95 protein-coding genes, 1 other RNA gene and 2 pseudogenes are annotated in these 114,213 nt (G+C 65.4%); 65 read left to right on the forward strand and 33 right to left on the reverse strand.

Annotated features, from left to right (window positions below; translation table 11 throughout):
- A pseudogene (locus ACE3RQ_RS10275) lies at positions 1-167 on the reverse strand (aromatic amino acid aminotransferase); the annotation flags it as partial.
- Positions 168-396: 229 nt separating this feature from the next.
- Between ACE3RQ_RS10275 and ACE3RQ_RS10280 the strand changes: the two are divergent.
- The 17 genes from ACE3RQ_RS10280 (at position 397) to ACE3RQ_RS10360 (ending at position 21,417) form a co-directional block, all read left to right on the forward strand.
- Positions 397-1,035, forward strand: coding sequence for an XrtA/PEP-CTERM system exopolysaccharide export protein (locus tag ACE3RQ_RS10280; RefSeq protein ID WP_374521882.1), 639 nt, complete (start codon positions 397-399; stop codon positions 1,033-1,035).
- 95 nt (positions 1,036-1,130) lie between these two features.
- A complete protein-coding gene (locus ACE3RQ_RS10285) occupies positions 1,131-2,693 on the forward strand; it encodes an XrtA system polysaccharide chain length determinant (RefSeq protein ID WP_374521883.1) in 1,563 nt (520 codons plus the stop codon).
- A gap of 5 nt (positions 2,694-2,698) precedes the next feature.
- Positions 2,699-3,640 (forward strand): XrtA-associated tyrosine autokinase, encoded by a 942-nt coding sequence (locus tag ACE3RQ_RS10290; protein ID WP_374521884.1) that lies wholly within the window; start codon positions 2,699-2,701, stop codon positions 3,638-3,640.
- 19 nt (positions 3,641-3,659) lie between these two features.
- The gene (locus ACE3RQ_RS10295; protein ID WP_374521885.1) at positions 3,660-5,234 is read left to right on the forward strand and encodes a TIGR03016 family PEP-CTERM system-associated outer membrane protein; all 1,575 of its coding nucleotides are present in this window, start codon (positions 3,660-3,662) and stop codon (positions 5,232-5,234) included.
- Positions 5,235-5,237: 3 nt separating this feature from the next.
- Entirely contained in the window at positions 5,238-6,374 is a 1,137-nt protein-coding gene (locus ACE3RQ_RS10300; protein WP_374521886.1) for an XrtA/PEP-CTERM system-associated ATPase, read from the forward strand.
- A 15-nt stretch (positions 6,375-6,389) separates the two neighbouring features.
- Positions 6,390-7,256: an XrtA system polysaccharide deacetylase gene (locus ACE3RQ_RS10305; RefSeq protein ID WP_374521887.1), complete on the forward strand. Its 867-nt coding sequence runs from the start codon at positions 6,390-6,392 to the stop codon at positions 7,254-7,256.
- Positions 7,249-8,301 (forward strand): FemAB family XrtA/PEP-CTERM system-associated protein, encoded by a 1,053-nt coding sequence (locus tag ACE3RQ_RS10310; protein WP_374521889.1) that lies wholly within the window; start codon positions 7,249-7,251, stop codon positions 8,299-8,301. The genes ACE3RQ_RS10305 and ACE3RQ_RS10310 overlap by 8 nt, the downstream gene beginning before the upstream one ends.
- Positions 8,302-8,309: 8 nt before the next feature.
- Complete coding sequence (locus ACE3RQ_RS10315; RefSeq protein WP_374521890.1) at positions 8,310-9,533, forward strand: TIGR03087 family PEP-CTERM/XrtA system glycosyltransferase; 1,224 nt, start codon at positions 8,310-8,312, stop codon at positions 9,531-9,533.
- Complete coding sequence (xrtA, locus tag ACE3RQ_RS10320; RefSeq protein WP_374521891.1) at positions 9,526-11,100, forward strand: exosortase A; 1,575 nt, start codon at positions 9,526-9,528, stop codon at positions 11,098-11,100. Before ACE3RQ_RS10315 ends, xrtA begins: the two co-directional genes overlap by 8 nt.
- A gap of 7 nt (positions 11,101-11,107) precedes the next feature.
- Entirely contained in the window at positions 11,108-13,021 is a 1,914-nt protein-coding gene (locus ACE3RQ_RS10325) for an XrtA/PEP-CTERM system amidotransferase (RefSeq protein ID WP_374521892.1), read from the forward strand.
- Entirely contained in the window at positions 13,014-14,180 is a 1,167-nt protein-coding gene (locus tag ACE3RQ_RS10330; protein ID WP_374521893.1) for a TIGR03088 family PEP-CTERM/XrtA system glycosyltransferase, read from the forward strand. Before ACE3RQ_RS10325 ends, ACE3RQ_RS10330 begins: the two co-directional genes overlap by 8 nt.
- A 1-nt stretch (position 14,181) precedes the next feature.
- Positions 14,182-15,348, forward strand: a complete 1,167-nt coding sequence (locus ACE3RQ_RS10335) for a glycosyltransferase family 4 protein (protein WP_374521894.1) — start codon at positions 14,182-14,184, stop codon at positions 15,346-15,348.
- A 9-nt stretch (positions 15,349-15,357) separates the two neighbouring features.
- Positions 15,358-16,398, forward strand: a complete 1,041-nt coding sequence (locus ACE3RQ_RS10340; RefSeq protein WP_374521895.1) for an acyltransferase family protein — start codon at positions 15,358-15,360, stop codon at positions 16,396-16,398.
- A 15-nt stretch (positions 16,399-16,413) separates the two neighbouring features.
- A complete protein-coding gene (locus ACE3RQ_RS10345; protein ID WP_374521896.1) occupies positions 16,414-17,604 on the forward strand; it encodes a glycosyltransferase family 4 protein in 1,191 nt (396 codons plus the stop codon).
- A complete protein-coding gene (locus ACE3RQ_RS10350) occupies positions 17,604-17,744 on the forward strand; it encodes a hypothetical protein (protein ID WP_374521897.1) in 141 nt (46 codons plus the stop codon). The genes ACE3RQ_RS10345 and ACE3RQ_RS10350 overlap by 1 nt, the downstream gene beginning before the upstream one ends.
- Positions 17,745-17,776: 32 nt before the next feature.
- Positions 17,777-19,069 carry a putative O-glycosylation ligase, exosortase A system-associated gene (locus ACE3RQ_RS10355; RefSeq protein ID WP_374521898.1) on the forward strand — a complete coding sequence of 431 codons (1,293 nt, stop codon included), beginning with the start codon at positions 17,777-17,779 and terminating at the stop codon, positions 19,067-19,069.
- An 86-nt stretch (positions 19,070-19,155) separates the two neighbouring features.
- Entirely contained in the window at positions 19,156-21,417 is a 2,262-nt protein-coding gene (locus tag ACE3RQ_RS10360) for a glycosyltransferase (protein WP_374521900.1), read from the forward strand.
- A gap of 317 nt (positions 21,418-21,734) precedes the next feature.
- Here ACE3RQ_RS10360 and ACE3RQ_RS10365 read toward each other — a convergent pair.
- Positions 21,735-21,803, reverse strand: a pseudogene (locus ACE3RQ_RS10365) (hypothetical protein); the annotation flags it as partial.
- On the opposite strand from ACE3RQ_RS10365, the gene ACE3RQ_RS10370 reads away from it, so the two are divergent.
- Positions 21,799-22,548, forward strand: a complete 750-nt coding sequence (locus ACE3RQ_RS10370) for a polysaccharide pyruvyl transferase family protein (RefSeq protein WP_374522072.1) — start codon at positions 21,799-21,801, stop codon at positions 22,546-22,548. The pseudogene ACE3RQ_RS10365 and the gene ACE3RQ_RS10370 sit on opposite strands and share 5 nt — an antisense overlap.
- Positions 22,549-22,562: 14 nt before the next feature.
- Here ACE3RQ_RS10370 and ACE3RQ_RS10375 read toward each other — a convergent pair whose 3' ends face one another.
- From ACE3RQ_RS10375 to ACE3RQ_RS10385, 3 genes are all read right to left on the reverse strand, one after another.
- Positions 22,563-24,008, reverse strand: a complete 1,446-nt coding sequence (locus ACE3RQ_RS10375) for an oligosaccharide flippase family protein (RefSeq protein ID WP_374521901.1) — start codon at positions 24,006-24,008, stop codon at positions 22,563-22,565.
- A 289-nt stretch (positions 24,009-24,297) separates the two neighbouring features.
- Positions 24,298-26,622: a hypothetical protein gene (locus ACE3RQ_RS10380; RefSeq protein ID WP_374521902.1), complete on the reverse strand. Its 2,325-nt coding sequence runs from the start codon at positions 26,620-26,622 to the stop codon at positions 24,298-24,300.
- 553 nt (positions 26,623-27,175) lie between these two features.
- On the reverse strand, positions 27,176-28,570 hold the full coding sequence (locus ACE3RQ_RS10385) for a hypothetical protein (protein ID WP_374521903.1): 1,395 nt from the start codon (positions 28,568-28,570) through the stop codon (positions 27,176-27,178).
- An 85-nt stretch (positions 28,571-28,655) separates the two neighbouring features.
- Between ACE3RQ_RS10385 and ACE3RQ_RS10390 the strand changes: the two genes are divergently transcribed.
- Together ACE3RQ_RS10390 and ACE3RQ_RS10395 are read left to right on the forward strand one after the other, a co-directional pair.
- Entirely contained in the window at positions 28,656-29,978 is a 1,323-nt protein-coding gene (locus ACE3RQ_RS10390; protein ID WP_374521904.1) for a UDP-glucose/GDP-mannose dehydrogenase family protein, read from the forward strand.
- 19 nt (positions 29,979-29,997) lie between these two features.
- The gene (locus tag ACE3RQ_RS10395; protein WP_374521905.1) at positions 29,998-30,969 is read left to right on the forward strand and encodes a GNAT family N-acetyltransferase; all 972 of its coding nucleotides are present in this window, start codon (positions 29,998-30,000) and stop codon (positions 30,967-30,969) included.
- Positions 30,970-31,062: 93 nt separating this feature from the next.
- On the opposite strand, the gene ACE3RQ_RS10400 is transcribed toward ACE3RQ_RS10395, so the two are convergent.
- From ACE3RQ_RS10400 to ACE3RQ_RS10415, 4 genes are all read right to left on the reverse strand, one after another.
- On the reverse strand, positions 31,063-31,812 hold the full coding sequence (locus tag ACE3RQ_RS10400) for a DUF4114 domain-containing protein (RefSeq protein WP_374521907.1): 750 nt from the start codon (positions 31,810-31,812) through the stop codon (positions 31,063-31,065).
- A 155-nt stretch (positions 31,813-31,967) separates the two neighbouring features.
- Entirely contained in the window at positions 31,968-32,825 is an 858-nt protein-coding gene (locus tag ACE3RQ_RS10405; RefSeq protein WP_374521908.1) for a hydrolase 1, exosortase A system-associated, read from the reverse strand.
- Positions 32,819-33,634 (reverse strand): hydrolase 2, exosortase A system-associated, encoded by an 816-nt coding sequence (locus ACE3RQ_RS10410; protein WP_374521910.1) that lies wholly within the window; start codon positions 33,632-33,634, stop codon positions 32,819-32,821. The genes ACE3RQ_RS10405 and ACE3RQ_RS10410 overlap by 7 nt, the downstream gene beginning before the upstream one ends.
- 4 nt (positions 33,635-33,638) lie before the next feature.
- Positions 33,639-33,902 (reverse strand): acyl carrier protein, encoded by a 264-nt coding sequence (locus ACE3RQ_RS10415; protein WP_374521911.1) that lies wholly within the window; start codon positions 33,900-33,902, stop codon positions 33,639-33,641.
- Positions 33,903-33,957: 55 nt separating this feature from the next.
- On the opposite strand from ACE3RQ_RS10415, the gene ACE3RQ_RS10420 reads away from it, so the two are divergent.
- The 13 genes from ACE3RQ_RS10420 (at position 33,958) to ACE3RQ_RS10480 (ending at position 51,362) form a co-directional block, all read left to right on the forward strand.
- The gene (locus ACE3RQ_RS10420; RefSeq protein ID WP_374521912.1) at positions 33,958-35,595 is read left to right on the forward strand and encodes an acyl-CoA ligase (AMP-forming), exosortase A system-associated; all 1,638 of its coding nucleotides are present in this window, start codon (positions 33,958-33,960) and stop codon (positions 35,593-35,595) included.
- A complete protein-coding gene (locus tag ACE3RQ_RS10425) occupies positions 35,592-36,812 on the forward strand; it encodes a pyridoxal-dependent decarboxylase, exosortase A system-associated (RefSeq protein ID WP_374521913.1) in 1,221 nt (406 codons plus the stop codon). Before ACE3RQ_RS10420 ends, ACE3RQ_RS10425 begins: the two co-directional genes overlap by 4 nt.
- Entirely contained in the window at positions 36,791-38,680 is a 1,890-nt protein-coding gene (locus tag ACE3RQ_RS10430) for a hypothetical protein (protein WP_374521914.1), read from the forward strand. The genes ACE3RQ_RS10425 and ACE3RQ_RS10430 overlap by 22 nt, the downstream gene beginning before the upstream one ends.
- Positions 38,681-38,769: 89 nt before the next feature.
- On the forward strand, positions 38,770-40,164 hold the full coding sequence (locus ACE3RQ_RS10435) for a TIGR03013 family XrtA/PEP-CTERM system glycosyltransferase (RefSeq protein ID WP_374521915.1): 1,395 nt from the start codon (positions 38,770-38,772) through the stop codon (positions 40,162-40,164).
- A gap of 27 nt (positions 40,165-40,191) precedes the next feature.
- Positions 40,192-42,243, forward strand: coding sequence for an XrtA/PEP-CTERM system histidine kinase PrsK (gene prsK / locus ACE3RQ_RS10440; RefSeq protein ID WP_374521916.1), 2,052 nt, complete (start codon positions 40,192-40,194; stop codon positions 42,241-42,243).
- Positions 42,240-43,598, forward strand: a complete 1,359-nt coding sequence (gene prsR, locus ACE3RQ_RS10445; protein ID WP_374521917.1) for a PEP-CTERM-box response regulator transcription factor — start codon at positions 42,240-42,242, stop codon at positions 43,596-43,598. The genes prsK and prsR overlap by 4 nt, the downstream gene beginning before the upstream one ends.
- Before the next feature lie 21 nt (positions 43,599-43,619).
- A complete protein-coding gene (gene prsT / locus ACE3RQ_RS10450; RefSeq protein WP_374521918.1) occupies positions 43,620-46,394 on the forward strand; it encodes an XrtA/PEP-CTERM system TPR-repeat protein PrsT in 2,775 nt (924 codons plus the stop codon).
- Between the two features lie 175 nt (positions 46,395-46,569).
- Positions 46,570-47,184, forward strand: a complete 615-nt coding sequence (locus tag ACE3RQ_RS10455) for a hypothetical protein (RefSeq protein WP_374521919.1) — start codon at positions 46,570-46,572, stop codon at positions 47,182-47,184.
- A gap of 13 nt (positions 47,185-47,197) precedes the next feature.
- Entirely contained in the window at positions 47,198-47,473 is a 276-nt protein-coding gene (locus ACE3RQ_RS10460) for a hypothetical protein (RefSeq protein ID WP_374521920.1), read from the forward strand.
- Entirely contained in the window at positions 47,470-48,387 is a 918-nt protein-coding gene (locus tag ACE3RQ_RS10465; RefSeq protein ID WP_374521921.1) for an HprK-related kinase A, read from the forward strand. Before ACE3RQ_RS10460 ends, ACE3RQ_RS10465 begins: the two co-directional genes overlap by 4 nt.
- Positions 48,384-49,478: a nucleotidyltransferase family protein gene (locus ACE3RQ_RS10470; RefSeq protein ID WP_374521922.1), complete on the forward strand. Its 1,095-nt coding sequence runs from the start codon at positions 48,384-48,386 to the stop codon at positions 49,476-49,478. Before ACE3RQ_RS10465 ends, ACE3RQ_RS10470 begins: the two co-directional genes overlap by 4 nt.
- The gene (locus tag ACE3RQ_RS10475) at positions 49,471-50,238 is read left to right on the forward strand and encodes a S1C family serine protease (RefSeq protein ID WP_374521923.1); all 768 of its coding nucleotides are present in this window, start codon (positions 49,471-49,473) and stop codon (positions 50,236-50,238) included. The genes ACE3RQ_RS10470 and ACE3RQ_RS10475 overlap by 8 nt, the downstream gene beginning before the upstream one ends.
- Positions 50,235-51,362, forward strand: a complete 1,128-nt coding sequence (locus ACE3RQ_RS10480) for an NAD(P)/FAD-dependent oxidoreductase (protein WP_374521924.1) — start codon at positions 50,235-50,237, stop codon at positions 51,360-51,362. Before ACE3RQ_RS10475 ends, ACE3RQ_RS10480 begins: the two co-directional genes overlap by 4 nt.
- 20 nt (positions 51,363-51,382) lie before the next feature.
- On the opposite strand, the gene ACE3RQ_RS10485 is transcribed toward ACE3RQ_RS10480, so the two are convergent.
- Positions 51,383-52,465, reverse strand: coding sequence for a quinone-dependent dihydroorotate dehydrogenase (locus ACE3RQ_RS10485; protein WP_374521925.1), 1,083 nt, complete (start codon positions 52,463-52,465; stop codon positions 51,383-51,385).
- Positions 52,466-52,506: 41 nt separating this feature from the next.
- Here ACE3RQ_RS10485 and rpiA point away from each other — a divergent pair, with 41 nt between their 5' ends.
- Positions 52,507-53,178: a ribose-5-phosphate isomerase RpiA gene (gene rpiA, locus ACE3RQ_RS10490; RefSeq protein ID WP_374521926.1), complete on the forward strand. Its 672-nt coding sequence runs from the start codon at positions 52,507-52,509 to the stop codon at positions 53,176-53,178.
- 26 nt (positions 53,179-53,204) lie between these two features.
- Here the strand turns inward: rpiA and ACE3RQ_RS10495 are convergent, their stop codons facing one another.
- From ACE3RQ_RS10495 to ACE3RQ_RS10505, 3 genes are read right to left on the reverse strand one after another with little or no spacing between them, the layout of a single operon-like run.
- On the reverse strand, positions 53,205-53,837 hold the full coding sequence (locus ACE3RQ_RS10495; protein ID WP_374521927.1) for a glutaredoxin family protein: 633 nt from the start codon (positions 53,835-53,837) through the stop codon (positions 53,205-53,207).
- A gap of 50 nt (positions 53,838-53,887) precedes the next feature.
- Positions 53,888-55,951: a M3 family metallopeptidase gene (locus ACE3RQ_RS10500; protein WP_374521928.1), complete on the reverse strand. Its 2,064-nt coding sequence runs from the start codon at positions 55,949-55,951 to the stop codon at positions 53,888-53,890.
- 55 nt (positions 55,952-56,006) lie between these two features.
- On the reverse strand, positions 56,007-56,477 hold the full coding sequence (locus tag ACE3RQ_RS10505) for a YhbY family RNA-binding protein (protein ID WP_374521929.1): 471 nt from the start codon (positions 56,475-56,477) through the stop codon (positions 56,007-56,009).
- Between the two features lie 42 nt (positions 56,478-56,519).
- Between ACE3RQ_RS10505 and ACE3RQ_RS10510 the strand changes: the two genes are divergently transcribed.
- From ACE3RQ_RS10510 to ACE3RQ_RS10530, 5 genes are all read left to right on the forward strand, one after another.
- Entirely contained in the window at positions 56,520-57,218 is a 699-nt protein-coding gene (locus ACE3RQ_RS10510) for an RlmE family RNA methyltransferase (RefSeq protein WP_374522073.1), read from the forward strand.
- A gap of 118 nt (positions 57,219-57,336) precedes the next feature.
- Positions 57,337-59,253: an ATP-dependent zinc metalloprotease FtsH gene (ftsH, locus tag ACE3RQ_RS10515; RefSeq protein ID WP_374521930.1), complete on the forward strand. Its 1,917-nt coding sequence runs from the start codon at positions 57,337-57,339 to the stop codon at positions 59,251-59,253.
- Positions 59,254-59,312: 59 nt separating this feature from the next.
- A complete protein-coding gene (gene folP / locus ACE3RQ_RS10520; protein ID WP_374521931.1) occupies positions 59,313-60,146 on the forward strand; it encodes a dihydropteroate synthase in 834 nt (277 codons plus the stop codon).
- A gap of 58 nt (positions 60,147-60,204) precedes the next feature.
- The gene (glmM, locus tag ACE3RQ_RS10525) at positions 60,205-61,542 is read left to right on the forward strand and encodes a phosphoglucosamine mutase (protein WP_374521932.1); all 1,338 of its coding nucleotides are present in this window, start codon (positions 60,205-60,207) and stop codon (positions 61,540-61,542) included.
- Entirely contained in the window at positions 61,539-62,030 is a 492-nt protein-coding gene (locus tag ACE3RQ_RS10530; protein ID WP_374521933.1) for a GNAT family N-acetyltransferase, read from the forward strand. Before glmM ends, ACE3RQ_RS10530 begins: the two co-directional genes overlap by 4 nt.
- 18 nt (positions 62,031-62,048) lie before the next feature.
- Here ACE3RQ_RS10530 and ACE3RQ_RS10535 read toward each other — a convergent pair whose 3' ends face one another.
- Together ACE3RQ_RS10535 and ACE3RQ_RS10540 are read right to left on the reverse strand one after the other, a co-directional pair.
- A complete protein-coding gene (locus ACE3RQ_RS10535) occupies positions 62,049-63,254 on the reverse strand; it encodes an exo-beta-N-acetylmuramidase NamZ domain-containing protein (RefSeq protein ID WP_374521934.1) in 1,206 nt (401 codons plus the stop codon).
- Positions 63,248-63,808: a DOMON-like domain-containing protein gene (locus ACE3RQ_RS10540; RefSeq protein ID WP_374521935.1), complete on the reverse strand. Its 561-nt coding sequence runs from the start codon at positions 63,806-63,808 to the stop codon at positions 63,248-63,250. The genes ACE3RQ_RS10535 and ACE3RQ_RS10540 overlap by 7 nt, the downstream gene beginning before the upstream one ends.
- Positions 63,809-64,011: 203 nt before the next feature.
- On the opposite strand from ACE3RQ_RS10540, the gene ACE3RQ_RS10545 reads away from it, so the two are divergent.
- Genes ACE3RQ_RS10545 through ACE3RQ_RS10560 form a run of 4 tightly spaced genes read left to right on the forward strand, consistent with a single transcriptional unit; the run spans position 64,012 to position 68,512 of the window.
- Positions 64,012-64,770, forward strand: a complete 759-nt coding sequence (locus tag ACE3RQ_RS10545) for a GNAT family N-acetyltransferase (protein ID WP_374522074.1) — start codon at positions 64,012-64,014, stop codon at positions 64,768-64,770.
- Positions 64,771-64,781: 11 nt separating this feature from the next.
- Entirely contained in the window at positions 64,782-65,873 is a 1,092-nt protein-coding gene (locus ACE3RQ_RS10550) for a glycosyltransferase (protein WP_374521936.1), read from the forward strand.
- Positions 65,874-65,928: 55 nt separating this feature from the next.
- Complete coding sequence (ppk1, locus tag ACE3RQ_RS10555; protein WP_374521937.1) at positions 65,929-68,007, forward strand: polyphosphate kinase 1; 2,079 nt, start codon at positions 65,929-65,931, stop codon at positions 68,005-68,007.
- 13 nt (positions 68,008-68,020) lie between these two features.
- The gene (locus ACE3RQ_RS10560) at positions 68,021-68,512 is read left to right on the forward strand and encodes a histidine phosphatase family protein (protein ID WP_374521938.1); all 492 of its coding nucleotides are present in this window, start codon (positions 68,021-68,023) and stop codon (positions 68,510-68,512) included.
- Position 68,513: 1 nt separating this feature from the next.
- On the opposite strand, the gene ACE3RQ_RS10565 is transcribed toward ACE3RQ_RS10560, so the two are convergent.
- The gene (locus ACE3RQ_RS10565) at positions 68,514-68,972 is read right to left on the reverse strand and encodes a hypothetical protein (RefSeq protein ID WP_374521939.1); all 459 of its coding nucleotides are present in this window, start codon (positions 68,970-68,972) and stop codon (positions 68,514-68,516) included.
- A gap of 99 nt (positions 68,973-69,071) precedes the next feature.
- Positions 69,072-70,556: an exopolyphosphatase gene (ppx, locus tag ACE3RQ_RS10570; protein ID WP_374521940.1), complete on the reverse strand. Its 1,485-nt coding sequence runs from the start codon at positions 70,554-70,556 to the stop codon at positions 69,072-69,074.
- A gap of 191 nt (positions 70,557-70,747) precedes the next feature.
- Here ppx and pstS point away from each other — a divergent pair, with 191 nt between their 5' ends.
- The 7 genes from pstS (at position 70,748) to phoR (ending at position 77,315) form a co-directional block, all read left to right on the forward strand.
- Positions 70,748-71,779, forward strand: coding sequence for a phosphate ABC transporter substrate-binding protein PstS (pstS, locus tag ACE3RQ_RS10575; protein ID WP_374521941.1), 1,032 nt, complete (start codon positions 70,748-70,750; stop codon positions 71,777-71,779).
- 115 nt (positions 71,780-71,894) lie between these two features.
- The gene (pstC, locus tag ACE3RQ_RS10580) at positions 71,895-72,878 is read left to right on the forward strand and encodes a phosphate ABC transporter permease subunit PstC (protein WP_374521942.1); all 984 of its coding nucleotides are present in this window, start codon (positions 71,895-71,897) and stop codon (positions 72,876-72,878) included.
- The gene (pstA, locus tag ACE3RQ_RS10585) at positions 72,878-73,756 is read left to right on the forward strand and encodes a phosphate ABC transporter permease PstA (protein ID WP_374521943.1); all 879 of its coding nucleotides are present in this window, start codon (positions 72,878-72,880) and stop codon (positions 73,754-73,756) included. Before pstC ends, pstA begins: the two co-directional genes overlap by 1 nt.
- A gap of 19 nt (positions 73,757-73,775) precedes the next feature.
- Entirely contained in the window at positions 73,776-74,552 is a 777-nt protein-coding gene (gene pstB, locus ACE3RQ_RS10590; protein WP_374521944.1) for a phosphate ABC transporter ATP-binding protein PstB, read from the forward strand.
- Positions 74,553-74,569: 17 nt separating this feature from the next.
- Entirely contained in the window at positions 74,570-75,271 is a 702-nt protein-coding gene (phoU, locus tag ACE3RQ_RS10595) for a phosphate signaling complex protein PhoU (RefSeq protein WP_374521945.1), read from the forward strand.
- The gene (gene phoB, locus ACE3RQ_RS10600; protein ID WP_374521946.1) at positions 75,268-75,999 is read left to right on the forward strand and encodes a phosphate regulon transcriptional regulator PhoB; all 732 of its coding nucleotides are present in this window, start codon (positions 75,268-75,270) and stop codon (positions 75,997-75,999) included. The genes phoU and phoB overlap by 4 nt, the downstream gene beginning before the upstream one ends.
- Complete coding sequence (phoR, locus tag ACE3RQ_RS10605; RefSeq protein ID WP_374521947.1) at positions 75,996-77,315, forward strand: phosphate regulon sensor histidine kinase PhoR; 1,320 nt, start codon at positions 75,996-75,998, stop codon at positions 77,313-77,315. The genes phoB and phoR overlap by 4 nt, the downstream gene beginning before the upstream one ends.
- Here phoR and ACE3RQ_RS10610 read toward each other — a convergent pair.
- The 4 genes from ACE3RQ_RS10610 to trxA form a co-directional block, all read right to left on the reverse strand.
- Positions 77,305-78,999 (reverse strand): hypothetical protein, encoded by a 1,695-nt coding sequence (locus ACE3RQ_RS10610; RefSeq protein WP_374521948.1) that lies wholly within the window; start codon positions 78,997-78,999, stop codon positions 77,305-77,307. The genes phoR and ACE3RQ_RS10610 overlap by 11 nt on opposite strands.
- A gap of 91 nt (positions 79,000-79,090) precedes the next feature.
- Positions 79,091-79,348, reverse strand: a complete 258-nt coding sequence (locus ACE3RQ_RS10615; RefSeq protein WP_374521949.1) for a type B 50S ribosomal protein L31 — start codon at positions 79,346-79,348, stop codon at positions 79,091-79,093.
- A 97-nt stretch (positions 79,349-79,445) separates the two neighbouring features.
- Positions 79,446-80,711, reverse strand: coding sequence for a transcription termination factor Rho (gene rho, locus ACE3RQ_RS10620; RefSeq protein ID WP_374521950.1), 1,266 nt, complete (start codon positions 80,709-80,711; stop codon positions 79,446-79,448).
- Between the two features lie 194 nt (positions 80,712-80,905).
- The gene (trxA, locus tag ACE3RQ_RS10625; protein WP_374521951.1) at positions 80,906-81,238 is read right to left on the reverse strand and encodes a thioredoxin TrxA; all 333 of its coding nucleotides are present in this window, start codon (positions 81,236-81,238) and stop codon (positions 80,906-80,908) included.
- A gap of 122 nt (positions 81,239-81,360) precedes the next feature.
- On the opposite strand from trxA, the gene ACE3RQ_RS10630 reads away from it, so the two are divergent.
- From ACE3RQ_RS10630 to ACE3RQ_RS10650, 5 genes are all read left to right on the forward strand, one after another.
- Complete coding sequence (locus ACE3RQ_RS10630) at positions 81,361-83,964, forward strand: PD-(D/E)XK nuclease family protein (RefSeq protein ID WP_374521952.1); 2,604 nt, start codon at positions 81,361-81,363, stop codon at positions 83,962-83,964.
- Positions 83,961-87,245, forward strand: a complete 3,285-nt coding sequence (locus ACE3RQ_RS10635) for a UvrD-helicase domain-containing protein (protein WP_374521953.1) — start codon at positions 83,961-83,963, stop codon at positions 87,243-87,245. The genes ACE3RQ_RS10630 and ACE3RQ_RS10635 overlap by 4 nt, the downstream gene beginning before the upstream one ends.
- Positions 87,235-88,539: a TIGR03862 family flavoprotein gene (locus ACE3RQ_RS10640; protein ID WP_374521954.1), complete on the forward strand. Its 1,305-nt coding sequence runs from the start codon at positions 87,235-87,237 to the stop codon at positions 88,537-88,539. The genes ACE3RQ_RS10635 and ACE3RQ_RS10640 overlap by 11 nt, the downstream gene beginning before the upstream one ends.
- 156 nt (positions 88,540-88,695) lie before the next feature.
- Entirely contained in the window at positions 88,696-89,166 is a 471-nt protein-coding gene (locus ACE3RQ_RS10645) for a cache domain-containing protein (RefSeq protein WP_374521955.1), read from the forward strand.
- A 62-nt stretch (positions 89,167-89,228) separates the two neighbouring features.
- Positions 89,229-90,791, forward strand: coding sequence for a methyl-accepting chemotaxis protein (locus ACE3RQ_RS10650; protein ID WP_374521956.1), 1,563 nt, complete (start codon positions 89,229-89,231; stop codon positions 90,789-90,791).
- Positions 90,792-90,871: 80 nt separating this feature from the next.
- On the opposite strand, the gene ffs is transcribed toward ACE3RQ_RS10650, so the two are convergent.
- An RNA gene (gene ffs / locus ACE3RQ_RS10655) (signal recognition particle sRNA small type) lies at positions 90,872-90,968 on the reverse strand.
- Between the two features lie 71 nt (positions 90,969-91,039).
- Here ffs and dnaX point away from each other — a divergent pair.
- From dnaX to ACE3RQ_RS10680, 5 genes are all read left to right on the forward strand, one after another.
- Complete coding sequence (gene dnaX, locus ACE3RQ_RS10660) at positions 91,040-92,995, forward strand: DNA polymerase III subunit gamma/tau (protein WP_374521957.1); 1,956 nt, start codon at positions 91,040-91,042, stop codon at positions 92,993-92,995.
- A gap of 29 nt (positions 92,996-93,024) precedes the next feature.
- Positions 93,025-93,357, forward strand: coding sequence for a YbaB/EbfC family nucleoid-associated protein (locus tag ACE3RQ_RS10665; protein WP_374521958.1), 333 nt, complete (start codon positions 93,025-93,027; stop codon positions 93,355-93,357).
- Between the two features lie 9 nt (positions 93,358-93,366).
- Positions 93,367-93,966, forward strand: coding sequence for a recombination mediator RecR (recR, locus tag ACE3RQ_RS10670; protein WP_374521959.1), 600 nt, complete (start codon positions 93,367-93,369; stop codon positions 93,964-93,966).
- Positions 93,967-93,997: 31 nt separating this feature from the next.
- Positions 93,998-94,402, forward strand: a complete 405-nt coding sequence (locus ACE3RQ_RS10675; RefSeq protein ID WP_374521960.1) for an MAPEG family protein — start codon at positions 93,998-94,000, stop codon at positions 94,400-94,402.
- 227 nt (positions 94,403-94,629) lie between these two features.
- Positions 94,630-95,562: an ABC transporter substrate-binding protein gene (locus ACE3RQ_RS10680; RefSeq protein WP_374521962.1), complete on the forward strand. Its 933-nt coding sequence runs from the start codon at positions 94,630-94,632 to the stop codon at positions 95,560-95,562.
- Positions 95,563-95,590: 28 nt separating this feature from the next.
- Here ACE3RQ_RS10680 and ACE3RQ_RS10685 read toward each other — a convergent pair whose 3' ends face one another.
- Together ACE3RQ_RS10685 and gloB are read right to left on the reverse strand one after the other, a co-directional pair.
- The gene (locus tag ACE3RQ_RS10685; protein ID WP_374522075.1) at positions 95,591-97,153 is read right to left on the reverse strand and encodes a transglycosylase SLT domain-containing protein; all 1,563 of its coding nucleotides are present in this window, start codon (positions 97,151-97,153) and stop codon (positions 95,591-95,593) included.
- A 41-nt stretch (positions 97,154-97,194) separates the two neighbouring features.
- The gene (gene gloB, locus ACE3RQ_RS10690; RefSeq protein ID WP_374521963.1) at positions 97,195-97,968 is read right to left on the reverse strand and encodes a hydroxyacylglutathione hydrolase; all 774 of its coding nucleotides are present in this window, start codon (positions 97,966-97,968) and stop codon (positions 97,195-97,197) included.
- A gap of 99 nt (positions 97,969-98,067) precedes the next feature.
- Here gloB and ACE3RQ_RS10695 point away from each other — a divergent pair, with 99 nt between their 5' ends.
- Together ACE3RQ_RS10695 and rnhA are read left to right on the forward strand one after the other, a co-directional pair.
- Entirely contained in the window at positions 98,068-98,844 is a 777-nt protein-coding gene (locus ACE3RQ_RS10695) for a class I SAM-dependent methyltransferase (RefSeq protein ID WP_374521965.1), read from the forward strand.
- A gap of 82 nt (positions 98,845-98,926) precedes the next feature.
- The gene (gene rnhA, locus ACE3RQ_RS10700) at positions 98,927-99,361 is read left to right on the forward strand and encodes a ribonuclease HI (protein WP_374521966.1); all 435 of its coding nucleotides are present in this window, start codon (positions 98,927-98,929) and stop codon (positions 99,359-99,361) included.
- Between the two features lie 67 nt (positions 99,362-99,428).
- On the opposite strand, the gene glp is transcribed toward rnhA, so the two are convergent.
- The 4 genes from glp to ACE3RQ_RS10720 form a co-directional block, all read right to left on the reverse strand.
- A complete protein-coding gene (gene glp / locus ACE3RQ_RS10705) occupies positions 99,429-100,703 on the reverse strand; it encodes a gephyrin-like molybdotransferase Glp (protein WP_374521967.1) in 1,275 nt (424 codons plus the stop codon).
- Between the two features lie 6 nt (positions 100,704-100,709).
- The gene (gene mobA, locus ACE3RQ_RS10710; RefSeq protein WP_374521968.1) at positions 100,710-101,333 is read right to left on the reverse strand and encodes a molybdenum cofactor guanylyltransferase MobA; all 624 of its coding nucleotides are present in this window, start codon (positions 101,331-101,333) and stop codon (positions 100,710-100,712) included.
- A gap of 39 nt (positions 101,334-101,372) precedes the next feature.
- Entirely contained in the window at positions 101,373-102,488 is a 1,116-nt protein-coding gene (gene moaA, locus ACE3RQ_RS10715) for a GTP 3',8-cyclase MoaA (protein ID WP_374521969.1), read from the reverse strand.
- Positions 102,489-102,716: 228 nt separating this feature from the next.
- Complete coding sequence (locus tag ACE3RQ_RS10720) at positions 102,717-104,111, reverse strand: ATP-binding cassette domain-containing protein (RefSeq protein ID WP_374521970.1); 1,395 nt, start codon at positions 104,109-104,111, stop codon at positions 102,717-102,719.
- An 84-nt stretch (positions 104,112-104,195) separates the two neighbouring features.
- Between ACE3RQ_RS10720 and ACE3RQ_RS10725 the strand changes: the two genes are divergently transcribed.
- Positions 104,196-105,322 (forward strand): IS3 family transposase gene (locus ACE3RQ_RS10725; RefSeq protein WP_374521971.1). Its coding sequence is split into 2 segments (ribosomal slippage): positions 104,196-104,457 and positions 104,457-105,322, totalling 1,128 coding nucleotides; the frame shifts between segments, so codons are not numbered across the junction.
- 38 nt (positions 105,323-105,360) lie between these two features.
- On the opposite strand, the gene ACE3RQ_RS10730 is transcribed toward ACE3RQ_RS10725, so the two are convergent.
- Positions 105,361-106,671, reverse strand: coding sequence for a hypothetical protein (locus tag ACE3RQ_RS10730; RefSeq protein WP_374521972.1), 1,311 nt, complete (start codon positions 106,669-106,671; stop codon positions 105,361-105,363).
- 928 nt (positions 106,672-107,599) lie between these two features.
- Positions 107,600-109,660 carry a sodium-translocating pyrophosphatase gene (locus ACE3RQ_RS10735; RefSeq protein WP_374521973.1) on the reverse strand — a complete coding sequence of 687 codons (2,061 nt, stop codon included), beginning with the start codon at positions 109,658-109,660 and terminating at the stop codon, positions 107,600-107,602.
- Between the two features lie 288 nt (positions 109,661-109,948).
- On the opposite strand from ACE3RQ_RS10735, the gene ppa reads away from it, so the two are divergent.
- Positions 109,949-110,491: an inorganic diphosphatase gene (gene ppa / locus ACE3RQ_RS10740; protein ID WP_374521974.1), complete on the forward strand. Its 543-nt coding sequence runs from the start codon at positions 109,949-109,951 to the stop codon at positions 110,489-110,491.
- Here the strand turns inward: ppa and ACE3RQ_RS10745 are convergent.
- From ACE3RQ_RS10745 to ACE3RQ_RS10755, 3 genes are read right to left on the reverse strand one after another with little or no spacing between them, the layout of a single operon-like run.
- Entirely contained in the window at positions 110,482-110,952 is a 471-nt protein-coding gene (locus ACE3RQ_RS10745) for a polymer-forming cytoskeletal protein (RefSeq protein WP_374521975.1), read from the reverse strand. The two genes, ppa and ACE3RQ_RS10745, sit on opposite strands and share 10 nt — an antisense overlap.
- A complete protein-coding gene (locus ACE3RQ_RS10750) occupies positions 110,949-111,266 on the reverse strand; it encodes a hypothetical protein (RefSeq protein ID WP_374521976.1) in 318 nt (105 codons plus the stop codon). Before ACE3RQ_RS10750 ends, ACE3RQ_RS10745 begins: the two co-directional genes overlap by 4 nt.
- An 11-nt stretch (positions 111,267-111,277) precedes the next feature.
- A complete protein-coding gene (locus ACE3RQ_RS10755; protein ID WP_374521977.1) occupies positions 111,278-112,456 on the reverse strand; it encodes a GNAT family N-acetyltransferase in 1,179 nt (392 codons plus the stop codon).
- Between the two features lie 30 nt (positions 112,457-112,486).
- Here ACE3RQ_RS10755 and ACE3RQ_RS10760 point away from each other — a divergent pair, with 30 nt between their 5' ends.
- Positions 112,487-114,172, forward strand: coding sequence for an NAD+ synthase (locus tag ACE3RQ_RS10760; RefSeq protein WP_374521978.1), 1,686 nt, complete (start codon positions 112,487-112,489; stop codon positions 114,170-114,172).
- Positions 114,173-114,213: the final 41 nt, after the last annotated feature.

Consider the following 114,213-nt stretch of genomic DNA (forward strand, 5'->3'; position numbering starts at 1 on the left):
TTCTCGGCGGCCTGCACGCACTGCAGCAGCGGCAGCTTGCCGTTGTCGTCGAAATACACACCCACGCCGAGGTTGACCTTGTTGGGGTTGGTGTCGGCGGCAAACTGTTCGTTCAGACCCAGGATCGGGTCGCGCGGGGCCATTTCAACGGCGGTGAAGAGAGACATGGGGAATTCCTTGGGGGGTGGTGCAAAAAGCAACCGCGGATTTTAGCGCCGGGCCATCGGGCCTTCGCCAGAGGCTGGCCAGCCGGGGAGAGCCGCCGAACGCGCACGTTGGGCCGATTTGTGGGCAATCTTTCACACCCTACCGGGTAGAGCTGACATGGGGCCTGCGCTATAGTGCAACGGCATTACCCGTATCACCAAATCCGTTATTTTCAGGAGGTTGCTGCCCATGCAAAACGATACTTCGGCGTTCATCCGCACTGCTTGCCGTGCTGCCGTTTGCGCCGCCGCCGCGCTGGTGATTTCGGGTTGTGCTTCCACGGGTGGCAACCTGCCCGCGGCGCCGGCCACCGCCGCCAGCCCCGCCTACAACTACATCGTGGGCCCGGGCGACACGCTGCAGATCACCGTGTGGCGCAACCCTGAACTGTCGTCCACCGTGCCGGTGCGCCCGGACGGCAAAGTCTCCACGCCCCTGGTCGATGAGCTGGTGGCCCAGGGCAAGACCTCGCAAGAGATTGCCCGCGACGTGGAGAAGGCCCTGGCCAAGTACGTGCGCGACCCGGTGGTGACCGTCATCGTCACCAACTTCGTGGGCCCGTACAGCGAGCAGATTCGCGTGCTGGGGGCGGCGGCCAAGCCGCAGTTCCTGCCCTACAAGCAGAAGATGACCGCGATGGACGTGATGATTGCCGTGGGCGGTCTCACCGAATTCGCGGACGGCAACAAGGCCACCCTGGTGCGCTCCGCCGAAAACGGCAAGCGCTACAGCGTGCGCCTGCAAGACCTGGTCAAGCGTGGCGACATCTCGGCCAACGTCGACATGCTGCCCGGTGACGTGCTGATCATTCCCCAGGGCTGGTTCTGACCTGTTTTCCTGCGGTCCCGGTCTGGGTCTGTTGCCTTGCGCGATCGCCTGATCGCGCGGGTGTTCCCGTTCGCTGATTTCACTCACTTGCCCGCATGCACGACCTCATCACTCACATCACCACCGTCTTGAGGGGCATGTGGAAGTACCGCCGCCTGGGCGTGCTGGTGGCCTGGCTGGTGGCCGCCATCGCCACCACGGCGGTGCTGTTCCTGCCCAACCGCTACGAGGCCTCGGCGCGGGTGTACGTGGACACGCAAACCATCTTGCGCCCGTTGATGTCGGGCCTGGCGGTGCAGCCCAACGTGGAGCAGCAGGTGACCATGCTCAGCCGCACGCTGATCAGCCGGCCCACGGTGGAGAAGCTCATTCGCATGGCCGACCTGGACCTGGGGGCCCGCACGAAGGAGCAGCGCGACGAACTCATCGACAAGGTGACGCAGTCGCTGGCCATCCGATCCACTGGCCGCGACAACCTCTACACGCTTTCCTATCGTGGTGACAGCCCCGACCAGGCCCTGCGCGTGGTGCAGGCGCTGATGACCATCTTCGTGGAGTCCAGCCTGGGCGACTCCAAGTCGGATTCGGAGAGCGCTCGCCGCTTCGTGGAAGAGCAGATCAAGAACTACGAGGCCAAGCTCACCGAGGCCGAGGCCCGCCTGAAAGACTTCCGCCTGCGCAACCTGGACATGCAAAGCCAGAACGGCGGCGACATGGCCAGCCGCATGGGTGAGCTGCAGAACACCTTGAGCCAGGCCCGCCTGGAGCTGCGCGAAGCCGAGAGCGCCCGCGAAGCGGCCCGCCGCCAGCTCGATGCCGTGCGCAGCGGCCAGCGCACCAGCCCTGGCCTGGCCGGCGCCGGCTTCGCCACGCCCGAACTGGATTCGCGCCTGGAGGCCCAGAAGCGCAACCTCGACACCCTGCTGCAGCGCTACACCGAGCAACACCCCGACGTGGTGAACACCCGCAAGCTCATTGCCGAACTGGAGGCGCAGAAGGCCCGCGAGATCGCCGAGATGCAGCGCGCTGCCGCGGCCAACCCTGGCCAGCCCGTGACCGACGGTAACCCGGCGGTGATGGAGCTCTCTCGCATCTACTCGTCTGCCGAGGTGCAGGTGGCTTCGCTGCGCGCTCGCGTGGCCGAGTACGAGGCGCGCGCCGCCCGGGCCCGTGAGCAGATGAAGGCCGCCCCGCAGATGGAGGCCGAACTGGCGCAGCTCAACCGCGACTACGAGATCCACCGCAAGAACTACGAAGACCTGGTGGCGCGCCGCGAGTCCATCAACATCAGCGGCGAGCTGGGCGGTGCGTCCAGCCTGGCCGACTTCCGCGTGATCGACCCCCCCCGTGCCGAGAACAAGCCGGTGGCGCCCAACCGGGTGCTGCTGATGCCGGTGGCCCTGCTGGCCGCCTTGGGCGCAGGCCTGGGGGTGACCTTCCTGATGAGCCAGGTGCGTCCGGTGTTCTTCGATGCGCAGGCGCTGCGCTCGGCGGTTGACCTGCCCATGCTGGGCGTGGTCACGCTGGTGAAGAACGAAGAAGTGCGCCGACGCGAGGCCCGCAGCCTGCGCCGCTTCCTGCTGGCGCTGGGGGCCTTGGTGGTGGTGTTTGTGGCTGGCATGGTGGCCTTGTCCTACCTGCCTGGGCTCGGGAGATAAGCAGCATGTCCAGTCTGATCGAAAAGGCCGCGCAACGGCTTGAACAACTCCGCCAGGCGGGCGTTTCCGTGGGCGACGCGCCCGCCGCCACGCCGGCCCCGGCCGCAGAACCTGTGGCCGCTGCGCCTGTCGCGCCCGCCGCGCCCGTCAAGGCCAAGGTGGCTGTGCCCGAGCCCGAGCCCGAGCCCGTGTCTCGCGAAGTGTTTCTTGACCTGGACCGCCTGATGCAGGCCGGCTACGTCACGCCCAATGCGCCACGCAGCCCCATTGCCGACCAATACCGCGTGATCAAGCGCCCGCTGCTGGCCAACGCCACCGGCAAGGGCGCCGTGCCGGTGGTCAACGGCAACCTGATCATGGTCACCAGCGCCTTGCCCGGCGAAGGCAAGAGCTTCACCGCCGTGAATCTGGCCATGAGCCTGGCCACCGAACTGGACTACCGCGTGCTGCTGGTGGACGCCGACGTGGCCCGCCCTTCGCTGCGCCGTGTGTTTGACCTGCCCGCCGGCCCTGGCCTGATGGACGTGCTGGTGAAACCCGACGTGAAGATGTCCGACGTGCTGCTGCGCACCAACATCGACAAGCTCAGCCTGCTGCTGAGCGGTACGCCGCACGCCCGCGCCACCGAGCTGCTGGCCAGCGACGCCATGACCCGCCTGCTCGAAGAGATGGCGCAGCGTTACCCCGACCGCATCATCATTTTTGATTCGCCGCCGCTGCTGCCCACCACCGAAGCCCGGGTGCTGGCCACCCACATGGGGCAGGTGGTGGTGGTGGTGCAGGCCGAGCGCACCTTGCAGTCTGATCTGCAGCACGCCCTGGCCACCATCGAGAACTGCCCGGTGAAGCTGATGCTGCTGAACCAGGCGCGCGGCATTGGCAAAGACGTGTACGGCTATGGCTACGGCTATGGCTATAGCAAGGCAGAGGCCACGGCCGCGGCTTGACAGACCGAGGGAGCACCACTTGAGCACCACGCATCGATCTCTGCCCCGTCCCCTGGCCCCGGTGGCCCTGGCCTGCCTGGTTTTGCTGGGTGTGCTGACCGCGCCGGCCCATGCCCAGGTGGACACGCCAGACGCCACCGCCGAATCGGTGAACGCGCCCGGCCCCAAGCCCTCGGTGTGGATCGAGCCGCGCGTCTCGGCGGGCGTGACCGTGTCGAACAACGGCAACCTCTCCAACGGTGGCCGCAGCGAGCAGACGCTGGACATCAGCCCAGGTGTTCGCATGGTGGCCGACACCCCGCGCGTGCGCGGCTTTCTTGACTACAGCCTGCACAGCCTGAGCTACCTGCAAGACACCTCGGGCGACGAGCTGCGCCATGCCCTGCAGGCCCAGGCCGTGCTCAATGCCTGGGACCAGCGCGCGTTTCTGGAACTGAGCGGTGCGATTGACGACCAGGCCCGCTCGGCCCTGGGCACGCCGCTGGGCAGCAGCCTGGCCGACGTGAACCGCACCCAGACCACGCGCTTTCGGGTGTCGCCCTATTTGCGCGGTCGCCTGCCCGGCGACATCGACACCGAGCTGCGCTACGCCTGGCAGTCGGCCAACGCTGACGCAGCCGACCGCTCCGACATCACCGACCAGCAGGTTTCCCTGCGCCTGAACAGCAACATGACCGGCCAGACCCTGGGCTGGACGGCCACGCTGCTCTCGCAAGACACCGACTATTCCCTGGCCCGCCGCACCCGCTCCGACAGCGCGCAAGTGGGCCTGGTGGTGCAGCCCACACCGCAATTGCGCTTCACCGCCAGCGTGGGGCGCGAGCGAAACGACATCCTCACCCTGCAGACCGAGTCGTACAGCTACAACGGCGTGAGCGTGGACTGGCGCCCCTCGCCGCGCACGCGCGCCCTGGTGGCGGTGGACGACCGCTACTTCGGCACCGGCCACAACATCCTGCTGGAGCACCGCACCGGCCTGACCGTTTGGCGCTACACCGACACCCGAGCCGCCAACAACGACCCGCTGCAGCAAGGCACGGCCTCGCTGGGCTCGGTGTACGACCTGCTGGACAACCTGTACTCAGGCCTGGAGCCCGACCCGATCCGCCGCGCCCAACTCATCCAGGCCGAGCTGCTGCGCCTGGGCCTGCCGGCCGACGCGCAACTGCTGCAGAACTTCCTGGCCTCGTCCAACACCCTGCAGCGCCGCCAAGAACTGTCGCTGGCCCTGGTGGGCACGCGCTCGGTGCTGACCTTTGCCCTGGGCCGCAGCCGCACCGAGCGCCTGGGCACCTTCGTGGGCCTGGGGGACGACTTCGACCAGTTCACTTCCATCGCGCAGCGCTCGTGGAGCGTGCGCCTGGGCCACCGCCTCACCCAGCTCACCGCGCTCAGCGTCGGCCTCACGCGCCAAGTCAACGAAAGCAACCTGGCCGGGTTTGACACGCGCCTGACCGAAATCTCCGTGGGCCTCACCACCCGCCTGGCCGAGCGCACCAGCGGCACGCTCACGCTGCGCCGCACACGCTCTAACGGTGGCTTCGGTGCCTACAACGACACCTCGGTGGCGGGCTACGTCACGCACCGGTTCTGATTCATGTACGAAGCCTTCTTTGGGTTGAGCAGCAAACCCTTCCAGCTCAACCCCGACCCCAAGTTCTACTACAGCAGCAAGCCGCACCGGCGCGCGCGCTCGTACCTGGTGTACGGCGTGATGCGGGGCGAGGGCTTCATTGTCATCACCGGCGAGGTGGGCGCGGGCAAGACCACCATCGTGCGCGACCTGCTCGACAGCCTGGAAAACGGCTCGGTGGTGGCCGCCCACATGGTCAGCACCCAGATCGGCGCGGAAGACGCACTCAAGCTGGTGTGCGCCGCCTTTGGCGTGCCCGTGCGCGGCGGCAAGGCCGACCTGCTCATGGCGCTGGAGGCCTTCTTCATCACCCAGGTGACGCAGGGCAAGCGCTGCCTGCTCATCGTGGACGAGGCGCAGAACCTGCACCCCCAGGCCGTGGAAGAGCTGCGCATGCTCTCCAACTTCCAGTTTGGCGACCAGGCCCTGCTGCAGACCTTTCTGGTGGGGCAGCCCGAGTTCCGCGACATTCTGCAAAGCCCGCACATGCTGCAACTGCGCCAGCGGGTGACCGCGCGCTGCCACCTGGGCCCGCTGGACGAAGAAGACACCCGCGCCTACGTGGAGCACCGCCTGAAGTGCGCCGGCGCCACCGACAAGCCCACCTTTGACGCCGACGTGTTCCCCGCGCTGCACCGCTACACCGGTGGCATTCCCCGGCGCATCAACACCCTGGCCGACCGCCTGCTGCTGCAAGGCTACCTGGCGGAAACCACCCACCTCACCCTGAGCGCGCTCAATGAGGTAGAGGCCGAAATCGAAGCCGAAAACGCCGTGGTGCTGCCCGCCGCGCCGCGCGATGAGCCCAGCCGCTGGGGCGACCTGCCCAAGCCCGCCAGTGCGCCGGGCGTGGGCCTGGACACGGATGACCTTGACCTGGGCGAGCTTGGCATTGACGAGGACATGGTCAACGCCGTCAACGACCAGATCGCCCGCGCCTCGGCCGAGCAGATCAGCGCGCGCCTGCTGCGCCTGGAGCGCAGCGTGCTGCGGCAAGAGCGCATCAGCCTGGAGATTCTGGCCGCGCTCAAGAAGATCCTCGCAGCCTCGCGCAAGGGCCGGCCCAACGGCGCAGGCCATCCCGACGCCCCCAAAACCTGATGGCCCGCTGACCCCATGCTGCAAGCCACCCGCCTCATCAACGCGCTCACCATCGACGTGGAAGACTACTTCCAGGTCTCGGCCTTCGCGCCCCACATCGCCCGCACCGAGTGGGACCAGCGCGAGTGCCGCGTCGAGCGCAACATGGACCGCATCCTCGGCCTGCTGGCGCGCCACCAGACCCAGGCCACCTTCTTCACCCTGGGCTGGATCGCCGAGCGCTACCCCCAGTTGGTGCGCCGCATCGTGGAAGAGGGCCACGAACTGGCCAGCCATGGCTACGGCCACCAGCGCGCCAGCGACCTCAGCCGCGACGAGTTCCGTGACGACGTCACCCGCGCCAAGGCCCTGCTCGAAGACATTGGCGGCCAGGCCGTGTGGGGCTACCGCGCCCCCAGCTTCTCCATCGGCGACGCCAACCTCTGGGCGCTGGACGTGCTGCAAGAGGCCGGCTACCGCTACAGCTCCAGCATCTACCCGGTGCGCCACGACCACTACGGCTCGCCCGACGCGCCGCGCTTCGCGCACCAGGTGCGACCGGGCCTGATGGAAGTGCCCCCCACCACGCTGCGCCTGTTCAGCCGCAACCTGCCCTCCAGCGGTGGCGGCTACTTCCGCCTGTTCCCCTATGCCTTGTCGCGCTGGATGCTGCGCCAGGTGAACCAGCGCGATGGCGAATCGGCCATCTTCTACATGCACCCCTGGGAAATTGACCCCCAGCAGCCGCGCATTCCGGGCGTGAGCCTGAAAACCCGTTTCCGCCACTACGTGAACATTGACCGCACCGAGCAGCGCCTTGACCGCTTGCTGAGCGACTTCGCCTGGAGCCGCATGGACGAGATCTTCTTGCGCGAACGCGCGCCGGAGGTGTCCGTTGCCTGAGACCGCTGACCTCACGGTTCACCGCCTGGACGGCCGCCGCCCCGAGCAAGTGGCCGCCTGGGACGCTTTTGTCGCCCAGTGCCCCAACGCCACCTTCTTCCACCGCGCCGGCTGGGAACGCATCACCCGTGAGGTGTTCGGCCACGACACCCACTTTCTGTGGGCCGAGCAGGGCGGGGCGCTGGTGGGCGTGCTGCCGCTGGCCCACGTGAACAGCCGCCTGTTTGGCAACGCCCTCACCAGCCTGCCATTTGCCGTGTACGGCGGCGTGGCCAGCGCCAGCCCAGAGGCCGCCGCCGCCCTGGAGGCCGAGGCCGACCGCCTGGCCCAGCGCCTGGGCGTGGCCCACCTTGAGCTGCGCCACATCGAGCGCCGCCACGAAGACTGGCCCCTGCAAGACCTGTACGTCACCTTCCGCAAGCCCATCCTGCCCAAGGAAGACGACAACATGCTCGCCATTCCGCGCAAGCAGCGCGCCATGGTGCGCAAGGGCATCAAGAACGGGCTCAGCTCGCACATTGACCCCGACGTTGACCGCTTCTTCGCCCTCTACGCCGACAACGTGCACCGCCACGGCACGCCCGCGCTCTCGCGCCGCTACTTCCAGGCGCTGGCCGAGGTGTTCGGCCCCGACGTGGAAGTGCTCACCGTGTGTTCGCCCGACAGCAAACCGCTGTCCAGCGTGTTGAGCTTCTATTGGCGCGACGAGGTGCTGCCGTACTACGCCGGTGACGACTGGGCCGCCCGCGAGGCCGCCGCCAACGACTTCAAGTACTGGGAACTGATGCGCCGCGCCTACGAGCGTGGTCTGCAGGTGTTCGACTACGGCCGCAGCAAGGTGGGCACCGGCCCCTACGCCTTCAAGAAAAACTGGGGCTTCGAGCCCACGCCGCTGCACTACGAGTACCGCCTGTACCAGCGCGACTCGGTGCCACAGAACAACCCGTCCAACGCCAAGTACCGCCTCATGATCGAGGCGTGGAAGCGCCTGCCGCTGCCCGTGGCCAACTGGCTGGGCCCGCACATCGTGCGCCACCTGGGCTGAAGCACGCCATGGCCAACCTGCTGTACCTGGTGCACCGCCTGCCGTACCCGCCCAACAAGGGCGACAAGGTGCGCTCGTACCACCTGCTGCGCCACCTGCAGAAGGAACACCGTGTGTTCCTGGGCACCTTCATCGACGACCCGGCCGACGAAGAACACCTGCCCGCCCTCAAGGCCATGTGCCCCGATCTGCACGTGGCCCGCCTGCACCCCCTGTGGGCGCGCCTGCGCAGCCTGGGCGGCCTCATCCAGCACGGCCCGCTCACCTTGGCCTACTACCGCAACGCCGCCCTGCACGAGTGGGTGCGCCAGACGGCCGCCATGCACGGCATCAGCGCCAGCGTGGTGTTCTCCTCGGCCATGGTGCCCTACGCCATGCCCCTGGTGCCGCGCGTGCCCATGCTGGTCGATTTTGTGGACGTGGACTCCGCCAAATGGAGCCAGTACGCCCAGCAGCGCCGCTGGCCGCTGTCGTGGGTCTACGCCCGCGAAGGCCGCGAACTGCTGGCCTATGAGCGCATGGCCGCCCAGCGCGCGCAGCGCTCGTTTTTTGTCACGCCCCAAGAGACCGACCTGTTCCTGCGCCTGGCCCCCGAGGCCCAAGGCCGCGTGCAGGCCGTGGGCAACGGCGTGGACGCCGATTTCTTCCGCCCCCAGCCCAGCACGCCCCGGCCCTTCGCCCCGGGCGAAACCGCCGTGGTGTTCACCGGCGCCATGGACTACTGGCCCAATGTGGACGCCGTGAGCTGGTTCGTGGCCGACATGCTGCCCGCCCTGCGCCAGCGCCACCCCGGGCTGCGCTTCTACATCGTGGGCCGCAGCCCCACGCCGGCCGTGCAGGCCTTGGCGGGGGAGGGCGTGGTGGTCACCGGCACCGTGGCCGACGTGCGGCCCTACCTGCAGCACGCCAGCGCCGTGGTGGCGCCGCTGCGCGTGGCGCGCGGCATTCAAAACAAAATTCTGGAAGCCATGGCCATGGGCCGCCCGGTGGTGACCGTGCCCGCCTGCGCCGAGGTGATCGGCGCCAGCGCCGACGACGGCCTGCTGCGCGCCAGCGACCCGGCGGCCACCGTGGACGCGGTGGACCAGCTCTTGCGCGACCCCCTGGGCGCGGCCCTGCGCGGCGAAATGGCCCGCCGTTTCGTGCTGAACCACTTCAGCTGGCAGGCCCAGCTCGCCGCCATGGACGCCAGCCTCAACGCCGTGCTGCAGCCGGAGAAGCGCCATGCCTGAGTCAATGGACGCCGCCCGCTGGCGGCCTTACCTCATCGCCTGGGCGCTGCTGGTGCTGGCGGTGGGCGCGCTGTATGCCCCCACCTTGCTGGGCATGGCCGGCATCTGGGCGCGCTCGGAAACCTATGCCCACGGCTTTGTGGTGCCGCTCATCTCGGCCTGGCTGGTGTGGCGCCTGTGCGCCGAGGTGCGCGTGCTCACGCCCCGGCCAGCGCCCCTGGCCTGGCTGCTCATGGCCGGCGCCGCCGCGCTCTGGCTGGCCGGTGACCTGGTGGCCGTGAACGCCGCCACCCAGCTCGCCTTTGTGAGCCTGCTGGTGCTCACCGTGCCCGCCGTCATGGGCTGGGCCGTGGCCCGGCGCCTGATGTTCCCCTTGGGCTTTTTGTTCTTTGCCGTGCCCATTGGCGACTTCATGCTGCCCCGCCTCATGGAATGGACGGCCGACTTCACCGTGCTGGCCCTGCGCGCCAGCGGCGTGCCGGTGTACCGCGAGGGGCTGCAGTTCGTCATTCCCTCGGGCACCTGGTCGGTGGTGGAGGCCTGTAGCGGCATTCGTTACCTGATCGCCTCGGTCACCGTGGGCTGCCTGTTTGCCCACCTGAGCTACCAGGGCTGGAAGAAAAAGCTGCTGTTCGTGGGCGTGTCCATCGCCGTGCCGCTGGTGGCCAACTGGCTGCGCGCCTACATGATCGTGATGCTCGGCCACCTCTCGGGCAACGAACTCGCCACCGGCGTGGACCACCTCATCTATGGCTGGCTGTTCTTTGGTGTGGTGATCGCGCTGATGCTGTTCATCGGCGCCCGCTGGGCCGATGCCCCCGCGCCCGGCACCACCGCGCCCCGCCGCCTGACGCTGCCCCCGGCCACCACCGCCTCGCCCGCCTGGCGTGGCGCCGTGGTGGCCCTGCTCATTGCGCTGCTGCCGCATGCGGCGGTGAAGGCCATCGCCCTGAGCAACATCACCGCGCCCGTGAGCCTGGCCAGCGTGGCGCCCCAGGCGCCCTGGGCCGGCGCCGCCACCCCGCCCATCGACTGGGCCCCCGCTTTCGCCAACGCCTCGGCCCAGGTGCACCAGGGCTACACCGGCCCCGAGGGCCAGCGCGTGGGTGTGCACCTGCACTACTACCGCCAGCAAGACTACGAGCGCAAGCTGGTGAGTTCCGAGAACATGCTGGTGCGCCACAACGACGCCACCTGGGCCCGTGCCCAGGCCGGCACCGCCCAGGCCCAATGGCCCGGCGCGCAATTGCCCGTGGCCAGCGCCACGCTGCGCCGCACCAGTGGCGGCCTCACCACCTCGGGCACCGAGCGCCTGCTGGCCTGGCGCTGGTACTGGGTGGACGACCGCTTCACCGCCAGCGACGCCGCCGCCAAGCTGCTGGGCGCCTGGGGCCGCGTGCGCGGCTGGGGCGACGACGGCGCCATCGTGGTGGTCTACACCCCGCTCGATCCCCAACTCACCGAGGCCCAGGCGCAAGAGCGCGCCCAGGCCACCCTGCGCGCCTTCGTCCAGGCCAACGGCGCGGCCCTGCTAGACAGCCTGCGCCGCACGCGCGCCGGCCACTGACCCGACCATGTGCGGCATTTCCGGCCTATTCGATCCCCAAGGCACGCGCGACTTTGACCGCGCGCTGCTCTCTCGCATCAACAACATCCAGAGCCACCGCGGCCCCGACGAAGACGGCCTGCACCTCGAGCCCGGCCTGGGCCTGGGGCACCGGCGCCTGTCCGTCATTGACCTGAGCACCGGCCAGCAGCCGCTGTTCAACGAAGACGGCAGCGTGGCCATCGTCTTCAACGGCGAGATCTACAACTTCCGTGAGCTCGTGCCCGAGCTGCAGGCCCTGGGCTACCGCTTTCGCACCCGCAGCGACACCGAGGTGATCGTGCACGCCTGGCAGGCCTGGGGCGAGGCCTGCGTGCACCGCCTGCGCGGCATGTTCGCCTTCGCCCTGTGGGACCGCCGCCAGCAAACCCTGTTCCTGGCGCGCGACCGCCTGGGCGTCAAGCCCATGCACTACGCCTGGCTGCCCGATGGCAGCTTTGTGTTCGGCTCCGAGCTCAAGGTGGTCACCGCCCACCCGGCCTTCCAGCACGAGATCGACCCCCTGGCGGTGGAGGAATACTTCGCCTTCGGCTACGTGCAAGACCCGCGCTGCATCTACCAGGGCGCCCACAAACTGCCGGCCGGCCACACCCTCACGCTCAGGCGAGGGCAGGGCAATCGCCCCGAACCCAAACCCTATTGGGACCTGCACTTCACCAACGACAGCCGCCTCTCCTACGCCGATGCCCAGGCCGAACTGCTGGCGCGCGTGAAAGAAGCCGTGCGCCTGCGCCTGGTGGCCGACGTGCCCCTGGGCGCCTTTCTGTCGGGCGGGGTCGATTCCAGCGCCGTGGTCGCCACCATGGCTGGCCTGTCTGACACACCGGTGCACACCTGCGCCATCGGCTTTGACGACCCGAAATTCAACGAGTCCGACTTCGCCCGCCAGGTGGCCGAGCGTTACCACACCGACCACCGGCTGGAAATCGTCAGCGGCGGCAGCGACTTTGACCTGATCGACACCCTGGCCTGGCTTTACGACGAGCCCTACGCCGACAGCTCGGCCCTGCCCACCTACCGCGTGTGTCAGATGGCCCGCAAGCACGTGACGGTGGCGCTCTCGGGCGACGGCGGCGACGAGGCCTTCGGCGGCTACCGCCGCCACCGCCTGCACCTGGGCGAAGAGGCCGTGCGCGGTCGCCTGCCCCTGGGCCTGCGCCGCGGCCTGTTCGGCCCGCTGGGCCACTGGTACCCCAAGGCCGACTGGGCGCCGCGCCCCTTGCGCGCCAAGACCACCTTCCAGGCCCTGGCCATGGACAGCGTGCAGGCCTACTGCCACACCATGTCCAAGCTGCGCGACGACGAGCGCCGCGCCCTGTTCACGCCCGAGTTCCAGCGCAGCCTGGGCGGCTACCGCGCGCTCGACGTCTTCCGCCGCCACGCCGCCAACGCCCACACCGACGACCCGCTGGCCCTGGTGCAATACCTCGACTACAAAACCTGGCTGGTCAGCGACATCAACACCAAGGTCGACCGCGCCGGCATGGCCCATTCGCTGGAGGTGCGCGAGCCCCTCATGGACCACGAGCTGGTGCAGTGGATCGCCACCTTGCCCAGCAGCTACAAGATTCGCGGCGGCGAAGGCAAGGCCATCTTCAAACAGGCCTTCGAGCCCCTGCTGCCGCACGACGTGCTCCACCGCCCCAAGATGGGCTTCTCGGTGCCATTGGCCACCTGGCTGCGCGAACCCCTGAAAGACCGCGTGCGCCAGGCCCTGCTGGGCGAGCGCATGCGCGACAGCGGCTACTTCAACCCCAGCACCGTGCGCCGCCTGATCGACGAACACAACAGCGGCCTGCGCGACCACGCCACCGCCCTGTGGTCGCTGCTGATGTTCGAGGCGTTTTTGCGCGTAAGCGATGGGGGCGTGGCCCATGGCTGACACCCGGCGCCACGCCAGCCCCGTGAAGATCGTGCACGTGGTCTACAGCTTCGGCGTGGGCGGGCTGGAAAACGTGATCGTGCAGCTCATCAACCGCCTGCCCGCCGATCGCTTCGAGCACACCGTGCTGGCCCTCTCCACCGTGAGCGACTTTCAGCAGCGCGTGAACCGCCCCGACGTGCGCTTCATCGCCCTCAACAAACCACCCGGCCACGCCGTGGGCCTTTACCCGCGCATTTACCGCCTGCTGCGCGAGCTGCGGCCTGATGTGCTGCACACCTGCAACCTGGCCGCGCTGGAGGTGGTGCCCCTGGCCTGGCTTGCCCGCGTGCCCCTGCGCGTGCACGCCGAACACGGCTGGGACGCACACGACCCCAACGGCCGCAACCCCCGCTACCAGCGCCTGCGCCGCTTGTACAAGCCCTTCGTCAGCCAGTACGTGGCCGTCTCGCGCGACCTGGACGACTACCTCGGCCGCGCCATCGGCGTGCCCGCCACCCGCCGCAGCCTCATTGCCAACGGCGTGGACACCGACACCTTTGCCCCCGCCCACGGCGCGCGCCAGGCCGTGCCCGGCTGCCCCTTCCAGCCCGGCTGGCACTGGCTGGTGGGTACCGTGGGCCGCCTGCAGACCGTGAAAAACCAGCCCCTGCTGGCCCGCGCCTTTGTGCGCGCCCTGCGCGAGAACCCCGCCATGCGCGACACCGCGCGCCTGGTCATCGTGGGCGAAGGCCCGCTGCGCGCCGAGGTGGAACAGGTCTTGGCCGAGGCCGGCATGGCCGACCTCGCCTGGCTGCCCGGCGCCCGCCACGACGTGGCCGACGTGCTGCGCTCGCTTGACCTGTTCGTGCTGCCCTCACAAGCCGAAGGCACCTCGTGCACCCTGCAAGAGGCCATGGCCTGCGGCCTGCCCGTGGTGGCCACCGCCGTGGGCGGCACGCCCGACCTGGTGAACGAAGGCGTCACCGGCCACCTGGTGCCGCCCGACGACGAAGCCGCCCTGGCCCAGGCCCTGGCCCAAGCCTTCGACCAGCCCGACGTGGTGGCCCGCCAAGGCCTGGCCGCCCGTGACCAAGCCGTGCAGCGCTTCGGCATGCGCGGCATGCTGAGACAGTACCAACAACTCTTCGACCCGTTCGCAGACCCCATCAACGCCTGACATGCGCATCCTCTACCACCACCGAACGGCCTCCAAAGACGGGCAGGCCGTGCACATCGAAGAAATGATCGACGCCATGCGCGCGCTCGGTCATGAGGTGCGCGTGGTGGCCCCCCTGGCCGACCAGGGCGAAGGCCAGATGGGCGGCGGCGTGGGCTGGGTGCACCGCCTCAAAGCCATGCTGCCCAAGGCCGTGTACGAGCTTATGGAACTGGCCTACAGCCTGGTGGCCTACCGCAAGCTCATGGCCGCCGCCCGCGAGTTCCAGCCCGACGCCATCTACGAGCGCTACAACCTTTTCCTGCTGGCCGGCCTCATGGCCAAGCGCCGCCTGGGCCTGCCCCTGCTGCTGGAGGTGAACGCCCCGCTCGTGTTTGAGCGCTCGCAGCACAGCGGCGGCCTGGCCCTCAAGGCCCTGGCCCGCTGGGCCGAAGGCAAAGCCTGGCGCGGGGCCGACGCCGTGCTGCCCGTCACCGCCGTGCTGGCCGAGCACGTGCGCGCCTACGGCGTGCCCGCCGAGCGCATCCACGTCATCCCCAACGGCATCAACCGCGCCCACTTCGCCCACGCCCCCAGCCCCACTGAGGCCAAGGCCCGCCTGGGCCTGCAGGGCAGGGTGGTGCTGGGCTTCACCGGCTTCGTGCGCGACTGGCACGGCGTGGACCGCATCGTCAACTGGATGGCCAGCCCCGGCGCCCCCGCCAACACCCACCTGCTCGTGGTGGGCGACGGCCCCGTGCGCGCCGAACTGGAAGCCCAGGCCCGCCGCCTGGGCCTGGCCGAGCGCGTCACCTTCACCGGCGTCATCCACCGCGACCAGGTGCCCGCCCACGTGGCCGCCTTCGACGTGGCCCTGCAACCCGCCGTCACCCCCTACGCCTCGCCCCTGAAGCTCATGGAATACCTGGTGCTGGGCAAGGCCGTCATCGCCCCGGCCACGCCCAACCTGCAAGAAGTGCTCACCGACAACGTGAACGCCCTGCTGTTCAACGAAACCGAGGCCGGCGCGCTGGAGCGCACCCTGGGCCGCCTGTGCCACGACACCGCCTTGCGCGAGCGTCTGGCCCAAGGCGCGGCCGACACCATCGACCGGCTGGAACTCACCTGGTTGGGCAACGCCAGGCGGGTTATCAATCTGGCCTCAGGCCCACACTATAAAAACTTCTAAAGAATTCTTATGGTCAAGCAGCCTAGATCCGAATTTCAGCAGCACATTCATGTGTTTCGTGCTATAGCAATAATTCTTATAGTATGTGCACATTCTATTCCCTCGCTGGATTGGGCCCAAAATCCTTTTTGGGCTCGATTCTTTGATGGCTTAGCCAACGAAGCGTCAATCTTCTTCTTTTTTATTGCAGGCTACCTTTTTCAGCATCTGAGTAAGAATTTCTCCTATCGGGCTTACTTGATCCAAAAGATAAAAACCGTCATCGTTCCTTATTTATTTGTTTCGCTTCCGGCTTTGTATCTGTTTACGATGGTGGTGGAACGGGAAGGTATGTGGATTTGGTTCTACGAAATTCCTGTTTGGCAGCAGGTTGCTTTGTTTTTGTTGACGGGTAAGCACCTTGCGCCACTATGGTTTGTACCAACCATCACCTTGATTTATTTGCTGGCTCCTGTATTTATATATGCAGATCGCAAAGTGCCTAAGCTGTATTGGATTATTTTGCCACTTTGGATTCTGGCGATGTACACCGGGCGCAACGGTCCGATCGGGCCGCTTGAAAAAGCTGTTTATTTGTTGCCGGTTTATTTGTTGGGAATGCTCGTGTCAAGCTATCGATTGCAAGCGCAGTGTTTAATTAAAAGATATTGGGTCGTGCTGTTAGCTGTTTCTTTGGCGGGCTTTGCGGGGTTTGTGCTGAACTTGAGCGAGCCGCCGTATTACCTCATGATGATGAAGGCCCCTTTGGCTCTTTTGTTGACTGTCATTCTCTTTCGTATATATCCGATATTTGGGCGTCGATTGGACTATATCGCAGAGGTCAGCTTCGGTATCTTTTTCATTCATGCCTATTTCATCTCCTTTTTTAAGTCTGTTGCGACATATTGGATGCGCGGAAGCCATTATTCTGGGGTAGACGCATTTCTTCTTCCGGGCTCTTGGCTCACGTTGCTGATTTACACGCTGACGGTGCTCGGCGCTTCGCTACTTTCAATCTGGATTTGTCAGCGAGTTCTCGGCAAAAGAAGCCGATATTTTGTTGGTGCATAAGGCTCCTTAGAGCATATGAAGGTCTTGCTGTTCTCCAGCCTCTACCCCAGCGCGGTGCGGCCCATCCACGGCATCTTCGTGGAGACGCGCCTGCGCGAGCTGCTGAAAACCGGCCAGGTGCAGGCCAAGGTGGTCGCGCCCGTGCCCTGGTTCCCCTTCAAGGCCAAGCGCTTCGGCGAGTACGCCCAGTTCGCCGCCACGCCGCGCTTTGAGACGCGCAATGGCGTGGAGGTGCACCACCCGCGCTACCTGCTGCTGCCCAAGGTGGGCATGAACCTGGCCCCCTACGCCATGGCCCTGGGCGCGCTGCGCACCGTGCGCCGCCTGCAGCGCGAAGGCTTTGACCCCGACCTCATCGACGCCCACTACTACTACCCCGACGGCGTGGCCGCCGGCCTGTTGGCCAAGTGGCTGGGCAAGCCCTTCGTGGTCACCGCCCGCGGCACCGACCTGAACCTGATTCCCCAATACCCCCTGCCGCGCAAGCTCATTCTGGAAACCGCCGCGCAGGCCAGCGCCTCCATTGGCGTGTGCCAGGCCCTGATGGACACCCTGGGCGAGCTGGGCGCTGAGCGCAGCAAGCTGCACACCCTGCGCAACGGCGTGGACCTGGAGCGCTTCGTGCCCGAAGACCGCGCCCAGGCCCGCCAGCGCCTGGGCCTGCCGGTGGACAGGCGCTACCTGCTCTCGGTGGGCCATCTGGTGGAACGCAAAGGCCACCACATCGCCATCGAGGCCTTGTCTCACCTGCCCGGGGTGACGCTGCTCATCGCTGGCGGTGGCCCGGAAGAGGGCGCCCTGAAAGCCCTGGCTAAGCGCCTGGGCGTGGCCGATCGCGTGCGCTGGGTGGGCGTGGTGCCCCAGACCGATCTGAAGTGGTGGTACAGCGCGGCCGACGTGCTGGCCCTGTGCAGCAGCCGAGAAGGCTGGGCCAATGTGCTGCTGGAGGCCATGGCCTGTGGCACGCCAGTGCTGGCCACCAACATCTGGGGCACACCCGAAGTGGTGAGCACCCCCGCCGCCGGCCTGCTGCTGGCCCGCCGCGACGCCCCCGCCCTGGCCGCCGCCTGGGTGCACCTGCACACCCAGCTGCCCAACCGGGAAGACACCCGCGCCCACGCCGAGACCTTCTCGTGGGACGCCACCACGCAAGGGCAGCTGAGCTTGTTCGCTGAGGTGATGGGTCAAGCAAAAGGAGCTGCCTGATGGAAGCCTTGATTCTGGTGGCCGACATGGCGGTCATGACCTACCTCTGCTGGCGCGTGTTCAAAGCAGGCTCGGGCAATAGCAAGCCTGATGACCTAGGCATGCTTTCTTATCGGGACGACAAAGATGGTCGTTCGTAAAGGGCACTCGCCTTCAGGTGTCGGAGTGAAGCATGCGTGATGCCGTTTTTGCCTTGATGGTGCTTTGCGTGTTGCCGCTGGCCATCGCGCGGCCTTTCAATGCCTACCTGCTCTGGGGCTGGACGGGCCTGCTGGTGCCCACGGCCTACTTCTACGGCTTCATGACCGACGCCCGGGTGAATCTGACGTTTGCTATGTTGACCTTGGGGCTGATCGTGCTGGGCAAGGTGAAATGGCGCGATTACCAGCCCAACCGCGTCACCTGGCTCTACCTGCTATGGGCCTTGCACGCCACGCTGGCTTTCTTGTTTGCCTACGGCAACAACCCCTACAACGCTCAGTACTACGAGATCCTCATCAAGGGGCTGCTATTCGCGCTGGCGATGCCCTTCTTCGTGCGGGAGCGCATGCACTTTCATGCCATGTTCATCGTCATTGCGCTTGGCCTGGGCATTCACGGCGTGTTGAATGGTTTGAAGTCTGTGGCTTCGGCTGGCGGTCACAACATGCTGGGCCCTGCAGGCACCATGCTGGAGGACCGCAACCACCTCTCAACCGCGTTGGCCCTAGCCTTGCCGATACTGTTCTACCTGCAGACTTACGCAGCGAATAGGCTGCTGCGCATTGCCTATTTGGGCGGCTTCTGTCTATTGGTTTTAGCCATCCTAGGTGGGGGGTCACGCGCCGGCTTCATCGCCGTGTCGGTGGTGGGCCTGTGGCTAGTGCTTACCACGCGGCGCAAAGGGCTGGCGCTGGCACTGGTGATGGCCGCCGTGGTGGGTTTCTTTGCGTTCGCGCCCGAAGACATCACCAGCCGTTTGTCCACCATCAAAGAGGCGGACGAAGATAGCTCGTTCATGGGCCGGGTGATTGCGTGGAAGATCAGTTCGGCTATCGCCTTGGCCAACCCGGTGTTTGGCGGTGGCTTCCACGCAGTGCAGGTGCAAACAATTTGGGACACCTTCAAGACGGCACCCAGCTTGCTGGACCTTTTGAATCTTCCCGTGCCCGTGTTTTCGGCCAAGGCGGCACACAGTATTTACTTTGAAGTTATGGGCGACCTGGGCTTTGTGGGCTTGGGTTTGTTTCTGTTCATCATGTTGCGTGCCATTTGGAGCGGGTTAAACATCAAGCGCATGGCCGCTCAGTTGGGGCCTTCGTTTCAGTGGGCGCGCGACATGGGGGACATGCTCATGCTGTCGATCCTAGCGTACATGGTTGGAGGCGCCTCAGTCAGCATCGCCTATCTCGAACTTATATACGTGATCGTAATGATCATGGAGTTATTGCGCTTGCACCTCATTCGTTCTATGGGAAATCCTTAGTAGGATGCTAACTGCAAAATGGCAGTAACTAATTTTTGTGATCAAAATAGACTAATTGACGTAGATCTTAATCTTGGCGACGCAGGTTGGAGGATTTTATTGGGCTTGCCAGGGTGTGCAAAACCAAAATTTTGGTAATGATTGGAAATGAGGATATCAAGGCAGGTGGAGGTTGGAAAATGATTCCTTGGGTTCAGCCGCGTAGCGTTAACTTGTTCGTGTTCCATTCCGTTGAAGCCAAAGGGCAAACGGGTGGAGGTTCATGGTCCACATCAGAGTCACTATTTCAGGATCAGCTTGACTTTATCGCAGAGAATTTCCAAGTTGCGACAGTCTCGGATGTGATCAATTTAAGGAATAGGCCTCGAAAGGGTAAGCCGCTTGCCTGCATTACATTTGACGATGGTGATCCATCATGGATGGGGCTTGTTCGCAGTGAACTGGCAGATAGAGATTTAAGGGCGACATTTTATGTGGCGACTAATCAAATTTTTGATCGCCCAATCTGGCATGATCGCCTGAGATTTTGTCTAAACGCTATTCGAGGATCAAAAATCGATTTACCGTGGTTGGGAACTCGAAATTTGCCATATGCATCGGTTAACGAGAAGCTTAAGGCTGCTGATTCTCTCGCAAGATTGATGAAGTATCAGGCGCCGGAAGTGCGGGAGCGAATGCTGTGCAAGTTGGAGGAATTCGTAGGAGGTCGTTGCGAATCATCGGGACTTTCCGTGTTAGATCTAAGAGCCTTGGTAAGTGATGGCCATGAAATAGGATCGCATACAAAATCTCACCCCATCCTAACGCATTGTTCAGATAGTTTTGCGGAAAATGAGATCTTCGAATCTAAGGAAATATTGAGTGACTTGTTGGGGCAGAAGATTTGCTCGTTTTCGTACCCGAATGGGAAGCCGGGGCTAGACTACCTGGCCAAGCATGTCGAGATGGTTCGAAAAGCAGGCTATGAAAGCGCGGTTGCTACCGCTCGAGGTGGATTGCTATCGAGTACAAGCGTATGGGAGATACCAAGGTTCTCCCCGTGGGGAAGGACTTGGTTTAGCAAGAGACGACAGGTTTTCATCAACTCGCTCTTTAGGTCTAAGTCAGTTGAGCAGCAGTCTGGAGAAAGGCTGCGCATTCTATTTGTTGAAAATGGTTCGGGGTTTGGGGGTGCGGTAGTGGCCTTGCAATCTTTGATTCAGTCAATTCCAGATCAATCGTTATCTGTGGGGGTTGTTGCTGGGCTTGACTGCAATTTCAAAGAAGCATCTTGTGTTGAGAGCGTGTACAGTGCATCAACTCACTCGGGCGAAAACAATTCGGTTTTCTTGTTTTTGTCGGGAGTCGCTAGAAAGTTGCCTCGCTTGGTCGGAAAGGGTTTGGTGGGAAGATTGGATGACCTCTTTCTTAGATTGCCGTACTTTTTAAAACTGCTTTCAATTGTGGTTAGATTTCGTCCACATGTGATTCATGGAAATAATGAAATCGTATCCAACCGAGAGGCCATGCTGGTGGCGCGATGCATGCGGATTCCCTATGTTCAACATGTTCGTGGGCCATTTCCAAAAGATACAAGACTGGGTTATCTATTGAATGGCCCAAGTATTTTCTTGCCTGTTTCTAGATGGCTATATTTTTCATGTATTGAGGCCGGAGTTAGTGTATCTAGGTTGATGCATATATACGATGGAGTGCCGAAGTCATCCAAGCGTCATGGCAATAAGCGCCCTGAGTTGTGCGGGAGTCAGGGGGACGGGGCAGATGTGCAGGGATGTGGTTCTCCGATTGTTGCTATGGTGGGGATGCTCGTTCCGTGGAAGGGGCAAGAACTGTTTATAGATGCTGTAGGGATCATTTTCCGCTCCCTCCCTCATGTAAAGTTCCTAATCGTTGGGGCTCCACCAGCATATATGAACGGAGAATACAAAGATAGGTTGATTAAAAAAGTCCAAAATCTTGGCTTGGAGGGAATTATTACGTTTACGGGGCAAATAGAAGACGTAGCTCAAAAGATGTCTCAATTTGATGTCGTGGTATCAGCATCAATCGACCCGGAGCCGCTTGGTCTTGTAATGATTGAGGCAATGAGGGAAGGCTGCTATTTCGTAGGGCCCGATCACGGAGCTACAGCTGAATTTATCGACTCAAGGGACAGGGGCGTCTTGTTCAAGTCTGGCTCCGCCCAAGCGCTGGCCGAGGCGCTTGAGGTTGCGATCAACTATCGCTCGTTCACTGATGCCAACACAAGGGATGCTGCCAAGAATCTTCCGATTGAGGTCGACATGGCAACTCATGCGGCGAGGGTTGTTGCCGTCCATGAAGCTGCTTTCGTAGGATTGGATGCTTAAATTGCGATGAAATAATCTTCGCTCCATTTCTGGTTGATTTGCTGCTTATGCAAAGAACCATAGCCCGATCACCAGTTATTACTTTCTGGTTGATGGAATCGTGCTTCAAGTGATGTATTTTGACACTTGCCTTTTGATTGTTTTGGATCGCATGGTGGGATTTATGGGTGAATCTATTTATTCTGGTTGGCGTAAATGTATGCAGTGAGGTGATTTGTGAAGTTGTTCTACTATAAAGATCCTGTCGGCAATTTTGGCGATGATCTGAATCCGCTGATTTGGTATTCTCTCTTTCCTGATGAGTTCTCTGTCGGCGATCAAGATGAGATTGCATTGGGCATCGGGACGTTGATAAATGATAGAGCTCCCAAGGCAAAAAAAATATACGTACTTGGCTCAGGTGTTGGGTATCATGGATCGGCTAAAGTTGGATCTGAGTGGGATTTTGTTTTTGTTCGCGGTCCATTGTCGGCAAAATCTTTAGGTCTGTCGAATTCTGCTGCAATTACCGATCCAGCCATACTGATTTCCGAGCTATTTCCGCGACGGAATAGTCAGGGAGATTCGTTAAGGGTGTCATATATGCCCCATCACGCAAGTTGTACTAACGCAGACTGGCGAGAGGTTGTTGAGGCCGCTGGTCTGCAATATTTGGATCCGTCTTCTGACGTGATCGAGACGATCCATTTAATTCGCAACTCGAAACTCGTGATTGCAGAAGCTATGCACGGCGCAATTGTTGCTGACGCGTTGGGCGTGCCATGGATCCCAGTGAAGGCCTACAAGCACATATTGGATTTCAAATGGATCGACTGGTGTAATTCAATGGGGCTGGAGTATCGCCCAGTGATCTTGCCCGAGCTATGGGATAGTGAGAAGTTTCATACGCCCAGCGACGTCAGGAAGAGCGATATCAAAAGATTTTTAATTTCTATTGGGGCTTCGGGTAATGGCTGGACTCCACCATTAAACAGGAACAATAGAGGCATATATTTCGATAAAACTGTACTCGAGTTGAGTAAGCTCGCCAAGCAAGAAGCCGTATTTCTGAGTTCTGAACTGGTGCACCAGTCTAGGCTCAATCAGGTCAGGGATCGGCTTGATTCATTCTTTTCTAGAGTTCGCGACTAAAACTGGAGCCGTCACTATCGTTTGCGGCTATTTATCAGTGTAATGGTTAGTCCAACCAGTTCCTTACTTATTGGTAGTCGCAATATGAAGTAGGCAGTGATAGCGGCTGCCGCTGCAAAGGTGCTAGTCGCTACTACTGCAGACCATGTAGAAATATTCGGTGGTAGTGAAATTCGTACGCCCAGGCCTACCAATCCAACAATGGCTGCATGAACTACCAAGGGCATCGTCCATCTGGCCCAGTCTATCCAATTTAGACCCAGATGGCGGTGGTGAATCCATAAATAAAGTGGAATGCTGGACATTTGGCCTATAGCTATTGCTTTTGCGAAGCTTGCAAGGGTGCCATCGAATAGGATAGCTGCAGATAAAATTTTCCCGAGTAGTACTAGAGACTGTGGCGCAATTGATGCGTAAGGCTTGCCGACGCCAGCCAACGCAGGTGCGCTTAATGTGAAAACACTGCTTATGGCATATGCCAAGCAGAGCCAAGAAATCGAAGAAACCGCTCCCAACCATGCGTTTCCGTACAGGACGCTCACGACGTCATGGGCTAGCACTGCTATAACTGCAAGACTAGGCAGCATCAGGGAATTGATTAGCGAGGTTGCCCGAAGGTACTCACTAGCGATCGGGCCGTTGGCGTGATGCAGTTTGGCTAGGTATGGAAGGGCGAAATAGTTGACAGTAGGATGCAACGCCGTGCCCACCATGTTCACAGTAGAGTTCGCTCGACTAAAAAGGCCCACCGCAGACGCGTTCATGTATCTCCCAAGTAGCACATCGGGTAGAGCATTGTCGGCGGCCTTGAGTAGGGCTGTAATCAAATTTCCAGCTCCGAAATGAATTATTGCTTTGATTTCGCTGAATGATGGAAGTACGGGTAGCGGGCGAGAAAGTACATACCTAGCCATTAGGCCGGATGCAAGAATATTAATAAGATTTGCCCATGCCATAGTCATTGGGCCGAATCCGTTTGCAGCGAAGGCAATCGAGGCAATGAAATAAACGGACGTGCTCACTGCGGTCACTTGAGCAGACTTTTCCACAGCCATTTCTCTTGAAAGTATTGCTGTTGGGATGGCTCCGAATGGGATGAAGACAAAGCCGAGTGCCAGAACCCGAACCACGTCGGTCACTCCGTCCTCATGGAAGAAGTTGGCCCAGTAGGGTGCACTAAGATACATCCCAATGGCAACAGACCATGACGTAGCGAGAAGTACGCCAAGAGCGTTGCGTAGGTTCGTCGCAGTCAGTTCTTTCTCGCGTTTTATATAAGTTGTGACTCCGAAATCGCGGAAAACGTGTGCGACTGCCATTAGGACTGCAGCCATCGAGAAGATGCCAATATCCTGCGGACTGAGCAAGCGTGCCAAAATGATCGTTAGCAAAAAGTTTGCTAACAGAGCTAGGTTGCTCACGAGGAACTGAAGGGCGACCTTCTTGCGAACGGAAGACACTTAGAGTAGATGCTAGGTTAGATCACAACTCGATCGGATATGTTATTAACTGCTCCGCGCGATGGAGTTGTTGTGATCGGTGGCGCCGACGTATGGATGGAAATCTTGACGCTAGTCTTGTCTATATTTTGAGCTATATAGTATTAATTTTTGCGTGCGGGTATGTAGAAAAGCCCCTTGATCCTACAGGTTCAAGGGGCTTAGTCAAGTCGTTGACCAATTTGGTGAAATGTCTATTTGATGGCCGATGACTCTTTTATCTATCTGGATATTTGAATGAGATTTTTTCTTACTTGCGTGGAACAATAGCCCAAGTTGGGTCTGAGTTGAAGGCGTTATCGATTTTGGGCGTGAAGGTTAACCACCGAGCATATGCGGTGGATGCGTTTGCAACGCCGGCATCAATCGCGGTCGCAAGGCTTGCTCGTGCTCCGGCTGCATATCCAACGGCTCCATCAGGGTATCCATCAATTGCAGTGGTTGATGTGCAACTCTGACCCGGATAGTTTGCCTCGTAGAGGGCCTTCCAGGTGGTTATGAAGTTGCCGTTGATGTCCCGAATCTTCCAGTAATAGCCGGCGGCATTTGCTGTGCAGAATCCAGCAGGTTCATTGAGAAAACGGCCAACATTGAACTTCCCAAACCAGTCGAGCGTTGGTTTTGCTAGCGGCTCTCCATCCTCCACCATCTGCGCGAAGATAATTCCCATAAAATCGTTTTGCCAAGGGCCGGTTACTGACTTGTCATCGGGCTTTTGGATAGCCCCTAGCGGCGATTGTGCTGTTGCGTCGGGATTGTTTACAAAAGTATCGATGTACCAGTTCAAATTGTTATTTAGACGATTCTGAAAATATGATTTGTGAGGGTGAGTGTCGGGGAGAAAAAGAGCTGCATCGCGAATCGATCTTAGTGCCCAAGCCTGACCACGCAGTTGCTCAGGGTGAATGAGGCCTGCTCCATACCCTCGGTAGCTCGGGTTGTTCGCGGCCATGTTCCAGGCTGCCCAAAATGCGGCTTCCTCCTGATAAAAGGCGTCTCCAGTCACGAGATAGGGAACAAAGGCAAAAGATCCCTGGTGAGCGATATCAACAGACCAAATGGTCGCTCCATCGACGACGGCTGGAAGTGCTGGGCTGGAGGTGCCAATCCGTACCGCGACCTTTGGATATCGGTCCAAGTCAAGTGGCAATGCGGTTGAGTCATCGCGGTAGTGAACCGGCACTGAGGCAGCGGCGTCGGCGTTGGCCAGCATCACCTCCAACATGCGGGGATCTTGTGACACCAGATACTGCGCAGTCCATCGGGGAAGCGGGCCAATTTCTTGGCGACCGCCCGTGGTGGGGAAATAGGGCGTGAGGAACGCATTTCCCATCGGGCCAAGTGCGGCCTGATCCTGGCGTTTTTGTGCCAGAAGGGCGTATTGACCGGCCAGTACCGTCTCCGGCACCTGCAAATTCAAGTTGTAGTTCCATACCGCCTTACTAGCCATGAAGTAAGGCATGTTGTGGCGCACGCGCGCCTGCGGCTCGGCCGAAGCGCCCGTCCACAGCACCTTGTGCCAGCGGGCGTGGTGGTAGTGGGTGAACTTGGGCTGGGTGTAGATCGTGCTGCCGTTGCGCTTCACGGCAAACGAGTAGGTGATGTTGCCGGGGTTGGCCGTCCAGGTGCGGGTGTTTTCCATCACCACGTCGGTGCGGATGCGCTGGCCACCGTCCACCAGGCGGGTGTGCAGCCGGGCGGTGAGGTGGGGGTGTTGGGTGCCGGTGGCCTTGTCTTTGAAGGGCAGGGCCACGGTGTACTCGGTGGCCACGGCGCCGGCCAGGCGGCGGCCGCTGCCGCTGGCGATTTGGGCCGCCAGTTGGGCTTGGGGCTGGGCCACCAGGGTGGCCACCACATTGCCGTTGGCGTCAAACACCTGGGCTTCGAGTTCCAGGTTCCAGTCGGGGTTAGCCGGCACGTTGGGGGAGCTGCTGGTCTTGGTGCCGGTGTAGAGGTTGATGATCTTGCTCTGGCCGGGCTGCAGGTTGTTGAGCTGGGCGCTCAGCACGGCGAAGCGGGCAGAGCCGTCGCGGTGCGACGAGATTTCGTCGGTCTGCAGGGGCACGGCCACACCGTCCACCTTGGCCACGAGGCCTTGGGTGGTGTGCTGCCAGTCGCCGGCACGGAAGGGCTGGCCGAAGGTCACGGGCACGCTGGCCTGGGTGACGGTGGCGGTGCCGGTCACTTCCACGCAGGTGATGGCGTCGGTGGCGCAGGCAAAGGGTCCCACGGGCACGATGGTAGTGGTGCCACCCGATGTGGTGGTGCCGCCCGTGGTGGTCGTCGGATCGGTGGTCGTGGTGGTACCGCCCGTCGTGGTGGTCGGATCGGTGGTCGTCGTGGTGCCGCCCGTGGTGGTGGTGGGGTCGGTGGTGGTGGTGGTGCCACCCGATGTGGTGGTGCTGCCCTTGCCCTTGCCGTTGTTGGTGCCTTTGGCGGCAGCGGCGTCCATGTCGGCAGGGGAGGCGCCGCCTCCTCCGCCGCCACAGGCGGTCAGCACCGCCAGGGCCAGGGCGCCCAGCATCCAGGGGCGTGCCGAGATGAGTTTGGCTCGGTTAATCAATTCGATGTTCATGGCAGTTGGCTAAATTCAATGAAACCATTCAATAGGCTTCTGGTGCTTTGGGAATCGAATCGAAAAGTATTCAGAAGTCTGCTTCGGGGCCCTTGCGAAGCGTGAGGTAATTCACGAAATTCGCTTGGGATGCCCTCTGTCTCGGCGTCCTGCGAGCGGACTTTAGGTGTGACAAAGTTCCGAAATAGGGGGTGTCTGACGGGCTGTTCTTCGCGACGGATGTGCGGAAAGTCACATAGCCAAGCGGCAGTTCACCGGCGATAGGTGGCAATCAAGTAAACAAAAGCATTCATTTGTCCTGTTTTTGGGCAAAACAGGGGCTCCTGAGAGGCAAAACGGGGTGGCAGACAGTGCCTGGTGGGCAGGCAAGAGGGGTGACCGGTGGCAAGCGCTCACCGCCGGTGTCGGAATTGTCCTAGGCTTGTCCCCTGAAACCGGGATACACGGCGTAACCATTTGAAATTCCACGCCCCTGCATTTACAGCGAAAGGCGGGATTCAATTAATTACATTGAACCCAATCGGATTAATTCGCCGGTATTCGCCGGCAGCGCTCAGCGCAGGGCACCGGGGGCGTTGACCACGTCGCGTGGGCGGCGCAAGAAGTCCAGCGGCACGGCCTGCAGGCGGGGGGCGTCGGCTGGGCGGTGCACCCAGTCCAGTTGCAGGGCATCGGCATTGGCCAGCAGGCCGCTGGGGGCCAGGGTGAGGGTGTCTTGCGCCGTCAGCTCGCTGCCGCCGCGGGCGCCCAGGTGGCCCTCGATCAGGTTGTTTTGCAGCCGCGCCAGGCTGGGCGGGCGCCGCACTGACACACCGGCCGTGTTGATGAGCGTGTTGTGGGCCAGCGTGATGTCGCTGCTGTGGTTCACGTCCAGCCCCACGTCGTTGCAGTGGGCCACGATGTTGTTGGCCGCCAGGCCTTGGCTGTGTTCGTAGGCCTCGCAGTCTTTGGTGCGGCAAAGGGCAGGGTCGGTGCCGCCGCCGCCAAACGAGATGCCCACGCGCACACCGGGCCGCGAGATGCCGCTTGGCGTGCACACCACCAGATTGCGCTCAATTTTTCCGCCTTCGCCACCGCCTTTCATGAACAGGCCGAAGGCCACGCCGTTGCCCCAGGCTTTCACGAAATTCGTCACCCAGTTGTCTTCCACGCGCCAGTGGCTGGCGCCCACCAGGTCAAACGGGGTCACCGACTTGATGGTTTCGCGCGGGGCGTTGTTGGTCAGGGTGTTGTGCAGCAGTTGTCCGTGGTCGGGCCAGTGGCCGTCCCAGCCGTTCACCTTGATGTGGGCGTTGAAGTCGCTCAGGCGGTTGTTGCGGATCAGCACGTGCGAGGCGCGGCCCACCACGTGAAAGGCGTGCTCGCAGTCTTCATGGCGCTGGCAGGTGCCGCGAATGTCCAGGTTCTCAAACACCCAGTGGGGCTTGTCCACCAGCACGCCTTCCACTTGTTCAAAGGTGAACCACACGGTGCCGGGCTGGGCGGCGCGCAAGGCAATGGGGGCGCCGGGCTGGCCGTCGTGCCCCAGGCGCAGCTTGGTGGAAAAGGGATAGAGCCCAGGCGCCACCACGATCTGCGTGCCCGACTGGGCGTTCAAGAGCGCCTCGCGAATGGCCTGTGGCGAGTCCACACGTAATGTCTGGGTGAAGCCGCTCACGCTGGGCAGCAGGCTTTGCGCTTGCTGCCCCTTGCCCAGCGAGGGCAGAGGCCCGGCGGGCGGCTCTCGCTCAATGTGGCGCCGCGCGGCGTGCAGGGGCGGCACCAGCACGGCTTCCAGCTTAGGGTGTCCTTCCAGGCGGCGCAGCAGGTAGCGAATCCACTCTTGTGCCGAGCGCTCTTGGGCCGCGGCCAACGCATCGCGCCCCGGCGGCCAGGCCGTGGCCAGCAGGGCCAGCGCCACCGCGGCCACCAAGATGCCCATAAGGGTGATGCGCGTCACACGAGACATATTGCGTGCAATCAAAGTCGTCATTTTGGGCCGCTATCATCAGGCGGTTGTTTATCAAGGTGATACACCTCAATCGAAAGAACGCATGAAAGTCACGGTGATAGGGACGGGCTATGTGGGGCTGGTGAGCGGGGCTTGCCTGGCCGATGTGGGCAACGACGTGTTGTGTCTGGACGTGAACCCCGAGAAGATCCGCATTCTCGAGTCTGGCGGCATTCCGATCTACGAGCCCGGCCTGGAAGAGATGGTCAAGCGCAACGTGGCCGCCGGCCGCCTGCACTTCACCACCGACGTGGCCCGCGCTGTGAACCACGGCACCATCCAGTTCATTGCCGTTGGCACCCCGCCCGACGAAGACGGCTCGGCCGACATGCAATACGTGCTGGCCGCGGCCCGCAACATTGGCCGCCTCATGACCGACTACAAGGTGGTGGTGGACAAGAGCACCGTGCCGGTGGGCACGGCCGACGAGGTGAAGGCCGCCATTGAAGACGAGCTTCGCCAGCGCGGCGTGAACACGCCGTTTGCGGTGGTGTCCAACCCCGAGTTCCTGAAAGAGGGCGCGGCGGTGGACGACTTCATGCGGCCTGACCGCATCGTGGTGGGCGCCAGCGACGAGCAGGCCATCCACCTCATGCGCGCGCTGTACTCGCCCTTCCAGCGCAACCACGAGCGCCTGGTGGTCACCGACACGCGCAGCGCCGAGCTCATCAAGTACGCAGCCAACGCCATGCTGGCCACGCGCATCAGCTTCATGAACGAGCTGGCCAACCTGGCCGAGAAGCTGGGCGCCGACATTGAAATGGTGCGCCAGGGCATTGGCTCTGATCCGCGCATTGGTTACCACTTCCTCTACCCCGGTTGCGGCTACGGTGGCTCGTGCTTCCCCAAGGACGTGAAGGCGCTCATCAAGACCGCGTCTGACAAGGCAGGTGTCGAGCTGCAGGTGCTCAAGGCGGTAGAGGCCGCCAACGACGCGCAGAAGCGCGTGCTCAGCGGCAAGATCACCCGCCGCTTCGGGGCCAACCTGGCGGGCCGGCACTTTGCGCTCTGGGGCCTGGCCTTCAAGCCCAACACCGACGACATGCGCGAGGCCCCCAGCCTGGCGCTGATCGATGACCTGCTGGCCGCTGGCGCCACCGTCACCGCCTACGACCCGGTGGCCACGCACGAGGCCCGCCGCGTGCTGGGCGAGCGCGATCAGTTGCGCTATGCCGAGACGCCCAACGAGGCGCTGCACGGCGCCGATGCGCTGGTCATCGTGACCGAGTGGAAAGAGTTCCGCAGCCCTGACTTTGACCTCATCAAAGAGCGGCTGAAGCAGCCCGTGGTGGTCGATGGCCGCAACCTGTATGACCCGGCCTTTGTGCGCGGCCTGGGCATCGAGTACCTGGCCATTGGCCGTTGACGAACGCTGAGCCACCAGCATGAGCGGCGGTGGCCTGTTTCAAAGCGCCGCGTGGTTTGAACTGCTGCGCGATCACGGCTTCGTGGCACCGCCGCAGGTGCTGCGGTGCCCGCTGCCCAATGGCGGCGTGCTGCCCTTGATGCGCTTGCCCGGTGGGCACGGGCTGCAGGCGCTGGCCAACTATTACTCGGGCCTGTACGGGCCAATGCTGGCGGCGACCCCGGCACCGCCTGCCGATTTCTCAAACGCCTTGCGCGGCCTTCGCCCGGGCGGGTTGCTGCGCCTGCAGCCGCTGGACGCCGATGCGCCCTGGCTGGCCTCGCTGGAGAGCGACCTGCGCGCCAGCGGGTGGTGGACCAGCCGTTTCTTTGCCTTCGCCAACTGGTACCAGCCAGTGCCGGCCGGTGGCTTTGAGGCCTATTGGGCCCAGCGGCCTTCGCCCTTGCGCCACAGCGTGGAGCGCGGCCAGCGCCGCCTGCAGCGCGCAGGCGCCTGGCGCATTGACATTCACACCGCTCCCGGCCCGGCCCTGGACGAAGCCGCACGGGCCTATGCCGAGGTGTACGCCCAGAGCTGGAAGCAGGCCGAGCAGCCCGCGGGTTTTGTGCCCGCCCTCATTCAGCGGGCCGCCCAGCAAGGCTGGTTGCGCCTGGGGGTGCTGTGGCTCGATGGCCGTCCGCTGGCCGCGCAGCTCTGGCTGGTGCACGGCGGCAGCGCCTGCATCTTCAAGCTGGCCTATGTGGAGGGCGCGCAAAAGCTCTCGCCGGGCTCGGTGCTGACGGCGGCCCTGATGCGCCACGCCATGGACGTGGACCGCGTGCAAGAGGTGGACTACCTCAGCGGCGACGACGCCTACAAGGCCGACTGGATGGCCCAGCGCCGCGAGCGCGTGGGCCTGCTGGCCTTTGACCAGCGCCACCCCATGGGCTGGGTGCAGGCCGCGCGCCATGGCCTGGGGCGCTTGCGCGCGCGCTGGCGCGGTGGCCGCTGAGCGTTCCTTCGATTCCTGCCGCACCCAAAACAAAAAGGGGAGCCGAAGCTCCCCTTGTTGCGCTGATTGCCCAGGGGGCAATCGGCTTGGCTCTTAGGCCTTCTTTTGCTTGCGGCGCGAGGCGGCAGCGATGCCGGCCAGGCCCAGGCCCAGCAGGGCCAGCGAAGCGGGTTCCGGCACGGCGGTCACCGATTCCACGTACACGACCATGTCGTTGTAGTCCTTGTCGGAGTTCGACAGGGCCTGGTCTTCCCAGGCGAGGATGTAGCTCGAAGAGCCCCAGACGCCAGGCGCAGCGCCAGGCAGGTCGATGGTGTCGCCATCGCCACGGAACGCGACCATGTTGTCGTCGCCATTGGCGTTCTTCTCGGCTTGCGAGAAGAAGGTCAGGCCGGTGGCCGTGCGCAGGTAGTAGCCGAAGAGGCTGGTCGAGAACTGCACAGCGCCTGCGGTGTTGAAGTTGACGACGAAGTTGTTGTTGTCGTCGATCGTCAGCAGGGATTTGGCGCCGCCGGTGGCCGCACCGCTGAACAGCTCGAGGCGGTTGGCGGTGTTGTACGGGTCATAGATACCGAAGGTGTTGGTGCTGGCGTTGCCGGCCACTTCGATGATCATGGTGGCGATGGAGCCGCCCGAAGCTTCGATCTGGAAAATGCCGCTCTCGTTGGCTTGGTTGGCGTTCACGTCCGGCGCAGCCGCCGTGCCCGAGCAGGTGGCGCAGCTGTACAGGCCGTTGATGATGGTCTGCAGGCTGGTCTCGTTGCCGGGCAGCACTTCGGTTGCAAACGACGAAGACGCAGCAGCGGCCAGAGCCAGGGTCGCCGCGAGTTGCTTCAATTTCATGACTTCACTCCTTGGGGTTTGTGGGGCCGCCGGGAGGCGACGCGGCCAAACTAAGCAGCTACCGTGCCAGCTTTAAAAATCAAGCACTTAGCGATCTTTTGGGTGGCGGCTGTAAAGCCAGGCGACAGCGTAAGCGGCTGCCGCGACCCGCAGCGTCAGCCTTGCTGCCCCAGTTGCATCAGCCAACGAAGCGTGTGCAATTGCATCGCCTGCGAGACGATTGGGTCCGACAAGGTGTGGTCAGCGCCATCAAGCCGCACGCGTTGCACGTTGGGCCGCTGCGCGCCATCGCCCCACACGGCGCGGTCGGCCAGCGCCTCGTTGAACTCGCGGGCGGTGATGTCTTTCTCGCTCAGCAGCAACAGCACCGGCCGCTCACACGCTTGCCAGGCCCTTCCCATGCGCGCCTGAAACGGCAAGGGGGCAGCGGGTGGCGAGAGGCGCTGGCGCACGGTCTGCGCCAGCTCGCGCAGGGCCCGTAGGCCCACGCCGCCGTGTGCCAGCTTGCGCCAGAAGTCGCGCTGGCGCAGGCGGTCGCGGTAGTAGAGCTTCAGGTGGGCGACGGCCAAGGTTTGCTCGGAGCGCACCCAGGGGTTGAGCAAGGCCAGCCCAGCCACGCGCGGGTCGGCGCGCTCGTCCTGGTAGAGCAGGCAGGCAGAAGCGCCATCGCACAGCCCCCACAGCGCGGTGTGCGTGGCGTAAGGGGCCTGGGCCTGCAACGCGTCAATGGCCACCCCTACCGACGGGGCGCAGGCCTCAAAGGGCAGGGGCTCGCCGGGGCTGTCGCCCACGCCGGGCAAGTCATAGCGCAGCACGGCAAAGCCTTGGTCGGCCAGGGTGCGGGCCAGCAGCGCGAACTGCCGGTGCGCGCCCGCCCGGTACTGGGCGCCACCGCTCACGATCACCAGGCCCACGCCCTGGCGCAGGCTGGCGTCGGCGCATTCGCTCAGCACGCCCAGCATGGCGCCTTGGGGGCCGTCGATCCAGAGGGCGCGCTCGGTCACGTTCAGCATGGGGTGGCCTCGCGCAGGGCTTGCACCGATGCCTCGACCAAGGCCGGTGCCACCTCGCCGGTGACCACTTGCCAGAACTGAGGGCCCGGCACGGCCTGTGTGTGGACGCGCCAGCCGGCCGCTTCAAACGGCTGCACCGCGCGGGCCGCCGCCGGGCTGGGGGCGTCGCCCACTTCCAGCCACACCAGGCGGCCTGCTGGCCCGTGGCCGGGGGGGTGCAGGTGCGCCCGGCCCAGGCCTTCGGCCAGCACGGGGGTGACAGGGTAGCCACCCAGGTGCACGGTCTCGCCCTCGGCCAGGCGCTGCGCGGCGCTGCGCTGGCCCGGGGCCTGGCCCATCATCTGCGCCACGGTGGCCAGGCGCAGCCAAGGCTGCAGCAGGGTTTGACCGTTGGTGGCGCCTTGCCACAGCAGCAGGTTGGCGGGCGTTGGCAACTGCTCGGCCACGTGGGCGGCCAGCAAAGCGCCGGTGCGCAAGCCCCACAGCCACAGCGGGCCGCTGGCCTGCTGGCCCAGCCACTGCGCAGCCGCCACGCCGTCTTGCACCCAGGCCTTCCAGGTGGCGTCTTCCAGCATGCCGCTGCTGTCGCCGCAGCCCAGCAGGTCAATTTGCAGCACGGCCCAGCCGTCGGCCGCCATGGCCCGCGCCGTGGCGGCGGCCATGCGGCGCGAGGCGTTCATTTCTTCGGCAAAGGGGTGCAGGTAGAGCACGTGCCCCCGCGCCGTGCCGCCCTGTGCGGGGTGAAAAATGCACAGCCGCTGGCCGTCCCCCATGGGCAGAAAAAACACCTGGGGCAGGGCCTCGGCCATGGCCTCAGGTGCCGCTGCTGGCCATGGCCTGGGCCACGCCTTCGCACACCGAGCCCACGGTGGCGAACATCTCGCCGCGCAGGTCGTCGTCGGCGAAGGCAATGCCGAAGTGGCCTTCCAGCCCGGTGATCAGGGCCAGCACGGCCATGGAATCGAGCTCGGGCAGGGCGCCCAGCAGGGCCGTGTCGGCGGTGAAATCGGCGGCGCGGCCGTTGAGGTGAAGCGCCTGATCGATCACGCGCAAGACATCGGGCAGAAGGTCATTCATACACAGGCAATGGGGCAGGGTGGCTCAATGGTTGATGGATTCTAGGTCGCGTAACATGCCGCGCATGTCACCCACGCCCGATTTCGCGGCCGGGCATTTGCCTGCGCTGCTGCACCATTTGCCCTTGCGCGCCGCACACTGCTGGCCTCAGCACAGGGCCCTGACCTCGGGGTCTGAGCACATCACCTACGCCGACCTCGGCCGCGACATTCAAGCCCTGGCCGCCGGCCTTCGCCAGCAAGGGCTGCGCGCTGGTGATCGCGTGGTGGTGTGGCTCGACAAGCGCCCCGCCACCGTGGTGGCCAGCTATGGTGTGCCCGCCGCCGGCGGCGTGCTGGTGCCCGCCAACCCCGTGCTCAAGCCCGCTCAGGTGGCCCACATCGTGCAAGACGCGGGCGCTTGCCTGCTCATCACCACCGCCCAACGCCTGGCTTCGCTGGACGAATGGTTGCCGCAGTGCCCCACGCTGCGCCAGGCGGTGCTGTGCGATGAGGGCGTGGTCGCGGCGCCGGTGCCCTTGTTGCCTTGGCGCGAGCTGCTAGCCGCCGAGCCCGAGCCATTGCCCGATCGGCTGGACACCGACATCGCCGCCATCTTCTACACCTCGGGCAGCACCGGCCGGCCCAAGGGCGTGGTGCTCTCGCACCGCAACCTGGTGGCCGGTGCCGCCAGCGTGGCCAGCTATTTGCACAACACGACCGAGGACACATTGCTGGCGGCCCTGCCGCTGTCGTTCGATGCCGGCTTCAGCCAACTCACCACGGCGGCACTGGTGGGCGCGCGGGTGGTGCTGCTCAATTACCTGATGCCGCGCGACGTGCTCACCGCCATGGCGCGCGAGGGCGTCACCGGCCTCACGGCGGTGCCGCCGCTCTACGGCCAGTTGGCGGCGCTCGACTGGCCACCCGAGGCCACCGCCCGCTTGCGCTACTGGGCCAACACGGGCGGGCGCATGCCCGGGGCCACGCTGCAGCGCCTGCGCCAGCGCGCGCCCAAGGCCTTGCCTTACCTCATGTATGGCCTAACCGAGGCCTTTCGCTCCACCTACCTGCCACCGGCCGAGGTGGACCGCCGACCCGATTCGATCGGCCGCGCCATCCCGAACGCGCAGATTCTGGTGCTGCGCGAAGACGGCACCGAGTGCGCGCCTGACGAGCCTGGCGAGCTGGTGCACCGCGGCCCGCTGGTGGCGCAGGGCTACTGGAACCGGCCCGACGACACCGCCTTGCGCTTTCGGCCCTTGCCTGCCGCGCTGGTGCCGGGGCGCGAAGGCGTCCCCTTGCCCGAGGTGGCGGTGTTTTCGGGCGACACGGTGCGACGCGACGCCGAGGGCTACCTGTACTTCGTGGGCCGGCGCGACGAGATGATCAAGACCTCGGGCTACCGGGTCAGCCCCACCGAGGTGGAAGAGGCCATTCACGCCAGCGGCCTCGTGCACGAGGTGCTGGCGGTGGGCATTGAGCACGAGGTGCTGGGCCAGGTGATCCACGTGGGCGCGGTGCCGGCCGAACCGGCGCGCAGCGACGCCGAGCTCACCGCCGCCCTGCAGCAGCACTGCCGCGCGCAACTGCCCGCCTACATGGTGCCGGCCGCCGTGCACTGGCAGCGCAGCCCGCTGCCGCGCAACCCCAACGGAAAACTCGACCGGCCGCGCTGGAAGGCCGAGAGCGACCAGAGCAAGGCCCCCCAATGAACGCAGCCATCAACGGATTCGACGCCACGCCCGAGGGCGAACTCATGGTGGGTGGGCTCCCCCTGCGGCGCCTGGCCGCCCGCGTGGGGCAAACCCCCTTCTATGCCATCGACCGCGAGCGTGTGCGCCAGCGCGTGGCCCAGGCCAGGGCCGCGTTGCCGCCCGGCGTGCGCTTGCACTACGCGGTGAAGGCCAACCCCATGCCCGCGCTGGTGGGCTTCATCCGCCCGCTGGTGGACGGCCTGGACGTGGCCTCGGCCGGCGAGATGGCCGTGGCGCTGGACGCGGGCGCCGACCCCAGCCACGTGAGCTTTGCCGGCCCTGGCAAGCGCGACGCCGAGCTGCAGCAGGCCGTGGCGGCCGGCGTGCTGGTGAACCTGGAATCGGCCCGCGAGGTGGCCGTGCTGGCCGAGGCCAGCCAGCGCCTGGGCCTGCCCGCGCGCGTGGCCGTGCGCGTGAACCCCGACTTTGAGCTGCGCGGCGCGGGCATGCGCATGGGCGGTGGCGCCAAGCCCTTCGGGGTGGACGCCGAGGCCGTGCCGCAACTGCTGCGCGACATCGGCCACGCGGGCCTGGCCTTCGAGGGCTTTCATGTGTACGCGGGTTCGCAGAACCTCAAGGGCGCCCTGATCGCCCAGGCCCTGCGCGAGTCGTGGGCCATGGTGCAGCGCCTGGCCGCCGATGTGCCCGCGCCCATTCGCCACGTGAACCTGGGCGGTGGCTGGGGCATTCCGTATTTCCCCAACGAACAGGCGCTCGACCTTGAGCCCGTGACGGCCGCGCTGGCGGGCATCGAGGCCGAGCGCCAGCGCGACTGGCCCGGCGCCCGCCTGGCGCTGGAGCTGGGGCGCTACCTGGTGGGCGAGGCGGGTGTTTATGTGGCCCGCGTCACCGACCGCAAAGAATCGCGCGGGCAGGTGTTTCTGGTCACCGATGGTGGCCTGCACCACCACCTGGCGGCCTCGGGCAACTTTGGCCAGGTGATCCGGCGCAATTACCCGCTGGCACTGGGCCGGCAGGTGAACCCCACGCAAACCGAAACCGTGTCTGTGGTGGGGCCGCTGTGCACACCGCTGGATGTGCTGGGTGAGCGCGTGGACCTGGCGCCGGCCCACGAGGGCGACCTGGTGGTGGTGTTCCAGTCGGGGGCCTATGGGGCAAGCGCCAGCCCGCAGGCCTTCCTGGGGCACCCCCCGTGCGCGGAAGTGCTGGTCTGACGCTGACGGCCCAGCGCGCGCAGGGCCTGCTGGGTCTTCTGTGCCTGTTGGGCGGGCTGGCGCTGGCCTGGCGCCACCCGGTGGCGCCGTGGCTCGCGACTTTAAGCGTGTTGGCCATGGCGGCCATGGCGGCTCGCCGCCCCTTGTGGGCCGTGGCGGCGCTTGGCGCCTTGCTGCCGGTGCTCGACTTCCTGCCCTGGACGGGCGACACCCTCGTCAACGAGGCAGACCTCTTGCTGCTGGCCGTGGCCGCTGGTGCCTGGCTGCGCCCGCCGCCGCGCCAGATGCGCGCCGGGGGGGTGGCTCACGGCCTGTGGTGGCTGCTGGGTCTGCTGGCCTGGGTGGGGCTGGTGCGTGGCTGGCTGGACGCCTCGGCACTGGCCGGGCTCGGCGACCCCTGGCACGCCGACGCCAGCAGCCCTTGGCACGCGCTGCGCCAGTCCAAGGGCTGGCTGGCCTTGTGGGTGCTGGCGCCCTGGCTGGTGCGCCTGGGCCCGGACGCGCTGAGGCCTTGGCTGCTGGGTCTGCTGGCGGGCCTGGTGTGGGTGGTGGGTGGCGTGCTGCTGGAGCGCGCCGCGTATACCGGCCTGCTTGATTTCACCCGCCCGTACCGCAGCGTGGGCACCTTCTGGGACATGCACCTGGGCGGCGGCGCCATCGACGCTTACCTGGCGCTCACCGTGCCCCTGGCCGCTTGGGCCTTGTGGGTGGCGCCGCGCGGCTGGCGCTGGTGGGTCGCCCTGGCCTTGTGGTGGGGGGCGATGTACGCCGTGCTCGTCACGTATTCGCGTGGCGTGGTGCTGGCCACGCTCATTGCCGTGCTGACCATGGCGGCCGTGGCCTGGGCGTGGCGCTGGCGACCAACGCGCGGGGCGCTGACGGCGTGGTGCATGGGGCTGGCACTTGCATTGCAGGTGGGGCTGGTCTGGCTGAGTGGGCAGGCGCTGGCCGAGCGAATGGGCCGGGGCCAGGCCGACTTGCTGGCGCGCTGGGCGCACTGGGGCGCGGTGTTGGCGCTGCCGCAGGGCTTGGCCGAGCAGGTGTTGGGCATGGGCGCCGGGCGCTTGCCCGACCGCTACCGGCAGCAGGTGGCCGGTGGCGAATGGCCGGGTGCTGCGCAATGGACCGACGAGCAGGGGCAGGCGCGGGTGCGGCTGCAAGGGCCACCCACCCGCCCCGATCTGCTGAGCCGCTGGGCCCTGATGCAGCGGCTTGGCGACCCGGGGCCGGGCCCCTGGCGTTTGCGCGTGCGGGCCAGCGGCGAGGGCGCGGGGCTGATGGTGAGCCTGTGCGAGCGCCACCTGCTGCACGACCTGCATTGCCGCTGGCGATCGCTGCGGCTGGACGGTGTGGGAGAGGACGCGCCGGGCTGGCACACGGTGCGCATCGGTCGTTTGCCGTCACCCAGGCACCCGGGCATTGAGCGCGCTCATTGGCTGGCGCTGTACCCGGCGCACACTGGCCAGCAAGTGGACATTGAGTCCGTGGAGCTGTGGGACGCAGGCGGGCAGCAGCGCCTGGCCAACCCGGCTTTTGCGCAAGGCCTGGCGCACTGGGTGCCGGTGGCCACCGGCTATTACCAGCCTTGGCACGCCGACAGTGTGTGGGTGGAGTTGAAGGCCGAGCGCGGGTGGTTGGGGGTGTTGGGCCTGTTGTGTGTGGGGGTCTGGGTGGCGGCTGCGCTGGGGCGCGGCCTGCGGCGGCGCGACCCGATTGCCTGGGCGCTGGGTGGCTGCGTGGTGGCGTGTGGTGCCTTGTCTTTTGTGATCAGCGTCACGGAATTCCAGCGGGTAATGCTTTTGTGGGCGATTCAGTTGCTCGCAATTGGGCTTTTCATGAACAAATTGGCAAAAAGCAGTGCCACGTAAGATTGTTACCCTTAGGAGTAAGCGCTATTCTTCCGGCGCAACCAAAGGTGTCAGGCCAGCCGACACCCCACTACACCAGGGAATTCGTTTTGATCAAGATCTTCAACCACTATTTCCACCGCCGAACGGTGCTGCAGGTCATGCTGGACATGGGCTTGGTGGTGGGGGCCTTGATGGTGGCCTTGTTCGTGCAGTCCACCTCGTCTGATCTGGACTGGCGCCTCATCTCTGAAGGCCTGAGCCGCGGCGTGCTGATGGCCCTGGGCATGCTGTTGGTGAACTCGGCGCTGGGCTTCTACGAACGCGGGCGCAGCAAAACCTCTGCCCAGATGCGCGCGCGCGCGGTGCTCTCTTTTGTGGTGTCGGCGGTGATCGCCCTGGGGGTGCTGTGGCTGCTGCCGCTGGAGCCGTCGTACGACATGCGCTGGGTGGCCCTGGTGGTGCTGGGCACCACGGGTTTCATGCTCACGCACCGCGTGCTGGTGGGCGAGTTGCTGCCCAAGTCGCTCACGCGGCGCAAGGTGCTGGTGTACGGCACCGGGCCGCGCGCCGTGACGGTGGGCAAGTCGCTCACGCACGCGAGCTCCAATGTGGAACTGGTGGGTTACTACGCCAGCCCCAACGAGACCGACCACCAGGTCACCACCTGGGCCAAGCTGGAGGCCGGTGAGAAGCTGGACGACCTGGTGCGCCGCCAGGGGGTGGACGAGGTGGTGGTGGCGCTCACCGAGCGCCGTGGCGGCGCCATGCCCATGCGCGAGCTGCTGGATTGCAAGCTGCAGGGCGTGCGCGTGTCCGACGTGGCCACCTATTTCGAGCAGAACCTGGGCCAGATCCGGCTGGAGTCGGCCTCGGCCGGCTGGCTGATTTTTGGCGAGGGCTTCAACCAGGGCTTTTTCCGCACCACGGTCAAGCGCCTGTTCGACATCGTGGGTGCCCTGGTGCTCATCATCATCAGCTCGCCGCTGATGCTGCTGGCCGCCCTTGCCGTGAAGCTGGAGAGCCCGGGCCCCATCCTGTACCGCCAGGAGCGCGTGGGCCTGAATGGCAAGACCTTCAACGTGGTGAAGTTTCGCAGCATGCGCACCGACGCCGAGAAAGACGGCGTGCCGCGCTGGGCCACGGCCGGCGACAGCCGCGTCACCCGGGTGGGCCGCATCATCCGCAAGTTGCGCATCGACGAGCTGCCGCAGCTCTTCAGCGTGCTCTCGGGTGACATGAGCCTGGTGGGCCCGCGCCCCGAGCGGCCTTACTTCGTCGAGCAGCTCGTGCAGGACATTCCCTTCTACGCGGTGCGCCACAGCGTGAAGCCCGGCGTGACCGGCTGGGCCCAGGTGAGCTACCAGTACGGCGCCTCGCGCGAGGACACCATCGAGAAGCTGCAGTACGACCTGTACTACGTGAAAAACCACTCCCTGTTCCTTGACCTGGTGGTGCTGTTCGAGACCGTGGGCGTGGTGCTCACCGGCAAGGGCGCTCAGTAAGGTGACGCACTTGCGCACCCTTTCTCCATGACGGACACCTCAACACCCCTCCTGGTGTGGGGGCACCTGCTGGCCGCCGTGCTGTACGCCGGCCTGGCGGTGGTGTGGTGGCGCCGTGGTTTGCCCGGTATTGCCGGGCGCGGGCTGTTGCTGGCCACCGTGGCCACGGCGGTGTGGGCCTTGTCGGTGGCCGCAGGCGGCAGCATGCACCTGATCGCCTACCTGGCCGATGTGGCCCGCTACGCGGGCTGGTTCTTGTTTCTGGTGGGCCTGTTCCGGGCCAGCGGCGCGGCCGCGCCGGTGTGGCTGCGGCGCCTGGCCTTTGCGCTGCCGGTGCTGTCGCTGGTGGCGCTGTTCGCGGTGCCCATGACGCCCGTGCCCTGGTTCGTGAGCCTGATGCTGCTGCCCGTGGTGGGCCTGGTGCTGGTGGAGCAGGTGCTGCGCAACCTGCCCGAAGACGCGCTGTGGAGCGCCAAGCCCATTGGCCTGGCCCTGGTGGGCACGTTTGCGTTTGACGTGTTTCTGTTTTCCCAATCCACCCTGTTCCAGGGGCTGGACGCCGACGTGGTGAGCGTGCGCGGGCTGGCGCATGCGGCCGTGACGCCCTTGCTGATGCTCACCAGCGCGCGCCACCGCGACTGGATCGCCAAGATCCGCGTCTCGCGCCAGGTGGTGTTCCACTCGGCCGCCCTTTTGCTGGTGGGCGGCTACCTGCTGTTCATGGCTGGCGTGGGCTATTACGTGCGCTATTTCGGCAGCGACTGGGGCCGTGCACTGCAGTTGGCGCTGATGTTCGTGGCCTTGCTGGCGCTGGCGGCGGTGGTGCTGTCGCGCTCGTTGCGCGCGCGCTTGCGGGTGCTGCTGGGCAAACACTTCTTCAGCTACCGCTACGACTACCGGGAAGAGTGGCTCAAGTTCACCCGCACGCTGTCGGCCCAGACCGAGCCGCAGGCCCTGGGCATCAACGTGGTGCGCGGCCTGGCCGACATGGTGGAAAGCCCTTCGGGTGCGCTGTGGCTGCACCGCCCCGGCGAGACCAGCTACCGCCAGGTGGCGTGCTGGAACATGCCGCACAACGCCGAGACCGAGCCGCACGATTCGCCGCTGCTGGCCTTCATCCAGCGCACGAGCTGGGTGGTGAGCCTGCCCGAACTGGAGCGCTGGCCTCAGCGCTACGACCACCTGCCCTTGCCCGACTGGCTCAAGGCCACGCCGGCGGCCTGGGTGGTGGTGCCGCTGTGGCTGGGGCAAGACCTCCTGGGCTTTGTGGTGCTGGGCCGCCCGCGCACCTCGCTTGACCTGAACTGGGAAGTGACCGATCTGCTCAAGACCGCCGGGCGCCAGGCGGCCAGCTTCCTGGGCCAGATGCAGGCCACCGAGGCCTTGCTGGACGCGCGCAAGTTCGAGGCCTTTAGCCGCATGTCGGCCTTTGTGGTGCACGACCTGAAGAACATCGTCACGCAGCTCTCACTGATGATGAAGAACGCCAAGCGCCTGGCCCACAACCCCGAGTTCCAGGCCGACATGCTCATGACGGTGGAGAACTCGCTGGAGCGCATGCGCCAGCTCATGTTGCAGCTGCGCGAAGGCGCGTCGCCCTCGGGCTCGGCGGTGGGGGTTGACCTGGAGCGCATTGCCCGCGGACTGGCCGATGCCGTGCACCGGCGCGGGCGCCACATCGAGCTGGACCTGCAGCCCCACGTGAGCACGCGCGGTCATGAAGAGCGGCTTGAGCGCGTGATGGGCCACCTGGTGAACAACGCGCTCGATGCCACGCAACCCGATCAGCGGGTGTGGCTCAAGGTCGAGCGCTATGGCAGCCACGCCCGCGTGGAAGTGGGTGACCAGGGCGTGGGCATGTCCAAGGCCTTTGTGCAGGAGCGGCTGTTCAAGCCCTTCCAGACCACCAAGAGCGCGGGCATGGGCATTGGCGCCTACGAGAGTTTTCAGTACGTGCAGGAGCTGGGTGGCAAGGTGCAGGTGGACAGCGAAGAGGGCAGGGGCACCGTGGTGACCCTGCTGCTGCCCCTGATCGAGACCTACGCCACCAGCGACCTGCACCCCTTGGGAGAGGTATGAGTTCAGACAAAGGCACGCAGCTCTTGATCGTGGAAGACGACCTGGCGCTGCAGAAACAGATCAAGTGGTCGCTGGACCAGTTCAGCGCCGTCACGGCCGATGACCGCGACAGCGCCCTGGTGCAACTGCGGCGCTTCGCGCCGCCCGTGGTCACCATGGACCTGGGCCTGCCACCCGACGCCGACGGTACCGACGAAGGCTTCAAGCTGCTGGAGCAAATCCTGCTGCAGGCGCCCGACACCAAGGTCATCGTGCTCACCGGCCAGAACGGCCAGGCCAATGCCCTGCGCGCCGTGGCCATGGGGGCTTACGACTTTCTGGCCAAGCCCTTCGAGCCCGAGGTGCTGGGCCTCACGGTGGAGCGCGCCCTGCGCCTGGCCGAGCTGCAGGCCGAGAACAACCGGCTGCACGCCATGCGCCAGCCCGACAGCCTGGGTGGCCTCATCACGCGCGACCCGGCCATGCTCAAGGTGTGCCGCACCATCGAGAAGGTGGCTTCGGCCAACGCCACGGTGATGCTGCTGGGCGAGAGCGGCACCGGCAAAGAGGTGCTGGCCCGGGGGCTGCACCAGGCTTCACCGCGTCGCAACGAGCGTTTCGTGGCCATCAACTGCGCGGCCATTCCCGAGAACCTGCTGGAAAGCGAGCTGTTCGGCTACGAAAAGGGCGCCTTCACCGGGGCGGCCAAGACCACCGTGGGCAAGATCGAGACGGCCAACCGCGGCACGCTCATGCTGGACGAAATCGGCGACCTGCCCATGCCGCTGCAGGCCAAGCTGCTGCGGTTTCTGCAAGAGCGCGTGATCGAGCGCGTGGGTGGGCGCCAAGAGATTCCGGTGGACGTACGCATCGTCTGCGCCACCCACCAAGACCTCAAGCAGCTCACCACCGAAGGGCGCTTTCGCGAAGACCTGTACTACCGCCTGGCCGAGATCGTGGTGAACATCCCGCCGCTTCGCGAGCGCGTGGGCGACGCGGCCCTGCTCGCGCACGCCTTTGTGAAGCGCTTCGCCAGCGAGCACAGCCGCCGCAGCCTCACCCTGGCCGAAGACGCCGTGCGCGCCGTGGAGGCGCACCCCTGGCCGGGCAACATCCGCGAGCTGGAGAACTGCATCAAGCGCGCGGTGATCATGGCCGACGGCAACCAGATCACCGCCGACGACCTGGGCCTGACCGCTCCCGAGGCCGAAAGCGACGCCTCGCTGGACCTGCGCACCGTGCGCGACGAGGCCGAGAAAAAAGCCGTCATCGCAGCACTGGCGCGTTCCAACGGCAACGTCTTGCGCGCGGCCGAATTGCTGGGCGTGAGCCGGCCCACCCTGTACGACCTCATGCACCGCTTCGGCATGAAGTGAGCTCTGTCCGTAGGAGACGCCATGAAACCCTCGCTCGCCCCACATCGCCTGGCCCCAGTGGCCCTGGCCCTGGCCCTCACACTCAGCGCCTGCGGCAAGGGCGACCCCGCCGCCATGCTGGGCTCTGCCCGCGACTACCTGGCCAAGAACGACAACGCCGCTGCCGTCATCCAGCTCAAGAACGCCCTGCAGCAAGACCCCAACCTGGCCGAGGCCCGCTTGCTGCTGGGCCGCGCCTTGCTGGCCACTGGCGACGCCGTGGGCGCTCAGACCGAGTTGCAGAAGGCGCTTGACCTGGGCGCCTCGCCCAACGAGGCGCTGCCCTGGCTGGTGCGCAGCCGCTTGGCGCAAGGGCAGGCCAAGGAAGTGACCACACAGTACGCCAGCACCCGGTTGGACGATGCCGCTGCCCAGGCCACCCTGCAGACCCTGCTGGCCACCGCGTGGCGCCAGCAAGGCCAGGCCAAAGAAGCGCAAGCCGCGCTTGAGCAGGCCCTGAAGCTGCAGCCCGACCATCCGCCCGCGGTGGTTGAACTGGCCCGGCAGAAAGCCATCGGGCGCGACCTGGACGGGGCCCTGGGCCAGCTGGACGCTTTGCTGGCCAAGCACCCCAACGACGCGGACGCCCAGGTGCTGCGCGGCGACATCTTCCTCACCCGCCGCGCCGCCCCCGATGCCTTGGCGGCCTTCCAGGCAGGCGCCAAGAGCAACCCCAACAGCGCCGATGCGCTGGCCGGCGTGGTGCGCGCGCACCTGCTCAACCGCCAGCTCGACGAGGCCGCCACCGCGCTGCAGGCGCTGGAGAAGGCGGCGCCCGGGCGCCCGCAAACGGTGTACCTGGGGGCACAGCTCGCGCTGATGCGCAACGAGCTGCCCAAGGCGCGCGAGCTCACGCAGGCCTTGCTGAAGGCCTTGCCCAACTACCCCGCCGCGCAAGAGCTGGCCGGTGCGGTGGAGTTCCAGAGCGGCGCATGGGTGCAAGCCGAGACCCACCTGGCCCGCGCCATTCAACTGGCCCCCAGCCTGCCCATGGCGCGGCGCCTGCTGGTCATGACCTACCTGCGCACCGGCCAGACCGACCGAGCCATCGCCACGCTGCCGGCCGACCTGAACCGTCCCGATGTGGACGCCGCCATGCTGGGCGCCGCTGGCCAGGCCTGGTTGGTGAAAGGCGATGCTGAGCAGGCGCAGCGCTACTTCGCCCGCGCCGTGAAGCTTGACCCCAACGATCCGGCCAAGCGCACGACCCTGGCCCTGAGCCAGCTGGCCGCCGGCCAGACCGGCACCGCCTTCGAGGCGCTGGAATCGATTGCCGCCAAGGACGAAGGCACCGTGGCCGACCTGGCCCTGATCAACGCCCACCTGCAGCGCCGCGAGTTCGACAAGGCACTCGCCGCCATTGATGCCCTGGCCAAGAAGCAGCCCAAGGAACCGCTGCCGCTGCAGCTGCGCGGTCGCGTTCTGCTGCAGAAGGGGGATTTGGCGGGTGCCCGCGCCGCCTTCGAGCAGGCACTGGCGCTGGACGCCGACTACCACGAAGCGCTGGCCGCCTTGTCGGCGGTGGACGTGCGCGAAGGCAAGGCCAGTGCGGCCGAGCAGCGCCTGCGCGAGGCCTTGAAGCGCAAGCCCGCCAACGCCCCCGCATGGTTGCTGCTGGCCGACGTGAGGGTGGCCTCGGGCGGCACCCCGCAAGAGATCACCGAACTGCTGCAGAAAGCCGTGGAGGCCTCCCCCACCGACAAGGCACCCCGTATCGCCCTGGTGGAACACCTGCTGCGCCAGAACGACGCCAAGGGTGCGCTGTCGGCCGCGCAAGCCGCGGCCGTGGCCCAGCCAGACGTGCCCGAGGTGCTGGATGCCCTGGGCCGCGCGCACAGCGCGGCGGGCGAGTTCAACCAGGCCATGAGCACCTTCGGCAAGTTGCAGGGCATGTTGCCCAACTCGCCCCTGCCGCACTTGCGCATGGCCGATGCCCAGGCCCGCCACAAAGACCCGAACGCGGCCATGCAAAGCCTGCGCAAGGCCCTGGAGCTGCAGCCCGACCTGCTGCTGGCCCAGCGCGCCCTGGCCGAGCTGGCCCTGCGCAATGGCAAGGCCAGCGATGCCCTGGCCGTGGCCAAAACCGTGCAGCAGCAGCGGCCCAAGTCGGCGGCTGGCTACGTGATGGAGGGCGACGTGCACTCCTTCAACAAGGCCTTCGGCGCCGCCGCCCAGGCCTACCGCAATGGCCTGAAGCAGCAGCCCACCGCCGAGCTGGCCATCAAGCTGCACACCGCGCTCACGCTGGACGGCAAAGGCGCCGAGGCCGAGCGCGCGGCCTCGGAGTGGATCAAGGCCAACCCCAAAGACGCGGCCGTGTCGCAGTACCTGGGCGACCGGGCGCTGGCGGCCAAGCGCACGGTGGAAGCCCGGGCGCATTACGAGCGCGTGGTGGCCTTGCAACCCCGCAACCCGGTGGCCCTGAACAACCTGGCCTGGCTGCTGGGCCAGGCCAAGCAGCCGCAGGCGGTGGAGATGGCCGAGCGGGCCGTGGCCGCGGCACCCAACGAGCCCGCCTTCCAGGACACCTTGGCCGTGGTGTTGTCTGACCGCGGCGAGCACGAGAAAGCCCTGGAAATCCAGAAAAAAGTCGTGGCCCAGCGCCCGGCGGTGCCCATCTTCAAGCTCAACCTGGCCAAAATCATGATCAAAGCCGGCGACAAGTCGGGCGCCAAGTCGCTGCTCGACGAACTGGCCGCCATGGGCGACAAGTTTGGGCAGCAGGCCGAGGTGGCCGAGTTGCGCAAGGGCTTGTGAGGCCGGTGTCGAAGAATTTGACAACCGCAGCAAGCTAGGTGGTACGCAATCCGATTGGGTAAAAGAAAGCCATTGAAAATCAATCGCTTGCAAGGGTGTTTTCAGTCTGGGCAAGTTTCTTGCTTCTGATTTGTGAACGTCCTGTGGAGGCAGTGCCAAGCGCAGGAGAACAGCCATGAACGAAACCGAACGCCAGAATTCAATGCCCTCGGATGAGCCCGTCGCCCAACACGGCCTGAGCCGCCGCCGGCTGGTGCGCGCCGGCCTGAGCGCCGCGCCGGTGATGGCCGCCCTCAAGAGCAACACCGTGCTGGCCGGTGGCAGTGGCCACAGCTGCGTGCGTCCCTCGTCCTTCTCGTCGCTCACCGCCGCGCAGATGCAGGTGAGCCGTGGCCGCATCATCAAAGACGACTATTCCTGCGCCTCCCACGGCTTCTGGAAGAATCGCGACGATGGCCTGCCGAAGAACTTCAAGACCAAGACGGCCTTCATCGGTGGCGTCACGGGGTTCACCCAAAACCCCAACGGCTTCTTCACGGGCAAGTCGCTGCAACAGGTGCTCGACATGCCGGGCAACCAGAACAACACCGCGCTGGCCCGTCACGTCACGGCCGCCTTCCTGTCTGCGGTGGCCGTGGGCAACGACCCCGACCGCGTGATGCTGTCGAAGTCGCAGTGCGCCCAGATCTGGAACGGTCAGGGCTTCTGGTCACCGTTCGCCGGTGCCAACTGGACCTACGACGACACCATGAACTACTTCGAGGCGGTGTACGGCTGGCTCAGCCTCTGAGCCTTTCTTGCCCATGCTCCGATGCACCTGCCTGCGCACGCAGGGCTTGGTGGTTCGCGAATACCCCGACGGTTGCGTTGTCTACGACGAGGCGGACGCCAGCCTGCACGCCCTTGAGCCCTGGGCGGGCGAGGCCTTGCTTCGCCTGATGCAAGGCCCGCCACCCACCGTGCCCGAATTGGCCGACCTGCTGGTGGGCGGTAGCGCCAGCGCCGACGAGCAAGCGCAGGTGGACGAGGCCTTGCAGCAATTCGCCGCCCGAGGCTGGGTGGCCTGGGTGCCAGCATGAGCACCCCGCGCCGCCTGCAAGACTGGGCCCCTGCCGACCTGCGCCGCGCCTTGGCTGGCCAGGGCATTCGCTTGCGCCTGCCGCCTTTCGTGGTGCACATCCGCAGCCCCATTGCGGTGGTGGCCGAAGGGCTCAGCGCCCTGTACCCCACGAACGAGTGCCTCGACCCCGCCGATTCGATGGCCGATTTCCACGTGGCCGTCACCCCGCGCTGGCGGCCGCTGCGGCCCCTGTGCGTGTTCGAGATGGACGGCCTTCGCCCCTTCACGCCCCTGGGCCGTGACGAGGCCTTCGCCTTCCTGGAGTGGGGCCTGAACTGGTGCGTGACTGGCCACGCCCACCACTGGGTGGCCGTGCACGCGGCGGTGCTGGAAAAGCAAGGCCGGGCACTGGTGCTGCCCGCACCACCTGGCTCGGGCAAGAGCACCTTGTGCGCGGCGCTCATGCTCAACGGCTGGCGGCTGCTCTCGGACGAGATGGCCTTGCTCGACCCGGCCACTGGCCAACTCACCGCCTCGCCACGCCCGGTGAGTTTGAAGAACGCGTCCATCGACATCATTCGCCAGCGCCACCCTGAGGCCGTGATCGGCCCGGTGGCGCGCAACACCCTCAAGGGCACGGTGGGGCACCTGCGCGTCACCCCCGACAGCCTGGCCCGGGCGAGCGACACCGCACGGCCGGCCTGGCTGGTGTTCCCGCGTTACGAGGCCGGCGCCGACCTGACCCTCACCCCACGAGGCAAGGCCCGTGCCCTGGTGGAAATCGCCAGCCACAGCTTCAACCACCACGTGCACGGCCGCGCCGGCTTAGAGGCACTGGCCACGCTGGTGGAGCAAAGCGACTGCCTGGACCTGCGCTACAGCCGCCTGGACGAGGCCCTGGCCTGGGCCCGTTCGCTGGAGGCGCTCCAATGAGCCTGCCTTCCATCGCGCCCTTGGTGGCCGCGTTGCACGACGGGCGGGAACTGCTGCGCTGGCGCCCCGCCACCTGGGACCTGTGCCTGCGCCAGGGCCGCCACGCCGACGTACTGGCCCGCCTGGGCGTGGCCGCGCAAGAGGCGGGCGTGTGGGAGCAGATTCCCCAGGCCGCCCGTTACCACCTGGAGGCCGCCTGCAAACTGGCCGACCGCCAGCACACCGAGTTGGCCCACGAGGTGCGCGCCATCGCGCGAGCCCTGGCCCGCATCGGCGTGCCCGTGGTCTTGCTCAAGGGCGCGGCTTACCGCATGGCGGGGCTGCGCGCCGCGCGGGGCCGGCTGGTGTCTGACGTGGACATCCTGGTGCCGCGCGAGCGCCTGGCCGATGTCGAGTCGGCGCTGATGATGGGTGGCTGGGTGTCCACCCAGCACAGCGCCTACGACCAGCGCTACTACCGCCAGTGGATGCACGAGCTGCCCCCGCTGCGGCACGTGCACCGGGGCTCGGTGCTGGACGTGCACCACGCCATCCTGCCGCTCACCAATCGCTTGAAACCCGATTCGGCGCTGCTGCTGGCCGCTGCCCAGCCAGTGCCGGGCGAAGAGGGCGTGCACACGCTGGCGCCGCTTGACCTGCTGCTGCACAGCGCGGCGCACCTGTTCCACGAAGGCGAGCTGGAAATGGGCCTGCGCGGCCTGCTCGACCTGGATGCCCTGTTGCGCGAGTGCGTGCCCGACGCCGCCGCCGCCCAGGCGCTGCTGGCCCGCGCCCAGGCCCTGCAACTCAGTGGCCCGCTCGCCCTGGCCCTGCGCTACACCCAGGCCCTGATGGGCACGCCGGTGCCGGCCCCGCTGCGCGAAGGCCTGCCCGGCGCCGACCCGGCCCAGCCCTCGGGTCATTGGCTGCTGGACGCCCTCTACCTGCGCGCATTGCGCCCGCCACACCCCAGCGCCGACGACCGGTGGACACCGCTGGCGCGCCTGCTCTTGTATCTTCGGGCCCATGCGCTGCGCATGCCGCCACACCTGCTGCTGCCGCACCTGGCCCGCAAACTCCTATCGCCCGCCAAGCCCCATGCCGATGCCTGATTCCATCCGCCGTGCCCTGTGCGGCACGGCCCTCTTGCTGATGGTTGCCAGCCCCGCCCGGGCCGACCTGGCCGACACCGTGGCCAAGGTCAAGCCATCGGTGGTGCTGGTGGGCACCTATCTCGCCACCGACAGCCCCCGCTTTCGCCTGCGCGGCACCGGTTTTCTGGTGGGGCAGGGCAACGAGGTGGTGACCAACGCCCATGTGCTGCCCGCCGAGGCCACCGCCAATGACCCCGCGCTGGTGGTGCAGGTGCGAACGGCCACCGGCCAGTGGCAGATGCGCGAAGCCACCTTGCTGGCGCGCGACAACCCGCGCGACCTGGCCCTGCTGCGCATGGCCGGTCAGCCAGGGCCGGCGCTGGCGGTGGGCGATTCGGCCACCGTGCGCGAGGGCCAGGAACTGGCCTTCACTGGCTTTCCCATTGGCGGCGTGCTGGGTTTCTCGCCCGTGACGCACCGTGCCCTGGTGGCCAGCATCACCGAGGCCGTGCTGCCCAGCCCCAGCGCCGACCGCCTGCAACCCCAGGCCATCCGCAGCCTGCGCGATGGCTCGTTCACCATCTTCCAACTCGACGCCACCGCTTACCCGGGCAACAGCGGCGGGCCTTTGTTCCATCCCCAGACCGGCGAGGTGATGGGCGTGATCAACATGGTGCTGGTCAAGGGCACGCGCGAGGCGGCGCTGAGCGCGCCCTCCGGCATCTCCTATGCCATTCCCTCGGTGCACGTGAAAAAGCTCATGGAGCGCGCCAAATGACCCAGGGCGCCGAAGCGGTGGATGCGCTGGTGATTGGGGCTGGCGTGGTCGGCCTGGCCGTGGCCCGCGCCTTGGCCCTGGCCGGCCGCGAGGTGATGGTGCTGGAGCGCGAGGCCGCCATCGGCACCGGCGTGAGCTCGCGCAACAGCGAGGTCATCCACGCCGGCCTGTATTACCCGCCCGGCTCGCTGAAAGCACGGCTGTGTCTGCGCGGGCGCGACCTGCTGTACGCCTACGCCCAAGAGCGCGCCGTGCCGCACCAGCGCTGCGGCAAGCTCATCGTGGCCACTACCGCGTCCCAACGCGACGCCTTGCCGGCCTTCGTGCAGCGCGCCCAGGCCTGCGGCGTGCACGACCTGCGCCTGATCTCGCGTGAGGAGGCCCGCGCGATGGAGCCCGAGTTGGACTGCCTGGCCGCGGTGTGGTCGCCGTCCACCGGCATCGTGGACAGCCATGGCCTGATGCTGGCCCTGCAAGGCGACCTGGAGAACGCCGGTGGCCTGGTGGCCTGCCACGCCGCCGTGTCGGCCCTGCAGGTGGTGCCGGGTGGCCTGCTGGTGGAAACGGCCGATGGCACCCGCCTGCAGGCCCGCACCGTGGTGAACGCGGCGGGTTTGTCGGCTTGTGCGCTGGCGGCCCTGGTGCCCAGCGCCACGCCGGGATCTGTGCCCAAGCCCTGGTTCGCCAAGGGCAACTACTTCACCCTGAGCGGGCGAGCGCCCTTTCAGCGCCTGATCTACCCCGCGCCCGAGCCCGACGCGCACCTGGCCGGCCTGGGCGTGCACCTCACGCTGGACCTGGGTGGGCAGGCCAAGTTCGGCCCCGACGTGCAGTGGGTGGATTCGCCCGATGACCTGGTGGTGGACGCCAGCCGGGGCGACGCCTTCTACGCCGCCATCCGCCGCTACTGGCCCGGCCTGCCCGATGGCGCGCTGCTGCCGGGCTACGCCGGCATCCGCCCCAAGATCAGCGGCCCGCACGAGCCGGCCGCCGACTTCCTCATTCAGACCGAGAGCCAGCACGGCGTGCCGGGCCTGGTGAACCTGCTGGGCATCGAATCGCCCGGCCTGACCAGTTGCCTGGCCGTGGCAGAAGAGGTGCTGGCCCGCCTCAGCAGGCCATAGCGCGGTAGCGCGTTAGGGCCTTAGCGCCTGAGTGCCTGGATGGCCCGTGCGGCCTCGCTCACCAGGGCCGGGCCGCGGTAAATCAGGCCGGTGTAGATCTGCACCACGTCGGCACCCGCTTCGATCTTGCTCACCGCGTCGGCGCCACTGAGCACGCCGCCCACGCCCACGATGGGGAAGCCCGCGCCCAGGGCCTGGCGCAACTGGGCAATCACCCGGTTGCTGGCCTGCAGCACCGGCGCACCCGAGAGGCCGCCGGTTTCGGTGGCGTGCGGCAGGCCGGCCACCGCGTCGCGGCTGAGCGTGGTGTTGGTGGCGATCACGCCCAGCAGGTTCGTGGGCTGGCCATCGGCGCCACAGCCGTGGCGGCGCAGGGTGGCCGCGATCACGGCGATCTGGTCGTCGTCCAGATCGGGGGCGATCTTCACGAACACCGGAATCGACTTGCCGTGCTCGGCCGCCAGGTCGGCGCGGCGGGCCATCACCGCACCCAGCAGGGCGTCAAGTGCCTCGTCGCTCTGCAGGCTGCGCAGGTTTTGCGTGTTGGGGCTGGAGATGTTCACCGTCACGTAGTCGGCGTGCGGGTACACGCCGGCCAGGCAGGTGAGGTAGTCGTCGGTGGCGCGCTCAATGGGCGTGCTGGCGTTCTTGCCAATGTTCAGGCCCAGCAGCATGGGCGCACCGCCGCCGCCCTGGCGGAAGCGGGCGCGCTTCACGTTGGCGATGAAGGCGTCCAGGCCCTCGTTGTTGAAGCCCAGGCGGTTGATCAGCGCCTGCCGCTCGGGAATGCGGAACATGCGCGGCTTCGGGTTGCCGGGCTGGCCCTTGGGCGTGACCGTGCCCACCTCGACAAAGCCGAAACCCATGGCGGCCAGGCCATCAATGCAGCGGGCGTTTTTGTCCAGCCCGGCGGCCAGGCCCACCCGGTTGGGCAGCTTCAGGCCGGCCAGGGTGTAGGGGTCGTCCACGCGCGATTCGCCGTACAGGCAGGTGAGCGGGGAGTGCTGCACCCGGGCAATCGAGTCGAGCGTGAGCTCGTGGGCCGCCTCGGGGTCCATCTTGAAGAGGAGGGCGCGCGCCAGGCCGTAGGGGATGAGGGACATCGGATAATCCGGGGTTTTTGACGAACCCGGGATTGTCGCAAATGACCCAAGACGAACTCAAAGCCCTGGTGGGCCAGGCCGCCCTGCAATACGTGGTGCCTGGCGAAATCGTGGGCGTGGGCACGGGCTCGACGGTGAACAAGTTCATCGACGCGCTGGCCACCATGAAAGACCAGATCCCCGGGGCGGTCTCCAGCTCCGAGGCGTCCACCGCGCGCCTGAAAGCCTTGGGCATTCCGGTGCTGGAAGCCAATGACGTGGCCGAGCTGTCGGTGTACATCGACGGGGCCGACGAGATTGATGCCCAGGGTTACATGGTGAAGGGTGGTGGCGCCGCGCTCACGCGCGAGAAGATCGTGGCCGCCCAATCGCGCCGCTTTGTCTGCATCGCCGACGAGAGCAAGCTGGTGCAGGCCCTGGGTGCCTTCCCGCTGCCGGTGGAGGTGATTCCCATGGCCGCTGCCCGCATCGCTCGCCAGTTCGCCACGCTGGGCGGCGAGGCCCGTGTGCGCCTGAAAGACGGCGTGCCCCTGGTCACCGATAACGGCCAGCACATCCTGGATGTGACCGGCCTGCGCATCACCGACCCGCTGGCCTTCGAGAGCGAAGTCAACCAGTGGCCGGGCGTGGTGACGGTGGGGGTGTTCGCCCACCAGAAGGCCCAGGTCTGCCTGTTGGGCACGTCCAGCGGCGTGAAGACGCTGACGTTCTGAGGCGGCGCCGGCTCGCGCCGGCAGACTCAGAAACGAATGCCCGCCGGGTTGTTCACGGGCGGAGCCACCGGTACCTCGGCCGGCGCCCGCGGCGCGGGCGAGGCGTTGTCGGTGGGCGGCTTGGCCACGGGTGCCTGCACGGTCACCAGCGGTGACGGCGCCGGGCGGCGGTAGCCGCCGGGCAGCATCGACTGCTTCGGGTAGCCGGCCGCGTCCAGGTACTGCGTCCACTCGGGCTCGGAAAAGCCCTTGAGGCGCTGCGAGCCGATGGTCAGCAAGGGCAGGGCGGCCTCCCCGGCCAGGCGCTTGAGCGCCTCGGCGTCGTCCTGGCTGGACACGGTTTTTTCGGTGTACGGGATGCCGCGGCTGTTCAGCAGGTTGCGGCCCGCGTTGCAGGGCGCGCAATCGGCAGCGCTGTAAAAGGTGACGGGGTAGCGGCTGCTGGTTTGCCGCAGTTCGTAGGGCAGGGCCGACCCGGCCGAGCCCCGGCCGCTGCCTGCGGGCGCCGCGGCGGGCGCTTGCGTTGCGGGTGGCTGGTCGGAGAACGACACCCGACCATCAGGCCCCACGATGCGGTACACCCCCTGCGCCGAGGCTTGGCCCGCCAGGCTCAATAAGGCCAGGGTCAGGGCGGTGGCAATCGGGCGGCGCAGGCTCATGGGGTTCTCCGTTCGATGGGTGTCAAGGGGCTCCAGGGTCGGGCCTGGCCTCAGGCCATGCCCTGGTGTCGCAGCAAGGCATCAATGCTCGGCTCGCGACCCCGGAACACTTTGAACGATTCCATCGCGGGTCGGCTGCCGCCGGCCTCCAGAATCGCCTGACGGTAGCGTCGGCCCGTCTGAACGTCGACCGTGCTGTTGCCCAGGCGCTGCGCCGCCTCCTCAAAGGCGGCATAGGCGTCGGCGCTGAGCACCTCGGCCCACTTGTAGCTGTAGTAGCCCGCCGAGTAACCGCCCGCAAAGATGTGGCTGAAGGTGTGCGGCGTGCGGCTGTAGGCCGGCGCCTGCAGCACGGCCACCTCGTCGCGCACCGACTTGAGCAGGGCCAGAATGGCCTCACCCGTGGCGGGCGGCTGCGGTTGGCTGTGCAGCAGCATGTCAAAAAGGGCGAATTCCACCTGGCGAAGCGTTTGCAGGCCGCTCTGGAAATTCTTGGCCGCCAGCATCTTGTCGAACAGGGCGCGCGGCAGCGGCTCGCCGGTGTCCACATGGGCGGTCATGTGCTTGAGCACGTCCCATTCCCAGCAGAAGTTCTCCATGAACTGGCTGGGCAGTTCCACCGCGTCCCACTCCACGCCGCTGATGCCCGACACATCGCGCTCGTTCACCTGGGTGAGCAAGTGGTGCAGGCCGTGGCCGAACTCATGGAAGAGGGTGATCACATCGTCGTGCGTGAGCAGCGGCGGCTTGCCGTTCACCCCTTCAGCGAAGTTGCACACCAGGTGCGCCACCGGGGTCTGCAGCGCGCCGGTGTCCGGGCGCAGCCAGCGGGCGCGCACATCGTCCATCCAGGCGCCACCTCGCTTGCCGTTGCGGGCGCCCGGGTCCAGGTAGAACTGACCCACGAGCATGCCCTCGCGCTCGATGCGGAAGAACTGCACACCGGGGTGCCACACCGGCGCCTGATCGGGGCGAATGGCCACCTCGAACAGCGTCTCCACAATCTGGAACAAGCCGCCCAGCACCTTGGGTGCAGTGAAGTAGGGCTTGACCTCCTGCTCACTAAACGCGTAACGGGCCTCCTTGAGCTTCTCGCCCACATAAGGCCAGTCCCAGGCTTGCGGGTCGTTCAAGCCCAGCTCCGACTGGGCAAATTCGCGCATGTCGGCCAGGTCTCGCTCCGCGAAGGGGCGGGCCTTGGTGGCCAGGTCGCGCAGGAAGCCGATCACCTGCTCGGGCGACTGCGCCATCTTGGGCACCAGCGACACATCGGCGAAGTGGCGGTGGCCCAGCAATTGGGCCTCTTCGTGGCGCAGCGCCAGCAACTCGCCCATGATGGCGCTGTTGTCAAACTTGGCGCCATCGCCTTCGGCCTGGTCGCTCGCCCGGGTGACGTAAGCGCGGTACAGCTTCTCGCGCAGCGCGCTGCTGTGCGCGAACTGCATCACCGGCAGGTACACCGGCATCTTCAGGGTCAGCTTGTGGCCTTCGCGGCCATCGGCCTTGGCCGCCGCCGCGGTGGCTTGAACCACGTCGTCGGGAACACCGGCCAATTCGTCTGTGCCCACGTAGAGGGCGTAGGCGTCGGTGGCGTCGAGCGTGTTCTCGCTGAACTTCTGAGCCAGTTCGGCCGATCGCTCTTGAATGGCCGCAAAGCGTTCCTTGGCCTCGCCCTGCAGCTCGGCACCGCCCAGCACAAAGCCCTGCAGCGCGTTGTGGTGGGCGCGGGCCTGCTCGGGCGAGAGCGTGGCGGGGTCCATGGACTTGTACTTGGCGTACAAGCGCTCGTCGGCGCCCAGGCGGGTCCAGAAGTCGGTGACCTTGGGCAGCGCTTCGTTGTAGGCGGCCCGGAGTTCGGGGGTGTCGGCCACGCTGTTGAGGTGGCTCACCGCCCCCCAGGCTCGGCCCAGGCGCTCAGTGGCCACGTCCAGTGTGCTGGCGATGGCTTTCCAATCGGCGGGGAAGTCGGGGGCGGTCACCTGCTCAAGCGCGGCATCGGCCTGGCGCAGCAGTTGGTCGATGGCAGGGCCCACCCCCTCGGGGGTGATGGCATCGAACCGGGGGAGATCGGAGAAATCGAGCAGGGGCTGGGCGGGGGCGGTGCGATCGTTCATGCCATCAGGGTGGGGTCAAGGCCAACAAAGTTCAAGCCGCTGGGCGCTGAACCGCTCAGGCGGCGCCCTTTTTGATGCTCTTCTTGCGCACCTTGGCTCGCTTGACCTGCCCTCCGGGGGTCAGCCGCTGGTTGCCCAGCACCTTCACCACCTTCACTTCGGGTTTTTGGCCACCGCGTTTGCTGAACTTCAGCACCTTCACTTCCTTTGGGCCGGGCATGCGGTTTTCATCGACCGGCTTGGTCTTCTCGGGAATGGGGCGCCACAGCACCAGCAACTTGCCGATGTGCTGGATGGGTGCGGCGTTCAGCTCGTCGGCCAGGGTTTCCAGCATGCTGTCGCGGGCGACCCGGTCGTCGCTGAGCACCCGGATCTTGATGAGGCCATGGGCGTTCAGGGCCGCATCGGCTTCCTTTTTGACCGCCGGCGTCAGACCGTCGCCTCCGATGTGGACGACGGGGTCTAGGTGGTGGGCTTCGGCGCGGTGCACCTTGCGCTGGGCGGGAGTGAGAATAATCTGGGGCATGGGACAATTATCGTTTACACGGCGGTATTGCGTTTCATGGGCATCAAAGTCAAAACCCAAAGCAAAAAGGTCAACAAGGCCTGGCTGAACCAGCACGTCAACGACCCTTACGTGAAGCTGGCCCAAAAAGAGGGGTACCGCGCTCGGGCGGCGTACAAGCTCAAAGAAATCGACGAGACGCTGGACCTCATCCACCCGGGTGACGTGGTCGTCGACCTGGGCAGCGCGCCCGGCGCCTGGAGCCAGTACCTGCGTCGGCGCCTAAGCCCACAAGGTGCTGCCGCTGGCGCGCTTCAAGGCACGATCATCGCGCTGGACCTGCTGCCCATGGAGGCCGTCGAAGACGTTTATTTCATCCAGGGCGATTTCCGCGAAGAAAGCGTGCTGGCGCAACTGGAACAGGCCCTGGCCGACCGCGGCTTGCAGCACAAGGTGAACGTGGTGGTGTCGGACATGGCGCCCAACCTTTCCGGTATCGCCTCGGCCGATGCCGCGCGCATTGAAGACCTGATCTCGCTGGCGGTTGATTTCGCCGTTCATCACCTCAAGCGCGATGGTGCTCTGGTGGTCAAGCTCTTCCACGGTGCAGCCTATGACCCGATGGTGAGTCTGTTTCGCCAGACGTTCCGGGTGGTCAAGGCCATCAAACCCAAGGCCAGCCGCGACAAATCGTCGGAAACCTTTTTGGTGGGCCTTGGTCTGAAAAAAGCGTCAGCCGGTGAGTCGGTTGAACCGAAATAGAAAATAGCCAAGTCTTTGATAGGCATTCCCAGGGGATGGGCATCGATGGCGATGCCTTGAAAGTCCTAGAATGGGGTGCATATGGGCGCATACGCCACCGAGTTTCCAGGAGCTGCACTTGAATAACCAATGGTTTTCGAAAATCGCCGTGTGGATGGTCATCGCCATGGTGCTTTTCACTGTCTTCAAGCAGTTCGACAGCCGCAGTGCGGCGGGTGCCGGCTACATCGGCTACTCCGAATTCCTCGATGAGGTGAAGGCCCAGCGCATCAAGAGTGCCACCATTCAAGAAGGCCAGGGCGGCACCGAGATCGTGGCCGTCACGCAAGATGACCGCCGCGTGCGCACCACCGCCACCTACCTTGACCGTGGCTTGGTGGGCGACCTCATCAACAACAACGTGAAGTTCGACGTGCGCCCTCGCGAAGAGGGCTCGCTGCTGATGACTCTGCTGGTGAGCTGGGGCCCGATGCTGCTGCTGATCGGCGTGTGGATCTACTTCATGCGCCAGATGCAGGGCGGCGGCAAAGGCGGTGCCTTCAGCTTCGGCAAGAGCAAGGCGCGCATGCTTGATGAGAACAACAACTCCGTGACTTTCGCTGACGTTGCTGGTTGCGACGAAGCCAAGGAAGAGGTCAAGGAGGTGGTGGACTTCCTCAAAGACCCGCAGAAATTCCAGAAGCTGGGTGGTCGCATTCCTCGCGGTTTGCTGCTGGTCGGCCCCCCGGGCACCGGCAAGACGCTGCTGGCCAAGTCCATTGCGGGTGAAGCCAAGGTGCCCTTCTTCTCGATCTCGGGCTCTGACTTCGTGGAGATGTTCGTCGGCGTGGGCGCGGCCCGTGTGCGCGACATGTTCGAAAACGCCAAGAAGAACGCGCCTTGCATCATCTTCATTGACGAAATCGACGCCGTGGGCCGCCAACGTGGCGCTGGCCTGGGCGGTGGCAACGACGAACGCGAGCAGACCCTCAACCAGATGCTGGTTGAGATGGACGGCTTCGAGACCAACCTGGGTGTGATCGTGGTGGCTGCCACCAACCGCCCCGACATCCTCGACGCTGCCCTGTTGCGCCCGGGCCGTTTTGACCGCCAGGTCTACGTGACCCTGCCCGACATCCGCGGCCGCGAGCAGATTCTCAATGTGCACATGCGCAAGATCCCGCTGGGCACTGACGTGAACGCCGCTGTGATCGCCCGTGGCACGCCTGGCATGAGCGGCGCCGACCTGGCCAACCTTTGTAACGAAGCCGCATTGATGGCCGCGCGTCGCAACGCCCGACTGGTCGAAATGCAGGATTTCGAGAAGGCCAAGGACAAGATCATCATGGGCCCCGAGCGCAAGACCATGGTCATGCCCGAGGAAGAGCGCCGCAACACCGCTTATCACGAGGCCGGACACGCCTTGATTGGCAAGCTGCTGCCCAAGTGTGACCCGGTGCACAAGGTCACCATCATCCCGCGTGGTCGCGCCCTCGGCGTGACCATGAGCCTGCCCGAAAAAGACCGCTACAGCTACGACAAGGACTACATGCTGAACCAGATCAGCATGCTGTTCGGTGGTCGCATCGCCGAAGAGGTCTTCATGAACCAGATGACCACCGGCGCCAGCAACGACTTTGAGCGTGCCACCCAAATTGCCCGCGACATGGTGATGCGCTACGGCATGACCACGGCCCTGGGCCCGATGGTGTACGCCGAGAACGAAGGCGAGGTCTTCCTGGGGCGCTCGGTGACCAAGACCACCAACATGAGCGAGCAGACCATGCAGAAGGTGGACGCCGAGGTGCGGCGCATCATCGACGAGCAGTACAAGCTGGCCCGCGACCTGATTGAAGAGCACAGCGACAAGATGCACGCCATGGCCAAGGCCCTGCTCGAATGGGAAACCATCGACGGTGAGCAATTGGACGACATTATGGCCGGCAAGCCGCCGCGCCCGCCCAAGGACTGGACGCCGCGCAACCCGGTGGGTGGCGGTGGTTCCGATGGCGGCACCCCCGCTGTGTCCACCGATCCTTCGCCGACCGCGGCCTGATCGGTCACCATCCTTCGCGGGGCCTTCGGGCCCCGTTTTTGTTTCGGAAGCCTTCACACATGCGCTGGATCACTGCCCGCTTTGACATCGACCTGAGCACGCCCAAAGTCATGGGCATCGTCAACGTCACGCCCGACTCTTTCTCGGATGGGGGGCGGCACGCCAGCACCAGCGCGGCCCTGGCCCACGCCGAGCGCCTGCTCAGTGAGGGGGCGCACATCCTGGACGTGGGCGGAGAGTCCACCCGGCCGGGCAGCCCCGCCGTGCCGCTGGACGAGGAGCTGCGCCGCGTGCTGCCGGTGGTGCGTGAGGTGGTGAAGCTCGGGGTTCCGGTTTCGGTGGACACCTACAAGCCCGAGGTGATGCGCGCCGTGCTCGACTTGGGGGCCGACATCGTGAACGACATCTGGGCCTTGCAGCAGCCGGGTGCCCTGGAGGTGGTCGCGGCCCATCCCAGGGCGGGCGTGTGCCTGATGCACATGCACCGAGACCCGCAGACCATGCAGGCGGCCCCGATGGAGGGCGATATTCTCGATGAGGTGCGCGCCTTCCTGCTGGCGCGAGCCGAGGCACTCACCTCGCTTGGCGCCGACCCTGCCCGCATTGCACTGGACCCGGGTGTTGGCTTTGGCAAGACCGTGGCCCAGAACTTCAGCCTTCTGGCGCGCCAGGACGTGTTTTTGTCGACCGGTTTTGCCTTCCTCACCGGCTGGTCGCGCAAGTCGTCGATCGGTGCAGTCACTGGCCACCAGCAGCCGTTGGACCGTGTGGCGGGCAGCGTCGCGGCGGCCTTGCTGGCGGTGGAGCGTGGCGCGCACGTGGTGCGCGTGCACGACGTTCTGGCCACGGTGGACGCCATCAAGGTGTGGGACGCTATGCGCGCCAGTGCCTGAGTTGTCTTGTGCGACCGCGATAATGCGGCGCACACGCGAGTAATCAGAAGGACAACACATGACGCGCCAGTACTTCGGCACCGACGGCATTCGTGGCACCGTTGGGCAAGCCCCCATTACCCCCGATTTCGTGCTTCGCCTGGCCCATGCGGTGGGCCGCGTGCTCAAGCGCAGCGAGCGCCATCCCACGGTGCTGATTGGCAAAGACACGCGCATCTCTGGCTACATGCTGGAGGCGGCACTTGAGTCCGGCTTCAACTCGGCCGGCGTGGACGTGGTGCTGTTGGGCCCAGTGCCCACACCTGCCGTGGCCTACCTTACGCGGGCGCAGCGCGCCAGCCTGGGCGTGGTGATCAGCGCCAGCCACAACCCCTTTGCCGACAACGGCATCAAGTTCTTCAGTGCCCAGGGTACCAAGCTGCCCGACGACTGGGAGCTGGCGGTGGAGGCGGCCATGAACGAGCCGCCGGTGTGGGTGGCCGCGGCCGAGTTGGGCAAGTCGCGTCGCCTGGACGACGCGGCCGGCCGTTACATCGAGTTCTGCAAGAGCACCTGCTCGCACAACCTGAGCCTCAAAGGCCTGAAGATCGTGGTCGACGGCGCGCACGGTGCGGCGTACCACATTGCCCCCGCGGTGTTCCATGAGCTGGGCGCCGAGGTGGTGAAGATTGGCTGCTCGCCTGATGGGCTGAACATCAACGACGGCGTCGGCGCGACGCACCCGCAGGCCCTGGTGGAGGCCGTTCGCCACCACCGCGCCGACTATGGCGTGGCCCTGGACGGCGACGCCGACCGCCTGCAAATGGTGGACAGCGCGGGGCGCTTGTACAACGGTGATGAACTGCTCTATCTGATTGCGTCCGATCGCATTGCCCGCGATGAAGATGTGCCCGGCGTGGTGGGCACCCTGATGACCAACATGGCGGTGGAGTTGGCCTTCAAGCGGCGCGGCGTGCGCTTCGTGCGCGCCAAGGTGGGTGACCGGTACGTGCTGGAAGCACTGGAGAAGCATGGTTGGGTGCTGGGCGGTGAGGGTTCCGGCCACCTGCTGGTGTTGGACCGCCACACCACTGGCGACGGCCTGGTGTCGGCCTTGCAAGTGCTTCACGCCTGCGTGGGCAGTGGCCAGACCATGGCGCAGTTGCTGTCGGAGGTGGTGTTGTTTCCCCAGACCTTGCTCAACGTTCGCCTTCAGCCGGGCCAAGACTGGAAGACCAACGCGAAACTGGCCAGCGAGACCCAGGCGGTTGAGGCCGAACTGGGCGATGCAGGCCGCGTGCTCATTCGCGCAAGCGGTACCGAGCCCCTGTTGCGGGTGATGGTGGAGGCGCGCGATGCCCATACCGCTCAGGCCTGCGCCGAGCGCCTGGCCCAGGCCGCGAAGGAGGGTGCATGAGCGCAGGTGCGATCACGGTGCGTCTGGCGGACTACGGCGATGCCGGGGACGCCTTGGCCGTCGTTCAATTGCTCGACGCTTACGCGCAAGACCCGGCCGGTGGTGGCGAGGGCTTGTCAGAGGTGGTGAAAGCGGCGCTTGTCCCTGAGCTGGCCAAGCGCCCGCAGGCTTTCAGTGTGCTGGCGTTTGATGGCCAGACGCCGGTGGGCCTGGTGAACTGCATCGAGGGCTTTTCCACCTTCAAGTGCAAGCCGCTGGTGAACATCCACGACGTGTCGGTGTTGGCCAGTCACCGCGGTCGCCGCATCGCCGAGCGGATGTTTGAGGTGGTCGAACAAGAGGCTCAACGTCGAGGCGCCGTGAAGCTCACGCTGGAAGTGCTGTCAGGCAACCAGGCGGCGCGCAAGGCCTACCTCCGCATGGGCTTTGAGGGCTATCAGCTGGACCCGGCCATGGGCACGGCCGAGTTCATGCAGAAGTGGCTCTGACGCCCGAGCCTTGGCTAATCAGTACAACAGATAGGGCGCTCGGGCGCTCAGCCAGGCCTGCTCATCTGGTACGGCCAAGGCGTCCAGCGCGGCGGGCGCTGCGCTCACATCGTCCACCCACTCGCGCAGTAGCGGGCTGCCGTTGATGAGGTCAATGGCCAGGCGGTCGTGCTCGTATTCGTAGGGAAAGTCGCGCCACAGCGGGTAGTCGGGCTGCTGCAGTCGGATGGCGCGGAAGGCCAGGGCCTGCAGGCGCCAAGGCTGGAAGACTTGGTGCCCGTAGTGCTGCGGGTCTTCCACGTGGATCTGCACGCCAGCGCACAGCTTCCCCGCGTGCTTGTGGAAGGTCGGCTCGAACCAGCACTCGCGCAGCACACAGCCTTGCAGCCATTGCGGTGCCAGTTCGCGCATGTCGCGCACCAGGCGGGTGGTGTCCAGATCGGGCGCGCCGAACAGTTCCAGCGGCCGCGTGGTGCCGCGGCCTTCGCTCAGCGTGGTGCCCTCCAGCATGACGGTGCCAGCGTAGGCCCGCGCCATGGACAGGTTGGGCGCGTTCGGGCTGGGGTTCACCCATGTGCGCTCTCCCGTGGGCCAGCCGAAACCGGGCGCTGCATCGGGTGCCCAGCCCTCCATGGTGATGACCCGGTACTCCAGTGACAGCCCCAGCGTGGCGATGAACCAGTGGCCCAGTTCGCCCATGGTCATGCCGTGGCGCATGGGCATCGGGCCTGCGCCCACGAAGCTCTCCCAGCCCGCGCGCAGCGTCAGGCCCTCCACCGGGCGGCCGGCGGGGTTGGGGCGATCCAGCACCCACACGGCCTTGTCGTGCTGAGCTGCGGCCTCGAGCACGTAACGCAGCGTGGTGATGAAGGTGTAGATGCGGCAGCCCAGGTCTTGCAGATCGACGAGCAGCACGTCGAAGCTGTCCATCATGGCGTCGGTGGGGCGCCGCACGGTGCCGTACAGGCTGAACACGGGAATGCCCAGGCGCGGGTCGAGGTAGTCGGGCGACTCGACCATGTTGTCTTGCTTGTCACCGCGCAGGCCGTGCTGCGGGCCAAAAGCGGCGCTTAGCTTCACGTCGGGCAGGGCCGCCAGGGCGTCCAGCGCGTGGGTGAGGTCGCGCGTGACAGAGGCGGGGTGGGCGAGCAGCGCCACGCGGCGGCCGGCCAAGGGTGCGCGCAGGGCAGGGTCTTGAAGAAAGCGTTCGAGGCCGATCAACATGAGTGGCTTGGGTGGTAGGGCGGCAGGCGCAGGGTCCAACCCCTGCGGTCGTGGAAATCGGGGTGGTCTTTAGGGTGGTGCAGGGCCCAATGGCTCAACTGTCCCTCGCGATCCTCCAGCACCGCGGTCAGGCCCACGAGCAGGTCTTGCGTGTGCGGGATGCCGCTCAATGCCACCTCGGCCAGCAGTTCGATGCCTTTGGTGGTGCTTGACCATTGCAACCGGGGCGCAGAGGGGCTGGGCGACGCGTCGACTCTGGCCCGCTCGTCGCGGAAGTGGTACTCGGCGTACTGGCCCGAGGGCGAGAAGTTGAACTCGCGGTAAGTCGGGTTGTCGGCAGGCGCCACAAAGGCCTCCAGGCAAGTGTGCTGCCAGAGCTGGTCGGCGAAGCCCGGCAGAGCAGGGGCGGGCAATTGCAGCAGGTGTGGTGGTGCTGCCAATGAGTAGCGGATGCTCAGGCCATGCCCTGTTCGCTGCACGTGGGCCTCAAGGGTCACGCCAGGCCACAGGGGTGAGGCCGGATGGGGCAGTAGGGACAAGGGGCGTTGGATCACGGGCCCTATTGTGTCAGCGCCCGTGGCAGGCCCAGCCCATACAGGCGGGCCTTGTCATGAAGTGTTCATGTGACTGAAACGAACAGGTCACCGAGGCTGCGCACCATCGCACAAACGCCACGGAGACCCATTTGAACGACATCCCTCACCTCAAACCCGATCAGCCGGCGCTGGTCAACCATGCCCTACCCCTGGCGGGTCTGATGGCGCGCGCCAAGGGCGACGCGGGCATCGACGTCACCTGGGCCCGCCACCAGGACGAGGTGCGCGAGGCCCAGCGCCTGCGCTACCAGGTGTTTGCGGGTGAGATGGGCGCTCGTCTGCCCAAGACGGTGCCCGGTCACGACGTCGATCTGTTCGATGACTTCTGTGAGCACCTGCTGGTGCGCGATCGCCAGACGCAGCAGGTCATCGGCACCTATCGGGTGCTGACGCCGGCCCAGGCCAAGCGCGTGGGCAGTACCTACAGCGACACCGAGTTCGATCTCACCCGCCTGCGCCAGGTGCGCGAACGCATGGTGGAACTGGGCCGCAGTTGCGTGCACCCGGACCACCGCCACGGCGGCGTGATCATGGCGCTGTGGGGGGCCTTGGCCGACTTCATGGTGCGCAACCAGCTCGACACCATGATCGGCTGCGCCAGCATTCCCATGCACCACGAAGGCCCGCACGGCCGCGTGGGCGGTGGTCATGCGGCGGCCAGCATCTGGCGCCAGGTGCGCGACACCCATTTGGCCCCGATTGACTGGCACGTGCGCCCGCGCCTGCCGCTGCCGGTGGAGTTGCTCGACGACACGCTGGACGTGGAGCCGCCCGCCCTGATCAAGGGCTATCTGCGCCTGGGCGCCAAGGTGCTGGGCCCACCAGCGTGGGACCCCGATTTCAACGCGGCCGATCTGCCCATGCTCATGCGCCTGGCTGATTTGCCCGCTCGCTACCGCAAGCATTTCCTGGGCACCTGAGCCGCCACGCCATGCGGATCCTGATCGTCACCGATGCCTGGGAGCCGCAGGGCCATGGTCTGGGCACCTGGCTGGTGGAGCTGTCCCGCGAGCTGCAGCGCGAGGGGCACGTGGTGTCGGTGATCGAGCCGTCTGGGTTTCGCAGCCTGCCCTGGCCCAAGGTGGCGGGTGTGCGCTGGTCGCTGTGGGCTGGCCAGCGCTTGCGCCAACGCATGGACGCGGCCGATGCCGACGCCATTCACATCGCCACCGAAGGCCCGCTGGGCTGGGCCGCACGCCGGCACTGTCTGGCGCGCGATTGGCCGTTTTCCACGGGCGCGCACGTGAGCTGGGCCACACGCCTGAACGCCATGCTGCGTGTGCCACGTGCCATCACCGTGGCGGCCATGCGGGTGTTTCACCAGCCCAGTTCCAAGGTGCTGGCGTCCAGCCCGGCCCTGCGAGAGAAGCTCCGGAGGGCCGGCATCGCGCGAGTGGGCGATTGGTCGGCCGGGGTGGACACGCGCCTGTTCACACCGGCCTTGCGTTCTCCGTCATGTGGCGTGTTGGGGCCTTTGGCCCGGCCGGTCAGCTTGTATGTCGGCCCCGTGGCGCACGAGCGCGATGTGGAAGACTTTCTCGGCCTTGACGTGCCGGGCAGCAAAGTGGTGTGCGGTGATGGCCCTCAAGCCAAGGCCTTGGTGGGGCGTTATCCCACGGTTCACTGGGTCGGGGTGTTGCCGCGCCATGAGCTTGCCGCCGTGTACGCCAACGCCGACGTGCTGGTCTACCCCGGGCGGCACGACGGCGCCGGGCGCGTGGTGCTGGAGGCCATGGCCTGCGGGACGCCCGTGGCAGCCTTGCCTGCGGACGGGCCCATGCAGTGGCTGGGCCCAGGGCAGGGTGGTTGCGTGGCCGACAGCCTGGAAGAGGCTTGGCACAAGGCCCTGCGCCTGTCCAGGCGGCAGGTGCGCGAACACGCGCTGGCCTACGGTTGGGCACAGGCTGTTGAAGGGTTTCTGGCCGCGCTGGCGTTGCGCCCGCGCATTCGGCGCACCCGCATGGCAGACATGACAGGGCGCAGTGCCGCAGGAACGCCAAAACACGGCCCGCTCGTTGAATAATGGGCATGGCACGTGCTTGGGTCGCCTTAGTCCATGCGACCCTTTTCCGAATCTCATGAGTGGCACCAATAACTTGAACAAAACCCCATTGCTCGATCGCGACCAAAGCATCCTGGCCTTTAACGAGCGGGTCATGGACTGGGCCCGGCGCCGGGATGTCCCCCTGCTGGAGCGCATGCGTTATCTCGCCATTGTGTCGAGCAACCTGGATGAGTTTTTCGAGGTGAGGATGGCGCCCCACCTCACGGCGGCTCAGGCCAACGAGCAGCGTGGCCTGTACACCACCCAGACCTTTGAGCGCCTGTCAGACCAGGTGCACGCCCTGGTGGCCCAGCAGTACGCCATCTACAACGACGAACTCATGCCCCTGCTGGAGAAGAAGGGCATCAAGATCGTGCCCCACAGCGAGCGCAACCCCAGACAGCGGCGTTGGGTGAAAGAGTTTTTCGTCAACGAGGTGCAGCCCCTGCTGATGCCCGTCGGCCTGGACCCGGCCCATCCTTTCCCGCAGGTGGCGAACAAGTCACTCAACTTCATTGTTCGCCTGGCGGGCAAAGACGCGTTCGGACGCGAGAACGAGGTCGCCATCGTCAAGGTGCCGCGCATCCTGCCGCGCTTTCTGCGCATGCCGGCTGTCAAGGGCTCGAAGCAAATGCACTTCGTGTCCATCTCCAGCATGATTCGCTCGCACCTGGGCGATCTGTTCCCAGGGCGCCAGGTCACCGAGTTCTCGCAGTTCCGCGTCACGCGCCACTCTGACCTGGCGGTGGACGAGGAAGAGGTGAAGAACCTGCGAACCGCCTTGCGCAAGGGGCTGCAGCAGCGGCATTTCGGACAGGCGCTTCGCCTGGAGGTGTCGGCCGGCTGCTCGGAGTTCCTCTCGGGCTTTCTGCTGGCGCAATTCGGTTTGCCGGCCAACGCGCTGTACCGGGTGGCGGGGCCGGTGAACCTGGTGCGGCTGAACCAGCTGGTGGACATGATCGATGCCCCGGCCCTGCGCTTCGAGCCTTACCACCCCGGCTGGCCTGTGCAGCTCACGCCCGGGCAGTCGTACTTTGAGCGGCTGCGACAGGGCGACGTGCTCATCCACCAGCCTTACGAGAGCTTCGATGCCGTGCTGGGTTTTTTGCGCGAGGCCGTGCTGGACCCGGACGTCGTGGCCATCAAACAAACCATCTACCGAACCGGTTCCAAGAGCGAGCTGATGGATCTGCTGCGCGAGGCTGTGCGGCGCGGCAAAGAAGTCACAGCGGTGGTGGAGCTCAAGGCCCGCTTCGACGAAGAGGCCAACATCAACTACGCCGAACGCCTGGAGTCGGTGGGCGCGCAGGTGGTGTACGGTGTGGTGGGCCTCAAGACCCACGCCAAGATGATGCTCATCACCCGGCGTGAGGCCGGGGGGCTGCGGCGTTACGCCCACCTGTCCACGGGCAACTACAACCCTGGAACAGCCCGGCTCTACACCGACCTGAGCTACCTCACGGCCGACCCGCAGCTCACGGCCGACCTGGACCAGATCTTCCTGCACTTGGCCAGCCAGAACCGGCTTGGGCGCTTGAACAAGGCGGTGATCGCGCCCTTCCATTTGCACCGCGCCTTGCTCGACCGCTTGGACGCGGCGGGCAAGGCGGCCGCAGCCGGTAAAGAGGTGCGCATCGTGTTGAAGATGAACGCCCTCACCGACGAGCCGCTGGCCCGGGCCTTGGCCGAGGCGTCACAGCGCGGGGTGAAGGTGGACTTGATCGTGCGCGGGGCTTGCGTGCTGCCAGCCCAGGTGCCAGGCTATACCGATAACGTGCGCGTTCGCTCGGTCATCGGCCGCCTGCTGGAGCACTCACGGGTGTTCTATTTCCGCGTGGGTGACGACGAGGAGCTGTGGCTCTCCAGTGCCGACTGGATGAACCGCAACATGCTGCGCCGGGTGGAGCTGGCCTGGCCGGTAACAGATGCCCAGCTTCGCCAGCGCATCATTGACGAATGCCTGCTGGTGTACCTGCAGGACACGCGAGACGCCTGGTTGCTGCAAGCCGATGGTCAGTACCGCCCGGCGCACCAGACCTTGCCCCCCAGGGCGAGGGCTGTCCTGCAATCGGCCCAGTCAACCTTGATGGCCCGCTACGGCACCAAGGGCTGAGGAAAGGGCGGCAATGGACCTGATTCTGTGGCGGCACGCTGAGGCACAAGAGCACCCAGGTGGCGAACAGGGGGAGCAGGGCGATGCCCTCGACCTGGCCAGGCGCCTGACGCCGCGCGGGGAAAAGCAGGCCGCTCGCATGGCGGCCTGGCTGGACCGTCAACTGCCTGAGGGCACGCGCATCTGGTCGAGTCCTGCTGCCCGCGCCGAGCAGACGGCACAGGCCGCTCAGGCGCTGGGGCGCAAATACCGCCTCAGCGAGGCCCTGTTGCCTGGGGCGACGCCCGCCGCTCTGCTGGAGCTGGTGCAATGGCCTGGCGGGCGCTCGCCGGTTCTGGTGGTGGGGCACCAGCCCACCCTGGGGCAGGTGGTGGCGCAGTTGCTGGGTTTGCAGGCCGCCGACTGTTCGGTCAAGAAGGGCGCGGTCTGGTGGCTGCGCCAGCGCGAACGCGCGGGCGTGCCACAAACGGTCATCGTGACCGTGCAGACGCCCGAGCTGCTCTGACTTAGGCGGCCTTTTTGGCGTTGGTTGGGCGGGTGCGCGCGGGCTTGGTCTGAGGGGCTACGGCCGGGGTGGCGGTGGCGGGCTTGGCCGCGCGGGTTGTTTGGGCTGGTGCTTTTGCTACAGCCTTGGCTGGTGCCTTCACCGGCGTTTTCGCTGCGGCCTTGGCGGGGGCGGCCTCAGCCTTCACCTGCTTGGTGTTCTCGGTCTCGGCTTCTTGGGCCTGCGGCCTGCCGGTCTTGAGCGTGGGCACAGCGGCGAGAGCGGCTTTGAAATCGGCATCGCTTAGCGACTGAAGGGCCATCAGGCCGGCTCGCAGCAGCTCGCTTTTCTTCACGCTGGTGCCCAGTGCGATGGCCCGCGTCTTCATGGTCTCGATGGCGGCGAATTCGTTCTTGGGGATGGTGAAGCTGTCCCGCACGAGCTTGGGCTTCTTGGGGGTGTTTTTATCGGCATTGGCCATGGCAATTCTCCGCTGGATTGAAAGCGAAGAGTATAAACCGTATATACGGTTTATACGGTTTTGGCCCCTGGTAATGAAAGGGCGCGCCGCAGGCTGCCGTCAGCGAATGTCCGCGCTGAATTTCCAGGTGGTTTTTTGCCAAGCGGCCACTTCCTCCGTCAGCAACCAGGCCGACTGGGGGTACCGACGTGCCCATCCCGCAGGCGTCACCAGCCGGAACGCCCGGTTCTTGTAGCTGAGCTTGAGCACCTCGTGCTCGGGCATCTGGCGCGCGTGGCACAGCAACACGGCGATGCGCAGCGCCATCAGCTGTTTGGCGAACAACTCGTCTTGCAGCGACTCTTCCAGCTTCTTGAGCTTGCCGCGCTGTCCCAGCACCAGCTGGCTCATGCGGTGCAGCTCGGGCAGGGAGAAGCCGGGAGCGTCGACGTTGTCCAGGATGTAGGCGCCGTGGTGGTGCGATCGATCGTGCGAGATGTGTGTGCCCAGCTCATGCAGCCGGGCGGCCCACACGAGTTTCTGGGAATAGCGCTGGTTCTGGTCGTCTTGGGCCGCCACCTGAGAAAACAGCGTGGTGGCCACGGTGCTCACGCGCTGGGCCTGGCCGGTGTCCACCGAAAATCGCTGCGTGAGCCATTGCACAGTGCGCTCGCGCACATCGCCGCCGTCGGTGTCGCGGTCGATCAGGTCGTACAGGGCGCCATGGCGCAGGGCGCCCTGCGCGGGCAGCATTTGCTGGATGTCGAACAGGTCGAAGATGGCGCGGAGCACGGCCACGCCACCCGCAATCACGGGCCGGCGGTCGTCCTTGAGGGCTTCCAGTCGCACGGTCTCGGTGTTGCCGGCCCGTACGAGTTTGTCGATCAGCCAATCGAGGCCGGTGCGCGTGACCAGACCGCTGGCCCAGCCGTGCGCGGCCAGGATGTCGGCCACGGCAGACACCGTGCCTGACGAGCCATAGGCCACGTTCCAGTCGGTAGGCGGGAACTTGTCCAGTGCCTCTTCCAGCACCGCCTTGGCGGCCACTTCGGCGGTCTTGAAGGCGGTCAGGCTGACCTGGCCGCGCGGGAAATACCGCTGGGACCAGGCCACGCTGCCCAGGCGGTACGACTCCATGGCATGGGCGTTGTAGCCCTCGCCCAGGATCATTTCGGTGGATCGCCCGCCAATGTCCACCACCAGGCGTCGCTCGTCCGACTGGGGCAGCAGGTGGGAGACGCCTTGGTAGATCAGGCGCGCCTCTTCGTGTCCTGACACCACTTCAATGGGAAAGCCCAAAATCGCCTGGGCATTGCGAAGAAAGTCCTCGCGATTTCGTGCCTCGCGCAGGGTTTGGGTGGCCACGGCTCGAACCTGCTGCTTCTTGAAGCCGTGCAGGCGTTCGGCAAAACGGGCCAGGCAGTCCCAGCCACGCTCCATGGCGGCCTGGCTCAGCACTTTGTTTTCGTCCAGCCCGTTGCCCTGGCGAACGGTTTCCTTGATGTACTCGATGCGCTCGATGTGCCCTGAGTGGTATCGGCCAATTTCCAGGCGGAAGCTGTTCGAGCCAAGGTCAATGGCGGCGAGGAGGGTACCGTTTTGCATGGATGGGAGACACAGGACGGCCGTTCGAGAGTTGGCCATCGTGCGGGAAGCCGATTTGGGTAAACCCGGATTGTGACGCATCGTCGGTGCCATTGCCCTGGCGTGTGACAGACCTGTTTTCGTCACGTGTTTGTCACATTGCTTCCCTAAAGTTCACGGCATCCCTTCCCAAACAGTCTGAAAGGACCCACATGAACACCAAGCGAACCCTTCTGAAGTCCGTGGCCGCCGCTGCCCTGGCCACCCTGGCCATTGGCGCTGCGCACGCCGCCGACATCACCGGCGCCGGTGCGACTTTCCCGTTCCCGATCTATGCCAAGTGGGCCGAGGCTTACAAGAAGGAAACCGGTGTTGGCCTGAACTATCAATCGATCGGTTCGTCCGGCGGCCTGCGCCAGATCCGCGCCAAGACCGTGGCCTTTGGTGCCAGCGATGCCCCGGTGTCGGGCGCTGACCTGGACAAGGACGGCATGGTGCAGTTCCCGGCCATCATTGGCGGAACCGTGCCTGTGTTCAACCTCGACGGTTTCAAGCCCGGCGAACTGCGCGTGACCGGCCCGGTGCTGGCTGAGATGTTCATGGGCTCCATTTCCAAGTGGAATGACCCCAAGATCGCCGCGCTGAACCCCGGCAAGACCCTGCCTGACCAGACCATCACCGTGGTGCACCGCGCCGACGGCTCTGGCACGACCTTCAACTTCACCGACTACCTGAGCGCCGTGAGCAAGCCCTGGGCCGACAGCGTAGGCAAGGGAGCCGCGGTGAAGTGGCCGGCACCTACCTCGGTGGGTGGCAAGGGCAACGAAGGCGTGGCCGCCAACGTGAACCGCGTGAAGGGTGCGCTGGGCTATGTGGAATACGCCTACACCAAGAAGAACAACATGCCCTTCCTGCAGCTGCAGAACGCCGATGGCAAGTACGTCAGCCCGGACGACAAGACCTTCGCCGCTGCCGCCGCCGGCGTGGACTGGTTCAGTGTGCCTGGCATGGGCGTGTCCATGGTGAACGCCAAGGGCGCCGACAGCTGGCCCATCTCGACCGCTTCCTTCATCCTGATGTACAAGCAGCCGCAAGACAAGGCTCAGTCGGCTGAAGTGCTGAAGTTCTTTGACTGGTCGTTCAAGAACGGCAAGCAGATGGCGGCTGATCTGGACTACGTGCCGCTGCCCGACAGCCTGACCACCCAGATTCGTTCTAAGGTCTGGAGCCAGATCGCCAAGTAAGCCGGCGGGGGCGACAATCCGAACGCCGCCTGACAGCGCTGTCTGTCGGCGGCTTTCGGTTTGCGGAATGCCCCATGCCGCCTGATCGGGGTTCATCATGAGCGTGGATACCACCATGACTTCTCAACCTGTGCCCGTGCCAACGGCGCAACAACAGCGCATGGCGTCGATTGCCGAGCGGCAGCGGCTCCAGGACGTGTTCTTTCACCGCGTCACCCAGAGTTTCTCGCTGCTGGTGCTGATTGCCCTGATGGGCATCATCGTGTCGCTCGTCATCAACGCATGGCCCGCTTTCCAGAAGTTCGGCCTGCAGTTCGTCTGGCGTGTCGAGTGGGACATCATCAACGAGGAATTCGGTGCTGCGATTGCCATCGTGGGCACCCTGGCCAGCGCCAGCATCGCACTGGTGATCGCCGTGCCCCTGGCCTTTGGCATTGCGCTGTTCCTCACCGAAACCTGCCCTGTCTGGCTGCGCCGTCCGCTGGGCACCGCGGTGGAACTGCTGGCCGCCGTGCCGTCCATCATTTACGGCATGTTCGGCCTCTTTGTGTTCGCGCCCTTGTTCGCCGACCACGTGCAGCCCGGCCTACAAGGACTACTGGGCACCATGCCCCTGATCGGCCCCTTGTTTGGCGGCGCCACCAACGGCATTGGCATCCTGGCGGCGGGCATCGTGCTGGCCTTCATGGTGCTGCCCTTCATTGCGGCGGTGATGCGTGACGTGTTCGAGATCGTCCCGCCCATCCTGCGCGAGTCCGCTTACGGGCTGGGCTGCACCACCTGGGAGGTGGTGCGCCGCGTGGTGTTGCCTTACACGCAAAAAGGCGTGGTCGGCGGCATCATGCTGGGCCTGGGCCGTGCCTTGGGCGAGACCATGGCCGTGACCTTTGTCATCGGCAACGCCAACCGTCTGCCCACCTCGCTCTTCTCGCCTGGCACCTCGATTGCCTCGACCCTGGCCAACGAGTTTGGCGAGGCAGCTGACTTCCACCTCTCGACGCTGTTTGCACTGGGTCTGCTGTTGTTCGTCATCACCTTTGTGGTGCTGGCGGCCGCCAAGATCATGATCATGCGCGCCGAGAAAGCGAAAGGCCTGTGATGTCCACCGATACCGCATCCAACGCGTCGTTCAACCTCAAGCGCTACAAGGCTCGTCAGCGCGCCAACGCCATTGGCCTGACCCTCTCCATGGGCGCCATGGTGCTGGGCCTCTTCGTGCTCTTGTGGATTCTGTCGGTGTTGTTCCGCAACGGCTTTGCCGCCCTGGACTGGAACATGTTCACCCAGTCCACCCCGGCCCCCGGCAGCGAAGGCGGTGGCTTGGCCAACGCCATCGTCGGCAGCCTCATGATGGTCGCGGTGACCGTGCTGGTGTCCACGCCCGTGGGCATCCTGGCGGGCATCTACCTGGCCGAGTACGGCGACCGCAGCAAGACGGCCGAACTCACCCGTTTCGTCACCGACATCATGCTGTCGGCCCCGTCTATCGTGCTCGGCCTGTTCGTCTACGCGATTGCCGTGGCCACCATGGGTAACTTCTCGGGCTGGGCCGGTAGCCTGGCGCTGTCCCTGATCGCCATCCCGGTGGTGGTCCGCACCACCGAGAACATGCTTCGCCTGGTGCCGGGCAGCCTGCGTGAAGCCGCATTTGCCCTGGGTGCCCCGCGCTGGAAGGTGGCCTTGATGGTGACGCTGCGCGCCGCACGCAGTGGTGTGCTCACCGGCCTGCTGCTGGCCGTGGCCCGCATCAGTGGCGAGACCGCGCCGCTGCTGTTCACCGCGCTAAACAACCAGTTCTTCAGCCTGGACATGGGCGCGCCCATGGCCAACCTGCCAGTGGTGATTTTCCAGTTCGCCATGAGCCCCTACGACAACTGGATTCGCCTGGCCTGGGGTGGCGCACTGCTGATCACCCTGTCTGTGCTGCTGCTCAACATCGTGGCGCGCGTCTTCCTGCGCGACAAGTCTCCGAAATAAGCAACCCTCCGGAATCACCATGAGCGATACCGCTACCGCCACCCGCAATGCCCTGGAGCTGCGCAACCTGAACTTCTTCTATGGCAACTTCCAGGGCCTGAAGAACGTCAACCTCGATATCCAGGAGCGCAAGGTCACGGCTTTCATCGGCCCATCGGGCTGTGGCAAGTCCACCCTGTTGCGCACCTTGAACCGCATGTACAGCCTGTACCCGGGCCAGCGTGCCGAGGGCTCCATCAATTTTTACGGTCAGAACATTCTGGACCCCAAGCAAGACATCAACCTGCTGCGCGCGCGCATCGGCATGGTGTTCCAGAAGCCCACGCCGTTCCCCATGTCGATCTACGACAACATCGCTTTTGGCGTGAAGCTCTACGAAGACCTGTCCAAGAGCGAGATGGACGACCGCGTGGAGTGGGCACTGACCAAGGCCGCGCTGTGGAAAGAGGTGAAGGACAAGCTCAAGCAGAGTGGCTTGTCGCTGTCTGGCGGTCAACAGCAGCGCCTTTGCATCGCACGAAGCGTGGCGGTCAAGCCGTCGGTGCTGCTGCTGGATGAGCCCACGTCCGCACTTGACCCGATCTCCACCGGCAAGGTGGAAGAGCTGGTGCACGAGCTCAAGCAGGACTACACCATCGCCATCGTCACCCACAACATGCAGCAAGCCGCCCGCTGCAGCGACTTCACGGCTTACATGTACCTGGGCGAGCTGGTGGAGTTCGGCTCCACCGAGCAGATCTTCTTCAAACCGACCAAAACCGAGACCGAGGACTACATCACCGGTCGCTTCGGTTGATCAAGGGGAGCCATTCCATGAGCGACAAGCATCTCTCCAGCCAGTTCGACGCCGAACTCAACTCCATCTCCAGCAACGTGTTGGAAATGGGCGGACTCGTCGAATCGCAACTCCACCAGGCCGTGTACGCCCTGGTGCACATGAGCCTGGAAACGGCGGGGCAGGTCATCGAGACCGAAAACCGCATCAACCAGATGGAGCTGCACATCGACCACGAGATCATCTCGACGATCGGTCGGCGCCAGCCCACGGCCCGCGACCTGCGCTTCCTGATGGCCATTTCCCGCACCACCCAGAACCTGGAGCGAGCCGGTGATGAGGTGGCCCGCATCGCGCGCATGGTGAAGTCCATCATCGAGAGCGGCACGCCGCGCAACCTGCCCATCTCCGAGCTTCGCATGGCCGCCGACCTGGCCGCTGCGCTGCTGCGCAAGACGCTGGATGCGTTTGCTCGCCTGGACACGGTGAGTGCGCTGAGCATCATCAAGGGCGACGACGAAATCGATGCTGAGTACGACGGCTTCCTGCGCAAGCTCATCACTTACATGATGGAAGACCCGCGCACCATTTCGCCTAGCCTGGACCTGCTGTTCCTGGCCAAGTCCATTGAGCGAGTGGGCGATCACGCCAAGAACATCGCGGAGCAGATCATTTTCATCGTCAAGGGTGAGGACGTGCGCCACGCCTCGGTCGACAAAGTCGCATCGGTGATCGGATGAGAAAACTGCCTCGTGTCCTGGTGGTGGAGGACGAGCCCTCCATCGCCGAACTGATTGCCGTGAACCTGCGCCACAACGGCTTTGCCCCGACCGTCGTGTTCGACGGCGTGGCGGCCCAGCGCGAGGTGGACGCGGTGCTGCCCGACGTCATCCTGCTGGACTGGATGTTGCCCGGCGAAAGCGGGGCAACGCTGGCGCGCCAATGGCGCAAGCAGGAGCGGACCAAGAGCGTCCCCATCCTGATGCTCACGGCCCGCAGCGACGAGTCAGACAAGGTGCAAGGCCTTGATGCCGGTGCCGACGACTACATCACCAAGCCGTTCTCTACGCAGGAACTGTTGGCCCGCATTCGGGCGGTGTTGCGCCGCCGAGCGCCCGAGATCGTGAACGACTCGGTGCAGGTGGGCAACCTGACGCTCGATGCCGCCACCTACCGCGTGAGCTATCAAGGCCAAGAGCTCAAGGTGGGGCCCACCGAGTTCAAGCTGCTGCACTACCTCATGAAGCACGCCGAGCGCGTGCACACCCGTGGTACTCTGCTCGACAAGGTCTGGGGTGACCATGTCTTCATTGAGGAGAGAACGGTGGACGTGCATGTGAAGCGCTTGCGTGAAAGTCTGGGTGCGGCGTCGTTCATGATCGAAACCGTGCGCGGCGCGGGTTACCGTCTCACGGCACAAGGAAGCCCGGCCCGTCCTTCTGCGGGTTCCTCCGTTTCGGCGGCATGACCCGCCGCGCCATTGAACTGCTGCTCCTGGTCTTGCTGGGAGCGTTGTGGGGCTTGGTCAAGTCGTCATCTGGCCTGACGGTGGTGGGCGCCCTCGGCGGCGCCGTGGTGTGGTCCCTCTGGGATGGCTTGCGCGCTCGCCAAGTGCTGCGCTGGCTCAACAAGGCCGATGTCACGCGCACGCCCAACCTGAGCGGTGCCTGGGGCGAGGTGATCGAACGCTGTCGCAAGCTGGTCAAAAAGCTGGAGAAGAAGGCCCAGAACAGCGACGCCCGGCTGGAAGATTTTCTGGCGGCCATCCAGGCCTCACCCAATGGCGTGATGCTGCTGGATGCGGCGGGCCGCATCGAGTGGTCCAACCTGACGGCGGCGAACCACCTGGGCTTTGACCCCCAGCGTGACCTGGGGCAATACGTGCGCAACATCGTGCGCAGTCCAACCTTTGCTGCCTACCTTGCCTCGGGCGATTTTGGCCACGAGATTCAAGTGGACGGTGTCGGGCCCCGGCCTTCCCAGCCCAGCAAAATATCGTTGCAGATTCACCCGTATGGCAAGAAGCGCAAGCTCATGCTGTCGCGCGACATCACCGCGGTGCAACTGGCTGAGGCCATGCGTCGCGACTTTGTGGCCAACGTCTCGCATGAGATTCGCACCCCCCTGACGGTGTTGAGCGGTTTCGTGGAAACCATGCAAAGCATCCCGCTCGAAGAGGCCGATCGCTCACGCTACCTGGAGATGATGAGTCAGCAGGCCCAGCGCATGCAGACCTTGGTGAGCGACCTGTTGACCCTTTCCCGACTGGAAGGCAGCCCCGTGCCCGGGACGTCGGACTGGATTGACGGCGAGGAACTCATCGGTCACGTGCTGCAGGAATCCATGGGCTTGAGCCAGGCCATTGCCAAGCCACCCCACGACATCCGCCGCCTGCCGGGCCCGGCCCTCCTGGTGTCCGGTGCCAAGTCGGAACTGCTCAGCGCCATGTCCAACCTGCTGAGCAACGCGGTGCGCTACACCCCGGGCGGCGGCAAGATAGAGACCGGTTGGCGTCTGCGCCAAGACGGCTGGGGCGAGTACTTCGTGCGCGACACCGGTCCGGGCATTGCCGCAGAACACATTCCGCGTCTGACCGAGCGCTTTTACCGGGTGGACCGCAGCCGCTCGCGTGAGACAGGCGGCACAGGCCTGGGATTGGCCATCGTCAAGCACGTGGCGCAGCGCCACGGCGGCCGCATCGACGTGACGAGCGTGGTGGGCGAGGGCTCCGAGTTCGTCATCGCGTTGCCGCCGTCACGCATTCGCGACCGCGTCATCGACTGACACGCTGGTACAGCAGCAGACTCTCTTTGTTGTCGGTAAGGCGCCTCACCGTGGCCCGGAAGGCCCACTGCGTCAGGTCGATGCGCTGATCGAGCGTGCCCTGCGTGTCAGGTGACACTACCAGTGCCCTGCAGTTCTCCAGCGTCGATTTCGTGTCCGTGCTGCGCAGCAGCGTGAGCTTGCCGTGGTACCGCAGGGCGCTGATCTGCGCCTGGGTCAGCCCATCCACGACCACGCAAGAGGTGCTTGGTGGCACGAGCGAGGCAATGCGCCGGGAGATGGGGCCGTAACTTCTGCCGAAATCGAGCAGGGGCAGCCAGAGTGTCATGAGAAGCAGCCAGCACAGGATGGCCCCTGCCGCGGGTAGCACCAAGCTCTTCCAGAGCGCTTGCCGATGCGCGCCCACGCGCCACGACACCAGCCAGAGCCAGGCCAAGGTGGCAGCCAAGGCGAGGACGAATGCCAGCAAGCCAAATTCCGCTTGGAAACCGGGGGCCAGCTTGGCCACGTTCGCCGCCGGCTTGGCCGGCACGCCAGTCATCATGGCCACCCAGATCACCCAGATCACGAGGGCGCAACCCGAGAAGAAGAGCAGCGTGAACCAATCGATGAGCGCGGCCACGCTACGGCGCAAAGTGGGCAAGGCAAAGGCCGCCAGGGTGGCCAAGGCAGGCAGGGCCACCAAGAGAGCCCTGTCTCTGTCGTCGGCCAAGGTGCTGGCCACCATGCCCACCACTGCCGCCCAGGCGGGCAGCGCCACATGGGGCTCCATCCATTGCCGGCGCCAGCGCCACAGTGTCCACAGGGCCAGTGGCCAGGCCGGCCAGGTGAACCACACGAGCAGCCGACCCCAACTGTCCCAGTCTTCCTGGGTCCACACCATGCTGGGCAGCAGGTCTGGCCAAGGCCCCGTTGCCAGGCCCACCAGAAGAGAGGTCAACCAGGCCAGCGATGCCCCAAGGGTCAGGCGGCGCCAAACGGATGCCGGGTGCAGCACCAACCACAACAAGCAGCCCAGGCCCATGAAGAAGGCCAGCCAGGGTGAACCACTCAGCACCAGGCCCAGACAACCCAAAGACCAGGGTAGCAAGGCCCTCAAAGGGTGGGGGTCGTTGGTGTGGGCAAGGCGGGCCACCCCTAGCAGCATGGCCGCCATGCAGGCCAGCCGCACCAAGTCGGGTGTGGCTTCGTGGGAGAGTTGTGCCAAGCCCAGACAGGCCATCAAGGCGAGCAGGCCTGCGTCGGCCATGGCCCTGGCGTAATCGGTGGGGTTGGCTTCACCACCGAAGGCAAAGGCGACGGGCTGGGCGCCCGGTTGTCGGGCGAGGTGGTACACCGTGTACCAAGTGAGGGCCAGCGTCAGTGCCAGCAGCCCGATAAAGGGGAGCCGGGCCGCCCAGTCGGCTGGCAGAAACGGCAGCAAGCGAATGCAGAGGGCGCCCAGCCAGTAGGGAAGGGCGCCCGCGTCTTCCACCGGCAGTCCCAACACCACGGGACTCCACCAACTTGAATTGCCCAACGCCAGCTCATGCATGGCGCCGAAGGCAGCGACGTCTGCCACCTTCCAGGGTTCGCGGCCAATGAAGCCCGGCAGCACGTAGGCGATGCAGAACAGCAGGAGAGCAAGCCGCGGCAAGCGCCGCACAGCCGCTTGGCTCACAATGGCGGGGGTAGGTTGGTTCACGAAGAAAAATATACAGGGCGGCGGTGCCACCGCGGCGACGAAAAAAAAGCAGCTGCGAAGCAGCTGCTTTTTGGCGAAGAACGAAGCCCGATTACTTGGCCGCGGTCTTGGCGTAGCGGTTGCGGAAACGCTCCACGCGGCCGCCCATGTTGTCCACGGTCTTCTGCGTGCCGGTGTAGAAAGGATGCGATTCGCTGGACGTATCCAGCTTGAACAGCGGCAGCTCGCGACCGTCGTCCAGCTTGATCATTTCCTTGGTGTTCACGCAGGAACGGGTCACGAACTTGAAGTTGTTGGACAGGTCCACGAAGCAGACTTCGCGGTAGTTGGGGTGAATGCCTTCTTTCATGGCGTTTCCTTGTGTCAGTAGCGACAGCCGCGGCGGAACCATTCCACCGTACTTGCCGCAAAAGCAAAGCTTGCGATTATACCCATGGGCCGAGGCGTCAGCCGCCGCGGCGCATCATGTCGAAGAACTCAGAGTTGTTCTTCGTGGCCTTCATGCTCTTGAGCACCATTTCCATGGCCTCAATCTCGTCCATGTTGTACATGAACTGGCGCAGGATTCGGGTCTTCTGCAGGATTTCAGGCTGCAGCAGCAACTCCTCGCGTCGGGTACCGCTGCGATTGAGTTGGATCGAGGGGAACACGCGCTTCTCGTAGAGGCGGCGATCCAGATGAATTTCGCAGTTGCCGGTGCCCTTGAATTCTTCAAAGATCACCTCGTCCATGCGCGAACCCGTGTCCACCAGGGCAGTGGCGATGATGGTGAGCGAGCCGCCTTCTTCCACCTTGCGGGCGGCGCCGAAGAAGCGCTTTGGCCGCTGCAGGGCGTTAGCGTCCACACCGCCGGTGAGCACCTTGCCACTGGACGGCAGCACGTTGTTGTAGGCGCGGGCCAGGCGGGTGATCGAGTCGAGCATGATCACCACGTCTTTTTTCAGTTCGACCAGGCGCTTGGCGCGCTCGATCACCATTTCGGCCACGTGAACGTGGCGGGCGGCAGGTTCGTCGAACGTGGAGGCAATCACCTCGCCGCGCACGGTGCGCTGCATTTCGGTCACTTCCTCGGGGCGCTCATCCACCAGCAGCACCATGAGTTCCACGTCGGGGTGGTTGGTGGTGATGGCGTGGCAGATGTGCTGCATCATCACCGTCTTGCCGCTCTTGGGCGGCGCCACGATCAGGGCGCGCTGGCCGCGGCCGATCGGGGCAATGATGTCGATGATGCGGCCGGTGATGTTCTCGTCGCCCTTGAGGTTGTCGCGTTCGAGGCGCATCTGTTCCTTGGGGAACAGCGGCGTGAGGTTCTCGAACATGATCTTGTGCTTGTTCTCCTCGGGAGGCAGGCCGTTGATCTTGTCGAGCTTGTTGAGGGCAAAGTAGCGCTCGCCATCCTTGGGGATGCGAACTTCGCCTTCGATCATGTCGCCGGTGTGCAGGTTGAAGCGGCGGATCTGGCTGGGCGAGATGTAGATGTCGTCGGTGCTGGCCGTGTAGCTGGTGTCCGGCGCGCGCAGGAAGCCGAAACCGTCGGGCAGCACTTCGAGGACGCCATCCGCAAAGATCTGTTCGCCGGCCTTGGCGCGCTTCTTGATGATGGCGAACATCAGCTCTTGCTTGCGCATGCGGCCGGTGTTCTCGATCTCAAGCGCTTCGGCCTGCTTGAAGACTTCGGACACGTGCAGTGCCTTGAGTTCGTTAAGGTGCATGGAAATCACTCCGTCGAGGAGTTCGGGCTGGTAACCGGGGGAGGTGGCGCTCGGGTCCGGAGGCGGCCGCTGCGCAAGATGGGGGGTAGCCGAGAAAGGGCTTACCGCGCTTGATTATGACAGCATTTGCCGTCTGTCAGTCTGGGGCGCGGAACCTGCGCCCCGGGCGTTGCACCCGGGACGCGAGAGGGGCATCAGCCGATGCTGGCGTCAATGAAGGCGGTCAGCTGGGCCTTGCTCAGGGCGCCGACCTTGGTGGCGGCCAACTGGCCGTCCTTGAACAGCATCAGGGTGGGAATGCCGCGAATGCCGAACTTGGCGGGCACGTCGCGGTTTTCGTCCACGTTCATCTTGGCCACTAGCAGCTTGCCGTTGTAGGCGCCGGCCACTTCGTCCAGGATGGGGGCGATCATCTTGCAGGGGCCGCACCATTCCGCCCAGAAATCCACGAGCACCGGCGCCTGGGCTTTGAGCACATCGGCTTCGAAGCTCGCGTCGGAAACGTGTTTGATCAGGTCGCTGGCCATGGGATTCCTCTGAATTGGGTAGTGGGTGCAGGTTACAGTTGGATGCTGCGGTGAGCGGGGTAACACCCCGTGAAGCCGGCATCTCGCTCAGGGCTTTCGATTGTGACAGAAACGCTAATTCCATGACGCCAGCCAGCCTGAGCCCAGCGCCTGACCCGCGTGCCTCCTTGCAGGCTTCTCCCGCCTCGCGTGCCTGGTCCGGCGCGATGGCGCAAATCGAACACTTCCTCACGGTGCGCAACTGCCACCCCGCGCGGCTGACTGTGCTGGTGCCTTATGCCCAGCTCATGGAGCCAGCGCGGCGTGCCTGGGCGTTGCGCCACCCCAGTGCCATGTCCCCGCGCTTTGAGACCACCCGCAACTGGGCGTCGGGCTTGCAGCCTTTTGACCCTGCGCCCACCGATTTGTCGATGGACGCAGCGCGTGACACGCTGATGGCCAGTTCGATGCTGGAGCGTTGGGTGCCTCGGGACGAGGCCGCCCTGCGGCGGGAACTCACCGAGCGGCTGGTCGAGGCTGCGCGCCAACTGGCGCCGGTGGCGGCGGCCCAGCCGCCCGCCGAGCGCGCGCAGTGGGCGCAGGGCCTGGAGGAAGAGGTGGTGGGGCCCTGGGTCAATTTGCGCTGGGAGGCGCTGATCGCGCGCCTGGCGCTCACGTGGGCTGCGGCCTCGTCTTACCCGACCGATGTCTTGTGGGGTGAGCTGGCCGCGCCGGGCGAGGTCGCTGACGGGTTGCTGGTGCTGCAGGGATATCAGCCCGATCTCCTGGCTCAGGCGTTGACCCGCCGTTGGGGCGACGCGGCTTGTACGCTGGAGTTGCCCCCAGAGCCTGAGCAAGACACGGGTTCCTGGGGTTTTCATCCCTCGTCCGATGCGGAAGACGAGGCCCAGCGGGCGGCCGCTTGTGTGTTGGCGCACCTGGCGGCCGGCCGTGTGCCCGTGGCCTTGGTGGCGAATGACCGCTTGCTGACGCGGCGAATCGCCGCGTGGTTGCATGGTGTGGGCGTGGCTGTTCGCGATGAGACGGGTTGGAAGCTGTCCACCACGCAGGCCGCCGCTCGCGTGGTTGGCCTGTTGCGCGCGGTGGACCCCAGGGCCAGCACCGATGACGTGATCGACTGGCTCAAGCACTCGCCGGCCTATGACGCCGCCGCCGTGTCGGCCCTGGAGGCTCAGGCCCGACGGGCCGGGCTGTCGCAATGGCGCCAGGTGCAGGCGGGCTTGGCCGATCACATTCCTGAAGGCGTCGCGGATGTGCTCGGCGACCTGGGCGCGTCGCGCCCGTTGCCTGTCTGGCTGAAGGACGTGGGTGCCGCGCTGGGCGCTTGTGGGCAATGGGCCGAACTCGAAGCCGATGCAGCAGGGCGCCAGTTGGTGCAGGCCTTGCGGCTGGGCGAGGCTGGCATCGAGCTGGCATCGCTGGAGGGTTGGAGCGACGCCGAGCGGCGACCGGCCCGGCGCTGGAGCCTGTCGATGTTCACCGCCTGGGTGCGCGACGTGCTGGAGGGCAGTGGCTTTCAGCCGCCCGTGTCGGCGCAAGCCGATGTGGTGGTGCTGCCGCTGGCCCAGCTGCTCTGCCGCGAGGTGGGGGCGGTGGTGGTGCCGGGCTGCGATGAGGTGCATCTCAGCCCCAACCCCGAGCCTTCAGGGCAGTGGACGCCTGCCCAGCGCCAGGCGCTCGGTCTGCCAGACCGGGAAGCCCTGGCCCAGGCGCTGCGCCGCGCTTGGGGCTGGTTGCAGGGTGAGCCGATGGTGGACCTGCTGTGGCGAACTTCTCACCGTGGCGAGGCCGCCAGCGCGAGCCCCTGGGTGCTGGCCCTGCAGGCGCAAGCCAGCCCAGACCCCCGAGTGGCCCGCGGCCTGGCGGCGGCACCGCCCTCGGCAGAGGCACCCGATGCCCCGACCCTCGTGCCCCATGCGCTGTCGGCGAGTGCTTATCAAGACCTGCGAACCTGCCCTTACAAGTTTTTTGCGTTGAGGATGCTGCAACTGGGCGAGGCCGACGAGCTGGATGCCGAGGTTGACCAGCGCGATTTGGGCAACTGGCTGCATGAGGTGTTGCGCCAGTTCCATGAGGGCAGGGCAGACGCTGGCGCCTCGCCAGAGAGGGATCGCGAGCGTCTCGACGCTCTGGCGCAAGACACGGCACGACAGCGCGGCCTGCTGGCCCAGGCCGATGGCGCGCCCTTCCTGCCCTTCTTGGCGGTCTGGCCGGGCTTGCGTGACGGCTACCTTGACTGGCTGCGCCGCCATGAGGCGGTGGCGGATGGCGCTGCGCCCGTGTTTGAGGCCGCCGAAGTGTCCAAGCAAGTGCCTCTCGGCCCCTGGAAACTGCGTGGCCAGCTTGACCGAATCGATCGGCAGGACGGCCCCAATGGTCCCATTCGCATCGTGATGGACTACAAGACCGAAAGCCGGCAGACCACGCGAGATCGAGTGGCCAATCCGCTGGAGGACACCCAACTCGCTTTCTATGCTGCCCTCCTGCCCGACGAGCGCCTGCGCGCTGGCTACCTCAGCATCACCGACCAGCGCAATGACCGCGACCCGGCCACCCATTTCTTTGAATTGCCCGACGTGATGGAGGCCCGTGAGCGCTTGCTGGACGCCATTCGGCACGACCTGGAGCGCCTCGCCGCTGGCGCCAAACTGCCTGCCCTGGGCGAGGGCCGTTCGTGTGAGCATTGCGCCGCCCGTGGGCTGTGCAGGAAGGACTTCCGCGCATGAACGCCCAGGCCGCTGCTTATCAGATTGATGGCCGCCCGGCATCGCCCGAGGCTTTCTACGCCGTGGCCTGTGACCCGCGACGCAGCGTGGCGGTGGAGGCCTGCGCTGGCGCCGGCAAAACCTGGATGCTGGTGTCGCGGATGCTGCGTGCGCTGGCCGACGGCTGCGCGCCGCAAGACATCCTGGCCATTACCTTCACCAAAAAAGCCGCAGGGGAGATGCGCGACCGGCTAAGCCAAGTGCTGCGCCAGTGGGCGTCGATGGACGAAGAGGCCCTGCTGCAAGAGTTGCGACTGCGTGGTGTGCCGCCCGAGCAGGCCCGCGCCCAGGCCCCTGAGCTGCGGGGTCTGCACGCGCGCGTGCTGGCCACTGGCCGCGCGGTGCAGGTTCGCACTTTTCACAGTTGGTTCGCGGCCATCCTGCGCAATGCCCCGCTGTCGGTGTTGCAAGACCTGGGGCTGCCGCCCAGCTACGAGCTGCTGGAAGACGATTCGCAGGCGGTCGAGCGCGTGTGGCCCCGGTTTTACGCGGCCCTGGCGGCCAACGCGGAAGACCAGGCCGACTTCTTCGATGCGGTGCGCGAGTTCGGTCGCTCGCAGACCCTGAAGGCCTTGACCAATGCCCTGGCCAAGCGGGTGGAGTTTGTCTTGGCGGACGAGGTGGGCGTGGTGGACGCGTCCGTCGAGCCCTTCGCGCAGATCGTGCCGGCGCTGGCGGCCTTTGCAGACCCGGTGCATGCATTGGGAGTGCCCGGTGCTCGCGCCCGGTGGCATGCCCGGGCCCAGGCCTTGGGCCAAGAGGCCAACAAGACGCCGCGAGACGCGGCTGCCCGCGTGATTGACGCCTTTGAGTTGCCCGATGGGCCGGACAGCGCCGCTCAGCGCCTGGCCATTCTGCGCAAGGCCTTTTTCGTGGCCGACGAAGATCGCCTCACCAAGAATCTCACCAAGTTCGCCGCCGCCCAGGAGGCCGAGGCCGAACTCGCTGAGGTGTGCCTGGCCGTGCGCCAGCACAAGGCCTGGGCACATCACCAGCGACTGGCCCGGCTGACCCGGGTGCTGCTGCGCTGCTACGCCGATCTCAAGCGCGAGCGGGGCTGGGTGGACATGAACGACGTGGAAGGCGCGGCCCGCCACCTGCTGGGCAATGCCGAGTTGTCGGGCTGGATGCAGCAACGCCTGGACGCGCGCATTCGCCAGTTGCTGATCGACGAGTTTCAAGACACCAACCCCCTGCAATGGCAAGCCCTGTACGGCTGGCTCAGCGCCTATGCAGGCGCGGGCAGTGCCGATGCGCCGGTGGTGTTTCTGGTGGGCGACCCCAAGCAGTCGATCTACCGCTTCCGCCGTGCCGAGCCGCAGGTGTTCAAGGCCGCGCAAGCCTTTGTGGTGCAGGGCCTGGGGGGAGCGCTGCTCAGTTGCGACCACACCCGCCGCTGCGCGCCTGCCGTGGTGAGCGCGTTCAACGCCGCCATGCTTGAGGCCGTGCAGGCCGGCGAATACGGCACCCCCGAAGGCAGCGCCTACCGCGCGCACACCACCGCCAGTCAGGCCGAGGGGGCGGTGCTGGCCCTGCCGCCCGTGCCTCGCCCCGAGAAGTCGGCGCAGGCCCAGGACGAATGGCGCGACAGCCTCACCACGCCACGCCACACGCCCGAAGACACCATGTCGGCCCGTGAGGCCCGCCAGGCGGCGGACTGGCTGTGCGCCGAGATCGCCGCCGGGCGCCTTGCCCCCGGCGAAGTGATGGTGCTGGCGCGCAAGCGCGAGCGCCTGGCCTGGATGCACGAGGCCTTGCGCGAGCGCGGCATCGCCAGCGAACAACCCGAAAAGCTTGACCTTGGCGACCACCCGGCGGTGCAAGACATCGTGGCCTTGGTGGATGCCCTGGTCTCTCCCCACCACGATCTCAGCCTCGCCCGTGCCCTGCGGTCCCCGGTGTTCGGCTGGGGGGATGCCCAGTTGGCCGAATTGGCCAAGCAGAGCAAGGCGAGCGGGCAGGCCCGCTGGTGGGACGTGCTTCAGACGGCGGCCAACGAGTCGATCGCGCCGCCCGAATGGGTGGCCTGCGCCGAGCGGCTGCGCACCTGGCAGAAGGCCTTCTTGTCGGTGCCCCCGCACGATGCCCTCGCGCAGGTCTATCGCGAAGCCGACATCTTGGCCCGGTACGCGCAAGCGGTGCCGTCGCGCATGCGGGCCTCCACCTTGTCTGCCTTGCGCGATCTGCTGGCCCAGTCCCTGGCGCAGGACGGTGGTCGCTTCCTCACGGCTTACCGTTGGGTTCGCGCCCTGAAGGCAGGGGGCATCGCGGCCACGCCCTGCATCGCGGACGACGCCGTGCGCCTGCTCACCATCCACGGCGCCAAAGGCTTGGAGGCCCACACCGTGCTGCTGCTGGACACCGACAGCGCCGCCGCGCGCGCCGACACCATGGGTGTGCTCGTGGACTGGCCCGGCGAGATGCCGCACCCGAGGCGTTTTGTGTTCCTGGCCAGCGAAAAACAGCCGCCGGCTTGCGCTCGCGACGCACTGGCCCTTGAGCAGCAAGCCCGCGCCCTGGAAGAGCTCAATGCCCTCTACGTGGCCCTCACCCGGGCCGAACATCAGGTGGTGGTGTCCAGCTTCGACCCTTACAGCCGGGGCCAGGCACGGTCGTGGGCGCAGCGCCTGCGGCCATTGGCCGAACCACTCGCTGCCCCTGAGGCGGTCGAGGCGGCTTCGCAGCAAGAGCCAGCGATCGTGCTGCCCGAGTTGCCGGCCTGGCGGCCGCCTGCGCCAACTCAGGTGGCACCTGCGGTCGCCGAAGACGACGCCACCCGCATCGGCAAGGCCATGCACCGCCTGCTGCAGTGGCTGCCCACCCCGCTGCGCGATTTCCGCTGGGCGGACGTGCACGCACAGGCGGTGGCCAAGGAGTTTTCGCTGGATCGGGAACAGCTGAACCAGGCCCTGCTGGCCGCGCGCAGTGTGCTGGATGGCGAAGCCGCCTGGGCCTGGGATTCGCAGCACCTGGACCACTGGGGCAACGAGGTGGAACTCTGGCACCAGGGCGAGCGCTTGCGCCTGGACCGCCTGGTGCGCGAGCGGGCCACCGGCTGCTGGTGGGTGCTCGATTTCAAGAGCACCGAGACCCCCCAACACAAGCCCGAGCTGCTGGCCCAGCTTCGGCGCTACCGCGAGGCCCTGCAGGCCGCCCACCCTGGGCAGCCGCTGCGCCTGGCTTTCATCAACGCTAAAGGCCGGCTGATCGAGCCGGCGCTGGATTCCCTCGATGTCCGCTGAGTCTTCTGTTTCTTTGATGCCCGATCACGACACGCTGGAGGTGGTGGTCGTGGGCGGTGGTCCTGCCGGCCTGATGGCGGCCGAGGTGTTGAGCCAGGCTGGGCACACCGTGGACTTGTTCGACGCCATGCCCTCGGTGGGCCGCAAGTTTTTGCTGGCGGGCAAAGGTGGCCTGAACCTGACCCACGCCGAACCCCTGCCGGCATTCATCGGCCGCTACGGTGAGCGCGCATCGGCAGTGGCGCCCTGGCTGGAGGCCTTTGGTCCTGATGCCTTGCGCGCCTGGGCGGCAGGTCTGGGCATTGACACCTTCGTGGGCACTTCGCAGCGGGTGTTTCCATCGGAGATGAAGGCGGCCCCCTTGCTGCGCGCCTGGTTGTACCGCTTGCGCCACCCCGCGCCGCCCGGCGTGCCGGTGCGCTTTCACATGCGGCACCGCTGGCTGGGGTGGAACGCTGACGGTGCGCTGTGTTTTGACTCGCCCAGTGGCCCTGTGGCTCGGCACGCGAAGGCCACCGTGCTGGCCCTCGGCGGCGCAAGCTGGCCCAGGCTCGGTTCCGATGGGGCATGGCAGACGCCCCTGAGCGAGGTGGGCATTGCGGTGGCGCCACTGGTGCCCGCCAACTGCGGCTTCGATGTGGCCGGCTCTGCGGTGCATGGCATTCAAGAGGGCTGGAGCGAGGTGTTCGCTCAGCGGTGGGCAGGGCAGCCCTTCAAGTCGGTGGCGCTGACCTTCACCGACGGCCTGGGCCGACGCTTCGAGCGCAAAGGCGAGTTCGTGGCCACGCAGACCGGCGTGGAGGGCAGCCTGATCTACGCCGCCTCGGCCTTGCTGCGCGATGAAATCGCACGCAGCGGCCAGGCCACCTTTCACCTCAATCTGTTGCCAGACCGCTCACCGGCCAATGTGTTGGCCCAGGTGGCACACCCTCGGGGCTCGCGCAGCCTGTCCAGCCACCTCAAGAGCCGGCTCGGCATTGACGGCATCAAGCTCGCTTTGCTGTACGAGTGCCTGGACAAGGCCACGCTGGAGAACCCCGTCGAACTGGCCTGCGCGATTCAGGCCTTGCCGATCACCTTGCTGCGCCCCCGTCCCGTGGCAGAGGCCATCAGCACGGCGGGTGGTGTGCGGCTGGAGGCCCTGGACGACCACCTCATGGTGCACCAACGGCCCGGTCTTTTCGTGGCCGGTGAGATGCTGGATTGGGAAGCCCCAACGGGCGGCTATTTGTTGACCGCCACCATGGCAAGTGGAAGGGTGTCGGGCCAGGGCGTGGCGGCGTACTTGGCTTGATGTCGCCACACAGCCAATGCGTGCCAATTTGCCAAGTGGAGCCAGTGGCTTGTTTTGATGGAATGAGCACTAAAGAATTATTGTTTGCCGGTCGATAGTTGGGTGCCTGCCCAGCAGGAAGGCTCTCAGGGCCCATCCATCCAAACGGAGCAAACAATGAAGAGACGTTCTCACCTCAAATTCCTCATCGCCGCCACGGCAGGTCTGTGTGTCCATGGTGCCGTCCTGGCCCAAGAAAGAGCCAGCAAAGAAGAGGCGATAGCGATGGCCAAGGCAGCGGTTGCCCATGCCGCGAAGCACGGCAAAGACAAAGCCATGGCGGACTTCAACGATCCCGCCAGTGCCGAGTGGCACAAAAAAGACCTGTATGTCTTTGCCGTCACCATGGCCGGCGACGTGCTGGCGCATGGCATCAATGGGAAACTGATTGGCAAGAACGTGATCGATACCAAGGACCCCGGCGGAAAACTGATGATCCAGGAGTTCCGCGATATCGCCACCAAAGGCGGAGGCTGGGTGGACTACGACTGGCCTCACCCGCAGACGAAGAAGGTCGAAGCCAAGACTTCCTACGTGATCCGTTTTTCCAATATCGACGCCTTCGTCGGCGTGGGTGTCTACCGCTAAACGGGCTGATGGCTCGCTGTTCCAGCGGGCCATCTTTCACACGACCAACCAGTGGAGTCGTCATGTACAAAAAACTGCAAGACAGTTCAGTGACCGTGAAGGTTGGGCTGGCCCCCGCATTTGCCGTGCTTTGTCTGCTATTGCTGGGCGCCGTGGCCCTCGTCTCAAATGCCCGGCTGAGCGAATCCTTGGTCGATGTCGGCGATGTGCGTGTGCCCCGCATTGCCGGGGCAGGTGCGCTTTCCGCTGAGCTGTTGGGCATTCACGCAGGCATCAACCAGAGCCTGGCGTGGGAAGGCGCTGGCTTCAAGGCCGACACCATAGTGGCCCATGACAAGCAGCTTGGTGAGCGGATGGCGGCTTACGCTAGGGAACTTGACGCGGCAGCGGCCGACACTACCCTGACGGGGGCCGAGCGAGAGAGCCTCCAAGCCGCCTCCAAAGAGTTTGCCAAGTACCGTGAGAACGCGATGGCCGCCCTGGACATCAAGACCGGGATGCTGGCCAACGCGGCTACCTTCCTGACCTTGATCGAAGACAGCTTCAACAACCTCACGGCCCGGTTGGACAACGTGGTGAAGGCACAAACGAAATTGGCGCATGCCTCCGTTCAGGCTGGACGCGAGATATCGCAGGGGAATCAGTGGGTGATGCTGGTCTGCCTGGGCCTGGCGCTGACGCTGTCCACCGCCATCTCGGTGTTTATGGCCCGCCTCATCGTGAAACCGCTCCTGGATGCCTCCCGCGTTGCCCTGGCCGTTGCGGCTGGTGACCTGAGTGTTCGGCCGCAAGAGGCCGCCAGCCAGGACGCCACCGGCCAGGTGATCCAGTCGCTCGACGAGGTGACGACCCGGCTGTCCGGTCTGGTTCGAGACATCCGAGAAACGGCCGACCAAGTCTCGCTTGCCTCAGCCGAAATCGCCACCGGCAATGCCGACTTGTCGTCTCGAACCGAGAACACCGCGGCGGCTTTGCAGCAGACTGCCGCCTCCATCGAACATTTGTCAGAGACGGTTCGTGGCAGCGCCGTCAGCGCCACCGAGGCTGCCAAGCTTGCCGATCAGGCAACGGCGGTTGCCAGCGAGGGGGGCGCGGTCGTGAAGGACGTGGTGAGCACCATGGAGGCCATCAACGTCCAGGCACGCAAGATCGGCGAAATCATCGCGGTCATCGATGCCATCGCCTTTCAGACCAACATCCTGGCCCTCAACGCCGCCGTCGAGGCCGCCAGGGCAGGCGAGCAGGGCCGAGGTTTCAGCGTGGTGGCCGCCGAAGTTCGGACTCTGGCCAGCCGAAGCGCCGACGCGGCCAAGGAGATTCGTGAACTCATCGGGTCATCCGTTGAGCAGATCGATGGGGGAACGCAAAAGGTGCAACTCGCCGGCCGAACGATGGTCCGCATCGTGGAATCGGTCGAGTCGGTGGCGTCGCGGGTCAAGGACATCTCGGTGTCGGCTCTTGAGCAAGCCGACGGGATTGCCCAAGTCAGCGCAGCCGTGGCCGACATGGACCGCAACACCCAGCAAAACGCCGCCTTGGTGGAACAGGCAAGCGCCGCGGCCGATTCGCTCAAGGCCCAGGCCCAGACGCTGTCTTCCATGCTGACCCGGTTTCGCCTTGGCTGAGCACCTCGCCGGACGATCCGGCAATCGGTGACGGAGCCAACAAAAAAGGCGCCTCGAAAGAGGCGCCTTTGGTTTGTTTGGGTGACGAGCCTTGACCCCGGCACTGGCTCCAAGGTTAGGGCTGCTTGGTTCCCCACCTGACCCGGTTGGCCCCTTCACCATGCGGGAAGGCCCGTCAGCGGCGATTGTAGGCGATCCGCGGCGAGCCTGCCGAAGAGACACCCGACCCGGGCCGTAGAATGCCGGCCATGTCATACGTCGTTCTGGCCCGAAAGTACCGCCCCCGCACCTTCAGCGAGATGGTCGGGCAGGGCCATGTGGTCCAGGCGCTGACCAACGCCCTGACCTCCCAGCGCCTTCACCACGCCTATCTTTTCACCGGCACCCGGGGAGTGGGCAAAACCACGGTCTCGCGCATTCTGGCCAAGTCCCTGAACTGCGTCGGCGCCGATGGGCAAGGTGGTGTAACGGCCACTCCATGCGGCGTGTGCCAGGCCTGCCGGGACATCGACAGCGGCCGTTTTGTTGACTACACCGAGCTTGACGCAGCCTCCAACCGCGGCGTGGACGAGGTGCAAAGCCTGCTGGAGCAGGCGGTCTACAAGCCCGTTCAGGGGCGCTTCAAGGTCTTCATGATCGACGAGGTGCACATGCTCACCAACACTGCCTTCAACGCGATGTTGAAGACCTTGGAAGAGCCGCCCGAGTACCTCAAGTTCGTGCTGGCCACGACCGACCCGCAGAAGGTACCGGTCACGGTGCTCTCGCGCTGTCTGCAGTTCAACCTGCGTCCCATGGCGCCTGAGACGGTGCAGGAACACCTGGCATCCGTGCTGCAGGCCGAGGGCGTGAACGCCGACGCGGGTGCCCTGCGGCTGCTGGCCCGGGCGGCCCGTGGGTCGATGCGCGACGCGCTGTCCTTGACCGATCAGGCCATCGCTTTCGGGGCCGGCCAGTTGCTCGAGGCACCAGTGCGCCAGATGCTGGGCGCGGTGGACCGCGGCCATGTGCTGCGCCTGATCTTGGCCTTGGCCGAAGGCGACGGGGCTGCCGTGGTGGACACGGTGGACACCTTGCGCCTCAATGGCCTGAACGCTGCCTCGACCTTGGAGGACATGGCGGAGGTGCTGCAACGCATGGCCGTGATGCAGGCCGTTTCCGAGCGCGTGGCGGCTCAGGCCGACGCAGAAGAGCAAGAAATGGCCCGTTTGGCCTCGGTGATGCCGCCAGATGAGACGCAGTTGCTTTACAGCCTGTGCCTGCATGGCCGTGGCGAGTTGGGCCTGGCGCCTGACGAATACGCCGCCTTGACGATGGTGCTGTTGCGCTTGCTGGCGTTCAAGCCTGGCGCCTCGGCTGAAAAAAAAAGCCTGAACATTCCCAGGCCAAGGCCTGAAGCCACCGCGCCGGAGGGCCCGGCGCCATCGCATAGCCCGAAAAGCCCGCAAAACCTGCCGGTGATGGCCCCGTCGCTTACGCCGGCGGCAGCGCCCCCCACGTTCGCACCAGTGCCTGCCCCGGCCCCCGCGCCGGTGCCCCCCACGGCCACCACGTCGGCGGCGCACAGGCCTGAGCCAGCGCCCGCAGCGCCTCCCATGCAAGCCCCCGTCGCTTCAGGCGAGCCACCCATGGACGATGCGCCATGGCCCGATCCCGAAGACGAGTACTCGCCGCCTTGGGATGAGCCGATGGCGGAGCCTGCCGCGCCCGCACCGCGCCAGGTGGTGGCCGTGCCGGTGCGTGAGGCCTTGGCGCCCAAGAAGGTGGAGGCCCATCCCGCGCCTGAGCCCAGGGCCGCGCTGAACCTTCAGACCACGCCCGAGGGCGATTTCTGGCACGCCACGGTCCAAGCCCTGATCGAGGCCGAGGCCATCACCGCGCTCGTGCGCGAATTGGGCCTGCAATCGCAGTTGGTGGCGCGCGAAGCCGACCATTGGCGCCTGCACGTGGAGATGGCCTCGCTCAATCAACCCAGCGCCCGGGATCGCCTGGTGGCCGCCCTGGCCACCATCGGGCACACGGTGCGGCTCTCGGTGGAGCAGGGGCCCGTGACCGATTCGCCTGCCAAGCGCCTGCAGGCGCTGGCGCAACGCCGACAGGCCCAGGCGGAAGAGGTCATTCTGGGCGATCCTTTCGTTCAGGAAGTGATGCGCGACTTTGGGGGCAGAATCGTGCCCGGCACGCTCAAGGCGACCCCCGCCTGAGCTTTGTTTTTTGATATTCAAGGATAGACATGTTCAACAAAGGACAACTGGCCGGCCTGATGAAGCAAGCCCAGGCCATGCAAGACAACCTCAAGAAGGCCCAGGACGAACTGGCCAACATCGAAGTGACGGGCGAGTCGGGCGCGGGCTTGGTGAAGGTGGTGATGACCTGCAAGCACGACGTCAAGCGCGTCACGATCGATCCCAGCCTGCTGGCCGACGACAAGGACATGCTGGAAGACCTGGTGGCCGCTGCCTTCAACGCGGCGGTGCGCAAGGCAGAAGAGACCTCCAACGAGAAGATGGGCAAGATCACCGCGGGCATGCCTGGCTTGCCCGGTGGCATGAAATTCCCCTTCTGATCGCGAGCCGTGGCCGACAACCTCTCTATCGAGCACTTGGTGCAAGCGCTGCGTTGCTTGCCCGGCGTGGGGGTGAAGTCGGCCCAGCGCATGGCGTTTCACCTGTTGCAGCACGACCGCGAGGGGGCCATGCGCCTGTCGCAGGCCTTGGAGCAATCGGTGCGCTCGGTGCGCCACTGCGAGCTCTGTCACACCTTCACCGAAGCCCAGGTTTGCGCCACCTGCGATGACCCGCGCCGCGACCGCACGCAACTTTGCGTGGTGGAGACGCCAGCCGATCAGGCAGCGATGGAGCGCACCGGTGCGTACAAGGGCCTGTACTTCGTGCTGATGGGCAAGTTAAGCCCGCTGGATGGGGTGGGGCCGCGCGACATCGGCTTGGAAAAGCTGTTCGATCGGGTGGGCCCAGAGCAAGACCCTCCGGTGCGCGAGGTGATCCTGGCCACCAACTTCACGGCCGAAGGCGAGACCACGGCCCATGTGATCGCCCAGGCCCTGAAGGGCCGAGGCATTCAGGTCACGCGCTTGTCGCGTGGCGTGCCGGTGGGCAGCGAACTGGAATACGTGGACCTTGGCACGATTGCGCATGCCCTGGTCGATCGCCGGTGACGGCCAAGCATTTTTTTGACGGAGCCTGGCGATGACCCAGACCAGCCTGACCGTGGCTTATTGGACGGTGTTGATTGCCGCTTTGCTGCCCATCGTGTGCGCGGGTGTGGCGAAATGGGGCGCCGTGGGCAAGTCGAGGCGCGAGGGCGGCTACGACAACCACAATCCCCGCGCCTGGCTGGCCAAGCAGAGCGATTGGCGTGCCAGGGCCAACGCCGCACAGGCCAACAGCTTTGAAGCCATGCCGTTTTTCATCGGCGCGGTGATCATTGCTCACCAGCTGCATGCGCCGCAGATGCGCCTGGACGTACTGGCCTTCACCTGGGTGGTGCTGCGCATGCTCTACATCCTGATGTACCTGGCCGACATGGCTACCATGCGCAGCGTGGTGTGGGTGCTGGCCCTTGGTGTCAACGTCGGCATTCTCTTTCTCTGAGCGGGGCCAAAGCCCCGTGTAAACCCGCTCGGGAATCGCCCCGATGCGGCAACATCGCTTCCCCCCTAGCCTGAAGCCATTGGCAAGGTGCCAGTGGCACCATGAGAGGGAAGGCAGCCATGGGGAGTCGGCGTCACTTTATGGCGGCCGGGCTGGGGGCCTGCGCATGGTGGGCTTCCTCGGCCGTTGCCGCCGCTGCTGATCGGGTAACGAGCACGCGCCTCGTGGTGGCGCTCGACCAGCGCGCCTCGCTCTTGCATTTGCCCCTCACCATCGCGGAGCGACTGGGCTACTTTGAGGCAGAGGGCGTGAGCGTGGAGCTACGCGAGTTCGGTAGCCCCTCGAATGCCGCGCAAGCCGTGCTTCGCCGGGAGGCCCATCTTCTGTGCGCTCCGCTCGGGCAGTTTGGGCTGGCACGCGACCAGGCGAACCAGGCGCTCTTGCGTTCTTTTGTGCTGCTCTCCCGCACCCCGCAACTGGTGCTGGGTCTCTCGATCAAAACCCTGCCGCAGGACGCGGAACTCGTGGCCTTGAGGGGCCGCCGCATCGGTGTGCCAGCCATCGGGTCCATGGCCGATCGAACGGGACGCGCCTTGTTGCGGCGGGCCTTCGTGGCGCCTGAAGACCTGGAGTGGGTGCCGCTGGCCCACCCCTTTGCCGCGGTGCAGGCCTTTCGTAACGGGCAAGTCGATGCGCTCTGCTACAGCGATCCGGCCATTCGTCAACTGGAGCAACTGGGCGAGCTGCGGGCCGTGGTCGATACCCGAAGCCTGCGGGGCTGCATTGACGTTTTTGGCGGCCCGCTGCCCTCGGCATGCCTCGGCGCACCCGCCAGCTTCCTCAGCCAGTACCCTCGCTCGTCACAGGCCGTGGCCGATGCGGTGGTGCGGGCCTTGAAGTGGTTGCAGAGCGCCGAACCGGCGGATGTGATCAAGGTGGTGCCGGAGCCTTATTTCCTGGGCGACCGCTACCTCTATCTGCAAGCGTTCGTGCGCACGCGAGACGCCTGGTCCGGCGACGGCGTCATGCCCACCAGCGGAGTGGCGGTGGTTCGAGACGTGTTTGAAGCCGGCGATGCCGCTGGTGTGAGCAAGGCCATGCTGGACGACGCCTACACCAACGAACTGGCCTTGCGCGCCAAGCAGCGCTGGCGGGTCTGAGGCCGTGCCATGACGACCTCAGGGCCCTTTACTTGCGAGCGGCCACGCGGGTTTTGCTGCTGCGCTCGGTCTTGGTGCGACTGCTGGCCACCTTCTTGGTCTTGGTGGTCGGCGCGGCCGCTGTGGTCTTCGAGCCTGTCTTGGCGGATGCCTTGGCGCCAGTGCGGGTCGTGCTCGTCCGGTCAACGGCCGCCACGGCCACCCGCTGCGGCAGCATCAGGGCCACTTTCTGGCCGGGCTTGAGGGCAGCAGTCGCGGCCAGCTTGTTCCACTCGGCCACGCTGGCAGGGCTCACGCCATAACGGCTGGCCAGGCGGGCCACGGTCTCGCCCTTGCGGGCCTTCACCACCGTGCGGCGCAAGATCACCTCGGGTTGGAAGCTCAGGGTGGCGTTGTCGGCCACGTGCTCGGGCACGTCGCGGTCGCGCTGGTCGTTTCGGTGCACCAGCAGGCTGGAGCCAGCCTTCACCTGCATGCGCGGTGGGATGTTGTTGACGGCGCGCAGTTCGCTCTCGCTCATGCCCACGCGCTGCGCGGCCTGCGCCACCGACATGGTGGACGGCACCACCCAGGCCGTCCACGAGGCCAGGGGGCCAGTGTGCGCGGCCAGGTTGCGCTGGAAGACGATGGCGTTGTCCCATGGCAGCAGGATGGTGGGGGTGCCGGCCGCCATCACGATGGGGTGCTTGAGTGAGGGGTTGAGCGCTCGGAAGTCGGCCTCGCTCACGCCCGAGAGGCGGGCAATCACGGCCACGTCCATGTCGCGCTCGACGGTGATGGTGTCGAAGAACGGGTGGTTGCCGATGGTGGGCAGGGTGGCGCCATAGGCCTGCGGCCGGGCGATGATGTTCTTCACCGCCTGCAGCTTGGGCACGTACATGCGTGTTTCCATCGGCATGGTCAGGTCGGTGTAGCCGGTGGGCAGGCCAGCCTTCTGGTTTTTGGTGATGGCCCGGTTCACGTTGCCTTGGCCCCAGTTGTAGGCGGCCAGCGCCAGGTGCCAGTCACCAAAGCGGGCGTGCAGCTGCTCCAGGTAGTCCAGCGCGGCGCGGGTCGAGGCCAGGACATCGCGGCGGTCGTCGCGAAAGATGTTTTGTTTCAGGTCGAAGGAGGCGCCAGTGGCGGGCATGAACTGCCACATGCCGGCGGCACGGGCGCTGGACACCGCCTGCGGATTGAAGGCGCTTTCAATGAAGGGCAGCAGGGCCAGCTCCATCGGGATGTTGCGGCGCTCAATCTCCTCGACGATGTGGAAGAGGTAGCGGCTGGAGCGCTCGGTCATGCGCTGGATGTAGTCGGGGCGGGAGGCGTACCACTGCTCGCGGTCGCGGACCAAGTCGCTTTCCAGGTCGGGCATGGAGAAGCCGCGGCGAATGCGCTCCCACAGATCGGCGGGGGCAGCCAGAGACGCCACGGGGGCCACGGAGGGGTTGGCTACCCCGAGCGTGCTGAGGGGGCCGCTGGGGGTGATTCTGGTGCTGCTGGGGGCGTGCGCGCCGCTGCGGTGGCTGTCCAGCGTGGGACTGCTGGCGTCGGGTGCCACGGTCGCACAACCGGTGATCAGAAGGCTGAGCCCCGCCAGCAGGGGCATCAGGCGGCGGCTCAGGGAGCGCAAGGATGGGTGGTGATCGGTCATCGGAATCCGTTTTTCCATTCGCGCAGGGTGGCCAGCACCGCCACGGGGTCATCGGCCAGGGCGGGGTTTTGCGTGCGGGCCGCCTGGGCCACGCTGGCTTCGTCAGTGCGCAGAAAGGGGTTGATCTGTCGTTCGAGGGCGATGGAGCTGGGCAGCGTCGGGAGGTTCCCGGCCCGCAGCGCCATGCAGCGTGCCGCGTAATCGGCCAAAGCCGCATTGTCGGGCTCCACCGCCTGGGCAAATTTGATGTTGGACAAGGTGTACTCGTGCGCGCAGCACACACGCGTGCCACCAGGCAAGGCGGCCAGGCGGGTGAGCGATTCGTGCATCTGGGCAGCAGTGCCTTCGAACAGGCGGCCACAACCGGCACTGAACAAGGTGTCGCCGCAGAACAGCAATGGCCCGCCAGGCGCATCGGGTGCGAAGAAGGCGATGTGACCCGCCGTGTGGCCCGGCACGTCGATCACCTCAAAGCGCAAGCCCAGCGCCGTGACCGATTCGCCACCGCCAACGCGGTCCAGCGGCTCGGGCATGGATTCAAAAGCCGGGCCGATCACGCGGGCGCCAGTGGCCTGGCGCAGAGCGGCCACGCCGCCGGTGTGGTCAGCGTGGTGGTGGGTGATGAGGATGGTGTCGAGCGCCACGTTGTGTTGCACCAGCCAGTTCAGCACCACTTCGGGCTCGCCCGGGTCGACCACCAGGGCTCGTGCACCTTCGTGCAGCAGCCAGATGTAGTTGTCGTCAAAGGCGGGCAGGGGGTGCAGGGTCATGCGGGAAAGGGCGCTGGGCGTGTAGAGTGCGGGCTGGCCGCCGCGCGGGGCTGGCATGGGCGCCAGCTGCGTACCGGCATGGCCAGCAGTACACCCGCCATGACCGAAAAAATTATAGGGTTGACCGAGTGGTTCGCCACCGCCCCTGGTCGGTATTTGCTCGATTGGGAGCAAATGCAGTTCGACCTCGCGGTGGCCGACGTCTTTGGCTTCAATGCCCTGCAGCTTGGCCTGCCCGAGCTGGACACCTTGCGCGCCAACCGCATGCCGCACCGCTGGCTGGCGCTGCCCGAGGAGCTGGCGAGTCTGCCTCTGGCCGCGCCGCGCGTGGCCCTGGTCACCGATGCCGCGGCCCTGCCGTTCCCGGCGGCCAGCCTGGACCTGGTGGTGTTGCCGCACACGCTGGAGCTGAGCGCCGACCCGCACCACGTGCTGCGCGAGGTGGAGCGGGTGCTGGTGCCCGAAGGGCGGGTGGTGATCAGCGGGTTTAACCCGGCGAGCTGGTGGGGCATGTGCCAGTCACGTGGCAAGCTGTTCGGGCGGCTGGGCCTGCATGGCCTGGGCGCGTCTCGCCTGTATTTGCCCGAGGCGGGTGACTTCATCGGGCCTTGGCGCTTGCGAGACTGGCTGAGACTGCTGAGCTTTGACCTGGACGCTGATCGTTATGGTTGTTACCGCCCGGCGGTGCGCACCGAGAAGTGGTTGCAGCGCACGGCCTGGATGGACCGTGCCGGCGCCCGCTGGTGGCCACCGTTCGGTGCGGTCTACTTCGTGGTGGCCGTCAAGCGCGTGCGGGGCATGCGCCTGCTCGGGCCGGCCTGGAAGCCGCGGCGTGTGCGGGCTGCGTCGCCGGCTTCGGTGGCCAACCGGCACTGAGCCGGTGGCCACCTTTCCCATTTTTGTTGCTTGAGAAGACAGGCCTTGCCATGGTGGCAGGCCTTTAACTGGAGATTGAGTTTTGGACCATGTGGTGATCTACACCGACGGCGCCTGCAAAGGCAACCCGGGCCCGGGGGGCTGGGGCGTGTATCTGAAGGCCGGCGCGCACGAAAAGGAACTGTGGGGCGGGGAGCGCGTCACCACCAACAACCGCATGGAACTCACGGCCGTGATCCAGGCCCTCATGGCCTTGAAGCGGCCGTGCCGCGTGTCGCTGTACCTGGACAGCGAGTACGTGCGCAAGGGCATTACCGAGTGGATTCACGGCTGGAAGAAGAAGGGCTGGGTCACCGCGGCCAAGCAGCCGGTGAAGAACGCTGAGCTCTGGCAGCAACTCGATTCCCTGGTGCACGGTGGCGTGCACCAGATCGAGTGGCACTGGGTGAAGGGCCATGCGGGCGACCCGGGCAACGAGCGCGCCGACGCGCTGGCCAACCGGGGTGTGCCGGGCTGAGCCTGGTTCAGACGAACCAACAAACAGGGCCCTCACGGGCCCTGTTTGTTTGGCGGTCACCGGGGGATTAGATCGCCCCGTCGAACATCATCACGTCCACCAAATCGCCCGGTGCCACATTGCCCTGGCCGTGGTGCAGCACGATGAGGCCGTTGGCCTCCACCATTGAGCGCAGCACGCCAGAGCCTTGGTTGCCGGTGGTGCGAACGCTCAGGCGGCCATCGGCATCGCGGGTGACGATGCCGCGCTGGTACTCGGTGCGCCCCGGCTTCTTGCGCATGGCTTCGCCACTGTGCGCCTGCAGCAGCACGGGCTCGGTGGGCGTGGCGCCCATCAGGCGCTGCAGGGCAGGGCGCACGAAGGCCAGGAAAGTCACCATCACGGCCACCGGGTTGCCCGGCAGGCCGAACAGCACGGCCGAGCGGCCCGCCTGTTCGATGCGGCCCACCGCCATGGGGCGGCCCGGGCGCATGGCGATGCGCCAGAAGGCCACGTCGCCCAGTTGCTTCATCATGGCCTTGGTGTGGTCGGCCTCGCCCATGCTCACGCCGCCGCTGGTGATGATGGCGTCGGCCTGGGCGGCGGCGCTGCGGAAAGCGGCCTCCAGTTCGGCGGGCTCGTCTTTCACCACGCCCATGTCGATCACCTCCACCCCCAAGCGGGTGAGCAGGCCAAAGACGGTGTAGCGGTTGCTGTCGTACACGGCGCCTTCACGAGGTGCTTCGCCCAGGCTCAGGATCTCGTCGCCGGTGGAGAAGTACGCCACCTTGACGCGCCGATACACCGCCACCGAGGGCAAGCCCAGGCTGGCCACCAGGCCCAGCGCGGCCGGCCCCAGCGTCTGGCCCCGGTGCAGGGCAGGGTGGCCCGCCATCAGGTCTTCGCCGAGCAGGCGGCGGTTGTCGCCGGGCTTGACCACGCCGGCCGGCACCTCAATGCGCTCAGCGCTGGCCTTCACGAATTCGAGCGGCACCACCGTGTCCAGGCCCGCGGGCATGATGGCCCCGGTCATGATCTTCACGCACTGGCCCGGTTTGACCGTGCCTTGCCAGGCCTTGCCGGCGTAGGCCGTGCCCACCACGTCAAGGGCCAGCGCGTCGAGCCCGAGCTGGGCCCCGTCGAAGGCGAACCCGTCCATGGCCGAGTTGTCGTGCGGCGGCACGCTGATGGGGGAAATCACGTCTTCGGCCAGCACGCGGCCCAGGGCCCCGAAGGGACTGACGCGCTCGGTGGCGTCCACCGGGGTCACCAGGCGAGCCAGGAATTCGTTCACCTGGCCCGCACTCAGCGCTTGCGGGTCATAGCCTTGCAGCTCGGCGGCGATCTGTTCGATGGTCTTCATCGGGCTTCAGTTCTTTTCAAGGGCGTGCAACTCGGCCAGGGTGTTGGCGTTGAAGAAGGCCTTAGGGTCGTCCTCGGGGCGGTCAAAGGGCACCACCACCGTGCGGTGGCGCGCCGTCCAGGCGTCGATCTTGCGGCCGCCTTCCTGCGTGAACTGCGTCAGGCTCTCCAGCAGCCCAACGGGCATCAGGCAGAACACCGGCTGGGTGCGCAGCTGCCCGTCGTCTTCGGGGGCAGCGGCCATGGCGATTTCGGTGGTCGGGTCATCGAAGGCGGTGGCCAGGCGCTCGGCCAAATCCAGCGGCAGGCGCGGCGTGTCGCAGGGCACGGTGAGCAGGAAGGGCGTCTCGCAGCGCTCCAACCCGGTGAGGAAACCACCCAGCGGCCCCGGAAAGTCGGCCAGGTTGTCGGGCCACACCGGCACGCCGAAGGCCTCGTAGGCACCCAGGTTGCGGTTGGCGTTGATCATGAAGTCGCCCACGCGCTGGCCTTCCTGCATTTGCAGGCGCATGAGGGTGTGCAGGGCCAGGGGGATGCCGTTGAAGTTTTGCAGGCCTTTGTCGGCGCCGCCCATGCGGGAGCCGCGTCCACCGGCCAGCACCATCGCGGTGATCTCGTGGGGTTGAATCATGAAAGCTGTGGGTTGTGGGGCTTAGCGCGGGGAGGGCGCTCAACCACCGATGTACGACATTTCGATGCGACGTCCGCCGACGGCAGTGTCAGGGGGCAGGGAGGCCCGCAGTTCGGAATAGCGGTCATCGCGCTGCTGCCAGATGGCGGCAATGGCACTGGCCAGTTCCTCGTCGCTGGCGCCACTGCGGATCAGCGGGCGCAGGTCGTGGCCATGGGTGGCGAACAGGCACAGGTAAAGCTGACCCTCGGTGGACAGGCGGGCGCGGTTACAGTCGCGGCAGAAGGCGTGCGTCACGCTGCTGATCACGCCGATCTCGCCCGAGCCATCGGCGTAGCCCCAGCGCTCGGCGGTCTCGCCGGGCGCAGCCGGGCTCAAGGGCACCAGGGGCAGTTCGGCGCTCAGGCGGGCCACCACCTCGGCGCTGGGCAGCACCTCGTCCATGCGCCAGCCGTTGGTGGCGCCCACGTCCATGTACTCGATGAAGCGCAAGACGATGCCCGTGCCCTTGAAGTGGCGTGCCATGGGCAGGATCTGGTCGTCGTTGGTGCCGCGCTTGACCACCATGTTCACCTTGATCGGCCCCAGGCCCACGCGCTGCGCGGCTTCGATGCCGGCCAGCACGTCGGCCACGGGAAAGTCCACGTCGTTCATGGCGCGGAAGGTGGCGTCGTCCAGCCCGTCCAGGCTGACGGTAACGCGCTGCAGGCCGGCATCTTTCAAGGCCTGTGCCTTGCGCGCCAGCAGTGAACCATTGGTGGTGAGGGTCAGGTCCAGCGGCTGTCCGTCGGCGGTGCGCAGGACGGCCAGTTGCGCGATCAGGATTTCCAGGTTCTTGCGCAGCAGGGGCTCGCCGCCCGTGAGGCGAATCTTTTGCACCCCGTGCGCCACGAACTGCTGCGCGACCCGGGTGATTTCTTCAAAGGTCAGCAGCGCGCTGTGGGGCAGGTACTGGTAGTCCTTGTCGAAGACTTCTTTCGGCATGCAGTAGCTGCAGCGGAAGTTGCAGCGGTCGGTCACGCTGATGCGCAGGTCACGCAAAGGGCGGCCGAGTGTGTCGCCCAGCAAGCCACTGGCGGGAATGGGCTGGCTTGGCACCGCCACGGGGCGCGAGCGCAAGCGCTGGTCGATCAGGGGAATCACGCGTTCGGACATGGCCGGATTATCGCCAATGCTCCCCAGGAGCATGCATGCGCGGGCCGTGCTGACCCATCTGCTAAAAGGGGCGGCATGGCCGAGCATCGGGGGCGTATTACGCAGTGTTATCGAGCAGCCAATCTTTTGACGGGATACTAGAATTCCATCCACCTTAATAAGGTGTCTTTGAAACCGGCAGCAGCCCACACCTTGCACTTCGGTGTGCTGGTGGTCCTTGCCGCAGTCCTAAGTGGAGGGCGTACTGTGTGCACGTGCTGAAAAGTGGCTCACGCGGCCATTCACCAAGTGCAAGGTGTAGTCTGCGACCTCCGCCAGCATGCGGTCATGGGTGGCAAAGACAAGCAATGGCCGCTCTCGAGTTGTAGAGCGAAGCAATTCCACCATTGCAGCACGCCGTACCTCATCGAGAGCAGTGGTCGGTTCGTCCAAGAGCAGGCCTGCGCTCGATGGCGTGATCGCTCGCGCTACGAAGATCCGCTGACGCTCGCCCCCCGACAACGCTTCGCCGTATCTGGCCTTATCAGAGGCCACCCAGCCCAAGTCCAGGCGATGTAGGATTTCTGCGAGTTCTTGCGGCGCTAGACGGCCCAGCATCACGTTCTCGGCGACACCATCGCGAAACAGATGCTCCTGCTGCGATAGGTACACGAGGTCCGATTGCGCAGTCGGCGGTAAGCCGTGCACCAGAACAGTTCCTGAAGATGGCGGGTAAAGTCCGCTAAGAATTTTCAAAAGTGTCGACTTCCCGCTGCCGGACGCGCCGAGGATTGCCAGAGACTTCCCTCTTGGCAGTTTGAAGTTAATGTCGTCCAGAATGAGCCGACCGTCTTCGGAGCGGAATGAGATGCCGTTAGCTACCACGGAGGCGTCTGTCGACGACTGCGGCATGGAGACGGGCTCCGTCATGAGTTTCTTGCGCGACAGAAAAGCTTCCATCTGCTCCTGCGAGACTCCGAAGGCGGAATATCGCTGCAAAAGAGGTGCAATCTGCCGAACCTGTGTTGACACTTGGCGCAGAAGCATGTTGGCCATCACCAACTGCCCCACGGAGAGCCTCCCGGCCATGACTTCATACGAGCCGATGCCAAGAATAATGCCCAGCGACAGGCGATCGAAGGACAAGCCCGTTAGGTTTTGACGTATCAATGCTGTGCTCCACCGATACAGTGCGACTTCGCAGGCTTGCTTGCTGGTATGCAGTCGTTGCAGGCCGAAGTCAAACGCGCGATGAGCTTTCAGGCTGAGCACGCCCCGAAGCAGTTCGTCCGCATACGAAAGTTCGCGCTCACGTGCTTGCTGGATATCCCTTTCTGCGAAACGTTTTTTCCGTGTCATCAGCACATGCGCAATTGTGAAGACCGCCGCGGAGAGTGCGAGCAAAATTGCGATGGTCATACTCACGAAGCTCAGAGCCGCCAAGACAATTGACAGGGACAAAGGAATGGACGCTACGCACACTGCCCAGTCTGCGCGAAAGCGGATGTCGGTACCTATGCTCAGGAAGCGTGCGAGGCCGTCGTCCTGGTTGAGGCGTTCAAGTTCGATGAAGGGTGCTGCGCCCAGGATCTGCCAGAAACGGGCCTCGGCCTGGACTACAGCGGAGTGTGTGATGTGTAGCATTAACCGGTCATGAACCCGTAAGCTCCCCCACCAAGTAGACAGTTGAAATCAGAGAATGCGGCTCAACCGAGAAGGAAGAGGCCGATGAGGAAGAGCAAGTTCACGGAGAGCCAGATCGTGGCGATTCTCAAGGAGGGCGAGGCCGGCGTGCCGGTAGCGGAGGTCTGTCGCAAGCACGGCATCAGCTCGCCGACGTACTACGCCTGGAAGAGCAAGTACGCAGGCGCGACGGTGTCGGACCTGACACGCATGCGCGAGCTGGAAGTGGAGAACGCGCGGCTCAAGCGCATGTATGCCGACTTGGCGTTGGAGAACGCAGCGATCAAGGACGTGCTGACAAAAAAATTCTGACGCCGTCCGCGAAGCGGCAGGTGGTCGAGGTCATGGCGACCGAGCACCGCCTGTCGATCACGCGAGCCTGCGGGGCAGCAGGCTTGTCGCGGGCGGCGTACTACAAGGTGCCGCCGCTGCCGCAGGAGAAGGATGCCGAGATCATTGACGCGCTCAACGGCGTCGTCGAGCGCAATGGCCGCTGGGGCTTCTGGAAATGCTTCGACCGGCTGCGCCTGGATGGCCGACCGTGGAACCACAAACGGGTCTGGCGCGTGTACTGCGAGCTGGGCCTGAACATCCCCCGCCGAACCAAGCGCCGCGTCCCCAAGCGCGAGCCGGTGCCATTGGCTGCAGGCTCGTTCGTCAACCAGGGCTGGGCTTTGGACTTCATGCACGACGTGCTCTATGACGGCCGCCGGTTCCGAACGCTCAACGTCATCGACGAGGCCAACCGCGAGGCGCTGGCGATCCAGGTGGCCCAGTCGCTGCCGGCATCCATGCTGATCCGCACCATGGACCGCCTGGTGGAGTGGTACGGCCCGCCGCTGTCGATCCGCATGGACAACGGGCCGGAGATGACCAGCCATGACTTCGTCGAATGGGCCCAGCGCCGGGGGATCGCGCTGAACTACATCGAACCCGGCGAGCCCAATCAAAACGCCTACATCGAGCGGTTCAACAGGACGTTCCGAACCGAGGTTCTCGACGCCTACCTGTTCAACTCAATCGAGCAAGTGCAGGCTATCGCCGATGACTGGCTGACCCAATACAACGAGTACCGACCGCATGACGCGCTGGGTGGCGTGCCGCCCAAACAGTTCATGCCCCGACTGATCAACACAACCGCCGCTGACTCTAGGAATCACCTGTCTGCTTGACAGGGGAGCTACGAGGTGGATTCATCTGCTGGTGGGTGCTAGTGCCCGAAGAAGACCTGGTACTCCACAGGAGCAGGAGTAGTTGCTGCCCAGTGCCAGAAGAAGCTCCCATCCCGTACGATGGCCTCGATGAGAGCGTCAGAGAAAACACCGTGCCTTGTCAGGAAGGGGGTGTCCCTCGTCAAAGCGGTCAGCGCGATCCGTAGATCCGGTGCCATTGCTTCCACGCATTGAGCGGCATTGAATGGCTGCTCATACCATTTGGGTGATCCGCGCTCCTCTGCCGGAGGTTCAAGCTCACGCTGGATGCCGTCAGCGCCAGCACAAGCCAGAGCCGCAAATGCCAAGTACGGGTTGGCAGAAGAATCGGGGAATCGCACTTCAACTCGACAGTCATTTTCACTTGTGAAATGCGGTATGCGTATGGCCGTGGTTCTGTTGCGGTAGCCCCACCCCGGCGGGTGCATCAGCGAATAGAAGTGGTTCAGTCGCTTGTAGCTGTTGACCGTGGGATTGGTGATGGCGTTAAGCGCCTGTAAGTGTTCCAGGATGCCGGCCACAAAGGCCATACCCTCTCTGCTGAGTTGACCTGGTTGACCGTCAGGCGGGTAGAAGATGTTCCGCCCGTTTCTCCAAAGGGAAAAATTGACGTGCATGCCGTTGGATTCGGCATAGGGGATGGGGCGCGGCATAAATGTTGCGGTGCGCTCATAGCGCAGCGCAACAGTCCGCGTGATGTGCTTGACCAACTGGACATGGTCGGCGGCACTGCAAAGCTCCGTGTGCCCCACGGCGATCTCGTGTTGACTCGGCCCTGCCTCATGAGCGTGATGGATCGCGGCAACACCAGCCGCCTGCAGGTATTCGCAGATCTCGCTGCGAATTTTGGCGTGTTGATCTGCAGGACCAGCTAATAAGTGCAGCGTGCGATGTCCGATGCGATACCCGTTGCCTAGCGCCGCTGCATTGCAGGCCCATCCATCCTCTTCGGCAATCTCCACCAGGTTGAGTTCGGCGGTGGTGGCGAAGCGAACGCCCTTGAACAGGTTGAATTCGAGTTCAGTTCCGACCTGAATATCGTCTGCTATCCGAAGGGTTCGAAGCAGGTCTTGCGCGCGATGTGCCACGCCTCGGACATCCATGGGATATGACCCGCGTTCGCCTCCTGGTTGGACGGGTTGAGAGAACACCAGACGACGGGCGTCAATAGGGTCAGTAATGTAGGTTGTTTCATCCGCGATGAGCTGTAGGTCCGACTCGGCGTTGGACTGCCATCCGGGGACTAAGGCACCTGATACCGGGACCCGGTTTTGCAGGCTTTGCACGTGTTCTTGACGGACGACCTGCATGAGGAAGCCTCGAACATCAGTGAATAGATATCTAAGCTGCATTGTGTTTAACTTATATGCATTTTAATAACCCTAAAGTATACATCATGACGACAATGAAGATTGGAGGGGATATGTTGGAGTGTGGGGAGATGACAAGCGTGCAGCCGTGGCTTTTCATCTCTCGGTACGTCGCATGTGCTGTGTACGCTTCCTGCCGACTTCCTCGACCCCGGCGAAGGGGCACGAGATAACACACTCGCATGCCGAGCCCAGAATCTCTGGTTCGTGTGCCTACACCGCTAGCCCTCTCGACACCTGCCTGCAGCAGGTCTTGGTTGAGGCAGCGGCAGACAAGAGCCTGGCTCGCGGTCACAGTGGTAGACGTGGTGCGCGTGGCCTGAGTGTCCGAGCAGACCTTCTGTGACCACTTCAGCGATAAGTAGGCATGCTTCCTCTCGACCCAACGGGTGGTAGGTGCCTAGGCCTTGGTCACCGTGCGCAAGGTGGCGCAGTCAGTGCGCCCCCCGTAGGCGCAGGCGGAGACTGCGCTGCAGGCCTGCTAAGCGTACCTGGCCCCACACACACGGTTGTTGCGTTTGCCGTCCCTCGCAGTTAAACACCTAGGCGAGGCTGGTGCTTTGGCGCTGCGCGAGGCGATGGACGAGCTCGCGGCCTTCATGCGCTAGACAGTCAATTGCGGATGTTGGGTGCCGTGCCGCTCGAGTTCAGTGAGCCTGCGGCGGTAGCCAGGATCACCGAACTGGCGTTGCAGGCGGGTTCGCAACGATACAACCAGCATTTCACCCAAGAGCGTGTCAAGACCAAGTTAAAAGGGCTGAGCCCCTTTCGATACAGGACTCAGCCCTTGGGGCCAAACTGCTCGTTTCATCGGGCCAGATATTGGGGGTCAGTTCAGGTGACGGGCTTCTTTAGAGATAAGGTTGAATCAGGCGAGCGGCAGCAGCGGCACGATGAGCAAGGCCACGATGTTGATGATCTTGATCAGCGGGTTCACTGCCGGTCCGGCCGTGTCCTTGTAGGGGTCGCCCACGGTATCGCCGGTGACGGCGGCCTTGTGGGCCTCGCTGCCCTTGCCGCCGTGGTGGCCGTCTTCGATGTATTTCTTGGCGTTGTCCCAGGCGCCGCCGCCGGTGCACATGGAAATGGCCACGAAGAGGCCGGTGACGATGGTGCCCATCAGCAGGCCGCCCATCGCCTTCGGCCCCAGAAACACGCCCACCAGAATCGGTGCCACCACGGGCAACAGGCTGGGCACGATCATTTCCTTGATGGCCGCGCTGGTCAGCATGTCCACCGCCCGGCCGTACTCGGGCTTGGCGGTGCCTTCCATGATGCCGGGGATCTCCTTGAACTGGCGGCGCACCTCCACCACCACCGCCCCTGCGGCACGCCCCACCGCCTCCATGGCCATGGCGCCGAACAGATAGGGGATCAGGCCGCCGATGAACAGGCCAATGATCACCATCGGGTCGCTCAGGTCAAAGCGGATGGACTGGCCGTAGGCCTCCAGCTTGTGGGTGTAGTCGGCGAACAGCACCAGTGAGGCCAGGCCAGCCGAGCCAATGGCGTAGCCCTTGGTCACGGCCTTGGTGGTGTTGCCCACCGCGTCCAGCGGGTCGGTGATGTCGCGCACGCTGGCGGGCAGTTCGGCCATCTCGGCGATGCCGCCCGCGTTGTCGGTGATGGGGCCGTAAGCGTCCAGCGCCACCACGATGCCGGCCATGCTCAGCATGGCCATGGCCGCCACGGCGATGCCGTACAGCCCCGCCAGGGTGTAAGCCGCCACGATGGCCGCGCACACGAACAACACCGGCCAGGCGGTGGAGCGCATGGACACGCCCAGGCCCGCAATGATGTTGGTGCCGTGGCCGGTGGTGGACGCCTGCGCAATGTGGCGCACCGGGCTGTATTGCGTGCCGGTGTAGAACTCGGTGATCCAGACCAGCAGGCCGGTGAGCGCCAGGCCCACCACGCAGGCGCCGAACAGGCGCCATTGGCTGCCGCTGGCGGCAATGGCGTTGTCAGGCACGATCCAGGCCGTCACGAACCAGAAGGCCACCAGCGACAGGGCGCCGGCCACCACCAAGCCCTTGTAGAGCGCTGGCATCACGTTCTTCATGCCCGGGCTGGCCTTCACGAAGAAGCAGCCGACGATGGACGCCAGGATCGACACAGCCCCCAGCACCAGCGGGTACAGCGCCGCCTGCATGGGCGCGGCGCTCACCATCAGGGCGCCCAGCACCATGGTGGCGATCAGTGTCACGGCGTAGGTCTCGAACAGATCGGCCGCCATGCCGGCGCAATCGCCCACGTTGTCGCCCACGTTGTCGGCGATCACCGCTGGGTTGCGCGGGTCGTCCTCCGGGATGCCGGCCTCCACCTTGCCCACCAGGTCGGCACCCACGTCAGCGCCTTTGGTGAAGATGCCACCGCCCAGGCGAGCAAAGATCGAGATGAGCGATGAGCCAAAGGCCAGCCCGATCAGCGGGTTGAGCAGATTCGCCAGGTTGGACGCCGGGTTCAGGTTGCCGTTGCCGACCAGAAACCAAAAGAAGGCCGTGACCCCCAGCAACCCCAGGCCCACCACCAGCATGCCGGTGATGGCGCCGCCTCGGAAGGCCACGTCCAGCGCCGGGCCGATGCCGCGCGTGGCGGCCTGGGCGGTGCGCACGTTGGCGCGCACCGAGATGTTCATGCCAATGAAGCCGCAGGCGCCCGAGAGCACCGCCCCCAGTACAAAGCCCACGGCGGTTTTGCCGTCGAGGAACACCCCGATCAGCACCGCCAGCACCAGCCCCACCAGCCCAATCGTTTTGTATTGCCGCGCCAGGTAGGCGGCGGCGCCGGTCTGGATGGCGCCGGCAATTTCCTGCATGCGGGCATTGCCCGCATCCTGGGCCAAGATCCAACTGCGCGACCAGAAGCCGTAGACCACGGCGACCAGGCCGCATACCAGCGCAAACACGAGCGCGTTTTGTCCAACCATGAAGCTCTCCTGCAAAGTTCGACTTGGAGGGGGCAACGCCTCCGGGGCTGCCCCCGCTGCGTTGCTTCCTCGCTCGTCATGGCGCCGCCTTGCGCGGCGCCCTGCAGGGCGATTGGCCAACCGCCTCAATGTAGCGGCTATGTCCCTTCGTGCCATCGGGTGTGTCAGGCTGGGATCAGTAAAATCAGGGTAAATCCCGACCGCCAGCCTCGGTCATCCGCGTCGGTTCGCCGCGATGGGCCGGGGTGCACAGCTTCCCTTTTCCAACCACCCTAGCAACGGAGCAACATGTCTCTCGACCACGTCACCCCTGGCAGCAAAGTCCCCGAGTCGTTCAACGTCATCATCGAAATCTCGATGAACGGCGACCCGATCAAATACGAAGTGGACAAGGCATCGGGCTGCATCTTCGTTGACCGCTTCATGAACACCGCCATGCACTACCCCACGAACTACGGGTACGTGCCCAAGACCATCGCGGGTGACGGTGACCCGGTGGACGTGCTGGTGATCACCCCCGTGCCGCTGCCCCCGGGCGTGGTGGTGCCTTGCCGCGCGCTGGGCATTCTGAAGATGGAAGACGAAGGCGGCGTGGACGGCAAGGTGCTGGCCGTGCCCACCGAAAAGATCCTGCCCCTGTACTCGCAGTGGAAATCTCTGGAAGACCTGAACCCGGTGCGCCTGAAGGCCATCGAGCACTTCTTCGAGCACTACAAAGACCTGGACCCGGGCAAGTGGGTGAAGGTGCTGGGCTGGGACAACAAGGATGCCGCCCACAAGGAAATCCTCGACGGCATCGCCGCCTACAACCAGGAAAAGGCTCAGGCCTGATCGGCAGAGGGGGGCGCTTGCCCCCCGGGCGCGACCACCACGATGTCGCGCAGCACAGGCAGCGTGTCGGCGGCCACCAGGGTTCGCAATGGGCCCTTGAGCTGGCCGCCTTCATACACCTGCACCCGGCGCGCCAGCAGCGTACCGGTGGACACCCCGGTCTTGGACACATAGACCATGCCCTGGCATTCCAGGTGGGTGTCGGCAGGGCCGCCGTTCTCGGCGCCCAACTGGCCAAACAGGTACACGTCGCCCTGCACCCGGATGCGGCCCCGTACCTCGGCGCCGGTCCAGATCACCAGACGGCCTTTCACGCGCACATGGCCCGCCACCGTGCCCTGAACCAGCAAGCCGCCTTCAAAACTCAACTCGCCGCTCAGTTCGCTGCCTTGTGCCACGCGGTTGACGATGTTCATCGCCACCGGGTCGATGGTGAGTGTGTCGGTGGAAGAGGGGGTCACCACAAGCGGCTCCCCGCCAGCACCACCAACACCACCCCAGCGAGCAGGGCCATCAGGCCCAGGCCGGCGATCAGCAGCGCATGGCGCTCCAGGGCCCGGCGCCAGCGGCCAGGGCGCTGCATGGGCACACCCACCGGCCATTCCGATAACCGCTGAATCGCCCAGGGTTGCCAGGCCGGTGAGAGCCGGGCATCACCCGTGTGCGCTTGAACTTCCAGGCCCTGGGTGCTGCCACCGGGCGCGCGACGGCCCAGCACCACCGACAGGGGGGCGCCCACGATGGTGTGGGTGAAGAAGGCGTCTTGCTCCGTCATGGCGAGGCAGTTTAACTGGGTGCGCCCGGCCAATCGCGCCGAAGCGGCAGGCGCTGGCGCAGGTCATCCAGGTAGTGGCTGACGCCCTCGGCCTCGCGCTCGAGGTAGCGCTCCACGGCGTCTGCAAACGCCGGGTGGGCCAGCCAGTGGGCGCTGCTGGTCTTCACGGGCAGCAGCGCACGCGCCATCTTGTGTTCGCCTTGCGCGCCGCCCTCGAAGCGCTTGAAGCCGTGGGCAATGCACCAGGCAATCGGCTGGTAGTAACAGGCCTCGAAGTGCAGGCAGTCCACCCTTTCCAAGGCGCCCCAATAGCGCCCATAGGCCACGCCGCGCTGTGGGTCCAGCGCGATGAGGCTGCTGGCGATCGGGCGGCCGTCGCGCTCTGCCACGAACAGCAGCCAGTGGTCGGGCATGGTCTGCGCCATGTGCTGAAAGAACTCGCGATTGAGGTAGGGCGCGTTGCGGTGCTCAAGGTAGGTGCGCTCGTAGCAGCGGTAGAAAAAATCCCAATCGGTGTTGGTGATGTCTCGTCCTCGCGCCCAGCGGAAGCTCACGCCGGCCTCGTTCACCTTGCGGCGCTCCTGCCGAATCTTCTTGCGCTTGTCCTGCTGCAAGCGGGTCAGGAAAGCGTCGAAGTCGGCATACGGTTGCGAGGCATCGTTGTGCCAGTGGAACTGCACCGTGTGGCGCAGCAGCAGGCCCGTGTCTTGGCACACGGCCAGGTCGCGCTCGCGGGCGAAGAGCAAGTGCAGCGACGACAGCCCTTGTTCTTGGCACCAGTCCACCACCGCAGCCAGCAGCGCCCGGCGGGCGTCGTCGTTTCGCGCCAGCAGGCGCGTGCCTGGCACGGGTGTGAACGGCACGGCCACCAGGGCCTTGGGGTAGTAGCGAATGCCGTGGCGCTCGTGGGCGTCGGCCCAAGCCCAGTCAAACACGTACTCGCCATAGGAATGCGCCTTCAGGTACAGCGGGCAGGCGGCCAATAGAGCGTCGCCTTGCCACAGCGTCAGGAAAGCGGGTGTCCATCCGGTGTCGGGCACGGCGCAGCCACTGGCGTGCAGGGCGCTCAGGTAGGCATGGCCCATGAAGGGGCTGGGGTCTTCGTCCAGGGCGAGCAGCGCGTCCCATTGGGTGGCGTCAATCTGCCCCGGATCGGCAAAAACCCGGGTGACATAATCGTTCGGCGTCACGCACTCACCCTTGATGGACTCGTTGTTTTCATGACCATTTCTGTTTCCGTGGCCCAGCTCAATTTCGTGGTGGGCGACATGACGGGCAACGCCCAGCGCATCATCGATGCCGCCGTTCAGGCCCATGCGCGCGGGGTTCGCTTGCTGCTCACGCCAGAACTGGCCCTTTGCGGGTACGCCGCGGAAGACCTGTTTCTGCGCCCGGCGTTCATCGACGCCTGCGATGATGCCTTGAACCGGATTGCCACCGAGACGGCCCACCTCAAAGGCCTTGGCATTGTGGTGGGACATCCCGCTCGCATGCACCAAGGGCGGCGTGAGCGCAGTGTCTCCACCGCCAGCCTTTGCAACGTCGCCACGGTGGTGTTTGAGGGGGAGCTGACCCACAGCTACGCCAAACGGCAATTGCCCAACTACCAGGTGTTCGATGAACGCCGCTATTTCGTGCCCGGTGACCGCCCCTGTGTGTTTGAGCTGGCGGGCGATGATGGCCTGTCAGTCAAAGTGGGTCTGCTCATCTGCGAAGACGCCTGGTTCGACGCACCCGCTGCAGATGCCCGCGCGGCAGGGGCGGAGGTGCTGGCCGTCATCAACGCCTCGCCATTTCACCAGGGCAAGGGCGGCGAGCGAGAAGCCACCATGCGCGAGCGGGTGCGCGCCACCGGCCTGCCGCTGATCTACGCCCACCTGGTGGGCGGGCAGGACGAGATCGTGTTCGAAGGCCGCAGTTTTGCGCTGGATGCGCAAGGCGAGCTGGCCGGCCGTGCGGTCAGTTTTGAAGAAGCCGCGTTTGACGTTCGATTGACCAGAGAGGGCACCAACTGGACGGTGCAGGCCCCGATTGACCGTGCCCACAGCGCCGAGGCCGACCTTTGGCATGCCCTGGTGCTGGGTGTGCGCGACTACGTGGGCAAGAACGGTTTCCCGGGCGTGTTGCTGGGGCTGTCTGGCGGCATCGATTCCGCCCTGGTGCTGGCCATCGCCGTGGACGCTTTGGGCAAAGACCGGGTGCGCACGGTGATGATGCCCTCGCCCTACACCGCTGACATTTCCTGGATCGATGCCCGCGACATGGCCGAGCGCCTGGGCGTGCGATACGACGAGATCGCCATTGCGCCTGAGTTCGAGGCCTTCAAGGCCTCGCTCAAGCCCTTGTTCGAGGGGCGCCCCGAGGACACCACCGAAGAAAACCTGCAGGCCCGCATTCGCGGCACCTTGCTGATGGCCTTGTCCAACAAATTCGGCAGCGTGGTGCTGACCACCGGCAACAAGAGCGAGATGGCCACGGGCTATTGCACTTTGTACGGCGACATGGCCGGCGGCTTTGCGGTCATCAAGGACGTGGCCAAGACCACCGTGTTCCGTCTGGCCCGCTGGCGCAACGCGCATGACCCTTACCGCACGGGCGCCAACCCCATTCCCGAGCGCATCATCACCCGCCCGCCCAGTGCCGAGCTGCGCCCCGACCAGGTGGACCAGGACAGCCTGCCGCCCTACGAGGTGCTGGACGCCATCATCGAGCGCTACATGGAAAATGACCTGAGCCCTGCCGAGATCAAAGCTCAGGGCTTCGACGCCCAGGCGGTGGACAAAGTGGTGCGCCTGATTCGCATCAACGAGTACAAGCGCCGCCAGGCGCCGGTGGGCATTCGCGTCACCCACCGCAGCTTCGGCAAGGACTGGCGCTACCCCATCACCAGCCGCTACCGCGCCTGAACAGTGCTGTCCGACCGTCGGCGCGGCTTCGCACCGCGTGA

Origin of the sequence: Hydrogenophaga sp., from assembly GCF_041913525.1 — a bacterium.
Taxonomy (GTDB): domain Bacteria; phylum Pseudomonadota; class Gammaproteobacteria; order Burkholderiales; family Burkholderiaceae_C; genus Hydrogenophaga.

Bases quoted from the DNA above. Each gene is read 5' to 3' on its own strand.
- ACE3RQ_RS10650 (WP_374521956.1), top strand. From the start codon at position 89,229: ATGTACAAAAAACTGCAAGACAGTTCAGTGACCGTGAAGGTTGGGCTG.
- ACE3RQ_RS10545 (WP_374522074.1), top strand. From the start codon at position 64,012: ATGGCGCGCGCCAAGGGCGACGCGGGCATCGACGTCACCTGGGCCCGC.
- ACE3RQ_RS10730 (WP_374521972.1), bottom strand. From the start codon at position 106,671: ATGCAGGTCGTCCGTCAAGAACACGTGCAAAGCCTGCAAAACCGGGTC.
- ACE3RQ_RS10695 (WP_374521965.1), top strand. From the start codon at position 98,068: ATGACCGAAAAAATTATAGGGTTGACCGAGTGGTTCGCCACCGCCCCT.
- ACE3RQ_RS10390 (WP_374521904.1), top strand. From the start codon at position 28,656: ATGAAAGTCACGGTGATAGGGACGGGCTATGTGGGGCTGGTGAGCGGG.
- prsT (WP_374521918.1), top strand. From the start codon at position 43,620: ATGAAACCCTCGCTCGCCCCACATCGCCTGGCCCCAGTGGCCCTGGCC.
- glp (WP_374521967.1), bottom strand. From the start codon at position 100,703: ATGAAGACCATCGAACAGATCGCCGCCGAGCTGCAAGGCTATGACCCG.
- ACE3RQ_RS10285 (WP_374521883.1), top strand. From the start codon at position 1,131: ATGCACGACCTCATCACTCACATCACCACCGTCTTGAGGGGCATGTGG.
- ACE3RQ_RS10380 (WP_374521902.1), bottom strand. From the start codon at position 26,622: ATGAACATCGAATTGATTAACCGAGCCAAACTCATCTCGGCACGCCCC.
- ACE3RQ_RS10750 (WP_374521976.1), bottom strand. From the start codon at position 111,266: ATGACGGAGCAAGACGCCTTCTTCACCCACACCATCGTGGGCGCCCCC.
- ACE3RQ_RS10425 (WP_374521913.1), top strand. From the start codon at position 35,592: ATGAACGCAGCCATCAACGGATTCGACGCCACGCCCGAGGGCGAACTC.
- ACE3RQ_RS10760 (WP_374521978.1), top strand. From the start codon at position 112,487: ATGACCATTTCTGTTTCCGTGGCCCAGCTCAATTTCGTGGTGGGCGAC.
- ACE3RQ_RS10400 (WP_374521907.1), bottom strand. From the start codon at position 31,812: ATGAAATTGAAGCAACTCGCGGCGACCCTGGCTCTGGCCGCTGCTGCG.
- ACE3RQ_RS10615 (WP_374521949.1), bottom strand. From the start codon at position 79,348: ATGAAAGAAGGCATTCACCCCAACTACCGCGAAGTCTGCTTCGTGGAC.
- ACE3RQ_RS10315 (WP_374521890.1), top strand. From the start codon at position 8,310: ATGGCCAACCTGCTGTACCTGGTGCACCGCCTGCCGTACCCGCCCAAC.
- ppk1 (WP_374521937.1), top strand. From the start codon at position 65,929: ATGAGTGGCACCAATAACTTGAACAAAACCCCATTGCTCGATCGCGAC.
- ACE3RQ_RS10560 (WP_374521938.1), top strand. From the start codon at position 68,021: ATGGACCTGATTCTGTGGCGGCACGCTGAGGCACAAGAGCACCCAGGT.
- ACE3RQ_RS10280 (WP_374521882.1), top strand. From the start codon at position 397: ATGCAAAACGATACTTCGGCGTTCATCCGCACTGCTTGCCGTGCTGCC.
- phoR (WP_374521947.1), top strand. From the start codon at position 75,996: ATGACCCGCCGCGCCATTGAACTGCTGCTCCTGGTCTTGCTGGGAGCG.
- prsR (WP_374521917.1), top strand. From the start codon at position 42,240: ATGAGTTCAGACAAAGGCACGCAGCTCTTGATCGTGGAAGACGACCTG.
- ACE3RQ_RS10635 (WP_374521953.1), top strand. From the start codon at position 83,961: ATGAACGCCCAGGCCGCTGCTTATCAGATTGATGGCCGCCCGGCATCG.
- ACE3RQ_RS10735 (WP_374521973.1), bottom strand. From the start codon at position 109,660: ATGGTTGGACAAAACGCGCTCGTGTTTGCGCTGGTATGCGGCCTGGTC.
- ACE3RQ_RS10460 (WP_374521920.1), top strand. From the start codon at position 47,198: ATGCTCCGATGCACCTGCCTGCGCACGCAGGGCTTGGTGGTTCGCGAA.
- ACE3RQ_RS10535 (WP_374521934.1), bottom strand. From the start codon at position 63,254: ATGTTGATCGGCCTCGAACGCTTTCTTCAAGACCCTGCCCTGCGCGCA.
- mobA (WP_374521968.1), bottom strand. From the start codon at position 101,333: ATGATTCAACCCCACGAGATCACCGCGATGGTGCTGGCCGGTGGACGC.
- rho (WP_374521950.1), bottom strand. From the start codon at position 80,711: ATGCACCTTAACGAACTCAAGGCACTGCACGTGTCCGAAGTCTTCAAG.
- ACE3RQ_RS10675 (WP_374521960.1), top strand. From the start codon at position 93,998: ATGACCCAGACCAGCCTGACCGTGGCTTATTGGACGGTGTTGATTGCC.
- moaA (WP_374521969.1), bottom strand. From the start codon at position 102,488: ATGTCCGAACGCGTGATTCCCCTGATCGACCAGCGCTTGCGCTCGCGC.
- ACE3RQ_RS10350 (WP_374521897.1), top strand. From the start codon at position 17,604: ATGGAAGCCTTGATTCTGGTGGCCGACATGGCGGTCATGACCTACCTC.
- trxA (WP_374521951.1), bottom strand. From the start codon at position 81,238: ATGGCCAGCGACCTGATCAAACACGTTTCCGACGCGAGCTTCGAAGCC.
- ACE3RQ_RS10550 (WP_374521936.1), top strand. From the start codon at position 64,782: ATGCGGATCCTGATCGTCACCGATGCCTGGGAGCCGCAGGGCCATGGT.
- ACE3RQ_RS10530 (WP_374521933.1), top strand. From the start codon at position 61,539: ATGAGCGCAGGTGCGATCACGGTGCGTCTGGCGGACTACGGCGATGCC.
- ACE3RQ_RS10325 (WP_374521892.1), top strand. From the start codon at position 11,108: ATGTGCGGCATTTCCGGCCTATTCGATCCCCAAGGCACGCGCGACTTT.
- ACE3RQ_RS10415 (WP_374521911.1), bottom strand. From the start codon at position 33,902: ATGAATGACCTTCTGCCCGATGTCTTGCGCGTGATCGATCAGGCGCTT.
- ACE3RQ_RS10505 (WP_374521929.1), bottom strand. From the start codon at position 56,477: ATGCCCCAGATTATTCTCACTCCCGCCCAGCGCAAGGTGCACCGCGCC.
- ACE3RQ_RS10470 (WP_374521922.1), top strand. From the start codon at position 48,384: ATGAGCCTGCCTTCCATCGCGCCCTTGGTGGCCGCGTTGCACGACGGG.
- gloB (WP_374521963.1), bottom strand. From the start codon at position 97,968: ATGACCCTGCACCCCCTGCCCGCCTTTGACGACAACTACATCTGGCTG.
- ACE3RQ_RS10480 (WP_374521924.1), top strand. From the start codon at position 50,235: ATGACCCAGGGCGCCGAAGCGGTGGATGCGCTGGTGATTGGGGCTGGC.
- ACE3RQ_RS10630 (WP_374521952.1), top strand. From the start codon at position 81,361: ATGACGCCAGCCAGCCTGAGCCCAGCGCCTGACCCGCGTGCCTCCTTG.
- ACE3RQ_RS10475 (WP_374521923.1), top strand. From the start codon at position 49,471: ATGCCTGATTCCATCCGCCGTGCCCTGTGCGGCACGGCCCTCTTGCTG.
- phoB (WP_374521946.1), top strand. From the start codon at position 75,268: ATGAGAAAACTGCCTCGTGTCCTGGTGGTGGAGGACGAGCCCTCCATC.
- xrtA (WP_374521891.1), top strand. From the start codon at position 9,526: ATGCCTGAGTCAATGGACGCCGCCCGCTGGCGGCCTTACCTCATCGCC.
- ACE3RQ_RS10465 (WP_374521921.1), top strand. From the start codon at position 47,470: ATGAGCACCCCGCGCCGCCTGCAAGACTGGGCCCCTGCCGACCTGCGC.
- pstB (WP_374521944.1), top strand. From the start codon at position 73,776: ATGAGCGATACCGCTACCGCCACCCGCAATGCCCTGGAGCTGCGCAAC.
- pstA (WP_374521943.1), top strand. From the start codon at position 72,878: ATGTCCACCGATACCGCATCCAACGCGTCGTTCAACCTCAAGCGCTAC.
- folP (WP_374521931.1), top strand. From the start codon at position 59,313: ATGCGCTGGATCACTGCCCGCTTTGACATCGACCTGAGCACGCCCAAA.
- ACE3RQ_RS10565 (WP_374521939.1), bottom strand. From the start codon at position 68,972: ATGGCCAATGCCGATAAAAACACCCCCAAGAAGCCCAAGCTCGTGCGG.
- ACE3RQ_RS10420 (WP_374521912.1), top strand. From the start codon at position 33,958: ATGCCGCGCATGTCACCCACGCCCGATTTCGCGGCCGGGCATTTGCCT.
- dnaX (WP_374521957.1), top strand. From the start codon at position 91,040: ATGTCATACGTCGTTCTGGCCCGAAAGTACCGCCCCCGCACCTTCAGC.
- prsK (WP_374521916.1), top strand. From the start codon at position 40,192: ATGACGGACACCTCAACACCCCTCCTGGTGTGGGGGCACCTGCTGGCC.
- ACE3RQ_RS10335 (WP_374521894.1), top strand. From the start codon at position 14,182: ATGCGCATCCTCTACCACCACCGAACGGCCTCCAAAGACGGGCAGGCC.
- ACE3RQ_RS10290 (WP_374521884.1), top strand. From the start codon at position 2,699: ATGTCCAGTCTGATCGAAAAGGCCGCGCAACGGCTTGAACAACTCCGC.
- ACE3RQ_RS10495 (WP_374521927.1), bottom strand. From the start codon at position 53,837: ATGAGCCTGCGCCGCCCGATTGCCACCGCCCTGACCCTGGCCTTATTG.
- ACE3RQ_RS10685 (WP_374522075.1), bottom strand. From the start codon at position 97,153: ATGCCCCTGCTGGCGGGGCTCAGCCTTCTGATCACCGGTTGTGCGACC.
- pstS (WP_374521941.1), top strand. From the start codon at position 70,748: ATGAACACCAAGCGAACCCTTCTGAAGTCCGTGGCCGCCGCTGCCCTG.
- ACE3RQ_RS10330 (WP_374521893.1), top strand. From the start codon at position 13,014: ATGGCTGACACCCGGCGCCACGCCAGCCCCGTGAAGATCGTGCACGTG.
- ACE3RQ_RS10385 (WP_374521903.1), bottom strand. From the start codon at position 28,570: ATGTCTCGTGTGACGCGCATCACCCTTATGGGCATCTTGGTGGCCGCG.
- ACE3RQ_RS10300 (WP_374521886.1), top strand. From the start codon at position 5,238: ATGTACGAAGCCTTCTTTGGGTTGAGCAGCAAACCCTTCCAGCTCAAC.
- ACE3RQ_RS10345 (WP_374521896.1), top strand. From the start codon at position 16,414: ATGAAGGTCTTGCTGTTCTCCAGCCTCTACCCCAGCGCGGTGCGGCCC.
- ACE3RQ_RS10455 (WP_374521919.1), top strand. From the start codon at position 46,570: ATGAACGAAACCGAACGCCAGAATTCAATGCCCTCGGATGAGCCCGTC.
- ACE3RQ_RS10305 (WP_374521887.1), top strand. From the start codon at position 6,390: ATGCTGCAAGCCACCCGCCTCATCAACGCGCTCACCATCGACGTGGAA.
- ppx (WP_374521940.1), bottom strand. From the start codon at position 70,556: ATGCAAAACGGTACCCTCCTCGCCGCCATTGACCTTGGCTCGAACAGC.
- ACE3RQ_RS10500 (WP_374521928.1), bottom strand. From the start codon at position 55,951: ATGAACGATCGCACCGCCCCCGCCCAGCCCCTGCTCGATTTCTCCGAT.
- ACE3RQ_RS10355 (WP_374521898.1), top strand. From the start codon at position 17,777: ATGCGTGATGCCGTTTTTGCCTTGATGGTGCTTTGCGTGTTGCCGCTG.
- glmM (WP_374521932.1), top strand. From the start codon at position 60,205: ATGACGCGCCAGTACTTCGGCACCGACGGCATTCGTGGCACCGTTGGG.
- ACE3RQ_RS10720 (WP_374521970.1), bottom strand. From the start codon at position 104,111: ATGCTACACATCACACACTCCGCTGTAGTCCAGGCCGAGGCCCGTTTC.
- ACE3RQ_RS10405 (WP_374521908.1), bottom strand. From the start codon at position 32,825: ATGCTGAACGTGACCGAGCGCGCCCTCTGGATCGACGGCCCCCAAGGC.
- rpiA (WP_374521926.1), top strand. From the start codon at position 52,507: ATGACCCAAGACGAACTCAAAGCCCTGGTGGGCCAGGCCGCCCTGCAA.
- phoU (WP_374521945.1), top strand. From the start codon at position 74,570: ATGAGCGACAAGCATCTCTCCAGCCAGTTCGACGCCGAACTCAACTCC.
- pstC (WP_374521942.1), top strand. From the start codon at position 71,895: ATGACTTCTCAACCTGTGCCCGTGCCAACGGCGCAACAACAGCGCATG.
- ACE3RQ_RS10645 (WP_374521955.1), top strand. From the start codon at position 88,696: ATGAAGAGACGTTCTCACCTCAAATTCCTCATCGCCGCCACGGCAGGT.
- ACE3RQ_RS10410 (WP_374521910.1), bottom strand. From the start codon at position 33,634: ATGGCCGAGGCCCTGCCCCAGGTGTTTTTTCTGCCCATGGGGGACGGC.
- ACE3RQ_RS10665 (WP_374521958.1), top strand. From the start codon at position 93,025: ATGTTCAACAAAGGACAACTGGCCGGCCTGATGAAGCAAGCCCAGGCC.
- ACE3RQ_RS10485 (WP_374521925.1), bottom strand. From the start codon at position 52,465: ATGTCCCTCATCCCCTACGGCCTGGCGCGCGCCCTCCTCTTCAAGATG.
- ACE3RQ_RS10340 (WP_374521895.1), top strand. From the start codon at position 15,358: ATGGTCAAGCAGCCTAGATCCGAATTTCAGCAGCACATTCATGTGTTT.
- ACE3RQ_RS10395 (WP_374521905.1), top strand. From the start codon at position 29,998: ATGAGCGGCGGTGGCCTGTTTCAAAGCGCCGCGTGGTTTGAACTGCTG.
- ACE3RQ_RS10640 (WP_374521954.1), top strand. From the start codon at position 87,235: ATGTCCGCTGAGTCTTCTGTTTCTTTGATGCCCGATCACGACACGCTG.
- ppa (WP_374521974.1), top strand. From the start codon at position 109,949: ATGTCTCTCGACCACGTCACCCCTGGCAGCAAAGTCCCCGAGTCGTTC.